We start from the raw sequence: 112,034 nt of genomic DNA, 5'->3' as shown, positions 1-112,034 counted from the left end.
GGCGGCCCCTTCGAGGGACCGCCCGCTTCTCGTCGTGCCGCTACGCCGAAGCGCCGGCGGCCGCGGCGGTGCGGTCGATCGCCACCACCGGGCTGAGCTGCTGGTACAGCTCGATCAGCTCGCCGCCGGGGCCGCGGACGAACGCGACCCGGACCTCCATCTCCGGCTCCCCGTTGATGAACACCTGGGTCGGCGCGCCGTCCCAGTCCTCGATCGGGAAGGCGGCGCCGCCGGCGGACAGGCACTTCGTGTACGCCTCGTCGACGTCGCCGACGATCAGCGCGATGTGCTGCAGCGGACCGGAAATCGACGTGACGTCGTCGCGGCCGCCGGGGAACAGCTCGATGTAGGTGTGGCCGTCCAGCTCGATGTAGACGCCCCGGTCGCAGTAGAGCACCTGACCGGTGTCGCTGGTCGTCTTGGACCACTCGTACGTCTTCGCGAAGCCGAGCCCGTCGCGGTAGAACCGCAGGGATTCGTCGACGTCCTTGCAGAGGATCGCGACGTGCATCAGCGTGGCCGAGCCGGGCGGGCGGGACCAGGGTGCCGACATGGGACTACCTCCTCGGTTGGGTACTGCCTTCACGGGTGGTGCGGACCGGGGACCCGGGACCGGGTACCGGGATCAGGAGCGCCGCAGCCAGGCGGCGAGCCCGGCGGGCAGGGTCGCGGCGGCCTCGGCGTCCGCCGTCAGCGCGACGTAGCCGTCGGGGCGGACGAGCGTGGCGTGGGTGGCGTCGCCGTCCGGGAGCACGGTGATCGGTGTGGCGCTCGCTTCGGCGGCCTCCTTGACCGCGACGGCGTCGGCGGCGGGCGGGATGACCAGCGTCCAGCCGATGCCGGGGGCCATCCCGCGCCGGGGGGCCACGCGCCGCCCCGGGCCGGGCGAGTGCGGGCCCTCGGCGCCGCCGTAGCCGATGTGCAGGCCGGCCAGCCGGGTGGCGAGCCACGCGCGGAACGCCGGCAGCTGGGCGACCGAGTCGAGCACCTCGTTGCGCAGCCCGATGCTCGCCGGGTTCGTCTGCGTCGAGATCTCGGTGAGCGTGCCGGTGAACCCGAGCACCCCGGCGGCGACCGGCCGCCGCTCGGCGTCGTAGGTGTCCAGCAGGGCGGGCGCGGCGGTGCCGTCGAGCACCGCGCCCAGCTTCCAGGCGAGGTTCAGCGCGTCCTGGACGCCAGTGTTGAGGCCCTGTCCGCCGACCGGGCTGTGCACGTGCCCGGCGTCGCCGACGAGGAACACCGGGCCCTGCCGGAAGGTATCGGCCAGCCGCTCGTGCACCCGCCAGTTCGAAGCCATCTTGACCTCGCGCACCCGGCCGCCCGCGGCACCCGGGCCGCGCGTGTCGATGACCTCCTGGACGTCCTCGCGGGTGGGCACGCCGGCGTCGTCGCCGACCAGCGCCACCACGCGGTACAAGTCGCCGGGGATCTTCGCCACCGCGCCGAGCCCGCGCGGGGAGAAGTAGAACGTGACGACCTCGTCCTCCGGGCCGTGCCAGTCCATGGTGACCTCGGCCAGCATGAAGGTCTGCGGCCGCGCGCCGCCGGGGAAGGCGACGCCGATCCGGTCGCGGACGGTGCTGTGGATGCCGTCGGCGCCGACCACGTACCGGGCGTCGATCGCCCGCACGACCCCGTCGGAGTCCACAATGGACGCCGTGCTGCCCGGGAAGGTGCCCCGCAGGTCGAGCAGCGACGTGGTGCGGTGCACGGTGCCGCCCAGCGCGGCGTAGCGCTCGGCGAGCACCTCCTCGGTGGTCATCTGCGGGATGCTCAGCGCGTACGGGTAGGGCGTGTCCAGCTCCGCGAACGGGATGGACAGCAGCACCTTTTCCGCGTCGCGGACGGTGAACGTGCGGCCCGGGATGGACCGGGCCACCAGCTCGTCGGCGACGCCGATGGCGGCCAGCGACTCCAGCGTGCGCACGTGCACCGCCGACGCCCGCGAGTGCGCCGCGGGCCCGGGCGCGCGGTCGATGACGACGTGGTCGATCCCGAGCGTGCGCAGCGCGCAGCCCATCGTCAGGCCCACCGGCCCGGCGCCGACGACGAGCACGTCGGTGGAGCGGGGTAGTTCTGGGGACAGGGACATGGCGAAACCCTCCTGCGCTCACCCGGCCGCCGCGGTGGACGGCGGCTCCTCCAGCGTCGAGTGCGGATCCGTTGGCGGGCAAGGCCGAATGCACGGAGTAGCCCGACCGGCGTGACTTGGGATAGTGCGCGGCGGCGCCTTGCCCGGCGCGGCGGCGGCGCGGTGTGCTGGGGAGCGGAAAGGCCCGGCACACCACAGTAGACACAACGGCCTAAGGATCTCTCATGGCGGACAGCACAAGCACCCGCGCGGTGGTCACGCAATTGTTTTCCGACGTCGCGGCGGGCAACGTCGAGGGCGTGCTCGCCGCGCTCTCCCCGGCGATCGTCTTCGACCTGCCCGGCAACGAGTTCAACACGATCGTGCCCAACCTGCGCGTGTGGCGGGGCAAGGACGAGGTGCTGGAGGCGTTCCGGCTGCGCACGCTCTACGCCGACGTCACCGAGTTCGAGCAGCGGCAGATGGTCGTCGAGGGCGACCGCGCATTCGTCGTCAACCACCAGAAGCTCAAGCACCACCGGACCGGGATGGAGGTGGACTTCGAGTTCGCGATGGTGCTGACCGTCGGCGACGACGGCCTGGTGACGCACTGGCGCGCGTTCTTCGACGCCAGCCCGGAAATCGCGCTGTTCCGCTCCGACATCGACGAGCGGCTGCTCGCCGCGGTCCGCGCCGGCGACCGGGAGGAGGCCGGGCGGCTCGTCCGCGACGGCGCCGACCCGAACCGCCGCGACCCCGCCACCGGGCTGACGACGTTCCTGGTGGCCGCCGGGCTCGGGAACGCCGGCGTGGTGCGCGAGCTGGTCGACGCGGGCGCCGACGTGTTCACCACCGACAGCCGCGGCGGCGCGACCGCGTTGCACAAGGCGGTTCAGCGCGGCGACCTGGCGACCGTGCGGGTGCTCGTGGACGCGGGCGCGTTCGTGGACGCGGTGGCCGCGACCACCGGCCACACGCCGCTGATGGACGCGCTCTGGTACAAGTGGCCGCACATCGCCCGGTTCCTGCTGGAGCTCGGCGCGGGCGTCAACCTCTCGACGCACTACGGCTTCTCGATGAAGGAGCACTTCGAGTACGAGCTGAACGTCAACAAGCTCGGCAAGGAGAAGCTGCTCGAAGCCGAGCAGGCGCTGAAGGACCGCGCGAAGTCCGACGAGGACGCCGTGGCGGCGCAGGAGCTGATGGCCGCGGTGACCGCGAACGACGTCGAGCGGGTGCGGTCGCTGATCGCCTCCGGCGCCGACGTCGACGCGCGGTACCCGGTCCTCAACGGCTTCAACGACCAGCACACCCCGTTGCTGGTCGCCGCGCGCGACGGGCACGCCGAGATCGCCGGGCTGCTGCTGCGCGGCGGCGCCGACGTCAACGCGACCGAGCCGACGTTCGGGGCGAGCCCGCTGCACAAGGCCGTCTACAACGGACACGCGACGATCACCTCGGCGCTGGCTTCGGCCCCGGGCGCCGACCTGGACTACCAGGGCGCGACCAACGGCTACACCGCGTTGCACGACGCGCTCTGGCACGGCTACGACGACTGCGCGTCGATCCTGCTCGACGCCGGCGCCCGGGTGGACGTCGAGGGGCACGACGGCAAGACCGCGCTCGACATCGCCGCCGAGGTCTTCGGCCCGGACCACCGCCTCACCGCCCGGATCCGGGCGCTCTGACCGATCCGGCCCCACGGAAGGGAAACGCCGATGTTGTTCTACGTGCAGATGAGATGGAACCACGAGGGCCGGATCACCCTCGACGAGCTGTGGGACGTCGAAGCCGACGAGGCCGAGCACGCCCAGGAGACCGTCGACTCCGGGTTCTGCGTCGGGATCTGGAAGGTCGCCGCGCAGAAGCGGGTGATCGCGATCATCGACTCCCCGGACGCCGAGGAGCTCGACCGGACCGCGCTCGGGCGGCTGCCGATGCGGGAGTACCTGGAGTTCGAAGCGGTCTGGCCGTTGCGGGACTACCTCGGGTTCGCCGAGGACGTCAAGAAGCGTTACCAGGTCTGAGAGAAGGCGGCGAGCACGGTGGTGGCAGCGAACGACGGCGCCGGCCCGTGGCCCGGCGGGACCGGGGTGGGCGGCGTGAGCGAGGCCGCGGCGCGCGGGGGTGACCGGCGCGCGGCCGTCACGGCGGTGCACGCGTGGCTGGCCGCCGCCCGGGGCCCGATCGGGCCGGCCGAGGTGGCCCGGTTCCCGTTCGCCCCGGTGTTGCGCCACTACCGGGCGGTGGGCCGCACCTACGCCGGTGACGAGCTCGTCACCCTGCTGCGGACCGTCCACGGCAGACTGTCCGGGGGCGGCCGCGCGCGGCTCGCGTGGCCGCTGCCGGACTGGCTGCCGAGCACGGCCGACCAGGCGGGCGGCGGCTACGACGGCTACCTGGCCGTGCCGCTGCTGGACAGCCCGGCCGGCGCCGACCTGCCGCCACACCGGGCGGCGGCGGACCTGCTGCGGGCCCTCTCCGCCGACCTGCTCGGGCTGGAGGTCCGCGCGCTCGGCCGCGAACCCGGCCGGGTGCAGCGGCAGCGGGCCCGGGCCTGTCTCGGCGTCCTGGCGCGGCTGCGGGAGGTTCCGCTGCCGCCGCCGTCGGCCGACGAGGACCTCGCCGACCTCGCCGGGACCTGGATCGCCGAGACGGCCGAGACGATCGCGCCGCGGGTGCGGGTGGTCACCGAGCTGTCGCTGCTGCCGATGACCCCGCTGCACGACGAGCAGATGTTCGTCCGCAGCCTGCAGCTGTTCGAAACGCTGTACCGCCGGATCGGCGACGCGCTGGCGGCGGCCCGGGACGCGCTCGTCCGCCTGGCGGTCGAGCGCGCCCGGGTGCTGGTCGCCGACGCGGCCCGGCTGCTGGCCCTTTCGCCCGCGCTCTACCGGGTGGTGACCACGATGCCGCCGGAGGTGTTCGCGGTGATCCGGGCGCACACCGGCGGCCGCAGCGCGATCCAGTCACGCGGCTTCCGCCGGATCGAGGCGGTGTGCGCCCCGCGGCCGGACATCGCCGCCGGAGTCCCGTTGCAGGACGCGGTGGTGCGGGCGGGTGAGCGGCTCGGCGGCGTCGCGACCGCCCGGCTGTGCGCGGACCTGGCGCGGCTGGACGAGGCGTGGTGCGCGATGAAGCGGACCCACTGGGGGATCACCAGGAAGATCATCGGCACGGTCCCGGGCACGGGCGGCACGACCGGGGCGGAGTACCTGCGCCGGGCGGCCGCGGTCCCGTTGTTCCCGGCGTTGTCCGCCCGGCCGCTGGAGGTGCCCGCGTGACCGGCTACGCCGACCTGCGGCGGAAGATCATGGGCGCGGTGGTGGCCCAGGCGATCCACGCGGTGACCGAGCTCGGCGTCGTCGACCGGCTCGCGGCCGGGCCCGCCACGGCGGCGGACCTGGCGGCGGACCTCGGCGCCGACGCCGACGCCTTGACGCGGTTCCTCCGGGCGCTCGCCGGGGAGGGGCTGTTCACCGTGACGGCGGGGAAGTACGCGCTGACGCCGGCCGGGGAGCTGCTGCGGTCGGACGTCCCGGGCTCGCTGCGGCACCTGTCGAGGCTGATGACCGGCGAGGCGTACCGGGTCTGGGAGGAGGCGTCGCTGAGCCTGCGCACCGGCGGGCCGGCGTTCGAGCCGGTGTTCGGCGCGCCGCTGTTCGAATGGCTCGCGGACCGGCCGGCGCGGCAGGCCGAGTTCGACCGGGCGCAGGCCGGGCTGGCCGGGATGCGCGCGCAGCCGCTGCTGGAGCGCTCGTGGGACGGTGTCCGGCACGTCGTCGACGTCGGAGGCGGCAACGGGATGCTGCTCGGTCTGCTGCTGGCGGCGCACCCGTGGTTGCGCGGGACGGTGTTCGACCGGCCCGGCGTGGTCTCGGACGCGGGGGTGCCGGAGCGGTGCCGCCGCGTCGAGGGCGACTTCTTCGTGTCGGTGCCGTCCGGTGGGGACGTCTACCTGCTGGCGCAGATCCTGCACGACTGGGACGACACCGAGGCGACGCGGATCCTGCGCAGCTGCCGCGCGGCGATGCCGGCGGACGGGCGGCTGCTCGTCCTGGAGCAGGTCATTCCGGAGGACGGTGGCCCGCATCCGGGGCACCTGCTGGACCTGCACATGCTGGTGCTGCTGGGCGGCCGCGAGCGCACGGAGGCCGCCTGGCGGCGGTTGCTGGCCGACGGCGGGTTCGAGGTCCGCGCGGTGACGTTCGGCGAGCGGGCGTCGGTGATCGAGGCGGTGCCGGCATGACGGCCCTCTCGCCCCGCGACCTGATGCCCGGCCGGCTGGTGCCCGACGTCGGGGAGTACCTGGGCGAGTACGCCGCCCGGACCTCCGCCGCGCGGGCCCGCGGCCACCGGACCCTGCGCTACGGCACCGCGGAGCCCGAGCTCCTCGACCTGTTCCCGGTCCCGGGCGCATCCCGGGCTCCCCTCATGGTGTTCGTGCACGGCGGCTTCTGGCAGGAGTCGGGCCGCCACCAGGCCGCGTTCACCGCCGGCGGCTTCCTCGACCGGGGCGTCGCGTTCGCGGCCCTCGGCTACGGGCTGGCGCCGGCGTACCGGCTCGGCGAGATGGTCGCGATGATCCGGCGGGCGATCCGCCTGCTGACGCACGTCGCGCCGGCGCTCGGCATCGAACCGGCGCGGATCCACCTGGCGGGCAGTTCGGCCGGCGCGCACCTGGCCGCGATGGCGCTGCTGCCCGGCGGTGCCCCGGTCGCCGGGGTGACGCTCCTCAGCGGCCTGTACGAGCTCGAGCCGCTGATCGGCTCGGCCGTCGACGATGCTCTGGGGCTCTCGGTGATCGAGGCGCGGGAGAACAGCCCGCTGGGCAAGCTTCCGCCGGCGTTGCCGCCCGTGATCCTCGCCCGCGGTGAACGCGAACCGGCCGAGTTCATCCGTCAGCACGACGCGATGGCGGCCTCCTTGACCGCGGCCGGCGCCGATGTCACCGACCTCGTCGGCGTCGGCCGCAACCACTTCGACCTGCCGTACGACCTCACGGATCCGGCCACGCCACTGGGGGCGGCGGTGGGGGAGCAGCTCGTGGCCGGGTGCCGGAAGGCCACTCTCACCTGAAACGGCACCTCAGAGCCGCGCGCGCAACTCCCACAGCTCCGGGTAGAACCGCACATCCCGGCGCGAGGCCAGATGCGCGGCCCCCGCCGTCCCGCCCGTACCCCGCCGGCGCCCGATCTGCCGCTGCACGGTCAGCAAATGCCGGCCCTGCCACGCGGCCCACGCCTGGTCGTGCGCGACGAGCGCCTCGGCCAGGTCCCACAGCGCGTCCCGGTCCGCCGCGATCCGGGCGTACGCCTCGAACCGCTCCTCCTCCGTCGCCACCGGGAAGCCCGCCTTCTCCAGCACCGCCAGGTACCCGTCCCAGAGCGTCGGCTCGGCCGCCCGCCGGTGCAGCCGGGCGCGCTCCGCCGCCGAGTACCACGGGCGGTCGAACACGCCCTCGTCGCGGGCGCCCGACAGCAGGGCGATCTCGCGGAACTGGGCCGACTGCCCGCCGTTCCCGGTGCCCAGTGCGCCGCGGAAGAGCTGGAAGTCCTGCGGGGCCATCGTGTCGAGGACGTCGAACTGGCCCAGCAGCATCCGCTGCACCGCCACCGCCCGCTCCAGCCGGCGGCGCGGGACGTGCCCGTCGCCGGTCAGCATCAGGTCGCGGGCGTCTTCGAGTTCGAACAGCAGTTGCTTGAACCACAGCTCGAACGCCTGGTGCACCACGACGAACAGCAGCTCGTCCCGCGCCTGCGGGCCCGCCTGCGGCCGCTGGAGCGCGAGCAGGGCCGGCAACCGCAGGTAATCCCCGTAACCCGGCATCAGAACTCCTCCCCGGTGAGCAGGCCGTGCGCCGCGAAGGCGTCCACCGCGCCGGGCACCTCGAACACGCCCGCGGACGCGCACATCCGCAGCGAAGCGCGGCAGATCGTGCGGAACCGCTCGGCGTCGCCGCGGTAGCAGTCGTCGGCGACGGCCGCCGCGGTGGCCGCGTCCAGCCCGGCCAGGCGCAGCGACGACCGCACCGGGGCGACGTCCCAGACCAGGCAGCTCTTCATCAGCTCCGGCAGCGCGAACGCGACCGCCGACCGGGTGCCGGCGTCCAGGCCGTGCCACAGCTCGTGGAAGAACGCCGTGAAGAACCGGTGGTGGCGGCCTTCGTCCTTCGCGTGGTCGCGGACCAGGTCACGGACCGTGGTGACCACCCCGGTGTCGGCCGGGACCTCGTTGAGGATGCTGGTGACGAGCGTTTCGAACACCACGGTCTGCAGCAGCGGCGCCAGCTCCGGGTATTCGCGCAGGCGGCCCGCCGCCACCTCGCCGAGCTGCGCGACGAACCCGCCGTAGTCCCAGCGCGGGATCGCGATCCCGGTCGCCGCCGCCACCTGGTCGGCCAGGTCGAGGCTGAACAGCGAGTGGTAGCCCTCGTCGCAGTACACCTTGAACGCGTCCAGCCGGGTCGAGGTGGCCAGCGGGATGCCGCAGCGGTCGTCGGCGATCAGCTCGGCCCCGCGGTTGACCACTCGGGTCTCCAGGTGGGTCGTGGACAGCAGGAACTGATACAGGTGCCGCACGGCCAGTTCCCGCCGCCGCGGCGCCGGGAGCGCCGCCACGGCCTCGTGCGCCAGGTGGGGCACCAGCCGCTCGGGGAAGAACACCTTGCCGGCGTCGGCGTCGTCGTGCAGCATCCGCCGGACGCCGGTGCGCACCCCGGCGGCCTCGTACCACGCGTCGAGCGGGCCACGGCTCATCGCGGCACCGCGCCCAGCCGCCGGACGGCTTCCCGCACCAGGCCCGCGTCGGTGGCGAAGCACAGGCGGAACCAGCCCGGCTCCGGCGAGCCGAACGCCGACCCGGGCAGGACGTTCACCCGCGCCGACTCCAGGATCCGCCGCCACAGCTCGTGCTCGCCGGTGGTGCCCGGTTCCGCCAGCCACGCGCGCAGGTCCAGCCACACCGAGAAGCCCGCGCCCGCCGGCACGTGCGGGACGCCCGCGTCCGTCAGCGCGGCCGTGACCCCCGTGTAGGCCGCCGCCAGCCGGGCGCGGGAGCCGTCGAGGTAGCCGCGCACCCAGTCCTCGTCGGCCAGCAGCCCGGCCAGCAGCGCCTGGGTGTCGCTGGACACCGGCGCGAAGTAGGCGAGGGCCCGGGCCGCGGCCAGCACCTCGGGGTCGCGGCTGCACAGCGCGCCGACTTTCAGCCCGGGCAGCCCGAAGTCCTTGGCGAAGCCCCAGACGACGTGCACGCGCGGGCCGCCGTCGAGCACGCTGGTGAACGGCTCCGGCCCGAACACCGAGCCGGCGTAGATCTCGTCGGCGACGACGTCGAGGTCGAGCCGGGCGGCGACGGCCAGCAGCTCGCGCAGCACCCCGGGCGGGTGCACCCGGCCGGTCGGGTTGTCCGGGGAGGTCAGCACCAGCGCCCGCACGGTCTCGCCGCGGCGGCGCGCGGCCAGCACGGTCTCCGCCACGACGGCCGGATCGAGCCGGAAGCCGTCCGCGGCACGCATCGGGGCCGGCAGCAGCCGGGCGCCGGACCGGACGGTGAGCAGGACGTCCAGCGCGCCGTAGTAGGGCGCGGGCACGACGACGGCGTCCCCGGGGTCGCACAGGACGCTCGCGGCGATGTCGAGGGCGGCGCTGGCCCCGCTGACGACCACCAGTTCGTCGGCGTCCACCGCGGTGCGCAGCAGCCGGGAGAGCTGCGCGGCGGTCGCTTCGCGCAGCGTGCGCGTGCCGTGCAGCGGGCCGTACCGGACGTCGGCCGGGGTCAGCCGCCGCGGCGCGGTGACGCGCTCTTCCAGCAGGTCCCAGACCAGCCGGTTCTCCGCGGTGCCCAGGTTGAGGAAGCCGCCGGGGTTGCGCACCGGGTCGTACGGGTCCGCTTCGGCGCGCAGGTGGGCCGCGGCGATCGCCGGCACGCGCCCGGCCAGCGCGGCGGCGCGCTTCGCCACCATCAGCAACCCGCTTCCGGGCCGGTGACCAGGCCGGGGTGCACGCCGAGGCCGCGCGAGGCGTCCAGCACCGCGCCGTGCAGCAGCGCCGCCGGTTCTTCGCACAGCCACCAGGTCAGCTCGGCGAGTTCGGCCGGGTCGAGCAGCCGGCCGCCGGGCAGCCGGCTCGTCAGTTCCGCCAGCTGCGTCTCGGTCAGCGCGTCGAGCAGGCTCGCGCGCAGCATCGGTGTGTGCGTCGCGCCGGGGCAGATCGCGAACACGTGCACCGGGTCGTGCACGAGCTGCGCGGCGAGATGCCGGGTCAGGTAGGCCAGCGCCGCCTTGCTCATCCCGTCGGCGATGTCGAACGCGGGGAAGGTGGCGATCCCGCCGCCGACGCTGCAGACGTTGACGATCTTGCCGTAGCCGCGGTCGAGCATGGCCGGCAGCAGGGCCCGGATCATCCACAGTGGACCGACACTGTTCACCCGCAGGAACGCCTCGTCACGCCGCTCGACCGGGCCGTCGACGGTGTTCTCGACCGTCTTGGTGCCGACCGCGGCGTTGTTGACCAGGACGTCCACCGGGCCGTGCACCCGCTCCAGCAACCGCCGGTGACTCTCGGCGTCGCCCTGGTCCAGTTCGAACGCCTCCGCTTTGCCGCCGAGGTCGGCCACCTCGGCGACCAGCCGCGCGGCGGCGTCCGGGTGGGACCGGTAGGTGAACCAGACCCGGTCGCCGCCGAGCGCGAACCTGCGCACCATCGCCTCGCCCAGGCCGCTCGAGCCGCCGGTGACGAGCACTCCACGTCCAGCCATGCCCCGGATTCTCACGGCGGGACCGCCACGGCCGCACCGATCCGGGGGCTACTTCGTGCGGTCGCGGGCCGACTTGGGGGAGTGCGTGCGGCGCCCTTGCTGCCCGCGCGCGCCACGCGGTGCCATGGATTCCGGTCACACGCGCACCGACAAGGGAGCACCGCATGATCCACCAACTGATCTTCGCCCACCCCAAGCCGGGGATGAGCGAGCAGGAGTTCCAGCGCTACTGGGTCGAAGAGCACGCGGTCCGGTACGCCGCCAAGATCCCGCAGATCCGCAAGTACCTGATCGACACCCGGATCCCGTTCGGACCCGAGCCGGAAGATCCGATGTGGAGCGGGGTCGCGGAGATCTGGCTGGCCGACGACGAGGAGCAGCTGGCCTCGCTGCAGACCGACGAGTTCCTCAACGGCGCCCGGCTGGACGAACCGCGCTGGGCCGCCTTCTGGCGGTCGGTGGTCCTCGACACCGACGCCCGCGAAGTCGTCCCGGGACCGGCCGACGCGGGCGGTGTCAAGCTGATCCAGCTGGTCAAGCGCCGCGAAGGGCTGCCGCTGGCCGAGTTCCGCGAACGGCTGCGCGGCAAGTACGCCGACCTCGCCGCCGAGGTCCCCGGGCTGCGCCGGTACCTGCAGGGCACCACCCGCGACGGCTACTACGGCGTCGGCGAGGCGCTGCTGGACGCGGCGCAGCAGCTGTGGTTCGACGACACCGACGCGCTCGCCGCGGCGCTGGAGTCCCCCGCCTACCAGCGGGCGCACGAGGAGCTGCTGTCCATTGTGGAGCCCCGGTACGTCCACGAGATGGTCGTGCGCGAGAACTGGATCATCGGTCCCGAGCCGCGCTGAACCCCGGATCCCCCGAGGCCGCCGTCCCGCCGGACGGCGGCCTCGCCGTGCCACGAGGAGGTTCCCGTGCCCGCGTTGCTGTTCCGCGACATCCGGGTGTTCGACGGCCACGAGCCGAGGCCGCGGACGAACGTGCTCGTCGACGGCGGCCGGATCGCCGCGCTCGGCACCGGGGTGACGGCGCCCGGCGCGGACGTCGTCCCGGGCGCGGGCCGGACGTTGCTGCCCGGCCTGATCGACGCGCACGTGCACATCACGCGGTCCGGGCTGCACCACGGGTTCGCCTTCGGCGTCACGACGCAGCTCGACATGTTCGCCGACCCCGCGTTGCTGCGGGTGGTGCGCGCCGAGGCCGCGCGGGGCGGAGCCGTCTCGGACGTCCGGTCGGCGGGCATCGGCGCGACCGCGCCCGGCGGGCACCCGGCCCAGCTGGTCCACCACGGACTGTTCGGGCCGTTCCCGACGCTGGCCGCGCCGTCGGACGCACCGTCGTTCGTCGCGGCGCGGGTGGCCGAGGGCGCGGACTACCTGAAGGTGTTCGCGTCGTCGGTGCCGGGGGAGCCGCACCGGCCGGCACTGACCGAGGCCGCGGTGGCCGCACTGATCGCGGCGGCGCACGAGCGCGGCCTGCTCGCGGTGGCGCACGCGACGGACGTGCGGTCCGCGCTGACGGCCGTCCGCGCGGGGGTCGACGGCCTCGCGCACCTGCCGTTCGACCGCCCGCCCGGCCCGGAGTTCGTCGCGGAACTGGCGGCGCGGGACGTCTTCGTGGTGCCGACCCTGACCGTGCTGGAGTCCTTCTGCGGCCGCGCGGGCGCGGCGGACCCCGCGGCGGCACGGGTACTGGACGCGGCGGCTTTGGCGACCTTGACGGCGACGATGGCCCCGGAGCCCGCCGACGGCTACGCGGCCGAGCACGCGGCCCGGGTCGTGGCGCCACTGGCGCGGGCCGGGGTGTGCGTGCTCGCGGGGACCGACGCCGGCGCGCCCGGCGCCGCGCACGGGCTGAGCCTGCACCGGGAGCTCGAGCTGCTGGTCGCGGCCGGACTCACTCCGAGGGCGGCGCTGGAGGCGGCGACGGCGGCGCCGGCGCGGCGGTTCGGGCTCGCGGATCGTGGGGAAGTGGTGGTGGGCAAGCGGGCGGATCTGGTCGTGGTGGCGGGCGATCCGCTGGCGGACATCCGCGCGTCGCGGCGGCTGGTCGCCGTGTGCCGGGAGGGCGTCCTGCACGAAACAGAAGCCTCTTTCCCGGCATGAAAGGGAGGCGCCCGCCAGTCCCTGGGGAAGACCGGCGAGCGCCTGCTCGGGGTGGGTGGTTCAGTCGTTGACGCCGGCGGCGATCGGGGCCGTCGCGGCCGCGGACTGGCGGCCGCGCAGGAAGATCGTGGCCACGGCCGCGCCGAACAGGGCGATCAGCGCCGCCGTCAGCAGGCCGGCGTGCAGGCCGCTCGTGGTGGCCGCCACCGTGTCGCCGGTGCTCTCCAGGCTCGCCGTGCGGGCGGTCACCACCGCGGCCAGCACCGGCAGCCACACCGCGCTGCCCAGCTGCTGCGCGGTCTGCGCCAGGCCGCCCGCCAGGCCCTGCTTGTCGTCCGGCAGCCCCGACGTCACCGTGATGTTGAACGCGATGACCGCCGTGACGTGCCCGAAGCCGAGGCCGATGTTGGTCAGCACCAGCAGCGTGAAGTTGCCGCTCTGGGGCAGCAGCACCATCAGGCCGGTCGACACCGCCTGCAGCAGCAGCCCGCAGACGAGCGCGCGCGGCACGCCGAGTGCGCCGATCGTCCGGTTGCCGATCAGCCCGCCGATCACCGCTGAGCCGCCGAGGGGGATCAGCGACAGGCCGGTGCGCATCGGGCTGTAGCCCAGCACGTCCTGCATGTAGAGCGTCTCCAGGACGGTCGCGCCACCGCACATGCCGAAGGTGATGAACCCGGCCAGCCCGCCCCACTTCACCGACCGCCGCCGCAGGACGTCCAGGGGCGCCAGTGGTGCCGGGTGTTTCGCTTCGGCGTAGAGGAACAGGCCCAGGAACACTACCCCGGCGGCGAGCGTGCCGATCGTCGCCGGGCTGTCCCAGCCGGCACTGTCGCCGGTCGAGATGCCGTAGACGAGCGCCAGGATGCCGGCGGTGGCGAGCACCGCACCGGGCACGTCGAGCCGGGCGGCGTTCGCGTCCTTGCTCTCCTCCAGCAGCGCGATCGCGGCGACGAACACGATCCCGCCGATGATCGCCAGCAGCAGCATGGTCCAGCGCCAGCTGAGCGCACCGGTGATGATGCCGCCGCTGATCACGCCGACGATGAAGCCGAGCATCAGCACCGCGCCGTTGACGCTGAGCGCCTTCTGCCGTTCCGGCCCCTCGCGGAACGACGTCGTCAGCAGCGACATCGCCGACGGCCCGACCATCGCCGCGCCGATGCCCTGGCCGGCGCGGGCCAGGATGAGCAGCCACGGCGTCTCGGCCAGCCCGCCGGCGAGCGAGAACACGGTGAACAGCGCGACGCCGATGAGGAACAGCTTGCGCCGGCCGAACAGGTCGGACGCCCGCCCGAACAGCAGCAGGAACCCGGCGATGAACAGGATGAAGGCCGTCATCACCCACTGCAGGTCCGCGGTGGAGGTGAAGCCGAGGTCGTGCCCGATGGCGGGCAGGGCCACGCTGACGATCGAAAAGTCGAGCGCGACCATGAACTGCGATGCGCAGAGCATGATGAGGAGGAGCCAGCGCCGGGCGCCGAAGCGCGTGGGCGGGTCCGGCCGGGATGCGTCAGTAGCCATGGGACCAGCCTGGGGCACGCGTCGCGCGCGTGGAGAGCCTGAACCAGTCGTGGTATTGGCAGTACCAGCATGAGCCGGTTCTGGTTGACCCCGCCGGCCGGGGCGCATGCTGGCCCGAGGCCGTGCCGTCGCGCGTGTTCCCGGCCGTCCCCCCATCCTCCTGGCGAGAAGGAGCCAGCCATGCATTCACTCGACGTCGCCGCGGCGACCGAGGACCCGATCCGCCGGATCCCGTCCGGCTTCATGCTCGGCACGAAGACCCTCGCCCGCGGCGCGGAGCTGGGGTTCGTCGAGTCGGACTTCTACTTCGCCGGCCGCGGCGGGGTGCTGGGCGACGTCGACTCCGACGTCGTCGCGGCGGGCTTCACGTTCGTCAACGCCGAGTCCCTGCGGGTGGTGTGGGAACGCAGCCGCGACGTGCTGCCGCGCCGGGAGGCGTCGGTCGAGTTCGCGGTCTGCGCGGCCGGCTGGGCCCAGGAGCACATCCCGGACGAGTTCGACGCGGCCCGCCTGGCCGAGCTCCTGGACCCGGTCGTCGCCGCGGCGGGCCCCGAACTGGCCCCGGTGTTCGCCGGCTGGCGGGCCCTGGACGTACCGGCCGAGCCGAAGGCGCACGCACTGCACCAGCTCAACGTCCTGCGCGAGCTGCGCGGGGCGCGCCACATGGTCGCGGTCCTGGCGGGCGACCTGGCCCCGCAGGACGCACTGCGCTACCACTCGCCGTCGGTGATCTGGGACCTGTTCGGCTGGCCGGGCCGGCTGGAGGCGTCTCGCGTCCGCCAGGTGGGCAAGCGCTGGCAGAGCGCGATCGACGTGACGAACCAGCTCCTGGCCCCGGTGTTCGACGTGCTGCCGGAGGCGGAACGGGGTGAGCTGGTGACGTTGCTGCAGTACCTGCTGACGGTGACGTCCTGACCGATCGCGTGGAAAGGCCACCCGGGGCAACCCGGGTGGCCTTTCCGTTGTCAGGATTCCGCGCGGTACCGGTGGATGAGCGACGCGGCCATCGCGCCTTCGCCGACCCCGGACGCGATCCGCTTCACCGACCCCGCCCGCGCGTCCCCGGCTGCGAACACCCCCGGCATGTTCGTCTCCAGCAGGAACGGCCGCCGCGGGAGGTCCCAGGCGTTCGGGGTGGCCTCCGGGAGGTCCGGGCCTGTCAGCAGGAAACCGTGGCCGTCGCGGGCGACCGCGTCCGCCAGCCACTCCGTGCGGGGGCGGGCGCCGATGAACGTGAACAGGTACTCCGCGTCCTCTGAGGACACCCGGCCGGTGCGGCGGTCGCACAGAGTCAGGCGGCGCAGGCGGTCGTCGCCGTCGACCGCGACCACCGTGGTGTCCACGCGGACGTCGATCGCCGGGTGGCTGCGGATCTCGTCGATCAGGTAGCGCGACATCGACGCCTCCAGCGAAGGCCCGCGCACCAGCAGCGTCACCCGTGACGCGTGCTCGGCGAAGTGCAGGGCCGCCTGGCCCGCCGAGTTCGCCCCGCCGACGATCCACGCGTGCCCCTGCGCGCACGTCGTCGTCTCCGAAGTCGTTGCCCCGTAATAGATCCCGGCACCCTCGAACCGCTCGGCGCCCACCGCCTCCAGCCGCTGGTACGCCAGGCCCGTCGCCAGGAGCACCGCGCCCGCCGTGACCTCGCGCCCGTCCGACAGGCACAGCACCCGGGCCCGCCCGGCCGCGCGCAACGCGACCGCCGAAACCGGGGCCAGGATGTCGGTGCCGAACCGGCGGGCCTGCGCCACCGCCCGGCGGGTCAGCTCCGCGCCCGACACCCCGGCCGGGAACCCCAGGTAGTTCTCGATCCGGCTCGACGTGCCGGCCTGCCCGCCCGGCACGTAGGCGTCCACCAGCAGGGTGCTCAGCCCCTCGGACGAACCGTAGACGGCCGCCGCCAGCCCGGTCGGGCCGCCGCCGACGATCACCGTGTCGTAGTGCGGCCGGTCCACGGCCGGGGCGAGCCCGAGCACCTCGGCCAGCTCCCGGTGCGTGGGCTGGGACAGCCGGGTCCCGTCGGGCAGGTGCACCCGCGGCCACGCCGCCCCCTCGGCGTCGGCGCCGCTCGCGGTCGTGACGTCGACGAAGCGGAACGGCTGCTGGTGGCGGGTCAGGAAGTCGCGCAGGCGGTGCGTGGCCGGCGCGAACGGGTGGCCGACGACGCGGATGCCGCCGTAGGGCGGGCAGTAGGCTGCCTCCCACGACGCGAGCAGGTCGTCGAGGACCGGGTAGAGCCGCTCCTCCGGCGGCTCCCACGGCTTGACGAGGTAGTGGTCGAGACGCACCTCGTTGATCGCGGTGATGGCGACGGACGTGTCCGCGTACGCGGTCAGCAGCACCTTCTTCGCCGCCGGGAAGCGACTCCGCGCCTGCCCGAGGAACTCGGTGCCGGTCATCTCCGGCATCCGCTGGTCCACCAGCAGCAACGCCGCTTCGGTGCCGCGCTCGCGCAACGTGTCGAGGATCCCCAGCGCCGCCCGGGGCGTGCCGGTGGCCAGGACGCGGTACCGGTCGCGGTAGCGGCCGAGGTCCCGCCTCAGCGCGCTGAGGACGGTCGGGTCGTCGTCGACGACCAGCAGGGCGGGCGCGGACTGCTTGGCGGTCACCATGATCGCAGTGTCCGCACCGCACGCGCGCGCGCCGATCCCGACGTCACGAAGTCCGCCGAGGTACCCCCGAATCGACGTCCGGTGCCCGGCCCGACTTGTCGAAGTGACGGCGCCGTAAGGCTTTTCCCTGGCTCCGCGGCGGATCCGGTTGCTTCACTGGCTTCAGCCCGGATCCCGGGAATTCACCAGCACCAGCACGGGAGTGCCGATGTCCAAGAAGATCCTGTACGTGCTCTCCGAGTACGGCTACTGGGGTGAGGAGCTGCTCGGCCCGGTGACCGCCACCGATGCGGCCGGCTACGAGAGCGTCTTCGCCACCCCCAACGGGAAGCGGCCGCAGGCGCTGCCGCCGAGCCTCGACCCCGGGTACGTCGACCCGCCGCTCGGCCGCTCGGTCACCACGCCCGAGGTCGCCGTCGCCGCGCGCGAACTCGACGAGTCCGCCCGGCTGGACGACCCGCTGAGCCTGGCCGAGCTGATCCCGGAGCGTCCTTACAACAGCGAGCCCGGGTTCCTGCGGCTGATCGAGGCGTACTACCGCGATCTGTCCACTCTGGACACCGAGGTCGAGCGGTACGACGCGCTCGTCATCGTGGGCGGCAGCGGCCCGATCGTCGACCTGGCCAACAACGGGCGGCTGCACGAGCTGATCCTCGCCTTCGTCCGCGCGGACAAGCCGGTCGTCGGCGAGTGCTACGGCGTCGCGCCGCTGGCCTTCGCCCGCGACTGGGAGGACCGGACCAGCATCATCCGCGGCAAGCACGTCACCGGCCACTGCAAGGAGTACGACTACAAGGACGGCACCGGGTTCGTCGGCGTCGACTTCAACATGGGGCCGCCGCCGTACCCGCTCGAGTACATCCTGCGCGACGCCACCGCCCCGGACGGGCGCTACCACGGCAACGTGGGCAAGGAGACGTCGGTGATCGTCGACTACCCGTTCATCACCGCCCGGTCCACGCCGGACTCGTTCCTCGCCGGGCAGAAGCTGGTCGAGGTGCTGGAACAGGGTTTGCGCCGCTTCGGCTGGTGACCGCGGAAGAGTGAAGGAGCACACGATGACCGCACGCGCGGGCCGGGTGGCGATGCTCGAGCAGTTCGCCGCCGACGGCATGACCCGGATGTTCGGCAACCCGGGCACGGTGGAACAGGGCTTCCTCGACGAGCTCGAGAACTTCCCCGGCATCGGCTACGTGCTGGGCCTGCAGGAGGCGGCGGTCGTCGGGATCGCCGACGGGTACGCCCGGGCCGGCGGCCGGCCGGCGCTCGTCCAGCTGCACACGGGCGTCGGCCTCGGCAACGGGATCGGCATGCTGTACCAGGCCATGCGGGGGCACTCGCCGCTGGTCGTGATCGCGGGCGAGGCCGGCGTCCGCTACGACGCGCTCGACGCGCAGATGGCCGCCGACCTGGTCGCCATGGCGCGCCCGGTGACGAAGTACGCGACGCGGGTGCTGCACCCCGGCTCGCTGTTGCGGGTGCTGCGGCGGGCGGTGAAGATCGCGATGACCCCGCCGCGCGGCCCGGTGTTCGTCGCGCTGCCGATGGACGTGCTCGACGAGCTCACCACCGAGCCCGCGGTGCGCACGGTGGTGCCGACCCGCGCGGTGCTGCCGGTGCCGGGCGAGCTCGACCGGGCGGCCGCGGTGCTGGCCTCGGCGCGGCGGCCGATCGTGCTGCTCGGCGACGGCGTCTCGGTGTCCGGCGCGCAGGCCGAGCTGACCCGGGTGGCCGAGCTGCTCAACGCGCCGGTGTGGGGGGTGAACGACTCCGAGGTCAACATGGACACCACGCACCCGCTCTACCGCGGGCAGCTCGGCCACATGTTCGGCACGCACAGCGCGGGCGTGGTCGGGGACGCCGACGCGGTGCTGATCGCGGGGACCTACGTCTTCCCCGAGGTGTTCCCGGAATTGCGCAGCCCGTTCGCGCCGGGCGCGAAGATCGTCCACGTCGACCTGAACGACTACGAGGTGGCGAAGAACTTCCCGGTGGACGTGCCGCTGGTCGCCGACCCGAAGCCGACCCTGGCGGCGCTCGGTGACCTGCTCGCCGACGAATTGCCCGACACGGGCTGGACCGACCTCGCCCGCGGCACCCGGACCGCCCCGGAGGTGGGTGAGGACAGCCCGCTGGCCGAGCGGTTCGCCGCCGCCCTGGCCGCGCAGGCCGGCCCGGACCTGGTGGTGTTCGACGAGGCGCTGACCGCGTCGCCGAGCCTGGTCAAGCACCTCCCGCCGCGCACCCCGGGCACCTACTTCCTGACCCGGGGCGGTTCCCTCGGCGTCGGCATCACCGGGGCGATCGGGGCGAAGCTGGCCCGGCCGGACGCCCAGGTCGTCGGGTTCACCGGCGACGGCGGCAGCATGTACACCCCGCAGGCGCTGTGGACGGCCGCGCGCTACGGCATCGCCGCGCGGTTCGTCGTCTGCAACAACGGCCGCTACCGGCTGCTGGACCACAACCTCGACCAGTACCGGGCCGAGCGGGGCATCGAGCCGCACGGCTACCCGGGCGGGTTCGCCCTCGGCGACCCGGAGATCGGCTTCGTCGAGCTGGCCGCGGCCATGGGCGTCGACGGCGTCCGGGTGGCCAAGGCGTCCGAAGTGGACGAAGCCGTCGAGCGGATGCTGGCCGCGTCCGGGCCGTTCCTGGTCGACCTGGTGACAGCGTGATGAAACAGCTGGTGCCGCGCGAAGGCGGCGTGCTGACCGGGCGGACGATCGCGATCCTGCTGGAGGCCGACTACGTCGAGCCGGAGGTGCACTACTACGAGCGCCGGTTCGCCGAGGAGGGCGCCACCGTCCGCTGGCTCACCCGGCTCTGGGGCCAGGACTCGCTGACGTTCACCGGGCACGAGTTCGGCCTGCCGGTGACCGTCGACGACGACCTCGAGCAGGTGGACGACGACACCCTCGCCGGCTTCGACGCGCTGATCGTGCCCTCGGGGATGGTCTCCGACCGCTTGCGCTACACCGAGGACCCGGCCCGCCTCGCCCCGGCGGTGGACCTGCTGCGGCGCGCGTTCGGCATGCCGGGGGTGCTCAAGGGCGTGATCTGCCACGGGATGTGGCTGGTGTCGCCGATCCCCGAGCACGTCCGGGGCCGCCGGGTGACCGCGCACGTGAACCTCCTCGGCGACGTCCGCAACATGGGCGCGGTCTACACCGACCAGGACGTCGTCGTCGACGGCGACCTGGTGACGGCCCGCAGCGCCGACCACTGCCACCTGTTCGCCCGAGCGCTCATCGACCTGGTCGCGGCGCGTGCGGCGCGGCGGCCGCGCCGGTGGCGCCGGGCGAGCTGACCGATGCTCTGTCCACTTCGGATCTCCGGCCGGGAGTGCCTGCCATGACCGACTTCCCCTTCTCCGACCTGGTGGCCGCGCGCGTCACCGGGTACGACCGCCACACCCGGGTGGCCGACCTGCGCACGCACGACGGGCGGCCGGTGCGCGCGGAGCTGACCTCCACCACGTCGGCCCGGTTCCTGCACAACCTCGGCGAGCCCGGCGCCGATGCCACCGGCGAGCTCGACGAACTCCTGGAGCCCGGCCGGCCGCTGTTCGCCTACGGCGTGTTCTACCCGGACCGCGGCGGGCACGTCTTCGAGGCCAAGGACGTCGTCTTCTGCGGCCGGGGCGGCACCGAATACGCGTTCGAGCAGCGCGGGTGGTGGGTGCGGCAGCTCGCCGAGCTGGCCCGGTTCTACCGCCGGGCGCAGTTCGGCACCGCCGCGCACGCCGACTTCGCCGACTACCGCACCGTCCTGCGCCTCGGCGGCGACAAGAGCGACCACCACGTGCAGGAGACCGACACGATCTCGCGGCTGGTCTACGGGATGGCGTCGGCGTTCCTGCTCACCGGCGAGGAGGACTACCTGCGGGTCGCCGAGAGCGGCACCGAATACCTGCGCGAGCACATGCGGTTCGTCGACCGCGACGAGGACGTCGTCTACTGGTACCACGGGATCGACGTGCGGGGCGGCTACCACGAGAAGCTGTTCACCTCCGAGTTCGGCGACGACTACCACGCCATCCCCGCCTACGAGCAGATCTACGCCCTCGCCGGCCCGGCCCAGACCTACCGGATCACCGGCGACCCGCGGATCGCCGAGGACGCCGAAGCGACCCTGCGGCTGTTCCGGCGGTTCTTCCGCGACCCCGAGCACGGCGGCTACTTCTCGCACATCGACCCGCTGCGGCTGAGCCCGCACGAGGAGTCGCTCGGGCCCAACCGGGCGCGCAAGAACTGGAACTCGATCGGCGACCACGCGCCGGCGTACCTGGTCAACCTGTTCCTCGCCACCGGCGACGAGCGGCACGCGGACATGCTGGAGGAGACGTTCGACCTGATCGTCGAGCACTTCCCGGACGAAGGCAGCCCGTTCGTGCGCGAACGCTTCCACGCCGACTGGACGCCCGACACCGGGCACGGCTGGCAGCAGGACCGCGCGGTCGTCGGGCACAACCTCAAGATCGCCTGGAACCTGATGCGGATGAACGCGATCCGCCCGAAGGCGGCCTACCGCGAACTGGCCGCCCGGATCGGCAAGTCCCTGCCCGAGTACGGCGCGGACCTCCGCCGCGGCGGCTGGTACGACGTCGTCGAGCGGACGCCGGCGCCCGGGCACGGCCGGCACCGGTTCGTCTGGCACGACCGCAAGGCGTGGTGGCAGCAGGAGCAGGCGATCCTCGCCTACCTGGTGCTCGCCGGCAACGGCGGTGACCCCGCCTTCCTCGACCAGGCCCGGCAGGCGTCGGCGTTCTACAACGCCTTCTTCCTCGACCACGACGAGGGCGGCGTCTACTTCAACGTGCTCGCTTCCGGCATCCCGTACCTGCTCGGCACCGAGCGGCTGAAGGGCAGCCACTCGATGAGCATGTACCACGCCTCCGAGCTGTGTTACCTCGCCACCGTCTACCAGCGGCTGCTGATCGGCGGGGAACCCCTGTCGCTGTGGTTCCGCCCGCGCGCCGACGCCGGCCGCGTGCTGCGGGTGGCGCCGGACGCGCTGCCGCCGGGCCGGGTCCGGCTCGACTGGGTCGAGGTCGACGGCCGCCCGTACGCCGCCTACGACCCCAAGCGCCTGCTCGTGCGCCTGCCCGACAGCGACGGCGAACTGACCGTCTGCGCCCACCTCTCGCCGGTGGACCGCTGATCGCCCGATGGAGACCGGAGAAACACCATGGAAGTCGCGAAGCACATGCAGGGCGCGGTCACCGTGATCGCGCTGGACGGGGAACTGGACAGCAGCACCGCCCCGAGGGTGCACGAGCAGCTCGGCGACCTGGTGCCGCCGCGCGGGCTGGTGCTCATCGACCTCGGCCGGACGTCGTACATGTCCAGCGCGGGCCTGCGGGTCCTGCTGCTGGTCTACCGGCAGGCGCAGGCCAACGGCGCCCGGCTGGCGCTCGCGTGCGCGCCGCCGGACGTCCGCGAGGTGATGGCGGCGACCGGGTTCCTCGGGTTCTTCACCGTGACCGACACGCTCGCCGAGGGGCTCGCCGCGCTCGAGCCGTGACGGCGAACCGGACGCAGGAGGTGTGATGAGCTGGACGTCGTTGCCGGCGCGGATCGACGCCTACCCGACCCACCGCATCGGCGGGTTCGAGGTCCGCGCCGGGCAGCCGCTGCCCTTCGGGGCGACACCGGTGCCCGGCGGGGTCAACTTCTCGGTGTACTCGAACAACGCCACCGCGATGACGCTGGTGCTCTTCCGCGCCGGCGAGGACGAACCGGTCGCGGAGCTGCGCTTCGACGACTCCTTCCGGATCGGCGGGGTGTACGCGATGACGGTGTTCGGCGTCGACCCCGAGGCGATCGCCTACGCCTACCGCGCGGACGGCCCGTTCGCGCCGGCCGAAGGCGACCGGTTCGACGGCCGGGCGCTGCTCGTCGACCCGTACGCGACGCTGCTGTCGGGTCGGGAACGCTGGCGGTGCGGGCGGGACCGGCCGTGGCGCTCCCGCATCGCGCCCGCCGACTTCGACTGGGAAGGCGACCGGCCGCTGCGGATCCCGCCGGAGGACCTGGTCGTCTACGAGGCGCACGTGCGCGGGTTCACCGCGCACCCCAGCTCCGGCGTCCGCGCGCCGGGGACGTTCGCCGGGCTGGTGACGAAGATCCCGTACCTGGTCGAGCTCGGCGTGAACTGCGTCGAGCTGATGCCGGTGTTCGAGTTCGACGAACGGGACAACGTCCGCACCGATCCGCGCACCGGCGAGCCCCTGGCCAATTACTGGGGCTACAGCACGGTCGGCTTCTTCGCGCCCAAGGCGGGGTACGCCGCCACCGGGCGGCACGGCATGCAGGTCGACGAGTTCAAGCACACCGTCAAGGAACTGCACCGGGCCGGCATCGAGGTGATGCTCGACGTGGTGTTCAACCACACCGCCGAGGGCGACGAGCGGGGCCCGACGCTGTCGCTGCGCGGCCTGGACAACCGCACCTACTACATGCTCACGCCGGACGGGCACTACTTCAACTTCAGCGGCACCGGCAACACGCTCAACTGCAACCACCCGGTGGTGCGCGGGTTCGTGCTGGACTGCCTGCGGTACTGGGCGTCGGAATTCCACGTCGACGGCTTCCGGTTCGACCTCGCCGCGATCCTCGGCCGCGCTCCCGACGGCGTCCCGCTGGCCAACCCGCCGCTGCTGGAGGCGCTCGCGCACGACCCGGTGCTGCGGGACTGCAAGCTGGTCGCCGAGGTGTGGGACGCGGGCGGGCTGTTCCAGGTGGGCAGCTTCCCGGACTACTGCCGCTGGGCGGAGTGGAACGCCGGCTACCGCGACGCGCTGCGGCACTTCCTCAAGGGGGACGTCGGCAGCGTGGCCGAGCTGGCCACCCGGTTCGTCGGCTCGCCGGACCTCTACGCCCGCCGCGGCGCGGTGGCCTCGGTCAACTTCGTCACCGCGCACGACGGCTTCACGCTGCGGGACCTGGTGTCCTACAACGAAAAGCACAACGAAGCCAACGGCGAGGACGGCCGCGACGGCGAGAACCACAACATCTCGTGGAACTGCGGGCACGAGGGCCCGGTGGACGGCGGCCCGGTCGCCCGGCTGCGCGACCGGCAGGTGCGCAACGCGCTGCTGATCCTGCTCACCAGCCACGGCATCCCGATGCTGCTGGCCGGCGACGAGGCCGGGCGGACCCAGCACGGCAACAACAACGCCTACTGCCACGACGACGAGCTGTCCTGGTTCGACTGGACGCTGGTCGAGCGCAACGCCGGGCTGGTCGAGTTCACCCGGCACCTGATCGCCTTCCGCCGGGCGCACCCGTGCCTGCGGCGCCGCCGGCAGCCCACCGGCCGCGCCCAGGGCCTGTTCCCGGACGTCAGCTGGCACGGCGTGCGCGCGTGGACGCCGGACTGGTCGCCGCACAGCCGCGTGTTCGCCGCGATGCTGTGCGCCCGCGACGCGAGCGGCGCCGACGACTGCGTCTACGTGGCCGCCAACGCGCACTGGGAGCCGCACGAGCTGCAGCTGCCCGAGTTGCCGCCGGAACTGACCTGGCACCGGTTCGCCGACACCGGCGCCGGGCCGGGCGCGGACAGCCACGCGCCCGGCACCGAACCACCCCTGCCCCGGCAGGACTCGGTCCGGCTGGCCCCGCGGTCGTCCGCGGTGCTGCTCGCCCGGCCGGGCCCGGCCGCGGCGCGATCGCACGAGGAGTGAACCACCGATGAGTGTTCCCACGGACTTCCAGGCCAAGCTCGACGTCGACGACGGGACCGCCACGGTGTGGCTGTCCGGCGAACTCGACTCGCGTTCGGCGGCCGTGCTCGACGAACTGGTCACCCGGGCCGTCGACCAGCACGTCCGCCGGATCGTCCTGCTGGCCGGCGAGCTGACCTACCTGTCCTCGGCCGGGCTGCGGTGCCTGGTCTTCGCGCACCAGAAGCTCGGCCGCACCGGCGACATCGTGCTGGTCGGCGCCCGGCCGGAGGTGGCCGAGACGATCCGGCTGACCGGGTTCGACCGGGCCATCGTGATGCAGAGCCGGGCGGAGCCCTGATGGCCGGGCGCCGGCTGCGGGTCAACACCGGCGACGACGTCAACGGCGTGCTGGCCGGGCTCGTCGCCGAACTCGCCGCGCAGGGCGGCCTGTCGGCGCCGCAGGCCTACCGGCTGCGCCTGGCCGCGGACGAGATCACCACGAACATCGCCTGCCACGGCTACCGCGGCGCGCCGGGGGTGATCGACCTCGGCGGGTACGCGGCGCACGGGCGGGTGTGGCTGAGCATCGAGGACGACGCGCCGCCGTTCGACCCGCGCGGCCACCACCCCGACCCCCGCCTGTCGGCCGCGCCGCCGCTGCGCGCCGCGGGCGGCCTCGGCCTGCACCTGGCCCTGACCGTCGTCGACGAGTTCGGCTACGAGCACGTGCGCGGCCGCAACCGCAACATCCTGGTGCTGCACCGCGAACGCGGCGGGCACCGGGGCGTTCCGAACGACGGAGGAAACGATGAGCGGTACGACCGCGCTTCTCGTCGCTGACAGCGAAAACCCCGCCCCCGAGCTCGAGCGGGTGCTGCGCGCGGAGGACATCGGCCTGACGAAGGTCAGCGCGGCCGGGTTCGCCGACCGGCCCGGCCGGCTCGACGCCGACGTGCTGCTGGTGTCGGCCTCGCTCGGCCTGCAGCGGGTCGCGCTGATCGCGCAGCAGGTCGCGGTGACCGGCGCGTCGGCCACCCTGCTGGTGTTCCCCGAAGGGGAGGACTTCCAGGCGCTCGAAGCCTGCGCGCGCGGCGGGTTCGACTTCGTCGTCCCGCCCTACCTGCCGGGCCTGCTGCGGAGCCGGATGACCTCCTGCTGGGAACGCTGGCAGCTGACCATGACGGTGGAGGAGATGGCCGCCGCGGCGAGCGTGCGCGAGTACGAACGCGACCTGAGCATCGCCCGGGAGATCCAGTCCGGGTTCCTGCCGCAGGAGCTGCCGTCGGCGCCGGGCTGGGAGTTCGCGTCGCGGTTCCGCCCGGCACGCCAGGTGGCCGGCGACTTCTACGACGGCTTCGAGCTGGTCAACGGCCGGCGGCTGGGGTTCGTCGTCGCCGACGTTTGCGACAAGGGGATCGGCGCGGCGCTGTTCATGGCGCTGATCCGGACGCTGCTGCGGCACACCGCCGAGCACACCGGCACCTGGAGCCCGGTGGACGCCGTGCCCGAGGTGGCGGGCGGCCCGGCCGGCGCGGTCCTGCCGCCCCTGCTGTCCCTCGGCGCCGGCCCGCTGATCCAGGCCGTGCTCGGGACCAACCGGTACATGGCGCGCAACCACCTGCGGCAGGGCTACTTCGCCACGGTGTTCTTCGGCGTGCTCGACCCGGCTTCCGGCGCGCTGCTGTACATCAACGGCGGTCACAACCCGCCGGTCCTGGTGCGCGCGAGCGGCGGGCACGAGCTGCTCACCCCGACCGGGCCCGCCGTCGGCATGATGCCCGGCAGCGCGTACACGCTCGGCCACACGAGCCTGCAGCGCGGCGATACGCTGTTCCTGTACACGGACGGCGTCGTCGAAGCCCGTGACCGAGCGGGAGCGCTCTTCGGCATGGACCGGATGACCGCCGTGGCCGCGCGGGCCGGGACGGCGGCCGAGAAGCTGCTGCTGGAGATGGAGGACACGCTGTCGCGGTTCGTCTCCGGCGCGGAGCAGTCCGACGACATCACCATGCTCGCGCTGCACCGGCGCAGCCGCCCGTGACGCGGTTCCCCGGTGGGCGGGTGCGCGGCAGCCGGGTGGCCGTCGTCGGCGGCAGTGTCGCCGGGTGCGCCGCGGCGATCGCGCTCGCCCGCGCGGGCTGCGCGGTGACCGTGTTCGAGCGCAGCCGCGGCGTGCTGGCCGACCGGGGGTTCGGCGTCGGACTGGCCAGGACCGCCTGGCAGGAGTTCGCCGACGCCGGCTACTTCGCCGCGGCCATGCCGGCCCTGCGGTGCCGGTCGCGCTGGTGGATCGTCCCGGACCCGGCGGGCGGCGACACCGGGCGCCGGGCCTGGCGGCAGCCCCTCGACCTGCTGCTGACCAACTGGGGCATCGTCTGGCGCGGCCTGCACGAGCGCGTCCCGGACAGCGTCGCCCGGCACACGGCGACGGTGACCGCCGTCCGCGAAACCGAAGACGGCGTCGAGGTGACCGCGGACGGCGTGCCCGGGCACTTCGACGTCGTCGTCGGCGCGGACGGCTACGCGTCCCTGGTCCGGCGCGCCACCGGCGGCGGTCATCCGGATTACGCGGGCTACGCGCTCTGGCGCGGCAACTACCCGGTGTCGCGCCTCGGGACCCCGCCCCCGGCCCTGGACGGGACCGGGGTGTCGGTGATGTTCCCCGGCGGCCACGCGGTGTTCTACCTGATCCCCGGCCTGCCGGGCGCGGAGACGAGGGTGAACTGGGCGGCCTACCTGCCCCTGCCGCACCCCGGCGGCCGGCGGTCGTGGCCCCCGGGCACGGTCGGCGACGGTCCGGCCGCCGCACTCGACCGCGTCGTCGAGGCCCACTTCCCCCCGGCGTGGGCTCGCATCGTCCGGGCCACCACCCGCGCCGAGCTGGCCCTGCAGCCGATCTACGACCTCGCCGTCACCCGCTACGCGACGGGCCGGGTGCTGCTGGCGGGCGACGCGGGAGCGCTGGCCCGCCCGCACGCGGGTGGCGGCGTGACGAAGGCGGTCCAAGACGCCCGGGCGCTGGAGGAAGCCTGCCGCCGGCACGGCGTCTGGGACGCCGCCCTGGCGGAGTACGACACGGCCCGCACCGCGAACGGCGCGAAACTGGTGGCCCTCGGCCGCCGTCTCGGCACGGCCCAGGTCGGCCGCACCCCGGACTGGACGGCGATGGACGAGGCTGCCTGCCGGCGGTGGTGGCGGTCCACAGTGGACGAGGTCTGACCGGGGCTCGTCCACTGTGGACCGCCGGTCAGGATGCCTGGTCCGCGTCGACCGCTTCCGGCATCCGGGCGTGCACCAGCTCGGCCAGCTCGGTGATCGAGGACGCCTGCAGCAGCTCGCGGACGCCGATCGCGATGTCCAGTTCGGACCGCAGCCGGTAGGCCAGCTTCACCGCGAACAACGAGTTCACCCCCAGCTGCGTCAGCGGCACCCCGGGGTCCACCTCGCCGGTGTCGATGCCGAGCAGCGCGGCCGTCCGCCGGACCAGGTCTTCGGCGCACTCCTCCGCCGTGCCCGGGCCGCGGCGGGGGCGGTCGCCCGGCTCGTCGAACCGCTCGGCGGGCGGAGCGTGCCGATGGGGCAGCGAGATCACCGGCGAGGTCCACGCCCCCGCGCCGTCGTCGACCCAGTACCGCTCGCCCTGCCAGGGGTAGCCCGGCAGCGGGACGAACGCGCCGCCTTCGGTGAGCCGCGCCCAGTCCGGGTCGCAGCCCGCCGCGTACGCGGTCGCGAGCGCCCGCAGCATCGTCGCCGCTTCGGGGCGTTCCCGCTCGAGCGAGCCGGTGACCGTGGCGGCGGCCGCCGCGTCCGCGGCCTCGATGCCGTCCTCGATCGCCGCGTGCAGGACCGGGTGCGGGCTGATCTCGACGAACAGGACCGGCCGCGGATCGGCGAGCACCCTGCCGACGGCGTCGGCGAACCGGACCGGCAGGCGCAGGTTGTCCGCCCAGTAATGGCCGTCCAGTTCGGCGCCGCCGACCACGCGGTTCAGCACGGTCGAGTGCAGCGGCACCCGGCCCTCACGCGGGCGCAGCCCGGCGAGCGACCGTTCGACGTCCGGGCAGAGCCCGGCCACCTGCGGTGCGTGCGACGCGTAGTCGACCTGCACCTGGCGGCAGTGGACGCCGGTCGCGCGCAGCGGCGCGACGACTTCGGCGAGCGCGCCGGGGTCGCCCGACAGCACCGTCGCGTGCGGGCTGTTGACCACCCCGACGCAGACCCGCCCGGCGTGCGCGCCGATGGCACGGACCGCGCGTTCCTCGCCCAGCTGCACCGCCCACATCGCGCCCGGCGTCCGGCGGCGGGCCAGCAGGCCGCTGCGCCGGCAGATCACCGCCGCGCCTTCGGCGACCGTCAGCGCGCCGGCGGTGACCGCGGCGGCCACCTCGCCCATGCTGTGCCCGATCAGCAGGCCGGGCTCGATGCCGCGGCTCCGCCAGCTCGCGGCCAGTGCCACCTGCACCGCCCACAGCACCGGCTGCACTTCGTCCATAGTGGACAGGGTGCGGCCCGACTCCAGGGCTTCCAGCACGGAGAATCCGGCCTCGGCGCGTACCGCCCGATCGCACTCGCCCAGCCGTGCGGCGAACACCGCGTCGGTGCGCAGCAGCTCGCGGCCCATGCCGGGCCACTGCGAACCCTGGCCGGGGAAGACGAACACGACCCGGGGCGCCCGCACCGGCGCCGGCCGGACGCCGTGCCCGCCGGCCACCGCGATCAGCTCGTCGGCCAGTTCCGCCCGGTCCCGGCCCACCACCGCCACCCGGCGCTCGTGGTGCGTGCGCCGGGTCCCGGCGGTGTGGCAGACGTCCGCGGCGGACGGCCCGTCCGGGGTGCTCAGCAGCTCGGCGGTCGCCGCGGCGAGGGTCCGCAGCGCGGTGGGATCCTTGGCGGACAACGGAAGCAGGTACGCCGGGCGGCCGCCGTCGTCCCGGGTCCGGCGCGGCGCGGTCACCGCCGGAGCTTCCGACAGCACGGCGTGCGCGTAACCGCCGGAAAGGCCGAAGGCGCTTACGCCGGCGAGGGCGGGGCGGCCGATCGGCATCAGCGGCGTCCGTTCCGTCGCCAGCCGCAGCGGGCTACCCGGCTCTTCGAAGACCGGCAGCGGGGTGCGGACGTGCAGTGTCTGCGGGAGCTCGCGGTGGTACAGGGCCAGCGCCGCCTTCAGCAGCCCGACCATCCCGCTCGCGACTTCGAGGTGACCGACGTTGGACTTGGCCGAGCCCACCAGGCACGGCCGGGCCGGGTCGCGCTGTTCGCCGAGCACGGTGGCCAGCGCCGTCAGCTCCACCGGGTCGCCGGCGGGGGTGCCGGGGCCGTGTGCCTCGACGAAGTCCACATCGGCCGGTGAGACGCCGGCGTCTTCGTAGGCCGCCCGCAGCACGGCTTCCTGGCCCTCGACACCCGGCGTGGTGAGCGTGCCGCCGCTGCGGCCGTCGCCGCGCACCGCGCTCCCGACGACCGTCGCGTAGGTCCGGTCGCCGTCGGCGTCCGCGTCCTCCTGCCGCTTGAGCACCAGCACCACGGCGCCTTCGCTGCGCACGTAGCCGTCGGCGTCCCGGTCGCCGAACCGGCAGCGCCCGGTGGGGGAGAGCATTTCCGCCTCGCTGAGCGCGAAGTACAGGTCGGGCGAAAGCAGCAGGTTCGCGCTGCCGATGACGGCCAGGTCGATCTCGCCGGAGCGCAGGGCCCGGCCGGCCACGTGCGCCGCCAGCAGCGCGGTGGCGCAGGTGGACTCCAGCGCCATCACCGGGCCGCGCACGTCGAGGTGGTAGGCGATCCGGCCCGCGGCCATCCCGCCCGCCTCGCCGCCCATCGCCGCGTGCAGGTCGTGGCGGCCCGCCGCGCGCAGCACGTCCCAGTACCCGGAAGTGCAGATGTTCATGTAGACGCCGGTATTGGAGCCGGCCAGTTCGGGCGCGGTCCGCCCGGCGTCTTCCAAGGCCTCCCAGGCGACTTCCAGGAGCATCCGCTGCTGCGGGTCCATTTGCTCCGCTTCGTTGGGCAGAATGCCGAAGAAACGTGCGTCGAATTGGTCGATCCGATCCAGGAAGCCACCGCTGCGGCTGCGGATGGTGTGCGGCTTTCCCATTTCCGGCGAGAACCACCGGTCGATGTCGAAACGGTCGTCCGGAACCTCGGTGACCGTGTCCCGCGCGGTCCGCAGGACCTCCCAGAACTGCTCCGGAGTTCCGGCGCCGGGCAGCCGGCAAGCGGCTCCGACAATGGCAACATCCTGCTCTGCGGAAGTTTGCCGGGCAAGGTTCCTGCTCGTCCTCAAGATCATAACTTCCCCTCGTGCTGCCACGGGACCCCAGCGCCGATCCCGGAATGGCGGGCATGGCAATTTCTGCTCGTTGTTCCCCAGTCGGCGGATCTGCTGCTCGTGGCCGTAACCGCCTAAGTGCGGTCCGTCGACACTGAGCAGGATCGGCACACTGCGCACAGCCTGTCGCGCCGACCGACCGGTGGTCAACGACCAAATAACGGAATGCTGAAACGCGCGGCCGCTATTCGGTCGCGGTGGGCAGGTGCAGGACGACGCCGGAGGGCATGAACTCGGGCGACTGCAACGGGACGATGCGCATGGCCTGCACGCCGAGGTGCCCGTGGCGGAACAACCGCACGGCCGACCGGTGTTCCAGGACTTCGTGACTTTCCCACCATTCGGCGAAAGCCGGGCTGAGGCGGGTGAACTCGGCGATGCGGGCGCGGATGTGCGGGTCGTCGGGGTGGCGGGCGCATTCGGCGCGCCAGCGGGCGACCGAGTCCCGGGTGACGACCTCCCAGTCCACCAGCCGTTCGCGGGCCAGTGGCGAGGACAGCAGCCAGTGCAGGATGTTGCGTTGCGGCGGCGACAGGACGGCCCAGTCGTCGTACCACTCGCAGGCCGCCTGGTTCCACGCGATGATCGCGCAGTACTGGTCGGCGGCGTAGACCGGGTAGGGGCTGTCGTCGAACTGGGCGACGACCTGGCGGATGAGGTCGGCGGCGGTGATGTCCGTCGTCAGGGGAGCGGTCTGGACGACCGAGCCGTGCGCCAGGCTGTGCACGTACCGGCGTTCGTCCTCGGTCAGCCGCAGGACGCGGGCCAGGCTGTCGAGGACTTCGCGCGAGGGCTGGATCCCGCGGCCCTGTTCGAGGTAGGTGTACCAGGTGGGACTCAGCCCGGCGAGGACGGCGACCTCCTCGCGCCGCAGCCCGACGGTCCGCCGCCGCGGCCCGGCGGGCAGCCCCACCTCGTCCGGCGTGATCCGCTCGCGCCTGCTGCGCAAGAACTTGGCCAGTTCCCGGCGGCTATCGCCTGCCGTGGACATGCCGACCTCGGACGTGCGGAACGGACCGGTGAAATTCCCCCAGGCAATGGGCCATTCGGACAGCATACGGGCCCGGCCAGGGCCATCCGGGTGACCACGGCGGTTCCACTGGTGTGAACTTTCCCCCTGATATCCGGCGAAACAACCTAAAAGGACGTTTCGCCGGAGCGGGGATGCGGGGGAAAGCGGCCGGCTGGACCTTTATCCGGACGGACTTTCGTGCTCACGCCACGGGCACCTCGGCAGCCCGCGCGGCGGCGGTCAGCGCGGCCATCGCCACGGCGACCTTCCACCCGCACTCCGGCGCGGCGGCGTGGAATTCGCCGGCCATCGAGGTGGCCTCGGTGATCCGCCCGGCGAGCAGCAGCGCATCGATCAGGTAGGCCCGCAGGTAGGGCGCCATCCACGGAAGAACGGCCCGATCGGCCTCGGCGAGCACGAGCGCCCGCCGCAGGTGCGAGATGGCGGCGGCCCCCCGCCCGAGGTCGAGGTGCCCGATGGCCGCGGCGGCGTGGGCGAAGAGGGCGGCATGCCGATCCCGGTGCTGAGTGAGACCGTCGAGAACGGAGGCGGCATCAGCCCGCCGCCCGGCGACGGCGAGCAGCCAGCCCCGATAGGCACGCAGCCGTTCCCGGTGCGGAGAGGCAGCAGCCGCGGCGGCGAGCAGGGCATCGGCTTCGGCAGGATTTCGGCGGCCGAAGGCGAGACACATGGCGCGCAGGAGGAGCGGATGCGGATCCTCGGCCGGCGCGGCGATCGGGGTGGGAGGCCGGTGGCTGGCCGGTGCTTCGGTGGGGCGGCTTTGCGGCGGGGCGGGATGGGGGGTGCCGGTGGGGTTGTTCATCGGTGGTGAGCCGGGTTCGGGGCGGCCGGGGGATGCGTGGGAACCGGCGCTGCTGCCGGGCTCCGGGCGGTCGAGGGTGCTGCCAGGGCTGCTGCCGGGTTCCGAGCGTGCGGAAGCCTCGCCGGAGCCGTTCCCGCTGCTGGGTTCCGTGTGGTCAAAGCCAGCGCCGGAGCTCGCATCGCCGCCGTGGCCGTTTCCCGGCCGCGCACCCGAGCCTGCGCCGCCGAGGTCCAGCACCGTGCCCAACCCCGCGCTCAACCCGCCACCACTCACCTCCCACCGGCCGTCCAAAGCCGCGAAGGCCTCCGTCGCGCGGCCGCGCAGCAAATGGACCGCCGCCTTCACCAACGCCACCTCTCCACCCGCGCCGCTCCACGCCGCCAGGCGGCACAGGTCCTCCACCTGGTCCAAGGCCAGCGATTCCCACGCCCGCGCGACCGCCGCCAGGAGGTGGGCCACTCCGCGGCAGGTCAGCGCCGGACCGTCCGCCGGCGGTGCGTCCGCCAGCCGCCACCGGCCGGCCTCGCGGACCATGCGCCCGCGCAGCTCCTGCCGGACCACGATGTCGTGCAGCAGCCCCGGGTTGCCCGCCGTGGCCGCGTGGAGGGCCTCCGTGGTCGCCGAGCGGACCGGGCCGTCCATCAGCCGGGCCAGGACCGCTCCGACCTCGTCCACCGACAGCGGCGGCAGGCGGACCGTCTTGATCCCGCGCTCGTAACGCAGGCAGTCCACTGGGTCGCCGCCGCCCGGGCGCGGTGCCGGGATCGGGTGGGTGAGCAGCAGGAACGCCCCCGCGTGCCGGTTGAGGTGCTGCAGCACCAGCATCGTCGCGTGGTCGGCCAGGTGCGCGTCGTCGGCCAGCAGCACCGGGCGGCGGCCCGCGGCCCGCTCCCGCACCGCGTCCGCGACCTCCCGGACCGCGTCGCGGCCCGCCGGCCGGCCCGCCCCGGACGGCAGCAGGTGCCGCAGCGAGGAGAACGGCTCGTGCTCGCCCGGGCGGACCTCCAGCAGCGCGTCCCGCCCGGGATCCAGGGCCGCCAGCGCCTTGCGCACCACGCTGGTACGGCCGATGCCAGGTTCCCCGACGACCACGAGCGGGTCCGGTTCGCGTTCGGCGAGGCGGGACCGGATCCGTTCGAGGTGCTCGGCCCGGCCGACGAAGTGCCAGTCCATCGGATTCCCCTTTCCGCTGGTGGATGACTGTTCACGCTCGCCCGGACAGCGGAGCCGGTCAAGATCGAGCTGACGGAGTGTGATCACTTCCGTCACTCAACCGAGTGCAGGCATTCCGAGTACCACTACAAGCCGGTTCTGTTTGGTGCGCATTCCGCAGCGCAAGCTCGAAGAACGGAACGGACTGGAGGCCGGTGGGATGAGCGGGCGGGTGCGGCACCACGGAGAGCCACTGCGACCGGGAGCGGCGGTGCTCCGGTGATCCCGGCGGTCCTCCTGCTCGCCGGGGTCCTCCTGCTCGTGCTGACGTGCCTGAGCGTGCTGCGGACGGTGTTCACGCCGCGGCAGCGGTCCGGCCGGCTGATGCGGCTGACCGTGCGGGCCGTCGGCGGTGGGGGAGCCGCCCTCGCCCGCCGGCTGCCTCCCGGGGGGCGCGAGCGCGTGCTGGACCTGTGCGCCCCGCTCGCGCTGATGCTCGTCGGAAGCGGCTGGGTCGCGGCCACCTTCCTCGGCGCCGCCCTGCTTTCCCCGGCGCTGGCGGACGTCCCGCCGACCCCGGGCGGGGTCGCGCGGTTCATGGTGCTGCGCGACGGCTCCGGGACGGCGCTGCTGGCCGTCGCGGGCTGGCTCGCCGTGCTGCAGGTGCTGCTGGTCTTCGGGCTGCACCTCTCGCGGATCCTCGCCGCCTACAGCCGTCGCGAACGGATGGTCGCCGAGCTGTGCACGCACAGCACCAAGCCGTCCGAGGCCGAGTTCCTGCTCGCCGAGCACCTGCGGTTCGGCTCGCGCGAGCACCTCGACGACCTGTTCCGCCAGTGGACCGCCTGGCTGGCCGACATCCGGGCGACCCACACCGGGTACCCGGCGCTGACCCGCTTCCGGCCGGCGAACGAGCTGTGCTGGCTGGACGCGGCGGTGCTGGTGCTCGACGCCGCCGCGCTGACCCACGCCGTCGCGCCCGCGTGGGCCCCGCACAGCGCGCGTTCGGTGCTCGACGCCGGTTCGCGCTGCCTGCCCGCGCTGGCCCGGCAGCTCGGCATCGACCTCCCGCGGCCCGCGGTGAGCCTCCAGGGGAGGGAGGAACGCGGGTTCGAACACAGCGTCCGCGTGGCGGTCCTCGCCGGGCTGCCCGAGCAGCGCGGGTACGGCGAGGCGTGGGCGCACTTCCAGGACTGGCGCACGCGGTACGCGCCGCAGGCCGCGGCGATGCGTGTCCGGCTGCAGTACGCCCACGGCGAGGAAGAGCTCGCCGTGTGCCGGGTCGGCCGCGCCGCGGCCTGACCCACGCACGGCACGAGAAGCAAACCGTTTGGGGGAACCATGACCACTGCCCGCATCGAGAGCTTCGTCCCGGTCGCACCCGCCGATCCGGTGGACCTGTCCGCCTTCTGCCAGGAGCTGTTCGCCTCCTTCGCCCGGTCCGACCAGCGGCGCTGGGGCGAGGTGTACGTCCGCGGGCTGTATTCGCTGCCCGGCCGCAAGACCATCCGCCGGATCTCCGACCACGTCGTCGGCTGGCGCGCCGACCAGTCGCTGCAGCAGTTCGTCAACCAGAGCCCGTGGCACTGGGCGCCGGTCCGCGGCGCGCTGGCCCGCGCGGTCGCGGGCACGCTGCGGCCGCGGGCGCTGGTGATCGCCGAAGCGGTGTTCCCGAAGAACGGCGCCAGCTCGGTCGGCGTGGCCAAGCAGTTCGCCCCGAGCTGCCAGCGGGTGCTCAACTGCCAGCTGGGGCTCGCCGTGTTCCTCGCCTGCGACGAAGGCTGCGTGCCGGTCGACTGGCGGCTGCAGCTACCGAGGGAGTGGGACGAGGACAGCGTCCGCCGGACGCGCTCGCGGGTGCCGCCGGGCGAGCGGCACCGGCCGCGCTGGGCGCACGTCATGGAGATGCTGGACGAAATGCTCGACGGCTGGGACCTGCCCGCCCTGCCGGTGCTCGTGGACGCCCGGCACGAGCGGCACGTCGAGGCGTTGCTGCGCGGGCTCGAGCGCCGGGGCCTGCACTACGTCGTGCAGGTCTCGGAGGACACCCCGGTGGCGGGCGCGGTGCCCGCGGCCGCACTCGGCGCGGCGCAGCCCCGGACCGCGGGCGAGCTCGTGCGCCAGGCCCGCCGGCTCGGCCGGATGACGATGAACTGGCGGGAGACCGCGCACGGCCAGGCGACCATCTCGCAGTTCGTGCTGGCCCCGCTGGCCTTCGCCGGACGCACCGCGCCCGCCCCGGCGCGGCTGCACCGCGGCACCCGGCAGCTGCTGGCCGAGCGGGTGTCCGGCCGGGCGCAGCCGGACCTGATCCACCTGACCAACATCACCCAGGCCCGGATGCCCGACCTGGTGCACCTGGTGCGCCGGCACCGCGGGGTCGCCGAGGGCCTGGCCCGGCTGCACGACGAATCGGGGCTGGCCGACTTCGAAGGCCGCTCCTTCCGCGGCTGGCACCACCACGTGACGCTGGCGTCGGTGGCGCACGCCTACCGCGTCCTCCAGGAAAACGCCGACGTCCCGGAGGCCGGCCGGACCGCGGCCGGCGACACGTGGATCCGGCCGTACGCATGACGCGGCCGGTGACCGGCGCCCGGCTGCGCGGCATCGAGCTGTTCGCCGGGCTCGACGCCGAGCGGCTGGACTGGCTCGCCGCGGCCGGCGCACCGCAGGTCCTGCGGGACGGCGAAATGCTGTTCGACGACGGCCAGCACGCGGAGCACTTCTACGTGCTGCTGTCGGGGGAACTGTTGCTGAGCAAGCGGATCGACGGCCGCGAGCAGGTCGTCGGACGGCATTTCGCCGACCCCGCCGCCGCGCCGCACGCGGCCGACAAGCCGCCGGCCGCGCACCAGTACACCGGCGAACTGCCGCTGCTCGCCGGCGGCGGCTACGTGGCGGCGGCGACCGCCGTCGGCCCGGTCGAACTGCTCGCCTACGACCGGGAGACGTTCCTGCGGATGCTGGTGCGCTGCCCGGAGGTCTGCCGGGTGCTGCTGCCGGTGCTGGTCTGGCGGATCCGGTCGTACGAGGCCCAGGCCGGGCGGCGCACGATGATGGAGGGCCTGGGCACCCTCGCCGCCGGGCTGGCGCACGAGCTCAACAACCCGGTCGCCGCCCTGGTCCGCGCCGCGGCCGAGTTCGACCGCACGGCCGCCGACCTGGCCGGGGCGGCGGCCGACTGGGGCGCCACGGCCCTGGCCGGCGAACGGGCGGCGCTCGACCGGCTGGCGGACCCCGCGGCCGCGCACCCGGAGCCGGACCCCCTCGCCGCGGCGGAGGCCGTCGACGCGGTGTCCGACTGGCTGGCCGCGGCGGGCATCGCCGCCGACCTCGCGCCCGCGCTCGCCGCGGTCACCGCCGCGGGGCTGGACGAGCTGGCCGCGGCGGTCCGCCCGGAAGCGCTCGGCGTCGCCGTGCGGCTGCTGGCCGGGCGCCTTTCGGCCCGGGCCCTCGCGGTGGACGCGCAGGCGGCCGGCCGGGCGATCAGCGCCCTGGTCGCCTCCGCGGCCGCCTATTCCGACCTCGGCCGCGCCCCGGACCGCGAGGTCGACGTCGTCGAAGGGCTCGAAGCGACGCTGCGGGTGCTGGCCCCGACGCTGGCGGGCCTCGACGTCGTCCGCGACTACGCACCCCTGCCGCGGGTGACGGCGCACCTGGGCGAGCTCAACCAGGTCTGGACGCACCTGGTCCGCAACGCGGCGGAGGCGATGGGCGGCCGCGGCGAGCTGCGGCTGGTGACCCGTCAGGAGGGCCCCTGCGCGGTCGTCGAGGTCCGCGACAGCGGCCCGGGCATCCCGGCGGACCTGCTGCCGAGGCTGTTCCAGCCGTTCTTCACGACGAAGGACATCGGCCACGGCACCGGCCTCGGCCTGCACCTGTGCCACGAGATCGTGGCGATCCGGCACAACGGGTCGATCGAGGCGGTGTCGGTGCCGGGGGACACCCGGTTCGTGGTGCGGCTGCCGGTGTCCGCCCGGCGCGGGGCGGTCAGTCCTTGACCGCCCCGGCCGCCAGCCCGGTCCGCCAGAAGCGTTGCAGCGCCAGGAAAGCCAGGATCAGCGGGATGATCGACAGCAGCGAGCCGGTGACCACGATCGCCTTCAGGTCCGGATCCCGGGTGATCTGGGTGTTCAGCGTGTACAGCCCGAGCGTCACCGGGTAGAGCCGGTCGCTGGTCAGCATCACCAGGGGGAGCAGGAAGTTGTTCCAGATCGCGACGAACTGGAACAGGAAGATGGTGATCAGCGCCGGGGCCATCAGGCGCAGGCTCACGGTGTAGAACATGCGCACGTCGCCCGCGCCGTCGATGCGGCCGGCTTCGAGGATCTCGTCCGGGACCGACGCCGCCGCGTAGACGCGGGCCAGGTACACCCCGAACGGGCTGATCATGCTCGGCAGCAGCACCGACCAGACCGTGTTCGTCATCCCGGCGCCGGCCAGCATCAGGAACAGCGGCACCGCCAGCGCGGTCGGCGGGACCAGGACACCGGCGAGGATCGTGGAAAACGTCAGCGAGCGCCCGCGAAAGGTGAACTTGGCGAGGGCGTAGCCGGCCATCGCCGACAGCAGCGTGGCCGCCGCCGCCCCCACCACGGAGTACAGCGCGCTGTTGGCCAGCCACCGCAGGTAGAGGCCGTCGCCGAAGGTGACGGTGTCGCGCAGGTTCTCGCCGAGGTGGTTGCCGGAGAACCAGAGGCCGAACGTCGTCGACAGGTCCGAGGCGGACTTCGTCGCCGAGATCGCCAGCCACACCACCGGCAGCAGGAAATAGACCGCGGCGACGAACATCGCCGTGGTCACCACGGCGGAAGAACGGGTGGTCACAGGGCGGCCCTCGCGCGGGTGATCCGGAAGAACAGCCACGACAGGACCGCGATCAGCAGCGTGACGAGCACGCTCATCGCGGCGCCGAGGCCGTAGTTCTGGGCGGAAATCTGGGCGTAGGCGGCCATCGACGGCGTGTAGGACGACGAGACCGCGCTGGAAACCCCGGCCATCACCTGGGGTTCGGTGAACAGCTGGAACGTGCCGATGATGGAGAACACCCCGGTCAGCACCAGCGACGGCGCGATGATCGGCACCTTGATCCGCCAGGCGATCGTCCAGCCGGACGCGCCGTCGAGCCGGGCCGCTTCGTAGAGCTGGGGCGGGATCGCCTGCAGCGACGAGTAGAGGATCAGCATGTTGTACCCGGTGAACGTCCAGGTGACGATGTTCGCGATCGAGTACAGGATCACGTTGCCGGACAACAGGTCCGGGTGGATCCCGAGCGGGTCGAGCAGCTGGTTGACCGGCGAGAGGTTGGGGGCGTAGAAGAAGCCCCACATGACCGCGGCGATCACGCCGGGCACCGCGTACGGCAGGAAGAACGCGAGCCGGAAGAACCGCCGCAGCCGCACCACCGCCGAGTCCAGGGCGAGCGCCAGGACCAGGGCGAGGCCGAGCATGACCGGGATCTGGACCACCCCGAACAGCAGGACCCGCCCGACCGAGCCGGTGAACCCGGTGTCGCCGAGGGCGGCGGTGTAGTTGCCCAGGCCGGCGAACACCTCGACGGGACGGCCGTAGGTCGACGTCCGGGTGACGGCGGTGAAGCTCTTCACCAGGGCCACCACGATCGGGGCCACGTAGAACACCGCGAACCCGATCAGGAACGGGGCGAGCAGCAGCCACGCGGCGCGGGTGCTGCCGTTCGCCCGTCGCCGGCGCGCCACCCTGGGGCGGGGCGCCGCGCCGGCGACGGTCTGGGACGCTGCGACAACCATCGTCGTCCTTACTTCGCCACGGGGATGGACTGGCGTTGCAGGTCGGTGATCGTCGCGGCGCCGGCCTCGGTGAGGGCCTTGCCGAGCGTGCCGTTGCCGGCGAGCGCGGCGCCGAACCCGTCACGGACGTGGGCGTAGGTCTGCTCCATCGACGGTCCCCAGGTGAAGTCCTGGCTGACGCCCTTGCCCGCCTCGCGGAAGACCGCGTCGACGTCCTGGCCGCCGAAGAACTGCGTGTTCTCGGCCGAGGCCTTCGCGCCGGCCTGGGCGTCGGTGGTCGCCGGGTAGATCCCGCCCTGGGCGGTCAGGATGGCCAGGGCCTGCGGGTCGCTGTTGAGCCACAGGGCGAACTGCGCGGCTTCGGCCGGGTGCTTGGTCCCGGCGAAGACCGCGGTGGTCGAGCCACCCCAGTTGCCGGAGCGCTGCTCACCCTTGGTCCACTGCGGCAGCGGCGCCACGGCCCACTTCCCGGCGGTCGAGGGCGCGGCCTTGGCGATCGTGCCGACCCCCCAGACGGCCCCGGTCCAGGTGGCGATCTGCCCGGAGTCGAGCGCCTTGTTCCAGGATTCGGAGAAGCCTTGGTAGTTCGAGACGAGGCCCTGGGAAAGCAGGTTCTGCCAGTAGTCGGCGACCTTGGTGGACGCGGGATCGGTCAGGTTCACCTTCCACTGCTGACCGTCCTGGGTGAACCAGTGCCCGCCGGCCTGCCAGACGAGCCCGGCGAACCAGTTGACGTCCTTCTGCGGGAAGTGCGTGATCGTGAGGTTCGGGTCGGCGGCGTGCAGGGTCTTCGCGGCCTGGGCGTATTCGTCCCAGGTGGTCGGCACCGGCACGTGGTACTTTTCGAAGAGGTCCTTGCGGTAGAACAGGCCCATCGGGCCGGTGTCCTGCGGGATGGCGAAGACGCCGTCGCCGCCGACCGAGGCCTGCGCCCAGGTCCAGTCGACGAACTTCGACTTGGCGTCCGCGACGCCGGGGCAGGCGGAGATGTCCCGGAGGCCCTGCTGGACGCGGAAGCCGGGCAACGAGTCGAACTCGACCTGCCCGAGGTCCGGCGCCTGGTTCGCCTTGAGGGCGGTGAACATCTTGTTGTAAGTGCCCTGGTTTCCCTGGGGCGTCTGCTCGACGGTGACGTGGATGTCGGGATGCCCCTGGTTCCACAGGGCGACGGCCTGGTCGATGCCGGGCAGCCAGGACCAGAACGAGAGCTCGACCTTGCCCCCGGAGGCAGCACAGGCGGCGGCACCGGCCGGAGCGGCGGACTCGCCACTCCCACAGCCGGCGGCGACGAGCGCAAGCACGGCAGTGGCGGCGGCGCCCAGCCGGCGAAGCCGTTTCGTCGGGGGAGAAGTACGCACCATTGCGTTCGGTCCTTTCGGAGTGGCGGCGGCTTCGGCCGAGGCCCGGCGTAGGGGGACCGGGCCGCGGGGACGGATGGGGCAGTGGGGTTTCGCGGTTAGGGGTCCACTGTGGATCGAGGTGCGGGGGCGAGCAGCGGTTCGGGCGGGCTCTCGGGTGGCTGCTCGCCGCGCCGGTCGAGGTGCGCGCTGGCGGGCGGGGCTTCGTGCGGCAGCCCGCCGCCGAGGGGCGCCCGGGCGGGCAGGTCGCCGCCGTAGTGCCGGTCGAGGCGAGCAAGCCGGACCTCAGGCAGCCGCCCACTCCACCAAGCAACCCGCATCCGGCGCGAGCAACCGCTCATCCGCCAACCCACCCCGGAACCGGCGGAGCGGCGCGCACACCGGCGTGACCTGCGAAGCCGGCCCGACCCGGCCGTCCTCGGCGAGCTCGCGCCCATGCTGCCACCTCCTCCCACCACCCGCTCGGGAACGTTCCCGGGAATGTTCCCGGCCGTTGCACCCGGGGAGTATGCGCACCCGGGTGCGACCCCGTCAAGGGCGGCTCCCGCCCGGTTCGGCTCAGGCGGTCGCGCGGGTGATCAACGAAACCGGCAGGGAGATCCGGTCGGCGGTGTCCGCCAGCAGCGCCCGGACCAGGGCCTGGCCGTGGTCGTACTTGTCGATCCGGACCGTGCTCAGCGGCGGGTTCAGGTACGCCGACATCTCCAGGTCGTCGAAACCGACCACCGCGCAGTCCCGCGGCACCGCCCCGCCGCGCGCGAGCACCGCCTGGACCGCCCCGATGCCCATCAGGTCGTTGAACGCGAAGATCCCGTTGACCTCGGGCCACGCCGAGAGCAGCTCGCGGGCCGCTTCCGTGCCGCCCGGGATGGTCGGCGGTCCCTGGACGATCCGCGCCGAGACGTCGCCGAAGCCCAGCGCCGCGCACGCCGTCACGAAAGCCAGCCGCCGCTCGTCGACCGCGACGCCGACCGAACTGTCCAGCATGCCCAGGCACGCGTCCGGCCGGCGCGCGAGCAGCTCCACGGCCGCCGCGGTTCCGGTCGCGAAGTCGTTGCTCACCGACGCCGCCGCCTCCGACGGCAGCTCGCGGTCGGCGACCACCAGCGGCACCGAGCGCGCGTAGTCGGCGAGGACGTCGTCGGGCATGCCGTAGAAGAACCCGACGACTCCGCGCGCGGACCGGGCCAGCGCGTCCTCGATGGCGTCGCGTTCCCGGCCCGGGTCGGCGTCGGTGTTGTACAGCACGACGCTGCACCCGGCCGCCTCCGCCGCGTCGTACACCCCGCGCGCCACCGCCGGGTAGAACGGGTTCGCGATGTCGGAGACGATCAGCGCGATGACGTCCGACCGCTGGGTGCGCATGCCCTTCGCCAGCGCGCTCGGCCGGTAACCCAGCCGGGTCGCCGCCGCCAGCACGCGCTCGCGGGTGTCCGGGGCGATCTCCGGCAGATCGCGCAGCGCCCGCGAAACCGTCTGCCGCCCGACGCCGGCCTCCCGGGCCACGTCCTCGATCGTCACGCGCTTGACGCGTGGCAGCCGCCCGCGTTCGGTCACGCCGTCACCTCCCTCCGCGTAAGACGCCGAGCCTAAGGGGTCAGGGCGCGGCGCCATTGGCCGGTGACGCTCCGGCGCAGCGCCTCGGTGTCGACGCTGCCCGGATCGAGCAGCCGCTGCAACGCGATCCCGCGCAACTGCCCGACGACGGCGGTCGCCACCTCGTCGGCGCCGGCGCCCGCGCCGATGCTGCCGTCCGCGAGGCCGGCTTCGACGTCTTCGCGCAGGTCGGCGCGGAAGGCGGCGTCTCGTTCGCGGAAGATCGGGGCCAGCTCCGGCTGGGTGGCGGCTTCCGCCCACAGCAGCAGGAAAGCCTGGTGGAACACGCCGATCCGGCCGAGCTCGCCGAGGTAGCCGTCGATCAGCCGCAGCAGGCGGCCGAGGCCGGGCGGGACGTCCTCCAGCCCCGGCACGAACCCGGCCTGCGTGGCCCGCGCCAGCCGTTCGACCAGCGCCTGCTTCCCGCCGAAGTGGTGGGTGACGATCCCGCGGCTGTACCCGGCCCGCTCCCCGACGCGGGCGAGCGTCAGCGACCGCACGCCCTGCTCGACGACGAGTTCGGCGGCGGCGGTCAGCAACGCGGCTTCGGCCTGGTCGCGGCGTTCCTGCTGGGTGCGGCGCATGATCGGAGTCTAGCAAAGTAACTTGCGTGTTGACCAACAAGTATGTGTAGAGTGCCGGACCAGGAGGTCCTGATGATCGAAATCGACGAACGTGCCCTCGACGCCCTGCTCGCCGACGACCCCGGCGGCCCGGTCGTGATGCTGAACCTGCTGCGGTTCCGCCCGGACGGCGGCCGCGAAAGCTACCAGCGCTACGCCGAAGCCCTCCGCCGCGAACTCAACGCCCGTCACGGCCTGCAAGTGGTGTACCTCGGTACCGGCGGCCCGGCGCTGGTCGCCGAGGACGGGCAGGCGTGGGACATGGTGGTGCTCGTCCGCTACCCGGACCGGCAGGCCTTCGCGGCCATGGTCCGCGACCCCGAGTACCAGGCGATCACCCACCTGCGCACCGAGGCGCTCGTGGAATCGGTCCTGCAGCCGACGACGCCGGCGGCGGCCTGACGCCCGCGGTGTTCGTCCACGGCGACCCCGAGACGGCGGCGGTCCGGGACCCGCGGCCGGCGGCCGCGTCGCGGCGGGGCGGGACGAAGTGATGGGCCGTGGCCTGAAGTTCAGCGGGCGGTGCAGGCCAATCCGGCCAGGGGCTGGGCCGTGCCGGTCACGACCGCACCCCACGTCGTCGTCGCGCCGGGGGCCAGCGTCCCGTTGTAGGTCTGGTTGGCCGCCCGCACCTGCTGGCCGGTCTGCGTCGGCACGGCGTTCCACGAATTGGTCACCTGCTGGCTCCCCGCGAACGAGAACGCCGTCGTCCACCCGGCCAGCGCGGCCGAGCCGGTGTTCTTCACGGTGAACTCCAGCTGGTGCCCGCCGTTCCACGAGGACGTGACCGCCGAGGTCGCGGTGCACGACGCCCCGGCCGGGGTGGTGGACGTGGTCGGCGTGGTCGGGGTGGTCGGCGTCGTGGTGGGGGTGCTGGTCCCGGTCGTGTAGCTGATGCCGGTGTAGGCCGCCGCGCAGCCGGAAAGGCACTGGTCCGGCAGTGTGAAGCGGTAGACGCGGCCGTCGTTGACGAGCGCGTCGCTCGCGTCCCGGACGCGGATCGCGTACGCGGTGCCGGCCGTGGCGGTCGGGCCGATGAGGAAGGCCTGCCCGAGGTCGCTGTCCGGTTGCGCCTGCTGCCAGGTGCCGTCCGCGCCGAGGAACTCCACGCCGTGGACGCCGTTGGGCAGGTGCGACACCGCGATGGCCGTCCAATACCGTTGCGCCCCTTGGAGGAAACCGAGTTTCAGGTCGCCGGTGTAGTTCGGGGCGGGCACGTAGGACCAGGAGACCCGGCGGTTGTTCCAGTGCCCCGGGTTCAGGTCGCCGACCGGCGCGCCGTTCTTCACGAACCGGTTGAGCGACGCGGTCGAGAGGTCGAGGTGCCCGGGATCGTCGCGGCACCAGGCGTTCGAGTCGCCGCAGCTGTCGGCCACGACCATGGTCAGCTGGGCGCCGGCGTACCCGTCGGTCACCCAGGACCCGTTGCGGCAGAACGGCTGTCCGGGCGCGCCGTCGTTGACGCCGGTGCAGTATTCGCCGATGGTGACCTGCACGAACCGCCCGCAGTTGCGGCCGTTGTCCCACAGCCCGATCTTCGCGGCCTGGGAAGGCGGGATCGGCCGGGGGTAGAAGCTGTAGTCGCCGGGGGTGTTGTAGACGTTGAGGGCGACGAAATCCGGCGAATCGAGCACGTCCTGCGGCAGGCCGCAACCGCCGTAGGGGGCGCCGAGCGCGTCGAAGTGGGTCGCGTTGCCCGTCGTGGGCGCGACCGGCGCGGCGCCCGAATTCCACGGCCACAGTACGGAAACACCCACGACGAGCACGGCGATCGCGGCGAGCACGCCCGGCCGGCGGGAGACGGACCCCATGGATTCTCCTTCCGCCGTTCGGTACCGCGGCAGGCGGAAGCGGCCCCGGCGGCGTCGTCTGGAAGCGCTCCCAGAGTCCCCCGCGCACCGGTCGTTTGTCAATCGCTTCTCACGCCGAGCCGCGCGCCACCACGGTCAGGCGCTCGAGGGCCAGCCGGCCCGAGGTCAGCCGGAGCCCGATCGCGGGCGACCAGCCGGGAGCGACGACCGGACCCGCCGGGATCGTTCGCAGCAGCTGCCACCGGCCCTGGTGGCCCAGCCAGCTCGTCAGCCCGCCGCGGTGGTCGGACACGACCGCGAACCGGTCGCCCGGCGACCACTCGACCGCGGCGCAGCACCCGCCGGTCACGTCGTCGCCGTAGTCGCGCCCGTCGGCCCGCACGTCCGCGCCGGACGTGCCGAAGTGGTGGTTGTACCAGGCCAAGGCCAGCTCGTCCGGCCCGGCGGCGCGGCCGAGGAGCACGCTGTCCTCCGGAGCGCTCCCGGCGAAGGAACGCGGTTCCAGGAGCACCGCGAAGTCGCCGGCCGGGGCGGCCACCGGCGCCACGAGCACGGCGGCCGACTGCCGGCTCGCCGTCGCGATCAGGGCGCCGTCCGCCTGGCTCAGCGAGGGCACCGGCTCCCCGAACCGCGCGCCGATCCGGTAGTCGTTCAACCGGTCTCCGGTGAAGTCGTCGTCCCACACCGGTGCGGCGAAGTCGGCCGGGTCGAACACGACCTCCGCCCGCACGGCGTCCGCGGTGCTGCGGGCCGGGACGCCGTGGTCGAGCGGGGCGACCAGCAGCCGCACCGGCGCCCGGGTGCCGACCGGCGCGTCGGCGGGTGCCGTCACCCGCCACCGCAGCGGGACGGTCCGGCCCGGCGTGAGCCGGAGGTCGCCGGCCGGCCCGATCGGCTGGGCCGTCCAGCCGCGCGGCACCGTGAGCGCCGGTCGCACGGTCATCGGCTGCGCACTGCGGACCGAACCGGTGATTTCGGCCGTCTGCCCGGGTCGCAGCCGCGGCGGTTCGTCCGGCAGCCGGACGCCGAGCCGCTCGTCTTCGGCGCGCCACGACTGCATCGCCGTGATGCCGACCGCGCCTCCGTCCACTCTGGACGCCACGACCCGGAGCCCGTCGGTGCGGACCGGCGGCTGGACGACGACGCGGTTCGGCCGGCCCCGCACCGGCGTCGCGGGATCCCGGTGCTGCGCGGGGAGGTCGGCCCACGACCCGTCGGCGGCGCGGTACTGGAGCGCGAAGGTGTCCGGCGTGCGGACACCGCCGCCGTCGTCGTAGAAGGAGATCCGGACGTCGGAGACGTCGGTGGCCGCGCCGAGGTCGACGGCCAGCCAGTCCTGGCGGTTCGGGCTGCCGTAGCTCGTCCAGCGCGTCGACGGGACGTCGAGGTCGAAGTCCTGGCCGTCGATCGCGTTCGCCGGGCTGTCGGCGGGCCAGGTGTAGGACGCGGACGCCGCCGGGTAGCCGGTGCGATCGATGTTCGCCAGGTCGTCGACGAGGTGGTCGGCCACGGCCGCCTTGCCGGGCCGCACCGGCACGTCGACCGTGGTCAGCCCGGCCTGGCGGTGCACGAGCTTGCCGTCCAGCCAGACGCTCAGCCCGGCGCCCTGCCGGTAGACTTGGCCGTCCCGGTCCCACGCGACGGTCAGGTTGCGCCCGTGGTAGGGCACGTTTTCGACCGCGAAGTGGTCCCAAGTGGACGGAACGAGCGGCGCGAGCCGCACGTGGTCACCCTGCTGCGGCCGGATGCCGAGCAACCCGGACAGCACCAGGTCGTCGAACGTCGAGTGGTTGTAGTCCTCGCTGTGCCCGCGGGAGTCGTACAGCCAGCGGTCCTCGTCGGGGTGGTGCGCTTCGGCGACGTAGGGCGCGCCGTTCTTGCGCTGGGTCAGGGCATACCCGCGCAGGAGGGCGTAGTAGTCCTGAGTCGACACGTACGGCTGCGGGGGATAGTCGGTGAGCAGGTTCGCCAGCCCGGTCAGCGTCTGGCTGGTGGCGTAGGGCCAGCTCGGCCCCGACCAGCGGCAGCACCCGGCGAGGGCGTCGTGCATGAACCACGGGCTGCGCCGCTCGACCGTGGTGGGCCCGAAGGGAGCCGCGAACCCGGCCGGATCGGTCAGCTGCGCCCACGCGGCGGCGGCGCCGGCCGGTGCCATGTGGAAGTACCACGGCACGAACCCGATCTCTTCCCGGTCGGCGATCTTGGTGCGGGCCGGGTTGCCGTCCCGCATCACGTGCTTGTAGAACTGTGCGCCGCCGTCCCACAGGACGCGGTCCTGGTTCGCCTGCAGGGAGCGGGCGTCCCGGTCGTAGCGGTCGGCGAGCTGCCGGTCGCCGGGTGCGCCGCGCCGGCGCAGCAGTTCGGCGATAGCGCGCGCGTCGCCGTACTGGTAGGCGTTGAGCGTCGGGCGGAAGCCGGCGCCGCCGTGGTAGGGATCCGGGCTCTGGTAGGAACTCGCGGTGTACTCCATGGCGTCCCACACCGGAACCTGCCAGTAGAGGCCGAGCTGCGGGTCGAACTGCGGCGCCCAGGCGGCCCACTGCCGTTGCAGTTCGGGGAGCCGGTCGACGGCGAAGTCCCACCGGCCGTCGACGGCCGCCCGCGCGAGCACGGCGTCGGCCGCCCAGAAGGAGTATTCGTGGGCCCAGTCGGTGGTGTTCTCGTTGAGGCCGTCGGTCGCCGGCTTCGGGCCCGCGCCGCTGCCGCGCAGCCAGTAGTCGACGTAGTCGTCGAGGTAGCGGGGGTCCCGCAACCACCGTCCCTCGTAGAGGTGGTGCCCGGCGGCGGCGTCGATCCCGCCGCCGGGGGCGGAGTAGCCGACCGGGCCGAGGAATTCGGAGACGATCCAGCCGTCGTCGGGCCCGGTGTACTTGAGGGCCTCCTTGAACGTCCGCCACCGGTAGTAGTACGTGTCCTCGATCGCCTTGTCGGGCAGGTCGACGAACGGGATGTTGGCCTCGTACCACGCGGGGTCGCCCAGGCCGGCGAGCTTCGCCGCGTGGTCGAGGAGATGCGTCCCGGGGCCGACGGCCGGGTACGCCGGCGGCGGGCCGGCGGGGGTGGCCGCCGCGGGGAGTGTGGTGGCCGACAGGGTGACGAGCGTGGTGGTCAAGACCGTGAACAGACGGCGAACCGAGCGCATGCCGACGCTCCTCGTGCTCCTCGGGGACCGGGCAGGGGAACGGTAGCCGGTGGGATACAACGTTGTAAATACGTATTTACAACGTTGTATCCCAGGGTTCGCCCGGTGCTGCACCACCTCGCGCGCAACCGGTGTCCCGCCGGCCGGAGCGTCACACCCGGCGGGCACCTGCTCTGCACGGATCAACGGCCCCCCGCCGGCCGGAGCGGCTCAGGCGTGCCAGGCGGGGTCGCGGCCGAGGAAGCCCATCAGCTGGTCCTGCGCCGAAGCGCTGTCGGCCACGGGCACCGCCGGGCCGAACTGGCCGCTGTCGCGCAGTACCTGCTCCATCGGCCGCATCGCCGTCAGCGCTTCCGCGCAGCGCTGTTCGCCGAGGTCGGGCTTGCGGCCGAGAGCCTTGGCGAGATCCCAGGAATGCAGCCAGATGTCGCCGGTGTAGAACTGGTCGACCGCCTCGTCCACCGGCCGGTCGCCGGTGTGCGGGTTGCTGAGCACCCGCCCGGCGGGGTCGTCGAGGATGGCCTGGATGTCGGCGACGTGCTGCTTCCACGCCCCGGCCGGGTCGGGGTCGACCGCCAGCGCGGGCAGTTCGATGCCCGCGCCGCGGAGGAAGTCGCGCGGCCACTCGACCAGGTGCCGGACGACGTCGAGCGCGGTCCACCCCGCCACCGGCGCCGGGCGGGCCCAGTCGTCGGCCGAAGCCGACTCGACCAGCTCGGTGAACCGGGCGGCTTCGGAGGCGTGCTGCCGGGCCCGGGTCATCGCGCGAGCAATGCGTCGAGCTTGGCGTAGCCTTCGATGACCCCGACGTCCATGCCGCTGGCCAGCATGCCGTCGCGGGTGGCGAAGTCCGGCACCACGCTGAGCACCCGCAGCCGCGTGCGGCCGCCGTCGATCTCCTCCAGGGTCAGCGTTTCCAGCGCGACGCCGTCGGGCTCGCCGTCGTAGGTGAACGTCCACACGATCCGCTCGTTCGGCCGCACTTCGTGGAAGCTGCCGTGGAACGCGGCGATCTCCTCGCCGTCGCGGTCGTTGGCGAAGGCCCATTCGCCGCCCGTGCGCGCCTCCCACCGCGTGATCCGCGTGGTGACCGAGTGCGGCCCGACCCACTGCGCGTACAGCTCGGGGTCGACGTGGGCGCGGAACACCTGCTCGGGGGTGGCGTCGAAGTCCCGGACGAGCTGGATCGTCGGGACCTTTTCGTCGGCCAGGATCTCGGTTTCGTGCTTCGTCATGGTCATGACGCGTCCTTACGGGGTCGGGTTTCGTTGTCGCTCATGCGGCCCAGCAGCGTTTCGAGGCGCCGGTAGCGCTCCTCGGCCTGCCGCCGGTACCGCTCGATCCACTTGGTCATCAGGTCGAACACCTCGGCGTTTAGGTGGACCGGACGGCGCTGGGCGTCCTTGCTGCGCGTCACCAGCCCGGCCTCTTCCAGCACCTTCACGTGCTTGGAGACCGCCTGGAGGCTCATGTCGTACGGCTCGGCCAGCTCGCCCACGGTCGCGTCCGCGGCGGCCAGCCGGGCCACCAGGTCGCGCCGCGTCGGGTCGGCCAGGGCCGCGAACACGCGGTTGAGCCGCTCGCTGTCTTCGTCCACCGGTTCTTCCTCAACTCTTCGGTTGAATATGACCGTAGAGTGTGGCCCGGGATGTTGTCAACCTGGAGGTTGAGAAGGGGCGGGGTCCCGCGTCCGGGACCCCGCCCGGGTGATCAGAAGTGGTCGGGCGTGTCGATCCGGCTCCGGACCAGGGCGCCGGACGCGGTCAGCCGGCCGGTGCCGTAGTCGCCGCCGGCGCAGGTGCCTGGGCTCAGCGCGGCGCTTGTTTCGTTCGCGTCGGAGTACGTCCAGTTCGCGTAGCTGATCTGCAGCTGGTCGAGCAGGTCCAGCCAGGCGGTGGTGCTGGCCTGGTCGAGCGTGCCACCGCCGGTGGCGGTCACCGTGCCGAACTCCGTGACGAACAGCGGCAGCCTCGCGGCGGCCCGGCTCACCGTGGAGCGGTAGTTGTCCTTGTGGCTGGCGGCGTAGAAGTGGAACGTGTACATGATGTTCGTGGCGTTGACGGGGTTGCTGATGATCTCGGATTCGCTGGAGCCGTCGGAGACGCCGAGGGACGACCACCCGCGGGTGCCGACGATCACGACGGCGTCCGGGTCGGCGGCGCGGATCACCGGGATGACCTGCTCGGCGTAGTTCTTGATGCCGGCCCAGCTCACGCCGTTGGGTTCGTTGGCGATCTCGTAGATCACGTTCTTCCGGCTCGCGTTCCGGGCGGCGACCGCGGCGAAGAAGGTCTTGGCGCGGTCGAGGTTGTAGTTCGGGTCGCCCGGGGTGAGGGTGTGGAAGTCGACGATCGCGTACATGCCGCGTTCTTCGGCCTCGCCGACGAGGCTGTTGACCCGGTCGGTGAACCAGGCCGGGTTGGTCTCGTACCCCTTTTCCTGCACGTACATGGCGATGCGGAGCAGATCGGCGTGCCAGTCATCGGCGAGGGCGTCCAGGGACGCGTCGTTGTAGCAGGAGTCGAACCACTGGAGGCCGTGCGTGCTCATGCCGCGCAGCTGGATCGCCCGGTTCGCTTCGTTGCACAAATGGACGCCGCAGACGTGCAGCTGCCCGTTCGCGGCGAGCGGCGTGCCGCCGGGGGAGGGTGTGGTGGTGGTCGTGGGTGTGGTCGGTGTCGTGGTGGTCGTGGTCGATCCGGTGCAGGTGACGCCGTTGAGGGTGAAGGAAGCCGGAATCGGGTTGGCCCCGGTCGTGGTACCGGTGAAGCCGAGGTCGGCGACGGCGCCCGTTGCGAGGGTCCGGTTCCAGTCGGGATTGGCGGCGGTCGCGGTCGAGCCGGACTGCGACCAGGTGGCGTTCCACCCCTGGGCCACCTTCTGGCCGGCATCGGGGAAGGTGAACTTGAGCGACCAGCCGGTGAGCGTGTCACCCAGGTTGGTGACCTTGACGCCGGCCTGGAACCCGCCCTGCCACTGGTTGGTGACGGTGTAGTCGACCCGGCACCCTTGAGAGGCGGCCGAGGCCTGCGGGATGGCCAGCATGGCGGTGCAGCCGAGAACCGTCGCGCCGGCGGCCGCCAGCGCAGCGATGGAGCGCTTCATTGAACTCCCTCAGATCCGTGTTCGAGTGTTTCAACAGGATGGGAGCGCTCCCAGAGAGGAGAACATCCGGGGAGAGGCGGCGTCAAGGGTTCCGGCCCCGCGGGGGTGACCGGAAGCTTTCTGGCTGGCGAATTCGGCCGGGCCACGATTGCGGAGTCCGGTGCGGGCGGTCGAGGCGCTCACGCGAAGGGAGTCGCGTCGTGGCGGGCTCGGTCTTCGGGGGAGTCAGTGGGTGAATTCGTCGCTGCGGCATGTTCCGGTCTGGCCGCGGCGCCACCCGCTGCGGGTGCTCAGCTCTCGGTTTCCCCTTGAAGGGCCCGGTTGAGCCGGCGGGCTTCGTGGAGTTCGTCTTCCAGGACGACGATCCGGCAGGCAGCATCGACGGCGGTGCCCTGGTCGACGAGCTCCCGCGCCCGCGCGGCGAGCCGGAGCTGGTGTCGCGAGTAGCGCCGGTGCCCGCCGGCGGATCGCTGCGGCGTGATCAAGCCGGCCTCGCCGAGGCTGCGCAGGAAGTTCTGGGTGGTGCCGAGCATGTCCGCGGCTCGGCCCATGGTGTAGCCGGGGTAGTGCTCATCGTCGAGATTTCCGGGTCTTTCCCCGTCGGGGCCCATGTCACCTCCGCATCAGAAGGACCCCGGACGCCATCGTGGGCGTCCGGGGTCCTCGAAAGGTTGGGTTTCACCATTACCGGCCGGCGGCCTGACCGCCGGCTTCCCGCGCGAGGCGCGGGGATCGCTCATCCGTGACCGAGCACCACCTCCGAACTCGATGGGCTTGCGGAACCCGCGCGGCGCTACCGGGCCGCTGCGGGCGATCCCATGATGGTCCCGTTCCCTTCCTTTCGTTGTCTTTTCCGGTCCGTGGAGAACTTTACCGGTGGGTGCGGGTGAATGTCTACTGTCGTGGGGGTAGATTTTCGATGGCGGGTGGTGGGGGTTGCGTCTCGGGCGCAGGGGCTTCCGGGTGGTGCGTGCGGGCTGATGCTTTGTCGGGGCGAGCGTGGGTCGGCTGTGGAGTCCTGCCGCGCCGTGCCTGACCGGCTTGGCTCGCCGCTCGCCCGCCCGGTCAAACCGACCCGCCCGGCCGCCGACCCGGCTGGCCGCCGACCCGCCCGGCCGCCGACCCGGCCGGCCAAGTGACCCGCCCGGCCAAGCTGACCCGGCCGGCTCGCCCGGCCCTGCGGGCCAAGCTGAGCCGGCCGGCTCGCCTGGCCCTGCGGGCCTGCTCGGCTCTTCAGGAGGGGCCGGCCGCGAACGGCCGGGATCCGCGCGGGCCGGTGTGCCCGGCTGGCTGGGCAGGTCCGGATCGAACGGCTCGTCCGGCGAGGTCAACCCGCCCCCGGCGCGGCCGGCTTGCTCGGACCGCTTGGATCAGCCGACTCGGGACGGTCGTGAGCTGACCGGACCCCGGCCGCTGGAGCCGGCCTGCTCGGCTGGACCTGCCCGCCGGGCTCGGCGGCCCGGGCAAGCCCGGCTGGACCGGCCCGTCTCGCCCGGCCCGCGGACCGGCCCGGGCGGCCTGCGCGGACTGGCCGTCTGGCGGTCTGCCGGGAGCGGCCTGGGCGGCCTGCACGGAGCCGGCCCCGGCGGCTGACCGGAGCGGGCCTGGCGGCCGGGCGTGGGTGGAGGCGTTATACCGCAACCCCCTTCAGAGGTCGGTCGGGTTGTGGGCCGCGGTCAGTGGGTCAGGTCGGTCAGCTCGGCTAGGAGCTCTGAGGCCGTTACCGGGTCGAGTTCGCCGAATACTCGCGTTCCCTGGGGGCTCCAAGCTCCTTCTCCCTTCTCGTCCAGCCAGATGTCCGTGAGCTTCTGCTCGGGTTCCTCTGCCGGCAGGCCGACCAAAATGCCCGGGTCGAGGTTGAGGACCACTGCTCCGCCGTCGGGGGTGGGGCGGAGGAGCCAGGCCTCGACGCCGTTGTCCAGGGCTGGGCCTCGATGCCAGCCCTTCTTTGTCAGGCCCAAAAGCTTGCCTGTGGGGACCGTGTGGTTCTCGAACCTCTTCAACCTGGTGGCCGACCTCTCCGCCTCCTCCAGGCGCGCCGCCGGGCGGCCGACTTGGGGGAACGGCTGGAGGATCTCGTAGTCCGCGAACAGGGCCGACCAGGTCGCCAGCTCGTCGGCGAACTGCAGGGGGTGGGCCACGCCCACCTCGGCCGTCTCGGGGAGGGCGTACTGCTCGTCGTGGATGTCGGCGTACGTTCCGTCCTCCGCGCAGCGGAATGTCTGGCCCGCCGTGGTGCGCCAGACCAAGCGGCGGACCAGGTGGACCAGCAGGGGGTGGCCGGCCAGGAGTTCGGTGAACTCCGCCGCCGGCCAGTGGCGGCCCTGGACCATGGCCGACTCCAGGCGGGAAATCTGCTCTGCCGCCACCGTGCGGACGTCCTTCTTCAACGCCGTGAACCGCTTGTACTCCGCCGCCGCGAGTTCGGCGTCGTCCTTTGCGCCCGGCTTCGGCAATGCTTTGCGGGGCTTGCCGTCCGGGTCTGTGACGTACGGTTTGAGCTGTTCGTCGAAGCCGACCACGAATCGGCGGGGGCCGTAGTCGATCACTGCCGTGGCTGCCTCGTCGAGGCCGAGTGTCGGGACCAGGCGGTCGGCCAGCTGCTCGGCCGACAAGCCGAGGCCCTCGGCGACCGCCGCGATCTTCTCCTGGGCTCGGAGCTTCAGTGCCTTGAACTTCACCTTCTGCGCGATGGAATTCAGCTGCAGCAACGCGAAATCCGTGCCTATGCCGGCCAGGACGTCGAGGGCCGCGGCCGCGCGGGCGTGGCCGCCTTCGCCCGGCCACGCCCGGATCAACGGGTTCAGCTTGCGCACCACGTCGTCGTCGCCGAAGAGACCCAGTGCGGTGAGCACCCAGCTGTCCTTGGCCGGGTAGTCCGCGGCCCGCCAGCGGCCGAACAGCCCCCACGCGAACTCCGCCAGCGAAGCCGGGTCCGCGAAGTCGCGCAGGTGCGCCACTCCCGGGTAGACCTCGTCGGGCGTCGACAGCGCGAACAGCATGAGCACGTGCGGGATCACCCGGTCGGGCAGGGCCTGCTCGCCGCCGCGGACGCGGATCTGGGGCAGCACCGCCGGATCCGCCCACGCGCCGGGGACCGGTAGACGCACCGGCAGGACTTCCAGGGGGTCGGTGACGAGCAGTTCGGCGACGGCCTCGGCCGCCTCCGCGCCGTGGTGCGCGGCCGCCGCGGACACCGCCTCTTCGTGTCCGCTCTTCGCCAGGGCGCGCAGTGCGGCTTCGGCGGTGCGCCGGTTCGCGCCGGCCGGGCCGAGCGCCACCGGGACCAGGAACCTCGTGGCGTCGGTGAGGTGCCGGCCGAGCCACGCCAGCGCGGCCTCCCGGGCCTTCTTCAGCCGGACCAGCCAGTCCGCCATCAGCAGCGCGATTTCCGGGCTCACGTACGGCAGCAGCACTTCGCCGCGGTGGCCCGGGTGCGCCGCCGCCATCGCCAGCAGCGGCCGGTAGGCGAGCAGCCCGTGACGGCTCGCCAGGACGCGGCCCCAGATCTCCCCGTCCCACGCCTCGGCCGGGCGCCACGCGGCCAGCCGCTCGCGCACCCAGTCGTCCGGGGCTTTGACGAACAGGGTGGGCCCGTCCGGCGCGTACAGCTTCCCGGCGTCGTACTCCTCGGCCGCGCGCTGCCAGCCGCCGTACAGGCCGCGGTGCAGCCGCGTGTGCCACTCCGCCCACTCGGCCTGTTCGCCGGGGGCCCACACCAGTGTCGGCTCGGCCGGGACCGAAAGTCCACTGAGGACGGTGGGCTCGCGCCGGGCGTGGCTCGAAGCCCACGGTGGGTCCGCGAGCACCACCGGTAGCGCATCGTCGGCCACGGACGGCAGCCGCTCTTCGCCCGCCAGCGCGCGTTCGACCAGCGCCCGCTCTGCGGCGCCAAGATCGGGCAGGACGCCGGCCGCGATGTCCGGATGGGCCGCGACATGGCTGCGCAGCAGGAAGTTCGCCTCTTCGGCGTACGCCGCTTGCGTGGTGGCGGCCCGCGCCAGCAGCCGGACCGCACGCTCCGGCGTGCCGGCCATCCCGGCGGCGACGACCGGCTGCACGTGTTTCTGCCCCAGCCGCGTCACCAGCAGCTCGAACGCTTCGTCGCCGGGCAGGCCGGCCAGCACGGACAGCAAGAACCTGCGGGAGTCACCGCCGCTCGGATCAGCGTCGAGGGCGCGGGCGAAGAGGGGAGCCGACGCGGCTCCCATCGCGTCGAACAGGGTGTAGCGGACCTCTTCGGACTGGAGCCGCCAGCGGAGCACCACGGTCGGCACCGCTTCGAGCTGATCCCGGGTGGACAGTGCCTGCAGGACCGCCGTCCAGTCGACGCCGAACTCCCCGAGCGGCCGGGTGGCCGCCAGCATCTCGCGGGCCCAGTCTTCGCGCGTGGGCACCAGGTAGGAGGCCACCACCTGACCGGCCGGTTCGGCCCGGAACGCGGCCAGCGCCGCCGTCGCCGCCTCGTACTCGGCATCGCCGGCGGCGGCGAGGAGGGCGCGCAGCCGGCGGAACAGCGGATATTCCCCGGGGAACAGGCCGCGGCACCGCTCCGTCCACCGTTCCAGCAGCGCGGTGCCGTCGGGGTAGTGGTCGGAGTGGACGACCTGGGTCATGGTGGCCGCCGCCCGGACCGCGAACTCGGGCCCCCGCGCCCACCACGCGTCGGCGATCCGCCACGTTTCCCCATGCCCGCCGGACTTCCGGCGCAGGCCGCTGTGCAGCAGTGTGCCCAGGACGGCCGCACCCAGCACGTCCTCGCCGCCCGCGCGGGCGGCGAGGACGAGATCCGGATCGCTCGCCGGATTCCGCAGCGCCGCCCTCACCACGTCTTCGCCGGCCACTGCGGCCTGCCACCACCCGGCCGCGTCCGCCGCCGGCTCGGTGTCCGGCGGGAACCAGCCGCCGCGCCGGACGTGGACGTGCTTTCTCCACGCCGGGTCCGGGACGAAGGTCTCGGTCATTGCTGCCCCCCAAAGTCGGTCGATGCTGGGCCGAAGGCTACGGGAGGGGTCCGACAATTTCCGGAGATCCGCAGCTCCGGCCCCGGTTTCTGGCACAGTGGTGCGCATGGGGGAGGACCTTGCCGCCGCTGTGGCCGCCGTCGTGCCGACCGTCCGCGCCGTGATCCCGCCCGCGCCCGCCGCGGCGCTGGGCCGGCTGCGGCGGGAACCGGAACGCCGCCGGTTCCCGGACATCCCCGAGCCCGAGGTGCTGAAGTCGCTCAGAACCCTGCCGTCGTGGCTCGTCGAACGCGTCCACGGCGCGGTCGAGCTGCCTCTGACCAGCTTGGCGATCCCGGCACCCTCGGTCGCCGCCGCGCTGAAGCCGCCGCCGGACGGCGCCTACGGTTTCCTCACCTCCGACAGCGAAGCGGACGCCCTGCGGGAGACGCGGTCGCTGCACCAGCTCCGGCCCGGCCTGCTGGACCTGGTCGCGGAGCTGACCACCCGCGTGGCAGCCGAAATCCCGCATCCGGTCGAAGGCGACGAAGCCGCCATCGCGGCCGCGCACGGCGCCCACCACCTCGCGATCGCCCTGGTGACCGCGACGATCGTCGCCCGCGAAGCAGGCCGCCCGGAGGTCGCCGCCATCGTCGGGACGGCGCTGGGAGTGGCCGCGAGCCTGCTGCGCGGGACGCCGATGCCCGATGGCTACGCGGAAGCGTTGCGGGACAAGGAACGAGCCGAATACCGGCTGCCGCAGTCCGGCAGCACGTCCGTCAAGGTCCGCGACCACGTCTTCGCCTTGGCCGAAAGCGAAACCCCGGCCGTGCCGCACGACTTCGCCGGCAACGGCCTGGCCGAGGTCATCGACGGCGGCGTGGCCGTCCGCACCGGCACGGAGAACGGCACGGTCAGCGTCGGCATCCGGGTGCTGGCCGAGCCGCCCGCCACGGCGGAAACCCTGGGCTGGGAAGAAGTCGTCGACCTCAGCTGGCACGCGGAGCACGGCTCGGCCGGCGTGGGCCGGGGCGTGACGACGGCGCACTGGCCCCACGTCAAGACCGTCACGACCCCGCCGTGGCCCGGTGACTACCGCGTCCGCGTGCACGCCTACGGCCGCGACGACCCCGAGGCCGAGAGCTACGACCTCTGGATCTGGGCCGCGCCGCCCGAGCCCCCGGTTGTGCACGCCCGGGCCGACCGCCTCGGCCACCACCTGCGCGGCGAGCCGGAGCCGCCGCCCGCAGACCGGCCCGAGGTGCGCTACCGCTGGATCGGGCGGTCCCGGCTGACCGTCGCGGCGACGGTCACCGTCGCCACCGGCCTCCCGGCGGAGGACGTCATCCGCGCGTTCGGCGCCGATCCCGCCCGGCCCGAACCCCTGCCCGAGCTGCGCGAGGCGTACGCGGACCCGTGGCTGGCCGTCCTGGACCTCGACGGCGTCGTGGTGGCGATCGAGGAGAACGGCTACTCCGGCTCCCACGCCGACGTGCTCACCGCGGCCTCCCGGGCCGGCCGGGCGGCGAGCATGTTCTGGAACGTCAACGCGGTGACGCGCCTGTCCTTCGCCAAGGCCGGCACGCTCCTCTCGTCGTTCGAACCCGGCTTGCACGAGCCGTCCGCGGACGAGGAGGTCACCGCGGCGCTGGCCGGTCTCGACCTCGAGAACTACCGCGACGGCACCGAAAAGGGCCTGGTCGCGGTCGAGCGGTTCACCGGCCGGGGCCTGTACCCCGAGGACCTGGAGGACATCGAGCGCCTCGGCGTGGCCTACCGGATCAGCGACCCCGGTTGACCGCGCTGATGTCGTCCTGAAGCCGGTCCCGGACGTCCGAGCGGGCGTCCCGGGGTACCGGCGCCGACGCCTGGGACGGCTCGCCCGCCGGGCCCGGCACCGGGTACACCTTGTTCTCACCGGGCAGCGGAACACCCGGGCAGATGGTGGCCGCCGGCCGCGCGCCGCCGAGGTAGAAGCCGTTCACCAGATCGTCCACACAGGAGTTGCCGCTGACCGCGTACTGGCCGTGGAACGGCGAATCCGCCACCGAGATCATCGGGATCCCGGCCGCCCGCGCCGCCGCCTCCGCCTGCTCGTACCCGGTCTGCGGGTCGAACTCGCCCTGGACGACGAGGATGTTCTTCGCGGCGGCCGCCGAGAGCTTCGGCAGCGACTGCCGGGGCGGGTCGGACCAGAAGCCGCACGCCTCGCTGAGGCCGTAGGCCCAGCCGAACAGCGGGTAGGTCGGCCCCTGCAGGTCGCTGAGCAGCTTGTACCAGCTCGCCGTCCGCGTCGGCTGGTCGCCGCACGCCACGGCCAGCCGCGTCCCCGGGACGTCGGCGTAGTCGGGCTCCGGCGGGTCGGCCGCGGTCAGCCGGTCTGCCGGACGGCCGAAGACCGCCCGCGACGCCCGGTCGAGGTCGCTGCGCAACGCCGCGGGCGGCGGGGTGGTCTTGCCGGCGAGCGCCGCCGCGCCCTTCGTGAGGATCAGGGCCCCGGTCATCCACTGCCGGCTGCTGCCGTTGCCGACGAAGACCGAGTCGAAGACGTCGGGCGGCACGCCCTGGGTCTTGAAGTAGGCCCGCAGCCTCTCCCACGTCGCCCGGACCTCGCCGGCGGTCTTGCCGAGCTGCTCCGGGAACCGGCGGGCCAGCCACGGCGCGTAGACGCGGTCGAACTGGCGCTGGTCGATCTTCGGGAACGCCTCGAACGCGGCCTGGAGGCGGCCTTCGAAGTTGACGCTGGAGTCGAGCACCAGCTTCCCGGCCCGCTCCGGGAACAGCGACGCGTACTTCGCACCGAGCCAGGTGCCGTAGGAGAAGCCGAGGTAGTTCAGCTTCTCGTCGCCCAGCAGCGAGCGGATCAGGTCCATGTCGTGCGCGGTCTGCCAGGTGGTGATGAACGGCGCGACCGCGTCGCTCTGGCACGCCTCGGCCAGCACGCGCGGCGTCCGCTGGTGCAGCGCGATGCTCGCCGCCGAGCGGTCGCGGGCGTCGAGGTCGTCTTCCTGGGGCAGCCGTCCCAGCGGCACCCGGCAGACGTACCCGTCGTCGGTGCCGCCTTCCTGGCCGGTGCCGCGGGGGTCCATCCCGACGATGTCGTAGTGCTCGTTCAGCGACGGCTCCAGCCCGGCCAGCGCGCCCGCGAGCGACGTGCCCCGGCCGCCGGGTCCGCCCGGGTTCACCAGGATCGCGCCCTGCCGGCCGCCGGTGGCCGCGACCCGGCTGATCGCCACCTGCAGGTCGATCCCGGCCGCGGGGGCCGCCCAGTCCCGCGGGACGGTGATCCGCGCGCACTCCGCCGTGGGCGGCTTGGTGCGCTGCTTGAACGGGCAGGCGCCCCAGGAGACCTCCTGCCCGCGGTAGGGCGCGAGCGGGTCGGCCGGGGTGGCCGCGGCGGGCGCCGTGGCCGCCACCAGGACCGAGACCGCCACCACCAGTCCTGCTCGGGACGTTCGCACCGCAGTTTCCTTCCTCACGCACCGGCCGTGAAGATCCAATCACGGCCGGTGGAGGCCGGGCAGCGCCAAGCCGCGGCTCGCCGGGCGGATTCCATCGATCCGGTGAACGCCGCGGTGCAGGTCAGGTGCGGTACGGGCCGTGGTTGCCGAGATCGGGAGCCACCTGCGGGCGGGGGCCGTCCTGGCCGGGCACCGGGGTGGTGGTGGCGCGCCACGCCGGGTCCGTCGCCACCGGCTCGACGACCACCTCGGTGGCGGGCCGGGCGTAGGTCTCGGTGCCGCCCTCCCGCTCCTGGAAGTGCTCCTCGACGATCCGGTCCTGACGGCGGCGGGCGAGCACGGCCAGCGTCAGCACGTGGGCCACGGCCATCAGCAGCAGGAAGACGCCGAGCCGCCCGACCAGCGCGGCCGTCGACCCCGACCACTGCGGGCCGACCACCGAGAGCAGCGCGAGCACGCCGAAGGAGACCAAGTGGAAGACGGTCACCACCATCCACGCCAGCGAGCCCGACCCCTCACCGCCGTCCGGCCCGCTGAGGTAGCGCCGGCCGCCGCGGTAGAGCACCTGGCCGTCGGCCACCACGAACACCAGGCCGATGATCAGGAATCCGGTGAGGTCGTTGTCGGGCATGCGTCTCCTCCTCCTTTCCGGCGGAGTACCCGGCCCGGCCGGGCCCGGACGACGGTTCACCGGAACGAGCGAACGACGGCGATCACACCCGGGAATCATTTCCGGCCGCCGGACGTCTGAGGGGGCGTGAAGAGAATTGGCTTCCTGTCGTTCGGCCACTGGTCGGACAGCGCACACTCCGAGACCCGGTCGGCCGCCGACTTCCTGCACCAGTCGATCGACCTGGCGGTGGCCGCCGAGGAGCTCGGCGTCGACGGCGCCTACTTCCGCGTGCACCACTTCGCGCGGCAGGCGGCCAGCCCGTTCCCGCTGCTGGCGGCGATCGGCGCGCGGACGTCGAGGATCGAGATCGGCACCGGCGTGATCGACATGCGCTACGAGAACCCGCTCTACATGATCGAGGACGCGGGCGCCGCCGACCTCATCTCCGGCGGCCGGCTCCAGCTCGGCATCAGCCGGGGATCCCCCGAGCAGGTGATCGACGGCTGGCGGTACTTCGGGTACGCCCCCGGCGAGGGCGAGACGGACGCCGACATGGCCCGCCAGCACACCGAGGTCTTCCTCAAGCTCCTCGGCGGCGAAGGCTTCGCCCAGCCGAACCCGCGGCCGATGTTCGCCAACCCGCCCGGGTTGCTGCGGCTCGAGCCGCACTCCGAGGGCCTGCGCGAGCGCATCTGGTGGGGGTCCGGTTCGAACGCGACCAGCGTGTGGGCCGCGAAGCTGGGCATGAACCTGCAGAGCTCGACGCTCAAGGACGACGAGACGGGCGAGCCGCTGCACGTCCAGCAGCGCAAGCAGATCGAGGCCTACCGCGAGGCGTGGACCGAAGCCGGCCACGAGCGGGAGCCGCGGGTTTCGGTCAGCCGCAGCATCTTCGCGCTGACGAACGACCAGGACCGCGCCTACTTCGGCCGCGACCGCCACTCGCGCGACCAGGTCGGCATGATCGACGAGAACACCCGCGCGATCTTCGGCCGGTCCTACGCCGGCGAGCCCGACGAGCTCGTGCGGCAGCTCAAGGAGGACGAGGCCGTCCAGGCCGCGGACACCCTGCTGCTCACCATCCCCAACCAGCTCGGGGTGGACTACAACGCGCACGTGCTGGAGAACATCCTGAAGCACGTGGCCCCGGAGCTGGGCTGGCGCTGAGGGGAAGGCGGCCCGGTGGCGGCCGGGCCGCTCTTCGTCAGCCGTGGGTGACCTTCAGGCCGTAGAACGCGACCCGGGCACCCTTCGTCGTGCTGTCCGAAGAGGACTGGTTGTACGAGCCCGCCTTGAAGTACTGCTTGTACGGCTTGAACGACGACGGGATGGCGTAGTGCGTCGTGCTCCCGTTGACCGTGAGGTCGATGGTGTTGCCGCCGGAGATGCCGATCGTGTAGGTCCACGTCTTGCCGAGGGAGACGTGGCCGACGGTGTGCGGCGTCTGCCCGCCGTCGGGGGAGTTCTCGGTGCCGAGCACGATGTCCCCGCTGGCCCGGTAGTACAGCTCCAGCAGCGGTTTCGTCGACGAGCCGCCGGTGCCGAGGTGCACCTGGCCGACGCACACGTTCGACGTCACCGAGACCACGCGCAGGGTCGCGCTCAGCTTGTGCGACCCGCTCAGCGACCAGTTCGCCGCGGAGCCGTCCCGGTTCATCTCGCGCAGCTCCGAGCGCGCGTAGTTCGAGTTCGGCGTGGTGACGCCCTTTTCCGGAGCCCAGAAGGTCATCGCGCCGTCGCGGGTGTCGGTGTAGAAGTAGCTGTCCTGGAAGCCGTTCGGCCCCTGGAGCCGCGACGACGAGATGGTCGTCGGCTTGCCGGGGGAGCCGACCGGCTCCTGCAGCTGCCAGATCGAGAGGTCGAAGTTGCCGCCCGGGGCGACCGACGGATCGGCCGCCAGCGCGGGGAAGGCGGTCGCCGCGGCCAGGGCCGGGACCGCCAGGAGTACGAGCAAAGCACGAACACGCGTCATCGGGTGTCCTTTCAGACGGTAAATGGTCTGGACAACCCGGCGGCGTGGGACTCACGGTAGGTCGGCGCTCACCCGATGTCAAGATCGCCGCCCACGCGAAACGGGCCCGGCCGGAAACCGGCCGGGCCCGCTGCGGTGGTGGATCAGGCGAGGTCGAAGCGGTCCAGCTCCATGACCTTCGTCCACGCGGCCACGAAGTCGGCCACGAACTTCTCGCGGGCGTCGTCGCTGGCGTAGACCTCGGCCAGCGCCCGCAGCTGCGAGTTCGAACCGAAGACCAGGTCGACCGCGGTGGCGGTCCACTTGACCTCGTCGGTCGTCACGTCGCGGATCTCGTAGACGTTCTCCGCCGACTCCGACGCCTTCCACCTGGTGCCCGGCGCGAGCAGGTTGGCGAAGAAGTCGTTGGTCAGCACGCCCGGCTGGTCGGTGAGGACACCGTGCGCGGCACCGCCGTGGTTCGTGCCGAGGGCGCGGAGGCCACCGACCAGGACCGTCATCTCCGGCGCGGTCAGGTCGAGCATGTACGCGCGGTCGACCAGCAGCACCTCGGGCTGGCGCTTCTCGCCGGCCCGCAGGTAGTTGCGGAAGCCGTCGGCGCGCGGCTCGAGGACCTTGAACGAGTCGACGTCGGTCTGCTCGGCCGTGGCGTCGGTGCGGCCCGGGTGGAACGGCACGGTCGTCTCGACGCCGGCGTCGCGCGCCGCCTTCTCGACGGCCGCCGAGCCGGCCAGCACGATGAGGTCGGCCAGCGAGATCTGCGCGCCGCCCGCCTCGTTGAACTCGCGCTGGACGCCCTCGAGGACTTCGAGGACCTTGCCGAGCTGCTCGGGCTGGTTGACCTCCCAGTTGCGCTGCGGCTCCAGGCGGATCCGGGCGCCGTTCGCGCCACCGCGCTTGTCGGTGGAGCGGAAGCTTGCGGCCGACGCCCACGCGGTCGAAACCAGCTCCGAGACGGAGAGCCCCGAGTCGAGGACCTTCGCCTTGAGGGCGGTGATGTCGGCGTCGCTCACGAGGTCGCCCTCGACGGCGGGCACCGGGTCCTGCCACAGCTGCGGCTCGGCGACCCACGGGCCGAGGAAGCGGCTGACCGGGCCCATGTCGCGGTGCAGCAGCTTGTACCAGGCCTTGGCGAAGGCCAGCGCGAACTCGTCCGGGTTGTCCTTGAACCGCTGCGAGATCGGGCCGTAGACCGGGTCGAAGCGCAGCGACAGGTCCGTCGTGAGCATGGTCGGCTTGTGCTTCTTGTTCGGGTCGAACGGGTCCGGGATGATCTCCGGCGCGTCCTTGGCGACGTACTGCTTGCCGCCACCGGGGCTGGTGGTGAGCTCCCACTCGTAGCCGAAGAGGATCTCGAAAAAGCGGTTGCTCCACTCGGTCGGCTTGTCGGTCCAGGTCACCTCGAGACCACTGGTGATCTGGTCCGGGCCCTTGCCGCTGCCGAGCGTGTTCAGCCAGCCGAGGCCCTGGGCCTCCAGCGGGGCGCCCTCCGGCTCCGGGCCCACGTGGTCGTCGGCCACGCCGGCGCCGTGGGTCTTGCCGAAGGTGTGGCCGCCGGCGATGAGGGCGACGGTCTCCTCGTCGTTCATCGCCATCCGGGCGAAGGTCTCGCGGATGAAGTGGGCCGCGGCCTCGAAGTCCGCGCTGCCGCGGGGACCCTCGGGGTTGACGTAGATGAGGCCCATCTCGGTCGCGCCGAGCTCCGGCACCATCTCGGTGTCGCTGGCGTAGCGCTCGTCGCCCAGCCAGTCGTCCTCCGGGCCCCAGAAGATCTCTTCCGGCTCCCAGGTGTCCACGCGGCCGAAGCCGAAGCCGAAGGTCTTGAAGCCCATCGACTCCAGGGCCACGTTGCCGGCCAGGACGAGCAGGTCGGCCCACGAGATCTTCTGGCCGTACTTCTGCTTGACCGGCCACAGCAGGCGGCGGGCCTTGTCCAGGTTGGCGTTGTCCGGCCAGCTGTTCAGCGGGGCGAAGCGCTGCCCGCCGTCACCGGCGCCGCCCCGGCCGTCGTGGATGCGGTAGGTGCCCGCCGCGTGCCAGCTCATCCGGATCATCAGGCCGCCGTAGTGGCCGAAGTCCGCCGGCCACCAGTCCTGCGAGGTGGTGAGGACGTCGGTGATGTCGCGCTTGAGGGCCTCGACGTCGAGCTTCGCGAACTCCTTGGCGTACGCGAACTTCTCGCCGAGCGGGTTGCTCTTCGACGAGTGCGCGTGCAGCGGGGTGAGGTCGAGCTGGTTGGGCCACCAGTCCTGGAGGGTGCGCGGCCGGCCGCCCGTCTTGGGGGTCGGCGAGTCGATCGCCGGGTTCTCGCTCTCGCTGCCCTGCGAAGTCACCGAGTCGTGCGCGACCGGGCAACCGGCCGCCGCCTTCTTGTCCACGCCCTGCGCGGAGGACGGGTTGTCCTGGGTGGAGCTCATTTACTTCCTTCCGGGAGCGGCGAATCATTTCGGGGACGTTCGGCCGCGCAGTCGGGGCAGGTGCCCCAGTAGACGACCTCCGCCTGGTCGATCACGAAACCGTGGTCGTCCGAGGCGGTGAGACAGGGGGTGTGGCCGACGGCGCAGTCGACGTCGGCTATCGCCCCGCACGAACGGCACACGACGTGGTGGTGGTTGTCACCCACCCGGGCCTCGTAGCGGGCGTTCGCACCGGCCGGCTGGATGCGCCGGATCAGCCCGGTGTCGGTGAGCGCCCGCAGCACGTCGTAGATCGTCTGGTGCGAGACCGTCGGTTGCTCGGCGCGCACCAGTTCGATCACCGTTTCGGTGTCGACGTGGGGATGCTCGCGCAGTGCGGCCAGCACGGCCAGCCGGGGTCGCGTGACCCGCAGCGAAACCGCCCGCAGCTGTGCTTCGAAGTCCGACATCGCCGCCGACCCTAGGGCCTTTTCTGGAATGGGTCAAGTTTTCATTCCCCATCCGTGTGGCGCAACCGGGGTTCACGCTGAGTCAGCGGGACGGGTTAGGCTCCCGGGCATGCCGGACACGCAGTACGAAGACCTCCTCCGCCACGTCCTCGACACGGGCACCCGCAAGGGCGACCGTACCGGCACGGGCACGAGGTCGATCTTCGGGCACCAGCTGCGCTACCGCCTGTCCGAGGGTTTTCCCTTGATCACCACGAAGAAAGTCCACTTCCGCTCGATCGCCTACGAGCTGTTGTGGTTCCTGCGCGGCGACGCGAACGTCTCCTGGCTGCAGGAGAACGGCGTGACGATCTGGGACGAATGGGCGGCGGCCGACGGCGATCTGGGCCCGGTCTACGGCGTCCAGTGGCGCTCGTGGCCGACCCCGGACGGCGGACACGTCGACCAAATCGCCGAGGTGCTGCGCACGCTGCGTGAGAACCCGGACTCGCGGCGGATCATCGTCTCCGCGTGGAACGTCGCCGACATCCCGCGGATGGCGCTGCCGCCGTGCCACGCGTTCTTCCAGTTCCACGTCGCCGACGGCAAGCTGTCCTGCCAGCTCTACCAGCGCAGCGCGGACCTGTTCCTCGGCGTGCCGTTCAACATCGCCAGCTACGCGCTGCTGACGCACATGATCGCCGAGCAGGTCGGCCTCGGCGTCGGCGACTTCATCTGGACGGGCGGGGACTGCCACATCTACGACAACCACGTCGACCAGGTCCGCACGCAGCTCGCCCGGGACGCGCGGCCGTTCCCGGCGCTGAGCCTGAAGCCGGCGGAAAGCCTGTTCGACTACACGTACGAGCACTTCTCGGTCGAGGGCTACGACCCGCACCCGGGCATCAAGGCGCCGGTGGCGGTGTGATCGGGCTGATCTGGGCCCAGTCCGCGAACGGCGTCATCGGGCGCGACGGCGAGCTGCCGTGGCACCTGCCGGAGGATCTCAAGCACTTCCGCACGGTGACCGCGGGCGCGGCGGTGCTGATGGGGCGCCGGACGTGGGAGTCCCTGCCGCCGCGGTTCCGGCCGCTGCCGGGCCGGCGGAACCTGGTCCTGTCGGCGACCCCGCAGGAGGGAGCCGAGACGTTCGCGGACCTGGCCGCCGCTTTTGCGGCCGTACCCGGCGACGTGTGGGTGATCGGCGGCGCGGCGGTGTACCGGGCGGCGCTGCCGCGCGCGGACCGGATCGTCGTCACCGAGATCCGCGAGTCGTTCGAGGGGGACACGTACGCGCCTGAAGTGGGGCGGCCGGCGGACTCCGTGGGGGAGTGGCTGGAGTCGTCGACGGGCCTGCACTACCGCTTCCTGACCTGGGGCTGACGGCCCGGGCCGTTGCCCTGCCACAGGGTCCGTGAAACGGGAAACGGCCCTCCGCTGCAACGGAAGGCCGATGGTTCCCGCGCTCATCCGGATCAGCAGACAAGTCGGGCGCGCGCGGCTCTCGCCGTCGCACGTCTCGTATTAGCCGTGTTCGTGGCGGAGAATCCGATGCCCGCTGGCTCAAATCGCTGAAATCTGACGAGATCTGACATCCGGTGTAACCTGGGGACCTGACGCAATCTGACAACCGCCCTCCGGGGGAGGCGATGGACAACACGCCGACCGAGACGTCGCCCGGCCCGGCGTCGGCGCAGCTCAAGGCGTTGGCGAACGAGCTCCAGCGGTTGCACCGCGAGGCGGGTGAGCCGGGAACGCGGGTGATCGCCGAGCGGACATCTCCGTCGATCAGCCACGACACTGTGCACCGTGTCCTCCGGTGCGGTGTCCTCGGCCGGACCCCGCGGTGGCGTTCCCTTCAGGCGGTGGTCGGCGCGTTGGACGGCGACACCGACCTCTTTCGCGCGTTGTGGAATGCCTGCCGTGACGTCGACGCGCGAGCGTTGCTGCGTCGTCCCGCCGAGCCCTTGACGTCGTCCGCTCCCGGCGCGCCGAGCGAAGCATCGACAGCTGGAAATTCGGTCGCTCCCCGGCTGGTGTTCAGTTCGGGTGTCTCCAACGCCCCTGCGTCGGTTTCGCCCACGACGCCGATCGCTCCTCAGCTCTGGGACGACCCGGAGATCAGGTCCGCGTTGCGCGCCCGGGACATCAGCGCCGTCTACCGGTACCTTCGCCGGCACGGTCATTCCCAGCGCGAGATCGCCGCCAGGACCGGACAGGCCCTGTCCGAGGTCTCGGAGATCCTCAAAGGCCGCGCGGTCGCGTCCTACGACGTCTTGTCACACGTGGCCGACAGGCTGGACATTCCCCGCGGCTACATGGGGCTGGCCTACGAGCCGTCTTCCCCGGACGAACTCGAGTCCCCCGCTGGTCCACGGCTTGCGCTGATCGACCCGAAGAGCCCGGGGCGGCCGCACGCGTTCGTGTCCGCGTTCCGAGGCCTCGTCAACAGCTCGGGCCTGAGCATCGACGAGCTGGTCGAGCGCACCAGGCTGGATCGGGTGACGGTGCGGACGGTCGTCGAAGGGAGCGCACTGCCGCCGATGACGGAAATGTTGGTCATCGCCGAAGCCTGCGGCGCCAACCCGGATGCCTGGCGGCGGCAGCTGCTCGATGCCGAGACGGCGGAAGCCGAGTACACGCGCATGGCACTGCTACCCGAACCTCGACGGCAGAGGGTTCTCTCCGCCTTGCTCGAACGCGGTGTCCAGAGGCAATTCCCCGCGGGGGGAAAGCTGTACACCGAGGGGACGTCGGGCGGCTCGGTGTGGCTGGTCGTTTCCGGCTGGGTGCGGTCGTCGACGGTGTCGTGGCAGGGACACGAAACGGACACCAGCTTCACGGGCGCCCGGGAGCTGGTGGGCCTGGAGGCCGCGCTCGGCGCGGCCGGGTACGCCCGCACGGCGACCGCCCTGTCCACGGTCGTCTGCCGGCAGATTCCGGTGACCTCGTTCACGGCGCTCCTGCGCGCTACTCCCGATCTCGGCATCTTCGCGGCCCAGCAGCTGGTCAACCAATATCAGGCCCTCAGCGACCAGTGGGTCGACGCGCAACGGCTCGACGTATCCAGCCGGGTCGCGGCGCACCTGCTGAGGCTGGCCGCCTTGGATCCGGCGTTCGACGAAGCTGCCGACAGCGCGACGATTCCGGTTCCCCTCGCCCAGGACGACATCGCTCGCGCGGTCGGGGCCAGTCGCAGGTCCGTTGCGCGCATCCTCGCGGTCCTGCGAGATCGCGGAATCATCTCCACCGGCTACCGGAAACTGGTCATCGAGAAGATCGCCACGCTGCGAGAGCTGGCCGCGAGGGCCTGAAGCGAAGATCGCTGCGGTGCTCTGGCACCCTTCTGACCCTTCCCGAAAAGGTTCTCGATCAGTCAAGATGGGAGCCGCAAGGCTGCCGTGCGCCGTCCTGAGTCTGCAAGCTCGCCGTGGCAGTGCACCCCAGCCCTGCGGTATCGGCTCATCCGGATCACAGAGCGGAAAGGGAACGGGCGCATGACCCTCGGTTTACGCGCTTTTCGGCGCGCCTGCATGCACTGGTGGTGGTGGCTGCGGGAACACGGCATCGTCGGGCTGGCCGGCACGGCGACGCTGTTGGTCGTCACCGGCATGGTCGTCTCCAGCGTCACCGGCACGCCGGTGACGCTGGTCTGGGCCGGTGAGATCGCGGCGGTGAAAACCGCTCTGGCCGTCAACCGGTACGTCGTCGGAACGGCCCGGCGCCGGCGCCTGAGGTAACCACGCCGGATTCGCGCTCGTGGTGGACTGCGTTGCGTTCCACCACGAGTGCCTCCGTCGCACCGTCGTCCGGTAGCCGGCGAGCGGGACCGGAAAAGGAAATCGGCCCTCCGCTGCAACGGAAGGCCGATGGTTCCCGCGCTCATCCGGATCAGCAGACAAGTCGGGCGCGCGCGGCTCTCGCCGTCGCACGTCTCGTATTAGCTGTGTTCGCGACGCAGAATCCGATGCCCGCTGGCTCAAACCCTCGAAATCTGACGAGATCTGACGGGGGGCACCCTGCCGTCTGACGTGATCTGACGACCGCCGCGGGGGAGCTGACCTGGGGCTGACGGCCCGGGCCGTTGCGCTTCCCGGGGTCGGCGCTATACGGTTGGCTTGAACTAGAACACGTTACAGTTCTAGTGGCCGGTCGTAGCGAGGAGCGGACATGGCGAAAAGGGCGGCGCGCGGCGACGAGGCCGACTACGTCGTCGTCGGGTCGGGGAGCTCGGGTGCGGCGATCGCGGGGCGGCTGGCGCAGGCCGGGGCCAGCGTGATCGTCCTCGAAGCCGGGAAGAGCGACGAGCAGCTGCTCGTCAAGAAACCCGGGCTCGTCGGACCGATGCACGCCGTGCCGCAGCTCAAGAAACCGCTCGACTGGGGCTTCTACGGGGTCCCGCAGAAACACGTTCTCGATCGGCGGATGCCGGTGCCGCGCGGGCGGGTCGTCGGCGGCTCCAGCTCCATCAACGGCATGGTCTACGTCCGCGGCAACCGCGCCAACTTCGACTCCTGGGCCGCCGAGGGCAACGAGGGCTGGGACGCCGACAGCGTCAACGCCGCCTACAAGCGCATGGAGGACTTCGAAGACGGCGAAAACGCCTTCCGCGGCGCCGGCGGCCCGATCCGGGTCACCCGCGCGAAGAACCCCCAAGAGGGCTCGCTGCAGTTCGTCGACGCCACCGCCGACGCGCTCGGCTGCAAGATCCTCGACGACTACAACGCCGAGTCCCAAGAGGGCGTCAGCCGGATGCAGCAGAACGCCGCCGACGGCCTGCGCTACAGCGCCTCGCGCGGCTACCTCCACCACCTCGCGCCCCCGACGCTGCAACTGCAGGACCGGGTGCTGGTCGAGAAGGTGCTGATCGAGAACGGCCGCGCCGTCGGCGTCGAGGTCCTCGACCGCGGCCGCCGGCGCACCGTCCGGGCCGGCCAAGAGGTCATCCTCTCCGCCGGCGTCATCGGGTCCGCGCAGCTGCTCATGCTGTCCGGCATCGGCCACGCCGAACACCTCCGGGAACAGGGCATCGACGTCGTCGCCGACCTGCCCGTCGGCGACAACATGCACGACCACATGTTCCACGCCCTGACGTTCCACGTCTCGACCAGCAAGAACAAGGGCACGGCACCGTACTTCGCCCGCGGGCTGGCCCGGGAGCTGCTCCGCCCCGGCACGACGTTCCTGGCGAACTCGGTCTTCGAGGCGGTCGCCTTCCTCCGCACCTCGCAGGCCGGCGCCGTCCCGGACCTGCAGCTGCACCTGCTGCCGTGGGCGTACGTGTCGCCCAACCAGGACGCGCCGATCCGGCACGACGTCGACAAGCGCCCCGCGCTCACCGTGCTGACCACGCTCATCTACCCGAAGAGCCGCGGCACACTGCGGCTCGCCTCGGCCGACCCCGCCGCGGCGCCGCTCATCGACTTCCAGTACCTGTCCGACCCGGCCGACCTCGAACTGCTCGGCGAAGGCTCGGAAATGGTGCGCGAGATCTTCGCGTCCAAGGCGTTCAAGGGCGCGGTCAAGGAGGAGATCCACCCCGGCAAGAACCTCAAGGGCCAGGAACTGCGCGACGCGATCCTCAACCGCGCCACGTCGGTCTACCACGGCGTCGGCACCTGCCGGATGGGCGTCGACGAGCTCGCCGTCGTCGGTCCCGACCTGCGCGTGCGCGGCGTCGAGGGCCTGCGGGTCTGCGACGCCTCGATCATGCCGTCGATCACCGGCGGCAACACCAACGCGCCCTGCATCATGATCGGGGAAATGGGCGCCCAGCTCGTGCTCGGGAGCCGGTCATGACGCTCACGCCGCTCGGACTCACCCGTCCCGCTTCGATCACCGAAGCGTTCCTGGCCCAGCTCGTGGCCCGGGTGCCCGGCTCGGCCGGCGCGACCTGGAAGCTCACCGAGGTTTACACCGGCGACGTGCTCGTCGAGCTGCCGCAGTCGACGCCGGAAGACATCGAGCAGGCGTTCACCGTCGCGCGCGAGGCCCAGCGGAAGTGGGCGGCCACACCGGTCAAGGACCGGCTGGCGGTGTTCCGGCGGGCGCACGCGCTGTTCGTCGAGCGGGCGCGGACCGTCGCCGACATGATCCAGGTCGAGAGCGGCAAGAACCGGCGGATGGCGATCGAGGAGACCTGCGACCCGCCGATGGTGATGAGCCACTACCTGAAGCGGGCGGCCCGGCTGCTGGCGCCGACCAAGCGCGGCGGGCCGGTGCCGCTGCTGACGACGTCGACCGAAGTCCGGCTGCCCAAGGGGGTCGTCGGCATCATCGCGCCGTGGAACTTCCCGTTCGCCACCGGCGTTTCCGACGCCGTGCCGGCGCTGATGGCGGGCAACGCGGTCGTGTTGAAACCGGACAACAAGACGGCGCTTTCGCCGCTCTACGGCGTCCGGCTGCTGGAGGAAGCGGGCCTGCCGGAAGGGCTGTTTCAGGTGGTCTGCGGCGAGGGACCTGACGTCGGCCCCACGCTGATCGACCACGCCGACTACGTCATGTTCACCGGTTCGACGGCCACCGGCCGGGTGATCGGCGAACGGGCGGGCCGCAACCTGATCGGCTGCTGCCTGGAGCTCGGCGGCAAGAACCCGATGCTCGTCCTCCCGGACGCCGACATCGCCGAAGCCGTGCAGGGCGCGATCTTCGGCGCGTTCGGCAACACCGGCCAGATTTGCATGCACATCGAGCGGATCTACCTGCCGGAGTCCCGCTACGACGAGTTCAAGACGGCGTTCGTCGCGGCGGCCTCGGCCCTCGACGTCCGCGCGGCCTACGACTTCGGCCCGGACATGGGCTCGCTGGTCTCGCCCGACCACATGCGCCGCGTCAAGTCCCATGTGGACGATGCGGTCGCCAAGGGCGCCACCGTGCTGTGCGGCGGCAAGCCGCGCCCCGACCTCGGCCCCGCCTTCTTCGAGCCGACGATCCTCGAGGGCGTCACCCCGGACATGGTCTGCGGTGTCACGGAGACGTTCGGCCCGGTGGTGGCGCTGCACAAGTACCGCACGGTCGACGAAGCGGTGGCGCTGGCCAACGACACGGACTACGGGCTGAACGCGTCCGTGTGGAGCACCGACGTCGCGGCGGCACGCGCGGTGGCGGCCCGGATCGAGTCCGGCAACGTGAACGTGAACGACGTCCTCGCGACGGCTTACGCGGCCAAGGGGACGCCGTCCGGCGGGGTGAAGAACTCCGGCGTCGGGGCCCGCCACGGGGACCAGGGGCTGCTGAAGTACACGGACGTGCAGAACCTGGCCGTGCTGAAGAAGCAGGTCATGGGGCCCCGGCCGGGGCAGGGGTACGAAAAGTACGTCGAGAGCATGCTTTCCGGCCTGAAGCTGATGCGGAAACTGCGGATCAGGTAGCGCTCGAGGCCGCTCAGCCGTCGACCAGCAGCCCTCGCAACGGTCCCTGCAGCCGGGCCGCGCGGCGCGAGGCGCCGGGCAGCAGGACGAGCCGGTGGGTCCGGCGCTCGCCGCGGCGTTCCCGCTCGGCCTGCTCCTCGGCCAGCGGCCGCCAGAGGTTGTCGACGACGTCCGCGGGATTTCTCCCTTCGAGCTCCGAGACCGGCCGCCCGAGGTGTTCGGCCCACAGCCGCAACCTCGTCGTGCGGACCACCTCGGGGTCGTCGGTGGCGATGTTGACCTCGGTGTCGTTGAACAGCGAGTGCTCGTTGAGGTTGGCGGACCCGACCGTCAGCCACGAGTCGTCCACGATGCCGAGCTTGGCGTGGACGTACACCGGCGCCGACTCGTCGCCGTCGTGGGCGCTGATGGTCGTGGCGAGCAGGCGGCGGTGGCCGTCGTCGGCGTCGAGCAGCCGGCCCAGCTGGCCGCGGGTGGTGTCCGAGCCGTTGCTCGGCTTGCGCGGCAGCAGCAGGACCACCCGGAAGTCCTCGTGCGGCGGGTGGCGGAGCTTGTCGAGCAGCACCTCGGTGATCTCCGGCGACCACAGGAACTGGTTCTCCAGGTAGACGAGCCGGTGCGCCGACCGCAGCGCGCGCAGGTAGCCGTCGAGGACGGTGAACTCGCCCTTCGGCAGGAAGTCGTAGGTGTCGTTCGGGACGGTCCGCAGCAGCTGGACGCGGCTGCTGCCCGCCGGCCCCGGCACCGCGGGCGCCGGCAGGTCCTCGCCGGCGACCTCGACCCACCGCCGCCGGAAGTGCTCGGCGACGTCGGCGACCACCGGGCCGTCGAGCCGCGCCATCAGGTCGTGCCACCCGATCGGCCGCGGCGGGTGGTCCGGGCTGTCGTGCCGATCGCCTTCCAGCGCGGTGAGGTCGACCCCGCCGACGAAGGCGACGACGTCGTCGACGATCACCAGCTTCTCGTGGTGGCAGTGCAGGGTCCGCTCGCGGGCGTCGAGGACACAGCGGACGTCGGTGCCCTCGGTGAACTTCCGCTGCTCGGAGCGAGCCAGCTTCCGCGACGGCTGGAAGGCGGGAAAGGGCGGCCCCGCCCACAGCAGGACGCGAACCCGGACACCCCGCCCGGCGGCCTCGGCGAGCAGTTCCCGCAGGGTGGGCGAGCCGGGCTCCCGCGTCAGCCGGAAGTCGGCGCTGGCGTGCCAATTGGCGAGGTGCACGTGCGATTTCGCGCTCCGGATGGCCTCGGCGACGGCGGGCAGCGATTCTTCCCCGTCGATGAGCACCTCGACGCGGTTTCCGTCGCGCACCGGGGCCCGGCCGCCGAGGGGGTCGTCCGAGCCGCCCGCGAGCACGTCGCCCCAGCCGAGCCCTCGCAGGCGCCGCCGGTGGTGGGCGCACAGGACGCTCTCGAGCCCGTCGCCGAGCCGCTCGTCCACCTTGTCCACGAAAGAGTGAAAAGTTCTCACCCGTCCTATGTCACTACAGATCGGCCCGGCTCGCCGTGCAGTAACGGTGAGTGATGCGCTCGCGACTCGACTTTCATGGAGCCTTTGGTGCTGAAGGTGGGCACGGCGGTCGTGAGCTCCGCCGTGAAGTCGTGGCTCACCAGCAGGAAGGGGGAGCGTGAGCGGGAAAGCTCACTGGCGGAGCTGGTGCAGGCACGCATGGGCGGCGGCTTTTCCCGCCGTCGCTTCGACCGGGAGATCGAAGCACTGGTCGACGTGGTGTCCGAGCGGCTCTTGCTGGTGTCCCGGCAGGAGGTCCCGGACCTCGACGACGGGGAGCGGTCGGCGGCGCTGGCGGAAGTCGCGGCGGCCTTCGAGCGAGCGGATCTGGCCGACGCCGACTTGTTCGAGGTCGACGTCGATCCGGCCAAGCTCGCCCGCCGCCTTCGCGCCAGTCTGCCGGACGCGGCTGAACGCGCCGGTCTCAGCGAGGCCGCGACGTGGTTCCACCGCCGGGTCCTCGACGAGTGCTGCGGCTACTACGTCCGTCTCGTCGTGCACCTGACGCCGTTCGCGGCCAGGGCCGGGGCCGAGCTGCTCGGCCGGGTGTCGGGCCTGGCCGAACAGCTCGAACGCGTCCTCAACCGGCTGCCGGCGCCATCCTTGATGGCGCCCGACGGCACCGCCTCGGACGCGGCGTTCCGGTCCCGGTACCTGCGCCAGATCAGTGAGACGCTGGACGACCTCGAGCTGTTCGGGGTGGATACCCGCAGCTACCGTCCGCGGACCACGTTGAGCGTCGCCTACGTGAGCCTGACCGTCCGCGGCACCGGCGCGGATTCCCGCGGGCCCGCCCACGAGATGCTCTCGTGGCGGGGCGATGCGATGCGCAGCCAGGACGGGTCCGTCCGTGCCGAGCGAGCACTGGCGAAGGCCGACCGCATCCTGATCCGCGGTGAAGCCGGCTCGGGCAAGTCGACGCTGCTGCGCTGGCTCGCGGTCAACGCCGCACGGGGGACGTTCCGCGACGAGCTGGCCGGCCTGAACGGGTACGTCCCGTTCCTGATCAAGCTGCGCAGCTACTCCGGCCGGAGGCTGCCTTCACCGGAGGAGTACCTCGACGGGACGGCGCAAGCGCTGACCGCGTTGATGCCGTCGGCCTGGGCCCACCGTCAGCTGGCCTCGGGGCGCGCGCTCGTGCTCGTCGACGGCGTCGACGAACTCACCGCCGACGAGCGAGGCGCGGTGAGAGGGTGGCTGAAGGATCTGTGCCAGGCGTTTCCCGCGACCAGGCTCGTCCTCACGTCCCGGCCGGCCGCGGCCACCGAGACGTGGCTGAGTGCGGACGGGTTCAGCTCCGCCTGGATCGAGCACATGAGCCAGGCCGACGTCCGCGCTCTCGTCCGTCACTGGCACAAGGCGGTGCGCGATGCGGGGAGCATGCCGTGTGCCGAAGAGGACCTTCCCCGGTACGAAGGTGTCCTGCTCAGCCGCCTGGACGGCAACGCCCACCTGAGGGCCCTCGCGACGACACCACTGCTGTGCGCCATGTTGTGCGCTCTGAACCTCGACCGTGCGTCGTTCCTCCCGCGCAACCGGCTCGAGCTCTACGTCACCGCGCTCGCCATGCTGCTGGAACGCCGCGACGTCGAGCGGCGCATCCCCGCTTCGCTGAAGATCGATGACCGGGAAAGCCGTCAGCTGCTCCGGCACCTGGCTTGGCGGCTGTCGGTGAACGGCCGGTCGGAGCTGGGCCGGGACGAGGCCATCAGGCGCCTCGTCGAACGGCTCGCGACCATGCCGCGGGACGAGCACGACGCCGAGCAGGTGCTCGAACACCTCGTGCAGCGAAGCGGGATCGTCCGTGAGCCGACGCCGGGCCGGATCGACTTCGTGCACCGCACGTTCCAGGAGTTCCTGACCGCGGAGGAGGCCGCGGACCAGGGGGACGTCGGGTTGCTGGTGCAGAACGCGCACCTGGACCAGTGGCGGGACATCGTCGTGATGGCCGCGGGCCTGGCCAACGCACCGTTGCGTGAGCAGCTGTTCAAGGGGCTGTTCGACCGGGCCGATGCGGAGCCGAGAACGCGCCGGAAGCTCCGCCTCCTCGCTGCTGCGGCGACCGAGTCGGCGCCTGCCTTGACGGTGGAGCTCGCCGAACGCATGGAGCTGGCGCTGGCCGCGCTGATTCCGCCGCGGGGGAAGTCCGAAGCCCGGTCCCTTGCCGCCGGCGGCGAAGTCCTGCTGCCAAGGCTTCTTGATACGCCCGCCGACCTTTCGGAGGCCGCGGCGGCGGCGACGGTGCGGACGGCGGCGTTGATCAACGGCCCGGAAGCGTGGCCGGTGCTGGAGAGGTTCAGCCGCGATCCGCGGCCGGGGGTGCAGAAGGAACTGATCGCGGCTTGGCGGTACTTCGATCCGGACGAGTACGCCGCGCGGGTCCTCGCCGATGCACCCTTGCTGGATGGGCATTTGTCGATCGAGGATCAGGCACTCTTGCCTGCGGTCCCCAGGCTGCGCCACCTGAGCGACCTGAGCATCGACCTTCGCGACATCACGGATCTGCAAGCGTTGGTGCGGCTTCCGTGCTTGCGCACGGTCCGCCTTACCGGCGACTTCGAAGATCTTGTTCCGCTGACACGGTGCCCGGAGTTGGAATTGTTGTTGCTGGCGCCTCGTAGCGGTGTCGATCACCGGGTCCTTCGTGGTATCCCCGGCCTCCGGCACTTGTACTTGTATTCCCAAGCCGGGTCTCTGCCGAATCTCGAGGTCTTCCGATCCATGACGAGTCTGGTCTCGTTGGGCATGGAAATCGGTGAGGAGGTCGAGGATCTCTCCCCACTCGGCGATCTGCGGGGCTTGACCCAGTTGAGTCTCTATTGCTATCCGGACGGGGCCGATTTCGGCTTCCTCGGCAACCTGCCTGTTCTCGGACGGTTGGAGCTGGGCCGTACTCCCGACGGAGCCCGGCTGGGCGTCCGGGGTGGCTTGCGCCAACTGGCCACAGAAGCTCCCGGGATCGCTGGTCTGGGATTACTGTACGTCCGTCCGATCGACGAAGTCGGCGAAATAGCTCGCTTCTCTGCCTTGGAATTCCTGTCCATCCGATATTGCCAGGTCGAAGACTTCACTCCGCTCGCCGCCGTCGGCGGCCTGCATACCCTGCAGATCGCCACGCCGGTCGATCCGGGCCAGCTGGCGCAGATCGCCCAGATGCCCCAGCTGACCACGTTGGAGATCTTGTCGAATTTCGAAGACCGGCGGGACATCGACCTCTCCGGACTGGGCGATGCCAAGCTGACCGTCCGGGCCTACGCCGACCGGCACCGGATCGTCGGCGCGGGTCCGAGGATCCAGGTGAAGTGGATCTGAGGCATCGTTGTCAGAGGTCGAGCACCAGGCGCGGTGAACACGCCCGCGACACGCACAGCATCATCACCTCGTTCTCCAGGCGCTCGTCCGCCGTCAGCACCGAGTCCCGGTGGTCCGGCTCGCCGCCCAGCACGCCCGTTTCGCAGGTTCCGCACGTTCCCTCCCGGCACGACGACAGCACCATGACCCCCGCCTCCTCCACGACCTCGATGATCGACCGGTCCGCCGGCACCGGCAGCACCCGGCCCGAGCTCGCCAGCTCGACCTCGAACGCCGTCCGCTCACCGAGGTCCGAACTCGCGGTGAAGCGCTCGACGTGCAGGTCGGCCGGCTTCAGGGCCTCCACCGCCGCCAGCAGGGGCTCCGGGCCGCAGCAGTACACCGCCGTGCCCGCACGGACATCGGTGAGCAGGGAAGGGAGGTCCAGGAGGCCGTGTTCGTCCTGGGGGCGGAACGACACCCGGTCGCCGTGGGCGGCCAGCTCGGTCGTGAAGGCCATCGAGGACAGCGTCCGGCCGCCGTAGACCAGCTGCCAGTCATCGCCCGCGCGGTCCAGCATCGGCAGGATCGGGGTGATGCCGATGCCACCCGCGATGAAGAGGTATCGCGAAGCCTCCACCAAGGCGAAGTGGTTGCGGGGGCCGGAAACCGAAACCCGGTCGCCGGTGGACAGCTTGTCGTGCACGTACGCCGAGCCGCCGCGGCCGTCCGGCTCGCGCAGCACCGCCACGACGTACGCCGTCCTGTCCGCCGGGTTGCCGCACAGCGAGTACTGCCGCACGAAGCCCGGCAGTACCAGGTCGAGGTGGGCTCCCGGCTCCCAGAGCGGCAGTGGCTCCCCGCCGGGAAAACGGAGGGTGAGGGCGACCACGCCGTCGGCGACGTCGTCCTTGCGGTCCACCACCAGTTCGAGCGTCATGAGTGTCCTTCGGGGTGGGCGAGCAGCCAGTCCCACAGCTGCACGGGGTCTTCGAACTCGCGCTCGGCGCCGCAGTGGCAGACCGCGCGCAGCCGGTCGGTGCCGAGCACCCAGTGGATCCGGTGGACGCGGTCGCCGGCCAGCATCGGCCGGTTCACGACGTGACCATCCGTTGAAGCATGCGGCGGGCCGCGAGACCGCCGGTGTCGATGTTGATCGACAACTCCTGGTAACCGTCCGGCTCGGTGGCGATCACTCGTTCGAGCACGTCGAGGGCTTCGACGTCCTGCAGCACCACGGTGCGGTTGTTCTCCGCCAGGAACGCCGAAACACCTTCGTCGTCGAGCGCGAAATCCCGCGCCACAGCCCAGAAGTCGTGCGTCGAGTGCTCGGTTTCGGGCGTGATGGCGTAGACGACCTCGACGTGGAAGGCGTCCGGGTCGGTGCCGTCCGGGTTGGGCACGGACCCGACCGGCGCGATGCGGCTGTGCAGCTTGTACAGGCACGGCGGCGTGTACTCGATGTCCTGCCAGCGCGTGATGCGGCCCTCCAGGCCGGTCGACTTGGCGTAGAAGGGCGGGCACGCCGCGTCGGCCATGTGCCGCGAGACGTAGACGATCCCGCCTTCCTCGTCGACCTCGGTGGTGATCGGCGTTTCGGCCACCTCCGGCGTGCCGATGTAGCCGCCGTGCAGGTAGGTCTCGTGGGACAGGTCCAGCAGGTTGTCCACCAGCAGCGAATACCGCGCCCGCAACGGTTCCATCCCGCGGACGGTGGTGTAGTCCGGCGAGTCGAGCCAGGGCGCCCGCGGGATCGCCGACGCGTCCGCCTTCGCCGGGTCACCGATGAACACCCAGACGAAGGAATCCTGCTCCACCAACGGGTAGTGCGTCAGCCGCGCGGTCCGCGGCACCCGGGTCTGCCCGGGGACGGCCACGCACTTGCCGTCGACGCCGTAGGTGAAGCCGTGGTAGCCGCAGACGACCTGGTCGTCGACCAGCCGGGACGGCGCCTGCGACAACGGGAACCGCCGGTGCACGCACCGGTCGGCCATCGCGGTCACGTTCCCGTCGCGGGTCCGCCAGAACAGGATCGGCTCACCGCAGACGGTGCGGCTGAACAGCTCGGCGCCGATCTCGGAGCCGTAGGCGGCGACGTACCACTGGTCGCGGGGAATGGCGCTCATCAGGTCGTCCTTTCGTGGTGGGCCGGGTCACAGCGTGGAGGAGCGACCCGGCTGCCACGAAGGGCGATTTCATAAGATGGAAAGCGCCCGGGAAATCGCGCGGGCACTGGTCATCACCAGGGGAGCGAGGGCGTGCGGCGCCACGCTCCCGTGCCGGACCACGAGCGACACCGCCGCGACCACCTGCCCCCGCGCGTCGTGGATCGGCGCGCCGACCGAGAGCGCGTCCAGCGTCACCTGGCGCTCGCTGATCGAGAACCCGTGCGTCCGGACGTCGGCCAGCATGTGCCGGAGGCGGTCCGGGTCGGTCACCGTCTCGCTCGTGTACCGCTCGATCGGGCTGCCCAGCACCTCCTCCTGCACGGCGGCCGGCGCGTGGGCGAGCAGGACCAGCCCGACGCCCGTCGCGGTCAGGGCGAACCGGCCGCCGACGCGGGTCAGCACCGGCACCGCCCCGGAGCCCGCGATCCGCTCGATGTACACCACTTCGGCGCCTTCGCGGACCGCGAGCTGGACGTTCTCGCGCGTGATCTGCGAGAGGTCCTCCAGGAACGGCAGGGCGAGTTCCCGCAGGCCCAGCCCGCGCGGCGCGAGCGAGCCCAGTTCCCACAACCGCAGCCCGACCCGGTAGACGCCGGCCTCGTCGCGCTCCAGCGCGCCCCACTCGCAGAACTCGCGCAGCACCCGGTGCGCCGTCGCGGCCGGCAGCCCGGCCCGGCGGGCGACCTCGCTCAGCCGCAGGGCCGGCCGGTCCGGGGAGAACGCCTCCAGGACCCGCAGCGCGCGGCCGAGCACCGGCCCGGTGGCGCCGGGAACGCGACCTCGGTGCGGCACGGCGACCTCCGGCGGATACGCGGGGCTCAGACGTCCACTATGCCCCGCGCGGCCCGGCGCGCCGCCGCGGCGTCCCGGCGCTCCTCGAAGCGGGACGCCTGCGTGTCGAGCCCCTTGAGGAACGTCGCCAGCTCCTCACGGGCGGCCTCGCCGACCGCGCCGAGGCCGGTCAGGTCGAAGACCTTCCAATACCGCAGCAGCGGCTGGACGACGTCGTCGTGGTGGATGCGCAGGTCGTAGATGCCGGCCTTGGCCATCAGCGCGGCCTTGCGCTGGAAGCTCGGGATCACCGCGCCTGGCATCGCGAAGTTCACCACCTCGTCGGTGATCGCGCGCACCATGGCGTCCGGCGAGATCTCCAGCGCCGCCTTGACGAGGTTGCGGTAGAAGACCATGTGGAGGTTCTCGTCCGTGGACACCCGGGACAGCAGCTTTTCCGCTAGAGGGTCCTGGGTGTAGCGGCCGGTGTTGCGGTGCGAGAGCCGGGTCGCGAGCTCCTGGAACGAGACGTACGCGCAGACGTTGAGCAGTGGCTTGTCGTCGGTGTCGTAGCCCGCCTGCATGGTCTCCATCCGCAGGCGCTCCAGCTCGACCGGGTCGACGGCGCGGGTGACCAGCAGGTAGTCGCGGATGCAGATGCCGTGCCGGCCCTCCTCGGCCGTCCACCGGTGCACCCAGGTGCCCCAGGCGCCGTCGCGGCCGAACGCGCGCTCGATTTCGCGGTGGTAGCTGGGGAGGTTGTCCTCGGTGAGCAGGTTGACCTCGAGGGCCGTCCGCGCGATCGGGCTCATCCGGGACTGCTCCGGGTCCCAGGCCTCCCCGCCGAGGTCGGCGAAGTCGCGCCCCTGGCTCCAGGGGACGTACTCGTGCGGCATCCACTCCTGGGCGGCGGCGAGGTGCCGGTTGAGGTTCTCTTCGACCGTGCCTTCCAGTTCGTGCAGCAGGCGGGTGGTTTCGGGAACCGGCATGGGGCAACGTCCTTCCGTACCTACGCGACCGTAACCTACGGTGCCGTAGGAAACGACAACGGACGTAGCCGCCGGGAGGTTCCCGTCAGTGCGTGAACGCGAAGACGTAGTCCTTGAGGATCGGCCCGAAGAAGGTCGTCGAAGTGACCCGCACCACAGCCTCGCCGGGGACACTGCGAGCTTGGGACAGCACTTCGCACCGCGCCGCCGGATCACCCGCCACGACCTTCGTGATCCTCGGTGACGTCCCCGCCGGGACAGCCACGTTGCTGGACGGCGCGCCGGCGTCGAACCCGCCGATCGTCCGCCCGCCGACGACGATCTCGATCGCGAGCGGCCCGTCCGTGGGGATGGCCAGGCCGTTGAACTCCTGCCAGTAGCGCACGCACGTGTCGCGCCAGCTGCCCGCGTCGGCTTCGTGCGCGGCGAGCTTGGCCTTCACCTCGGCGAAGCGCCGGGCGTCGACGTGCCGTTCGAGCGCGTCCCACGCGTGGCGCAGCCACGACACGTAGTGGACGCCGGTCTGGTAGCGGTACACCAGCTCGTCCCAGAAGAGACGGCCGCTGCGCAGCTTCCGGTCCCACGGCACGTGGTGGAACCACATCAGCAGGTTCTCGGGGACGGTGTCGATGTCGCCGTACCGCGCCGCGAGCACCGGGAAGTACTGCGCGGTGAAGCCGCTGCCGGTGGGGGAGCGGTCGTAGCCGAGCCCGGCGTGGTCGGCCTTGTTGTAGTACACCGGGCTCCAGTCGTCCCGCGCCAGGCGCTCGGCGGGGTTGGGGCCGTAGTGGTCGCTGGACCGGAACTGGTGCGCGACGCCGAGCGGGGTCTGGTAGCTCACCAGCGCCTCCCTCGAGCCCATCATCATCGTCAGGATGGTCCGGACGACGAAGTCGCGGTTGCCCCAGGTCAGCCGGACCCAGTCTTCGGCGATGCCGCGGGCGTCGAGGGTCCAGTCCCAGGCCAGGCGGCCGAAGGCGTACAGGTTCGCCTGCGCGAAGTGGTGCCCGGTCAGGTTGTCGGCGTTGCCGAAGTTGGCCACGCCGACGATCGCGCTGTCCGGATGCCCCTGGGCAGTGCCGTCCACGACGTGGCCGACCAGCCGCCGGGCCAGCAGCCGGCCGTCCGCCCCGGTGGCGTGGGTGTCGGACTTCAGCACCTCTTCCCACAGCGGGCCGAGGTAGCACAGCATCGTGTTCTGCCCGGTGTACTCCTGGGTGATCTGCAGTTCGATGGCCTGGTTGGTGTGTTCCATCCGGCCGAAGAGCGGGTTCGCCGGCTCCCGGGCCTGGTAGTCGAGCGGGCCGTTCTTGGTCTGCAGGAACACGTTCTCGGCGAACCGGCCGGTCGTCCCGTCGGGCTGGGGCTCCTCGTCGATGGGGCCGAACTCCAGGTAGGCGCGCTTCAGCCGGTCGGCGTCGACGTCGGCGTTGTAGACGAACGTCCGCCAGAAGATCCGCATCCCGAGCGGCGCCACCGCCGCCGCCATCCCGTTGGCGCCGTCCCCGTGGTCGTAGCCCAGGTCTTGGGGACCCGGCTGGCCTTCGGAGTTCGCCTTGACGGTGAACCCCATGAAGTCGGGGATGGCCGCCTGCAGCTGCCGGGCCCGGCGGGTCCACCAGTCCCGGAACTTCGCGCTGTAGGGATCGAGTTCTTCGCGGGTGAGGGTGTCGGGCGCGAACCGGGCGTCCGTCGGTGCCGCGTAGTTGATGGACACGGCCAGCCGGATGCCGTACGGGCGCAGCGCGTCCGCCAGGGCCGCTTCCTGCTCGATGGCGGCCGGGGTGAGGTAGAAGCTGTTGGCGTTGACGTTGTTGATCGTGATGCCGTTGATGCCGAGGGACGCCATCGCCCGCGCGGCCACGAGGTACCGGTCGAGGACCACCGGCAGGTTCAGCGCGGCCGACGCACCGGTGGCGGTGAAGTCGAACATCGCCCCGTTCTCGCCGTTCAGCCCACCGGTGCCCGCCGGGTTGTTGCCGGCGTAGAGGCGCTCGGTCTCCCAATAGTTCAGGTACCGGTGATTGATCCGGGGCACCGACGAGACGTCCAGGCCGGTGACGGACTGCTGCGCCTGGAGACGCCGGAGGAAGGCGAAAGTCCCGTACAGCGCGGCGAGATCGGTGTTGCCGGCGATGACGATCGACCGGTGCCCGCCCCGGGACAGCGAGCGGATGAGGTAGCCGTCGTCGCCGAGCCTCGCCAGGTCGCGGGCGGGCACGAGCCGGCGCACCCACGGCGAGCTGTCCGGGGTGCCGACGACCACCGCGCGGTCGGGGAACCCGTCCCGCACCGGCACGGGCCGCCCCAGCAGCCCGCCGAGGCCCCGCACGAGTTCGTCCCGCGCCGCGGCCAGGGTGCTCCGCACCAGGTGCTCGGTGGAGCCGGGGGCCATGCTCAGGTTCGCCGTGTGGCGGTGGACCGGCGTCCGGTCGGCGTTCTCGACGACGATCGCGCCGAGGGCGACCTGGTACCGGGCGAGGAGGCCGGGGTCGGCGACCGGCTCGTAGCGCAGCCACAGGTCCGAGCCGTCGTAGTCGCCCGGGAAGGTGCCCTGCGGACTCGCTTGCGCCGGACCGGCACCGAACATCGAGGTGGCCACGGCAGCGCCGCTGCCGATCAGGAAGGAACGCCGGCGCAACCGGCTCTGCTCGTTCTCGTCGCTGGAAGACACCGTGCCCCCATCGTGTTCACGAGTATTTAGTTCGCTTCTCGCACTATTGCGGGCGTGGTCCGCGGTGTCAAGAATTGGCGATATAGCTGGATTTTCCGAAAGTTTCGGCGTGTCGGCAGGCCGTGCTCCGGCCCGGCCGACCGCCCGTGTCAGACTTCGCGGCGATGCCCACCCCAGCCGATCTCGCCGACCTGCTCGACTGCGAGCACCGCAGCATCCTCGTCCAGGCGCTGGCCGCGGGCCTGCCGGGCGCGCCGCGGCCCGCGCCCGCCGAACCGGATCCGCGCCGCGGGCACGCCCCGGCGATGCTCGCCGCGTTCCGCGCCGCCGGACGCGAGGTCGCCGAGATCGACGTCCAGGACACCGCGCTCGCCGCGAAGGCGACGGAGGAGGCGCTGCGGTCCGGGGTCCCGGTGATCCACCGGGCCGTCTTCGCCGACGGCGCATTCTCGGCGCAGGCCGACTTCCTGGTCCGCGACGGCGACGGCCGCTACGAGGTCCACGACGCGCAGCCGGTCCGGCAGGCGACACCCGCCGCGGTCGTCCGGCTGACGGCGTGCGCCGACGCGGTGCGCCGCGCCGGCTGGCCGGCCGGGCCGCACCTGCACCTGCGGCTGACCGGCGGCGGCACCCGGACCCTGCGCGTCGAGGACTTCCGGCCCCTGGTCGACCGGCTGCGGACCCGGCTGGCGGGCCGGCCGCCGCGGCTGCCGGTGCCGCTGTGGGCCGACGAACGCCCGGCCTGCGCCGGGTGCGGGTTCGCCCAGCACTGCACGTCCGCGCGGGAAGCCGACCGGGACCTTTCGCTGGTCGCCGGGATGCGCGGCGACCAGCGCCGCAAGCTGGTCGCCGCCGGGCTCGGCTCGATCGACGCGCTCGCCGCCGCCGGCCCGGACGACCGGCCGCGGGACCTGTCCGCGACGGCGTTCGCGACCCTGCGCGCCCAGGCCGCGCTGCAGGTCCGGCAGGACACCACCGGCGAGGTCGCCTACGAGATCGTCGACGCCGGGGAGCTGGCCGCCCTGCCCGCCGCGGCGCCGGGCGACGTCTTCGTCGACCTGGCCGGCGACCCGCACGCCCTCGCCGGCGAAGGGCTGGAATACCTCTTCGGCGCTTTCGGCGACCGGCAGTTCACGCCGTTCTGGGCGCACAGCCGCGCCCAGGAGCGGCGGGCGTTCGAGGAATTCGTCGACTTCGCCGCCGCGCGCGTCGCCGAGCACCCGGGCTCGCACGTCTACCACTACGCGCCGTACGAGGTCACCGCGATCAAGCGGCTCGCGGCGGTGCACGGCACCCGCGAGGAAACCGTCGACCACCTGCTGCGCAGCGGCGCGGTCGTGGACCTGCACGCGGTCGTGCGCAAGGCGCTGCGCGTGTCGCAGCGGTCGTACTCGATCCGCCACCTCGAGCCGCTCTACCAGCCCGGCGCCCGCGCGAAGACCGCCGTGTCCGACGTCGAGGCGTACGAGGAGTACCTGGCGCTCGCGCAGTCCGGCGAGCCGGAACGCGCCGACGAGGTCCTGCGCCGCATCGGCGAGAACACCGAGGACGACTGCGTTTCCGCGCAGCGGCTGTTCGAGTTCCTGCACCGCGTCCGCGCCGACGCGGGCATCGAGGTCCCGGAGCCGGCGGAGGAATCCGCCGAAGACGCGCTGCTGCGGGCGGCCGAGGAGGACGTCGCCGCCGAGCGGCGGGCCGAACGGGCCGCGCAGCTGGCCGCGCTGGTCGACCCGTTGCTCGACGGGCTGCCGGACGACCCGGCCCGCTTCACCGCCGACGAACGGGCCCGCGCGCTGCTGGCGGCGTCGGTCGGCTACCACCGCCGGGAGACGAACCCGGCCTGGTGGGAGTACTTCCGCCAGCTCGCCGCCCCGCTCGGCGACCTCGAGGTGGACACCGCCTGCGCGGTGCCGGTCGCGCTGGAGGCGGGGGAGTGGGTGCCTCCGGCCGGGCGGGCGCGCACCGCGAAGCGGACGTTGCAGCTGGCCTGCGACCCGGACCGGCCGCACCCGTTCGCACCCGGCGACGACGTGCGGCTGCGCTACGGCGACACCGCCCGCGACGCCAAGGTCGTCGCCGCGTCGGCCGTGGAGCTCACCCTGGAGGAGAGCTGCCCGCCGGACGCGACCACGAACGACCGGCCGAGCGCGGTGCTGCCGGGCAGCCCGGTGCGGCCCTCACCCAAGGACGAGGCCGTTGCCGACCTCGCGCGCCTGGTCGTCGACACGGTCCCGGAACTGCCGCGGCACCCCGGCGTCGACCTGCTCCGGCGGACCCCGCCGCGGCTGCGGGGCGGGGCGGCGCTGCCGTCGCCGGGCGAGGACCTGGTGGCCACGGTGATCGAGGCGGTCGACGCGCTCGACGGGTCGGCGCTGGCCGTCCAGGGGCCGCCAGGGGCCGGTAAGACCTATCTCGCCGGTCGGCTGATCGCCCGGCTGGTGCGGGCCGGGCGGACGGTCGCGGTCACCTCGACCAGCCACAAGGCCGTGGAAAACGTGCTGAGCGCGGCCAAGAAGAGCGCGCCGGAGCTGCCGTGCGCCAAGCGCGCGAAGAAGACGCCGGACCCCGCCGCGCCCTGGGACCAGCCGAAGAGCAACCCCGCGCTGGTGAAGTGGCGCGAGGAGCACGACACCGGGCACCTGGTCGGCGGCACGGCATGGACGTTCGCCAACGCGGCGGTCCGCGAAGAACCCTTCGACCTGCTGATCATCGACGAGGCCGGCCAGTTCGCCCTGGCCGACGCGCTCGCGGTGTCGATGTGCGCCCGCAACGTCCTGCTGCTGGGCGACCCGCAGCAGCTGCCCCAGGTGGTGCAGGGCACGCACCCGGCGGGCGCCGAAGCCTCCGCGCTGGGCCACCTGATCGGCGAGGCCGACATCATGCCGGCGGCGCTGGGGTACTTCCTCGACGAGACCCGCCGCATGCACCCGGCCGTGTGCGAACCGGTGTCGAACCTGTCCTACGCCGGGCGGCTGCACGCCCACCCGTCGGCCGCGGACCGCGCCCTGGACGGCGTCGCCGCCGGGCTGTACCTGAGCGAAGTGGACCACCTCGGCAACACGACCCGTTCGGTGGAGGAAGCCGCCGAAGTCGTCCGGCTGGTGTCCGAAGTGCACGGTCGCATGTGGACCGACCACGGCCCGGCGCGGCCGCTGGGCGACCACGACATCCTGGTCGTCGCGCCCTACAACCTGCAGGCGCGCACGGTGAGCCGGGCGCTGGAGGACGCCGGGTTCCCCGGGGTCCGGGTGGGCACGGTGGACCGGTTCCAGGGCCAGGAGGCCCCGGTGGTGATCGCGACGATGACGTCGTCGTCGGCGGTCGACCTGCCGCGCGGGCTGGACTTCCTGCTGTCGCGGAACCGGCTGAACGTGGCGTTGTCCCGCGCGCAGGCGCTGGCGGTCCTGGTGTGTTCGCCGCGGCTCGTGGAGGCCGACATCCGGACGGTGGACCAGATGCGCCTGGTCGCGGGCATGATCGGCCTGATGACCGCGGCACGGCCCTGGCCGGCGGGTCAGCTGGGCGGTTCGACCTCGCCGGCGTCCTCGTCGACGTCCTGAGAGCCGGGCTGCTTCCGGTCGGATTCGGGGATTTCGACGTCGAGGTCCAGTTCGGGAGTGCCGGGCGGGGCCGGCACGTCGGGGGTCAGGGGGCGGTTCTCGGATTCGGTCATGGCCGGCGGTTACCCGGGTTGCCGGTGATCAAGCCTCACGCCGGGTTGCGCGGCTTCGCCGGGTCCTCGCCCGCGAGTTCGGCCGGCGCCAGGTCGTCGAGGGGCTGCCAGCGGAACACCCCGGCACCCTGGGCGTAGGCGAGGTGCCCGCCGAGCGCGCCGCCCGTGCCCGTCGCCGCCAGGCCCAGGAGGCTGAGGAGCCGTCCGCCGCGGCCGCGTCGGCGGGCCAGGTAGGACGCGCCGAACAGCGCCGCCGCCGTCGCGTTGGCGGCCGCGTGGATCAGCCCGACCCGGCGTTGCCGCACGTCCAGGCCGGTGTAGTCGGCCAGGCCGAGCACGACCGCCGCCGGGACGGTCAGCAGGCCGGTCGCGATCAGGCGGCGGGCGGCGTCGCGGCCGTCCGGGAGCAGGTCGAACACCGCCGAGCACAGCCAGGCGCCGATCGGGACCGTCACCACCAGCGGGTGCAGCGGGTGCCCCAGGGCGTGGCCGCGCAACTGGCGCGTCACGCCGCTTTCGCCGTTGAGCAGCCGCTGGAGTCCGGTCGCCGGGCCGTCGAGCGCCTCGGCGTCTTCGGCCTTCCGCAGGACTCGGTGCGCCCAAGCGGGCCGGGCGTGACCATCGCGCGTGGGATCCATACCGCTGCGGCTACCCCGCCGCGCGCCGGTCAACCGTGGCGGCGCGCCGCGGTGAGCAGGTCGCCCGGCCGGGCCAGCGTGCCGAGCAGCCGGGTGACCGCGCTGCGCCGGACCACCTTGCCGGGGTGGCTGCCGTGGACCTGCCCCGGTTCGTCCACACTGGAGTCGACGTTGTCGGTTCCGTTGTCCGGCAAGGTGGTGCGGAAACTGCGGGAGCCGACCCGGCGCAGCGAAAGCAGCGCGTCGGTCAGCCCGGGGTGAGCCGCTGGCCGAGGAAGAACCCGGCCGTCGCGCCGCCGACGGGGGATCTCGCGACGCGGGTGCGTCGAGGCGAACACGATGGTGTCGGCGACGGCCTCGGGCGCGTACACCGGCGGCGGGGGTTTCGCCGTCGCGCCAGCGGGAAGCCGGGGACCATGACCGAACCCGACCAGAGCTACGACCCGCCGCAGGACACCGGCGAACCGGACGCCGTCGAGACGGACCCGGCGGCGCTGAACAGCGCCGAGGACCTCGACGAAGACCGCATCCGCGCCGACCCCCTGGAAGAGGGGATGGATCCCCCGGAACACTGGTCGGGCGTGACGAAGTACGGGATGACGCCCTGGGAGCAGGCCCACCCCCGCGGCCTGGGTGACCGGCTCGCGGAGGAACGCCCGGACCCGGCGACGGAGGTCCCACCGGCCGGCACCGGAGCACGCACGGACGTGGAGGCGGACCCGGACCCGGACACGGGGGCGACGCCGGAGGAGCCGGTCCAGCTGGAGGCCGTGGAGGGCGACGGCCCGCCGGTGGACACGGAAGCGGACCAGGTGGGCGTCGAGGCCGGCCGGGCGACGGCGGCGGGGCCGGAGCAGGCGGCGTTGCACGTGGAGGGGGAGCGGCGGCAGGCGTGAGTGGTTAGGCCGGGGCGGGCGGTGGCTCACTCGCGGATCGGCTCGGCTCGGTTTGCCCCGGCTCGGCTCGCCCCGGCTCGGCCCGGCTTCGTTTGGCCCGGCTCGGCTGGGTCCGGCTCGGCCCGGCTCGGCTTGGCCCGGCCCGGCTTGGTCCGGCCCGGCCCGGCTTGGTCCGGCCCGGCCCGGCTCGGCTGGGCTGGGCTTGGCCCGCTCGGCCCGCCCGGCTTGGCTTGGCCGGCTCAGCCCGGCTCGGCTGGGTTCGGCTTGGCCCGGCCCGGCCCGGCCCAGCCCGCTCGGCTCGGCCCGCCCGGCTCGGCACGGCCCGCCCGGCCCGGCTGAGCCCGCCCGGCTCGGCCTACCCAGCCGAGCCCGGCCCGGCCTACCTGGCCAACCCTGGCGTTGCCCGCCCCCGTCTCGTCGGCGAACGGGCACGCGTGTCCCGGCCCCGGGCGGGTAGCCCGCCACCATGCCGGAAACCAGACGCTCCGCGTGGGCCGGAATCCTGACCGGGATCGGCGTGGCCGCCTTCGTCGACGAAACCGTCTTCCACCAGTCGCTGCACTGGCACCACTTCTACGATCGCTCGACCAGCGAGGCCGGGCTCGTCTCCGACGGCCTCTTCCACGCCTTCGGCTTCTTCGCCGTCGTCTTCGGCCTCGTCCTCGTCGCCGACCTCCGGCGCGGGGACCGGCTCTCCGGCCGTGCCCTCGCCGGCGGCGTCCTCGCCGGGGCCGGCGCCTTCCAGCTCTATGACGGCACCGTCCAGCACAAACTCCTCGGCCTGCACCAGATCCGCTACGCCGTCGACCTCACCCCCTACGACTGGACGTGGAACGTCGTCGCCGTGCTGCTGATCGCCGTCGGCGCCGTCCTTCTGCGCCGCGCGCGGGCGAACGCGTGAGCGTTCTCCACCACCTGCCGGCGCTGCTCGCCTTCGCGGCCTACGAAACCGGCGCGTGGCAGCTTCGCAAGCGCGGTGACCGGTGGCCGCCGATCCGGGACGTCGTCTTCGGGGCCGGGGCTGCCGTCGCGCTCGCGCCCGGCGGGCCCACGTTCACCGGGCACATGCTGCAGCACGTCCTGCTCGGCATGGTGGCGCCGGTCCTGATCGTGCTCGCCCGGCCGGTCACCCTGCTGCTGCGCGCGGTCCCGGCCGCCGCCCGCCGACGCCTCAAGCGGGTCCTGACGATGGCCGGCGTGCTGGTCTTCCCGCCGGTCGCGGCCGTCCTGGAAGCGGGGAGCCTCTGGCTGCTCTACCGGACCGGCCTGTTCGCCGCGCTCGGGGACAGCCCCTGGCTGCACCTCCACGTCTTCCTGACCGGCCTGCTGTTCACCACCGCGGTGTGCCGGCTCGACCCGTTCCGCGACCGGGCCGGGCTCGGCGTCCGCGCGGGCGCCCTGATCGGCGCCGCCGCCGCGCACGCCGTGCTGGCCAAGACCCTGTACGTCTCCCCGCCGCCGGGCGTGATGCTCGCCGTCGCGGACCGGCAGGCCGGCGCCGAGCTCATGTACTACGGCGGGGACGTCGTCGAACTCGGGCTCGCGCTGATCATCGCGCTGCAGTGGTACGCCGCCCGGGGCCGGGCCGAGGCGCGGAGCCGCCGAACGGGGGTGCCGCGCACCGCCCGTGGCTGATAAGCCTCTGCGCGTGACCATGGACACGATCGACCTCCACAGCATCAACCCGTGGGAGGTGTCCTTCCTGCGCGAGGAGGTCGGCGCCTACTTCGCCCACGGTGTCGGGCTCGCCCCCGGTGCGACCGTCCTCGACGTCGGCGCCAACGTCGGCGTCTTCTCCGCCGCCGTCTACGAACGGCTGGACGGCGACGTGCGGATCTTCGCCTTCGAGCCGCTCCCGCCCCTGCACGCGACGCTGGAGCGCAACGGCCGTGACTTCTTCGGCGGCCGGCTGAAAGCGCTGCCTTACGGGCTGGCCGCCGCCGAGGACGAGCTCGACTTCAGCTACTTCCCGGCGGCGACCATCTTCTCCTCGTCGTGGCGCGACGCCGCGAACGTCGAGGACGAGCGGAAGCGGGTCACCGCCAGCGTCGTCGAGATGATCCGGCGCGGCGGGCTGGGCGCCGGGCTGCGCCGCGTGCCGGCGCCGATCCTGCGGGGGATCGTCGGGCGCAAGCTGCGGGTGATGCGGGAACTCGAAACCCACCGCGTGCGCGTCCGGCCGCTCTCGGCGGTGCTCGACGAGCTGGGCATCGAGCGCGTCGACCTGCTGAAGGTCGACGTCGAGGGCGCCGAGCTCGACGTCCTGCGCGGCCTGGAGGACCGGCACTGGCCGCTGGTCCGGCAGGCCGTCGTCGAGGTCGAAGGGTGGCGCCGGCACCGCGACACCGTCCGCGACGTCTTCGCCGCGCGCGGGTTCACCGTCGAGGCCGTGCAGGACCCCGTGCAGGAGGCCGCCGACATCGGGATGGTGTTCGCGGTCCGTTAACGGCGGAGTTCGAGCCAGTCCAGGTTGATCGCGCCGGTGTCGCCCGGGGCGTAGGACAGGGTCACCACCGGGTCCCGGCCGCTGAGCGGGACGTCGGCGAAGGTCGTGGTGCCCCAGGCGTCCCAGCTGTCGGACACCTTCGGGAAGCCGACCTGCCGGACCGGCTGCCCGTCCACCGACAGCGTCATCGTCCGGGTGTCGTTGTTGGCGTTGGCGTACCGCACGGTGAACGCGGCGCGTTCCGGTGCCGTCGTGGCGCGGTGCACGGTGAACGACGTCGACGCGCCCTGCGCCCAGAGGCCGTCGAGGAACGCGCGGCCCGAGTAGCCGGTGTGGTTGACGTTCGTCTTCACGCCGCCGGTGTTGCGGGCGTCTTCGGCTTCGAGGTGCGCCGGGTCGGGGCAGCCGGTCAGGGCGGCGGTGCCCGCGGTGTCGGCGCAGCGGTCGCGGTCGTCGGGCACGCCGTCGCCGTCCCGGTCGCCGGCGGGCGCCCCGGTCAGGGTGATGGTGATCGTGTGGTCGCCGGTGAGCGTGCCCGGGATCGCGGCCGGGGCGGCCCGGCCGTCTACGGCGAAGGAGGCGATCGTGCTGCCCGCGCCGCGCAGGGCGATGGTGAGGTTCGCGCCGCGGTAGCGCAGGTTCCGCAGGGTGACCTCACCCCAGCCCGCCGGGAGGTGCGGCGCGAAGGACAGGCCGCGGTCGGTGAACGTCAGCCCGAACAGGCCGGTGTGGATCATGTCGAGGAACGCCGTGGCCGACCACGTCTGGTCCGGTTCGGACCCCCAGTGGAACTTCACCGTGTCGCCCAGCCGCTGCCAGCCGCCGTCGACGACCCCGGTGGTGCCGTTGTGGATCTCCCAGAAGCCGCTGTTGCCGCCGGCCAGCTTGGCCAGCCGCGCGGTCTCCGCCGCGAAGGCGTTCTGCTCGCCCTGCCCGGCCAGGGCTTTCGCCCACAGGCCCAGCACGAGCGGCCAGACGATCGCGTTGTGCCGGCCGGGCTGCGCGTCGCTGTAGCGCGCCCAGTGCGGGAAGGTGTCGGGCATGCCCCACGGCAGCTCCCGGGCCCGGGCGAGGATCGACCGCGCCTGCGCCGGGTTCGCGATGCCGAAGATCAGCGCGAACGCCAACCCGGTGCCTTCCTGGAAGGCGCCGCGGGAGCCGTCGGCGAGCAGCTGGTAGTCGTACAGCCCGGTGGCCGGGTTCCAGAAGTTCCGGTTGATCGCCGCCCGCAGCGCCGCGGCCTTGCTCCGGAGGGCGGCGACCTCCGCCGCCGGACGGCCCAGCTTCCCGGCCATGTTCGCGGCGTTGACGTAGGCGGCGTAGGAGAGCTCGTTCGTGCTCAGGTACATCCCGGTCGCGACGCCGGGCCACGGCATGCTCCCGGTGCTGACCGACTCGGTCGCGTCGGCGGGCGGCGCGGGGTAGCCGGCGATGCCGTCGTTGAAGAAGGACGCGCCGGTGAACAGGCCGTAGGCCGGGTTGAACCCGGCCGTCGTGGCGTGTTCGCGGATCGTCAGGGTGGTCGCCGCGGTCCGGTAGGCGTTGCCGAGGAACGTCCGGTCGCCGGTGACGAGGTAGTGGTGCCAGGCGGCGGTGACCCAGACCACCTGGTCCCACTGCTGGTCGTCCTGCTGCACGCGCAGGGCGCCGCCGGCGTCCTTGTCGACCACCGCCCACAGGGTGTTCTCCGCCAGCGCCGGGTCGAGCAGGCTGGTGGCGTTCCAGCTGTTGATCGACGCGTCGCGCGTCCACGGCTGGTCGTAGCCGCCGCCCGCGCGGACGATGCCGGTCGCCGGGTCCAGCAGGCCGCTCCGGTCGTACCGGGTGTCGTACCCAATCGTGTTGGTGCGCAACAGGTTCTGCAGTGCGGCGGCGTAGGCGGTGCCGAACAGCGACTGGCTGTCCGGGTTGGCGAACGCGAGCGAGGGCGGTGCCGGGCTTGCCGTGGCCGGGGCGGCGCCGGCGAGCGCGCCGCACGCCGTCACCAAGGCCAGGAGCGTGGCGCCGATCCGCTGCGGGAAGTTCATGACCTGTACCCCTTCCGGCCGGGCGCCATTGCACCACGGAAGGGACGGTCTCTCTCCGGATGCGCCCGGATCCTGTCCGTTTCTGTCCACCACGGCGACGGTCGACCCGATCACCGCGAGTGATCATGATCGGCGCGGCGACCCGGCCAGGTGGCAGCGCCGGGCTCCGCCGTTGCATACTGCTGGAATGGCGCGCAGGAACCCGGAGACCGCACGGTGAGTCCCCGAGAAGGGCCGTCGCGCCCGAAATTCGGCCGCATCGACCCGTTCTGCCTGATGGCGGTGCTGCCGGTGCTGCTCGTCGCCGGCATCCTCGGCGCGCTCGTCCACATCGCGCTCGGCATCGGCTTCGCGGTGTTCGCCGGCCTGATCCTGCTGTTCGACTCCTGGGTCAACCGGCCCCGGCCGGCCCCGCGGGACGAGCGCCCGGCCCGCGCACCCCGCCCGGCGGCCCCGCCGCCGGCCCGCGGACCCGCGCGCACGCCAGGCCGCGCGCCGGCTCGCGCACCCCGCCCCCAGGACGGCCGCGGCCCCGCCCGGGCGCCGGCTCGCGCACCGGTGCGGCGGGCAGGTCCGCCGCCCGCCGGCGGTGACGGCTGGCGGTGAACGCCCCTCGCCTCGCCGCGGGGTGACGTCCGGCGGTTCGGATCGGCCCCCGGTTCTCCGCGAACGGCCGGTCACCCCTTCGGCTCGCGTGATCGAAGGGTCGACACGGCCCGGAACAGCCGTGAGCGGAGCCGGTCGTCAACCGCCGACGTGGATGCCCGGGCGGCGGGCCGGGTCCTTCTCCGCGCTGCGGATGATCTCCCGCACCACCGGGGCCGTGTCGCCGCGACCGAGGAGCAGGTAGCGGAACAGGTGGCCGAGCGGGTTGCCCTCCGACCACTCGAAATAACACCGGGGCCGGACACCCGTCACGTCGCGCAGGGTGAGCAGGATCGCCGCGATCGCGTTGGGGGCCGCGGGGCTGTTCGCGCGGAGGATCCGGTAGCCGTCGATCTCCACGCCGCGCACCTCGAGCACGTTGCTGAACTCCGACGGGTCCACCACGTCGATCTCCAGGAACAGGATGTCGGCGGCGCCCGGCACCGGGTTCATCCCGCGCTGCTCGGCCTCCTTCGCCGAATACTCGGCGTGGTCACCGCCCTGGCGCTTGTTGGCGACGATGTTCAGGGCGCCGTCGTGGGCCAGTGAGCCGGCGATGAACCGGCGGGCCTCCTCGTCGAACTCGATGCGGTCGGCGCGCAGTTCCGTCGTCCGCGACACGCGGGACACCAGCGAAACGACGATGATCCCGAGGATGAACAGGGCCGAGATGGCGATCCCGTCCGGCTTTTCGATGACGTTTTCGACGAGGGCGTACAGCAGCACGAGCGTCAGGACGACGAAGCCGGCGGCCGCGCCGCGCTGGCGGCGCCGGATCGCCGAGATGCTGACCGCGACCGCGCCGGAGACCATCATCGCCAGGATGCCGGTCGCGTAGGCGCCGGCCTGGGCGTTGACGTCGGCGCCGAACGCGATGGTGATGAGGATGCTGATCACCGTGTAGACGACGACCACCGGCCGGACGGCGCGGCCCCACTCCGGCGCCATGCCGTACGAGGGCAGGTACCGCGGGACGATGTTGATCAGCCCGGCCATCGCCGAGGCCCCGGCGAACCACAGGATCAGCACGCTGCCGACGTCGTAGACGGTCCCGAAGAGCTCGCCGAGTTCGCGGTGGGCCAGGTAGGCCATGGCGCGGCCGTTGGCCTCGCCGCCCTCCTTGAAGGCGTCGGCCGGGATCAGCACCGTGGTGACGAAGCTGGTGGCGATCAGGAACACCGACATGATGAGCGCGGCGGCCGTCAGCAGCTTGCGCGTGTTGCGGATCCGGGATTCCAGCTTCTCCTCGGCGTTCTTCCCGTCGGCCGCGACCAGCGGCATCATGCTCACGCCGGTCTCGAACCCGGACAGCCCCAGCACCAGCATCGGGAAGGCGATGACGGCCGGGCCGATGACGCCGGCGAACCCGCCACCGCCGGCGGTGAGCGCGTCGGCCCAGTGGGAGAGGGCAGCCGGATCGCCGAGCAGGTCGATCACGCCCGCGACCGTCACCACGGCGTTGAGCAGCAGGAAGACGGCGACGAGCGGGATGGCGACCCCGACGGCCTCGCTGAACCCGAGCAGGAACACCCCGCCGAGGATGAGCAGCAGCACGACGGTGATCAGCACCGCGTGGCCGTGCAGGAAGCCCGGCAGGTACGGGTTCTCCAACAGGTGCACGGTGGCGTCCGCCGACGACAGCGTGATCGTGATGATCCACGACGTCGCGACGAACCCGAGCAGGGTGAGGACGAAGAGCTTCCCGCGCCAGAACGGCAGCAGGTTCTCCAGCATCGCGACCGAGCCCTGGCCGTGCGGGCTTTCGCGGGCCACCCGGCGGTACATCGGCAGCATCCCGAGCAGCGTCAGCGCGACGATCAGCAGGGTCGCCAGCGGCGAGAGCGCCCCGGCGGCGAGCGCGGCGATGCCGGGCAGGTAGGAGAGGGTGGAGAAGTAGTCGACGCCGGTCAGGCACATGACCTTCCACCACGCCTGCGGCGTGCCGTGGTCCTCGCCGCCCGCGCGGCCGACCGGCGCGACGCGGTGCTCCAGCAGCCACCGCGCCACGGGCGAGGAGGGCGGCTGCGGCGGTGCCGGGCTGTCGACGCTCGCCGGTATGGTCAAATCGGGTGAAGCACCCATTTCGCCCTCTCGTCCCCTCGTCCCCGCAAAACCGTGGTGCTCAGCATGCCCGACCCCGCGGCGACGGCGCACGGGAGGCTCCGGACCGGCGGTCCTCTTCGGACGGTAGGGGCCTCGCGTGATCGAAGGGGCCTAGCGCGTGATTTGAGGGTCGACACGGCGGTCGCCGTTTCCCGGGCCGCGACGGCGGGTAGCCGAGGCGACATGCCCGGACGTGAAGACTTGCCCAGCACGTTGCTGCGGTCGCCGCGCAAGGCCCAGGACACCTGGGTGGCCGCGCACGACTCCGCCCTGGCCACCTACGGCCCCGGCCGGCGGGCCCAGCAGACCGCCTACTCGGCCTTGAAGCACACCTTCGAGAAGGTCGGCGACCACTGGGAACCCAAGCCGGAGCGCGGGCCATCGGACGAGCAGGCCGCCCGGGGCGCCGGGCAGCCCGAGAAGCCGACCCACGGTGGCGTCAACGCCACCGCGAGCCGGCAGCACCTCTACGAGCGCGCCAAGCAGCTCGGCATCCCCGGCCGGTCGCGGATGTCCAAGGACGAGCTCGTCGCCGCCCTGGAAAAGGAGAACCGCCGGCGCACCGACCGGGCCCGGCGGGCCGGGTGAGGTGCCCGGTCAGAACTCGTCGGTGCCGGTGAGCTCGTGCTCGAAGGCGTCCGCGCGGGCGACGACCGCCTTGAGCGGGCGCTCGAACTCCTCCTGGATGCTGAGGTCCTCCAGCGGCACGGTGTGCTTGAGCAGCGCGACGCCGTCGACCACCGCCGCACCGCCGACGGCCGAGCCGCCCGCCAGCTCGAGGAACCGGCGCAGGTCGACCTGGTCGGCCCAGCCGACCGGGGAGGACAGTTCGATCCACGAGCCGCCGTCGAGCTCCGCGAGGTGATGCACCGTCACCTGCTGCGTCCGGTCCCGCGGGCCCTCCAGCCGGAACCGCAGCCAGCCCTCCGACTCCTCGAGGACCTCGTACCGCGTCCGGACAAAGTTGATCACGTCGATCCAGGTGGTCACCCGCTGCGCCTCCCGCCTTCGGCCTGCCTGCGCGGTCGAGCATCTCACGTCCGCGTGAACAACGGACCGCTGGTTGCCGGGGCGGTTCCGTGACACGATCGAAGGCGTGCGGAGCCGTCCAGCAGCGTGGCGGATTTCGCCGGTCGTCGTCGGCGGTGAGCACCGGTGACCACCGGCCGTCCGGCGCGGTTCCCGGTCGTGGCCCTGGTCGCTTCGGCCGGCGGCCTGGACGCCTTCGCGCGGGTGCTCGGCCCGCTGCCCGCGGGCTTCCCGGCGGCGGTGCTCGTCGCTCAGCACCTCGACCCGTTGCGGGCGAGCCACCTGACGTCGATCCTGGCCGAGCGCACCGCACTCCGGGTGGCCGAAGCCGGCGACGGCGACGAGCTCGTTCCCGGCGTGGCCCTGGTCGTCCCGGCGGGCCGGCACCTGCTGCTGGCGCCGGAATCGCGGGTCGTGCTGGTGGACGCCGGTGCCCTGCCGCCGGCGCGGCCGTCGGCGGACCTGCTGCTGGCCACCCTCGCCGTGACCTGCGGCCCCCGGGCACTGGCCGTGGTCCTGACCGGCAAGGGCACCGACGCCCAGGCCGGGATCCGTGCCGTCGCCCGCTGCGGCGGCACCGTGTTCGCCCAGGACGAGGCGACGTCCGCGCACTTCGGCATGCCCGGCGCCGCCATCCGCACCGGCCTGGTCCACGCCGTCCTGCCGCTGCCCGGGATCGCCGCCGCCGTGCTCGCCCACGTCTGGTCGGCGAGCGACCGGGTGTTTAGCCCGGACGGTGGGGGCTACCCGGTGTAGTGAACGGTCTCCACTACCGTGAGCTCCACAGTGAGGAGGTGGGCGCGGTGCCACCCTTCCGGCGTGACCTCGTGGTCGTCGGTGCGTCGGCCGGCGGGGTCGAGGCGCTGCGCACGGTGGTGTCGGCGCTGCCGCCGGACTTCCCCGCCGCGGTGCTGATCACCATGCACCTGTCCGCCGGGACGCAGAGTGCGCTGGCCCGCATCCTCGACAGAGCGGGCCCGCTGCCGGCCCGGGAAGCGCGCCACGGCGCACCGATCGAGCCGGGCACCGTCTCCGTCGCGCGCCCGGACCGGCACCTGCTCACCGGCGACGGGATTCTCGTCCTGACCCAGGGGCCGACCGAGAACGGGCACCGCCCGGCGATCAACGCGACCTTCCGGTCGGCTGCCCTGACCGGCGGTCCGAGGGCCGTCGGCGTCGTGCTCTCGGGCGTGCTGGACGACGGCGCGGCCGGGCTGCGCGCGATCGTGGACCGGGGCGGCGTCGCCGTCGTCCAGGACCCGGCCGACGCGCTGTACAGCGGCATGCCGGAGAACGCGCTGGCTCAGGTGGACACCGAGCACGTGGTGCGGGCCGGCGAGCTCGGCGCGCTGCTCGACAAGCTGGTCCGGATGCCGGTCGAGGCGGCCGAGCTCCCGCCGCCCCCGGTGTCCCTGCTGCTGGAGGACCGGATCGCCCGCGAAGCGGTCCGCGCCGGCGCGCTCCCGGACGCCGAACGGGACGACGCATCGGGGTACACCTGCCCGGACTGCCAGGGCTCGCTCACCGAGGTCGACCTCGGCCGGTACCGCTGCCGGATCGGGCACGCCTGGTCGGCGCAGGCCCTGCTCGCGGCCCACGACGGCGAGTTCCGGTTCGCGTTGCAGAAGGCGTTGCGCGCGCTCGACGAAAAGGCGGGCCTGTCCCGGAAGCTGGCCGCCCAGCTCTCCGGACGGCACCCGGGCGGGCTCTCGGACCGTTACGCGGCGTCGGCCAGGGAAGCCGCGCAAGCCGCGGAGACCCTGCGCCGGTTCCTGCTCGAGACGACCGACGGCGCCGGGGAGGAAACGGCGGCACCATGAGCCACACCCCCGTCCACCTGACCGTCGGCCGCCGCGAAGAGGCGACCGTCGTTCAGGTCAGCGGTGAACTGAACCTCGGCTCGTACCCCGTCCTGCGCGACGGCCTGCTCAAGATCGCCACCGACGCGCCGGACGGCCTGGTGGCCGACATCGGCGAGCTGGCCATCGCCGACTCCTCGCTGGTGAGCGTGTTCTCCCTGGTCGCCATGCGGATCGGCGACTGGCCGGGCATCCCGTTCACGATCGTCGCCGAGGCGGGGCAGCGGGTGCTGCTGATTCGGCACGTGGTCGACCGCTACGTCCCGGTCCGCGCCGGCCTGGCGGCGGCGATCGCGGCACTGGACCACCCGGTGCGCCGCCGGAGTGAACGCACCTTTTCCCGCGCCGAAAGCACGTCGGCGCACGTCCGCGAGTTCGTGACGCGCCGGTTGCTCGAGTGGGAGGTGGCCGAGCTCGCCGAGGACGCCCGCCTGATCGCCACCGAGCTGGTCGAGAACGTCCTGCGGCACACCGCTTCCGAACCGAAGCTGCGGCTCGACCTGCGCCGCGGGGTGTGCACGGTGGCCGTGGCCGACCAGGACACCCGGCCGGCCATGCTGCTCGAACGGCTGTCCCCGTTCGAACCGGGCATGGGACTGAAGCTGGTCGCGCAGGTCGCCCGTTCGTGGGGCTGCAGCCGGTCGTGGGCCGGGGGCAAGGTCGTCTGGGCCGTGCTGGTTCCGAGTGCCCGCACCACCGGTGACCGTCCGGCCGGGTAGCGTGTCGGACCGTGACCGAGCCCAAGGAACCCAACGGCGAGTTCGAGTCCGTGCTCACCTACCTCAAGGAGTCGAGGGGCTTCGACTTCACCGGGTACAAGCGGAGCAGCCTGATGCGCCGGGTCCGCCGCCGGATGAGCCAGGTCGAGATCGACAGCTACGCGGACTACATCGACCAGCTCCAGGTCAACGCCGACGAGTTCGTCGCACTGTTCAACACGATCCTGATCAACGTGACCGGGTTCTTCCGCGATCCGGACGCGTGGGACCACCTGCGGGAGCACGTGCTGCCGGCCCTGCTGGCCGAGCGCAGTCCCGAAGAGCCGATCCGCGTGTGGAGCGCCGGCTGCGCGGCCGGCCAGGAGGCCTACAGCCTCGCGATGCTCTTCGCCGACACCCTCGGCGTCGAGGCGTTCCGGCAGCGGGTGAAGATCTACGCCACCGACGTCGACGACGAGGCACTGGCGCAGGCCCGGCACGCGGCCTACACCCCGGCGGAGGTCGAAGGGCTCAGCGAGGCGCAGCTGGAGCAGTTCTTCGAGCTGCAGGGCAGCCGGTACTGCTTCCGCAAGGACCTGCGCCGGTCGGTGATCTTCGGCCGCAACGACCTGGTGCAGGACGCCCCGATCTCGCGGATCGACCTGCTGGTCTGCCGCAACACGCTGATGTACTTCAACGCCGAGACCCAGACCAAGATCCTGGAACGGTTCCACTTCGCCCTCGCGCCCCGCGGTGTGCTGTTCCTCGGCAAGGCCGAGATGCTGTTGTCCCACACCAGGATCTTCGAGCCGGTGGACCTCAAGCGCCGGGTCTTCCGCAAGGCCGTCAACGCGCCCGTGAGCTTCAACCACTTCGTGTCCCACAGCTTCCCGCAGCGGCGCACGCAGGACATCTCCGGCCTGGAGGAACTGCGTGAGCACGCCTTCTCGGCGAGCCCGGTCGCGCAGATCGTCTTCACCGAGGGCGAGACCACGGCGCTGATCAACGCGCAGGCGGAAGTCGCGTTCGGACTGTCCGAACGCGACATCGGGCGGCCGTTGCGCGATCTCGACGTCTCCTACCGCCCGGTGGCGCTGCGTGCGTACGTCGAGCAGGCCCGGCTGGAACGCCGGTCGCTGCGGATCAAGGACGTCGAGTGGCGCCGGGCCGGCGAGACCGTCTGGTACGAGGTGCACGTCAACCCGCTGGTGAACAAGGACAAAACGCTGCTCGGCGTCTCGGTGGTGTTCCACGACGTGAGCTGGGCGCGCCAGCTGCTCACCGAGCTGGAGCACACCAACCGGCAGCTGGAGTCGGCCTACGAGGAACTCCAGTCGACCAACGAAGAGCTCGAGACCACCAACGAGGAACTCCAGTCCACCGTGGAAGAACTGGAGACGACCAACGAGGAACTCCAGTCCACCAACGAGGAACTGGAGACGATGAACGAAGAGCTGCAGTCCACCAACGACGAGCTGCAGACGATCAACGACGCCCTGCGCGAGCGCAGCCTCGACCTCGACGAGGTGAACGAGTTCCTCGAATCGGTGCTCACCTCGATCCGGGCCGGCATCGTCGTCATCGACGCCGAGATGCGGATCAAGGCGTGGAACCGCGGCGCCGAGGACCTCTGGGGCGTGCGGCGCGAGGAGGCCGAAGGCACCCACCTGCTGAACCTGGACATCGGCCTCCCGGTCGCCGACATTCGCCCGGTCGTCCGCGAAGCCCTGTCGGACGCGACGTACTACGGCGAGCTGATGCTCGACGCGATCAACCGCCGCGGCCGCGCGGCGGTCGTCCGCCTGCTGTGCAGCCCGCTGCGCACCCCGAACGGCGAGAGCCACGGTGCGCTGCTGATGATGGAGGAGACGAAGTCCGAGCAACCCGAGTGATTGCGGCGGCGCCCGCCGGGTGCTATCCGTTGATCCATGGGGTTGACCAAGGTGTGGCTCGCGACCCTCAGCGACGGCCTGCTCAGGGCCGACCAGGTCGTCGGCCTGACAGCGCACGCGACACCGGCACTGACCGGAAAGCCACCGCGCTGGCTGCTCGACGCCACGATCCGCACGGCGGCGGGCAGCGGCAGCGGCGACGGGTGGGACATCGGCATCCTCCACCGCACGCTGATCCAGACGCCGGCCGAGCCGGTGGGGGCGCCGGAAGCGCTCGCCCGCCTGCTGGCCCGGCTGGACGGTGAGGACGCGGCGGGGCTGATCGCCGCGGTGGCGGACAGCGGGAGCCGGGTGCCGAGCGTGGTGCGGTTCGCGTTCCGCCCGTTCGAGGACGACGCAGGTTCCGGGGCCTGAAGCCGGCTTGGTGGGGGCGATCCGGCCGAGCGAGGTCGCTTGGCGGCGTACGTGACTTCGGGGCCGGGCCGGGGAAGTGGGAAGGCCGGCGAGGGCTCCAGCACCCGATCGGCGTGGCCTGGGCTCCGGCGACAAGCGCCGCCGGAGCCCCGCCGCCGTTACTTGGTCAGCGCCGCGATGCGGCCGAGGACCTCGGCCTCACCCAGGGCCTGGGTGATCGCGTGCAGGTCCGGGCTGCGCGTCGAGCCGGTCAGGGCGATGCGGATGATCTGCGAAGCCTCGCGGATCGAACCCGGGTAGCCCTCCGGGTTCTTCTTGAACTCCTTGGCGTTGCGGGCGAAGCCGTGCTTGGCCGCGACCGTGCGGATCTGGTCGAACCACTCCTGGCCGTCGTCGAGCTGGCGGTAGTCCGCCGCGAAGTCGCCGGCCACCGCCCGGACGACCGCCGGGTCGACGCCCAGGGCCGCGATGCGCTCGTCCTCGGGGCCGGTGACCGCCGCGTGCAGCTGCGGGAAGAAGAAGCCGTAGACCGCGCGGAACTCGCTCCACTTCTTCAGGTCCTTGCGCGGGTTCTCCGCCCCCTCGCGCTCGACGGCCAGCGCGCGCAGCGCGAGCTCCGGCTCCTCGTCCAGCACCCGGCGCAGCTCGGGGTCGAATCGCTCGGCCCAACCGCGGACGGCCTCGAGGATCTCGGCACCGGACAGCGTCGCGATGTGGTCGGCCGCGATGTCGTCCAGCTTGACCAGGTCCACCAGCGGGCCCGCCACGCCGCACTCGGCGAGGTTGATCGGCTCGGTCAGCGCCTGCTCCAGCGGCATTTCCGCGAGCCGGCCGTTGACGAGGCCGCGCAGGTAGTACAGCACCGCGTCGGCGGGGTAGCCGGTCTCGATGAAGAAGTCGACCGACGCTTCCGGGTCCTTGCGCTTGGACAGCTTGCGCTTGCTGCCGCCCTCCTGCTTCATCAGCGGCGCGATGTGCGCATAGGTGATCGGCTCGAAGCCGAGCGCGTCGAACAGCTGCTGGTGCACCGGGACCGACGAGATCCACTCGTCGCCGCGGATCACCAGGTTCACCCGCATGAGGTGGTCGTCGACCGCGTGCGCGAAGTGGTAGGTCGGCAGCCGGGGGCTCTGGTCGGAGCTCTTGAGGATGACGACGTCGTTGCGGTTGGCCTCGGCTTCCAGCGGCCCGCGGATGGCGTCGGTGAAGCGGGCGCGGGCCCCCGTGTCATCGGGGGCGCGGAACCGCACGACGTACGGGGCACCCGCGTCGAGCTTGGCCTGGACGTCGGCCGGGTCGGCGTCGCGCCAGATCGCCCAGCTGCCGTAGTAGCCGGTGGGCAGCTTGGTGGCCTGCTGCCGCTGGGTGATGGCGGCCAGCTCGTCCTTGGTCGCGAAATCGAGGTAGGCCTTGCCCTGGCGAAGCAGGTCGCGGACGTAGCTGAGGTAGATCCGCTCGCGTTCCGACTGCTGGTACGGGCCGTAGCCGCCGCCGCGGTCGATGTCCTCGTCGGCGGCGAGGTGGAAGTAGGAGAAGCCGCGCTCGAACTGCTCGAGGACGCCCTCGACCTCGCGGGACTGGTCGGTGTCCTCGATGCGCACGAGGTAGCGGCCGCCGGAGCGCCGGGCGACGTCCTGGTCGATCAGGCCGACGTAGACGCCGCCGAGGTGGAGGGAGCCGGTCGGCGACGGGCCCAGGCGCGTGACCAGCGCGCCTTCGGGGAGGTCGCGGGCGGGGTACTGCTGCTCCCAGTGCTCGGGCTCGGGCAGGTCGGCAGGGAAGAGTGCGTCGATGACCGCTCGGTCCAGCATGGGTTGTTCTCCCGCGTCGTGGTGCGCTTGCCTCGGCGAAAATGGCCGGTTTCGCCGACGACGAGCCTAGCCGTGCGGCCCGCCGCCCCGGCCGGGCAGGTGGTGCTCGGCAGGCCGCGGTGCTAGCTTGCCGGGAATGCGTCGTCGGATTCCGTTCGCCAGAACGCTTTCGGCCTTGGCCGCCCTCCTCGTCCTCCCGCTGACCGCCCCGGCGGCCGCCTCCGCGGCGCCGGGCCGTGAATGCGCGACCCCGTCGATCGACCGGCTGCAGCAGTGGCTGGCCAGCGGCGAAGGGACGACCGTCCCGGCCACCGGGAGCCTGCTCGTGCCCGAGGGGCGCCGGTACGCGGCCCGGGTGACGTTCCTGAACGCCGAGTGGCACGTGGCCGTCGTCTGGGTGGGCAACCGGTTCGAGGCGCAGGCCGACCTGTCCCGGTCAGCGGGATTCCTGCTGACCTACCGCGCGACCGACGATCTCTACGTCCAGCTGCGCCCGGCCTCGCACTGGAGCGGCGGCGACAAGTGGCTGACGCTCGTGCCGTCGACGGGCGGCCGGCTGGTGACGAAGTTCTTCAGCTTCTCGCCGCGCCGGTGGACGTCGCTGCCGGAACTGGGCACGCCGTCGTACTCGTTCGCGTCGGCGCTGCGCGAGGCGCGGGGGCTGGTGTTCGTCGGCAAGACGCCGAACGAGCTGGAGTTCCGCGGCCTGCGCATCGACGGCTACCGGCCGCCCTGCCTCTGACGGAAATTGTCGGTGCCCCGTGTGACACTGCGGGGGTGATCATCGTCTTCGAGGCCGAGCTGTGGGAATGGGACGCCCGGCGCACCGAGAGCTGGGTGTTCGTCAGCCTGCCCGCCGACGCGTCGGAGGACATCCGCGAGCTCGCCGCCGAGCCGCGGCGCGGGTTCGGCTCGGTGCGCGTCCGGGTGACGATCGGCGTCACGAGCTGGCGGACGTCGATCTTCCCGGACAGTGCGCGCGAGGCCTACGTCCTGCCGTTGAAACGCGCCGTCCGGAACGCCGAAGGCCTCGGCGTGGGGGACACCTGCACCGTCACGGTGGAGCTCGTCGATTTCTGATCGCGCGATCGGCGCGAAACGCGATCGGCGGCGGAACGGATCTGTCATGATGCGGGCACAGGGCCCCGAACCGCGCAAAGGGAGACACGATGTCCGCCCAGATGGACGAGCTGCTCGCCCAGTTCCAGAACTTCCAGAACAAGGTGCGGCAGGCCGAGGCCCGCTTCGCCGGCGTCGGCGACATGCAGGAGCGGATCGCCCGGCTGGAGACCACCGTGACTTCGCCGGACGGCACCGTGACCGTCACCGCGGGCGCCGGCGGGACCATCACCGACCTGCGGCTCACCGCCGGGGCCACCCGCGTCGAGGCCGGGCAGCTGGCCGCGACGATCATGGCCACCATCCGCCGGGCGGCGGCCGGGGCCGCGCAGCAGCAGGCCGGCATCGTGGACGAGACCTTCGGCGACGCGTTCGGCGTCGACGTCTCGGCGCAGGTGCGCGAAGCCCAGGCGGAAGCCTTCGGAACCGCGGCGGCCGAACCTGCGTCGGACCCTCAGCCGCGGCAGCCGTCGCGGCCCGTCCGCCGGCCCGTCGCCGGGGACGACGACGACTTCGACCAGGGCCCCATCCTCCGCCGATCCTAGGGAAACCCGCGATGCCAGACGGAATCCAGACGAACATCGGGGCGATCTCCGCCTACGCCAAGCAACTGCCGTTCTACGAGCAGGAAGCGGACAAGTTCGGCGCGAAGATCGACGCCGCCGACGTCACGAACGAGGCTTGGGGACTTGTCGGCCTCTGGGCCAAACAGGGCTACACCGACCGCCTCGCCGAGCTGCGTTCGCTGCTCACCGACCTCAAGGACGGCGTGGACGGGTTCACCACGAAGCTGACCAAGGCCGCGGAGATGTACCAGGGCGCCGAAGACGCCGGGAAGGTCACCTTCGGCCGGTACGAGGCGGAAATCGACGCGATCGGACAGGGCGAGTGACCGAGCCGAAGAAGAGCATCGCCGACGCGCTGGACGTCGGGGCCTACGACGAGAGCATGGGCGCGAACCTCGACCGCGCGGCCGGGTTCGTGCCGGTGGCCGGCACCGCCTACAAGGCGGGCAAGAAGATCGGCGAGCACGCCCGGCAGGCCGCGGAGGCGGACGGCCCGGGCGAGCTGGCCTCCGCGGGGGCGGCGCTGGTCGGGGACGGCGCGGCGTTCGTCGGGGCCGCGGCCGCCGACATGGTCACCTTCGCGATGGACCCGATCGGGTGGCTGGTCAGCCACGGCCTCAACATGCTGCTCGAACTGGTCCAGCCGCTGCAGGACGCGCTGCACCAGGTCACCGGCGACGGCCCGGCCATCGGCCACGCGTCGGAAAACTTCGTCACGATCGCGCAGGGCTTCGTCGCGCTGGCCGACGACTTCGAGCGCACCGGCGACACCGCGCTGGCCGAGTGGGTGGATGAAGCCGGCAACGCGGCGAAGGAAGCGCTGGGCGACTTCTCCTCCGGCATCCGCGGCATCGGCTCGGCCGCCGGTTCGGTGGCCGAGGTGCTGCAGATGTGGTCGATGGTCATGGTGGTCATCGAAGAGGTGATCAAGGGGATCATCACCGAGCTGGTGTCCTGGCTGATCACGCTGTGGCTGCCGGCGCTGGCGGCGTCGGTGATCAGCTTCGGCGGTTCGGTGGCGGCCGCGATGACGGCGTCGATCGCCAAGGCGGCCAGCGTGCTGCAGAAGGTGACGCGCTACCTCGGCAAGTTCGGCAAGCTGCTCGACAAGTTCATGGAGTTCCTGGTCCGGTACTCCGGGAAGCTCGAGGTGTTCGCCCGCAAGCTGCGCATCGGCGTGATGCCGGGCGAGACGAAGTTCGGCTTCGGCGCGGTCGCCCAGGGCTGGCAGCCGAGCAACCGGGCGCTCACGACGATGTTCGGCACCTCGGCCGGGGTCAAGCCGTTCCTGGCCGGTGCGGGGGTGAAGGCCGGCATCGGTGCGGGCAAGGGTGCGTTCGCCGAGGGCAAGGAAGCCGTGTCCGCGGAGGGGGACGAGCCGTGGTTCGACAAGAGCGAGATCGGCGGGGACCGGAGCCCGGAGGAGACGCGCAAGGACCTCGACATTTGAGCGAGCGCATCGATCGCTGGGCCGAGGACACCCGGGTCCGGCCCGGGCACCGCGAGCGCGTCGAGGCACTGCTGCGGGACCGGTGGCACGAGCCGGTCATCGTGCTGCACTTCGGCGACACCGACGTGGGCTACGACGTCCCCGGCCGCCGCCGGGACGGCACCGTCGTCGGGAAGCGGTTGATCCGGCGGTTCTTCTGGAACGTGCTACGCGGGATCGGCGCCGCGGTGTTCGGCGTCTTCGCCCTGGCGCACGGCGAACGGCCGGGGCTGCCGTTCCAGCGCGTGATCGGCGTCACGGGCCCGGAGAACGCGATGGCGCTCGACCTGGTCGACCGCCTCCGGTCCGTGGGGGGCGCGTGGCTGGCGTGCTCGCCGTCGTGCCTGGCGGTGGTGGACACCGGGGCGACCTCGACCGACCCGGCCGACGCGCCGCCGCCGCGGATCGTCTGGGAAGCGCGCAAGCCGCAGGCGCCGGAGCTCAGCTTCCGCAAGAGCACGCTGACCTGGCCGGACGGCTCGGTCTTCCGGCTGCCCGTGCAGGGCCGCACCGAGCAGCAGCACCTGCGGAAGTTCGTCGAGTTCCCGGACATCGTCCACTGGAACGGCCGCTAGTCCGCTTCGCTCGTGCAGGCCAGGCGGGCCCAGACGACCTTGCCGTCGTCGTGGTGGCGCACGCCCTAGGCGAGGGTGAGTTCGTCGACGAGCAGCAGGCCCCGGCCCCCGGCGCGGCCGGGCACCCGCAGCCGCGGTTCGCCGGGGCCGGCGTCGGCGACCGCCACGGTGACCACGCACGGGTCCTGCGCGAGGTGCAGCCGCAGCTGGCTCGGCCCGGTGGCGTGGACGTAGGCGTTTTCCAGCAGTTCCCCGATGACGATCACGGCATCGACCCGATCGGCCTCGGCGAGCGTCGCCAGCCGGGCCTCGGCCCACCGGCGCGCGGAGGTCACCGCGGCGGGGTCCGCTCCGGCCACATCGAGCACCTGCCATCCCGCGCCCCAGTTCACGTGCGTCCTCCTTCTCCGGAGGGCTACCCGCGAATCCGCCGGTTACTCCTCCGGGACGGCGAGGGGGTGGCCGATCCGCCAGAGGAAGGCGGCGCGCAGGGCGTCGATGAGGGCTTCGTCATCGCCTTCGCTGGGGCGCTCGCCCATCGGCAGCCAGAGCCCTTCGTCGGGGACGCCGCCGATGACGCGCGTGAGCGTGACACCCGGATAGGTGAGCGTCTCGGGTCCCCCATCGCCCTCGGAGACGACGACGCGCCGGGACTCCGCCCGGACGAGCACCTGCCGCTGGTCGTTCATGTCGCGCGTCTTCCCGAACCCCGAAAGCCTTGCCGCCGTCCAGCATAGCCACGCAAAGCGGCGAACACCTTCGGGCGAACAGCGGATTCTCGTTCACCTCAGCTCAAGAACCCCTGCGTCCCAACATCTCCGCTGGCGGACACGGCGCACTCCGAGGGGGAGGCGAGCACGCCGCGCCCGTCTTCGAACGGTACGCCGCGGCGAAGAAGGCGGCGGGGGAACGGCTCGGTGGGTTGTTTGTATTGCCGGGTAGGGGTTTCCGGCTTGAGTGAGGTTCGAATGTCGGCGAGCGGGGTGGGAATCGGGCCGCGGGCGAGCCGACAGCTGCCGAGCGAGTCGCCGGGCCCGCCGAGCGGGCCGCAACGCCAGCCGCAACGCCAGCCGCAACGCCAGCTGCCGAGCCGACCGCCGAGCCGCCGCCGAATCAGCCGCAAAGCCACCCGAGCCGTCCCACTGTCCGGTTGCTCTGCGCGACCCGCTCCTGGGCGAATTGCCCGGTACCTATCTTTTGTCCCATCCGACGAAAGTCGGTACCGCCCACCGACCCGCCGCAGCACCCTCGATCCACCGCCGGCCACAACGCCGGCTCGGCCGGTGCCGCCACCCTGGGTGCCGGCTTCGTCCGCGATCGCGAAAGTGAGTTGCCGGCATGCGCAGAACGTCCCCGGGACACCACCTCCTCGCCCGCTCCGCCACCGCCCTCGTGGCCGCCGCCGCGGCCATCGGGTTCAGCGCCGCCGCGAACACCGCCGGCGCCGAGACCATCGAGGGCTACTCCGCCACCGTGCAGCAGGAGGCCGTTGCCTCCCTCGCCGCCGAGGCCGGGATCAGCGAATCCGCCGCCGTTGCGCTGCTGCGGACCCAAGCGACCAGCGTCGGCACCCTGCAGCGCGTCACCGCTTCCCTCGGGGCCCGCGCCGCCGATGGCTACCTCGACGACGCCGCCCGGCCTGTCGTCAACGTGCTCGACCAAGCCGCCGTCGACCAGGCGAAGCAAGCCGGCGCGCAGGCGAGGGTGGTCAAGCACTCCAGTGCCGCCTTGGCGAGCGCGCAGGATGCCCTGCAGACACTGCCCGCGGTGACGCACACCTCCATCGGGCTCGACCCGAAGGCCAACCAGGTCGTGCTGACCGTGGCCGACGCGGCCAAAGGCACCGACGCGCTGCTGAAGGCGGCCGCCTCGCTCGGTGACCGGGTGCGCGTGGAGCGGGTCTCCGGGGAGATGCACACCGCCATCTACAACGGCGAAGCCATCACCGGGGGCGGCACCCGCTGCTCGGCGGGCTTCAACACCAACCGCGGCGGGCAGAACTACCTCATCGATGCCGGGCACTGCACCCGCGCCGTCTCGCAGTGGAACGTCGGCCCGTCGCAGGGGGCGAGCTTCCCCACCAACGACTACGGCCTCATCCGCAACACCACCGGCAGCGCGCCCGGCGCCGTCACCCTGTGGAACGGCTCCACCCAGCGGATCAGCTCGGCCGGCACCGCGACCGTCGGGCAGCGGATCAGCAAGAGCGGCAGCACCACGCACCTGACCTCGGGCTCGGTGCAGCGGACCAACGTGACGGTGAACTACGCCGAAGGCTCGGTGTACCAGCTGATCCAGACCAACGCGCTGGTCAACCCCGGCGACTCCGGCGGCTGCCTGTTCGCCGGCAGCGTCGGCCTGGGCATCACGTCCGGCAAGGGCGGCGGGAGCTCGTACTTCCAGCCGGTCGGCGAGGCGCTGAGCGCGTACGGCGTCACGCTGAACTGAACCGCGGCCGGTGGGGGCGCCACCCCGGCGTCCCCACCGGTACGTCAGTCGCGGCGGTGGAAGATGAGCCGGTAGCCGGCCAGGATGATCAGCGCGCCCAGGATGGCCAGGCCCCACGTGCGCAGGTCGAAGAACGTGCCGAGCTGGGTGTGGAACAGCGTCTTGCCGATCCAGCCGCCGACGAACGCGCCGGCGATGCCGAGCAGGATCGTGATGATGCAGCCGCCCGGGTCCTTGCCCGGCATGAGGGCTTTCGCGATCACCCCGGCGATGAGACCCAGCACGATCCAGGCGATGATGCCCACGGGGTTGTCCTCTCGTCCGCTACCTCTTGACGGCACAGGATGGCAGGCAGCGGCCCCGCGGGCGCGCCGAGCCACGCCGACGTGATCCGGATCTCACCGCAACGGCGAACGGCCCGCCCGGGATGTCCCCGGACGGGCCTTTTCCGCCTGCTCAGCCACCGCCGTAGGTGGCCTGCGTGACCGCGAAGACGTTGCGGTTGCCCGCGCCCTCCTGCAGCGACCACAGCAGGTCGGCGGCGGTGTCGTCCTCCCAGTAGGAAAGGCTCTCGCCGCTGCCGACCCAGGCGAAGGTCTGCGAGGCGGCCGACGGCTTCCAGTAGTGGAGCTGCTTCGCACCGGACGACTGGAACCACCAGCGGCCGTTGTGCGAGGCGACGCCGTTGAGCTTGTACCAGGGCAGCTGCAGCGCCTGGCTCGCCGTCGTCGTCGCGGCGAACGTGCCGCCGGCGGCGAACGGGTAGCGGATCGCCCGCGGCGCCCGGTTCGGGTAGTCGGTGCAGCCGGACGAGCAGGTGTACTCGGTCATCACGATCGACTTGCTCACCCGGTCGAGGGAGATCGACGACCACGCGAGGTTCGTCCCCGACGTCGTCTTCGAGGAGATCGTGCCGACCTGCGGCAGGACGTAGGCGTAGTTGTGGGCGTAATACGTGCTGCCGGTCTGGTGGCCGATCTGGTCGGCCGTGCCGCCGGTGTTCGTCTTGAGGATCTTGCGCATGTCGAACACGCGCATGCCCTTCCCGGTGTCGGCGACGTAGAGGTAGTCGCCGAACCAGGACATGCCGCCGGCGTGGATCGGGATGTCCTTGAAGTCCGGCACGTCCGCGGTGCCGGTCGGCTCGACCAGCAGGACCTTGCGGTAGGCGTTCGGGTAGTCGGCGTCCCAGTCGACCAGGGTGATCCGGCTGCGCTGCTGGCCGCCGTCACACCCGTCCTTGGTGTACCAGCTGACGGCGACGAGCTGGTGCCCGTCGTAGTTGCCGCCGTTGGCCGTCCCGACGGCGTCGCGGCTGGTGGTGATGCCCTGCGGGTAGTTGGTGCAGTCGGAGTTGTCGCCGCTGTCGAACCGGAACCCGGTCTCGAGCCCGGCGACGGAGAACGACGACGGCAGGGCGGTGCGGTCGTGGTTCGCGTTGTCCATCACGGTGTGGACGGCCGCGGTGCCCAGCTTCGACACCAGGGCGCCGTTCACCGCGTCGAACTGGTTGTAGGTGGCGGTCAGGGTGTATTGGTCGGCGGGCAAGGTCGACGGCGCGCTGGACGGGTTCGCGGGCGAGGAGATCCGCCTGGTCATGCGGCCGACGCAGGTCTACGCGACGCTGCTGACCGACTCGACCCACCCGG

Annotated in this window: 99 protein-coding genes; 51 read left to right on the top strand and 48 right to left on the bottom strand. The window is 72.5% G+C overall.

The window, feature by feature from the left end:
* Positions 1-40: 40 nt before the first annotated feature.
* Entirely contained in the window at positions 41-553 is a 513-nt protein-coding gene (locus tag ACWEF6_RS16295) for a VOC family protein (protein WP_449683664.1), read from the bottom strand.
* A 72-nt stretch (positions 554-625) separates the two neighbouring features.
* Positions 626-2,092, bottom strand: coding sequence for an FAD-dependent monooxygenase (locus ACWEF6_RS16290; protein WP_449683663.1), 1,467 nt, complete (start codon positions 2,090-2,092; stop codon positions 626-628).
* Between the two features lie 224 nt (positions 2,093-2,316).
* On the opposite strand from ACWEF6_RS16290, the gene ACWEF6_RS16285 reads away from it, so the two are divergent.
* The 5 genes from ACWEF6_RS16285 to ACWEF6_RS16265 all read left to right on the top strand — a co-directional run bounded on the left by ACWEF6_RS16285 (position 2,317) and on the right by ACWEF6_RS16265 (position 7,150).
* Positions 2,317-3,759: an ankyrin repeat domain-containing protein gene (locus ACWEF6_RS16285; RefSeq protein ID WP_449683662.1), complete on the top strand. Its 1,443-nt coding sequence runs from the start codon at positions 2,317-2,319 to the stop codon at positions 3,757-3,759.
* Between the two features lie 30 nt (positions 3,760-3,789).
* Positions 3,790-4,098 (top strand): muconolactone Delta-isomerase, encoded by a 309-nt coding sequence (locus ACWEF6_RS16280; protein ID WP_033262363.1) that lies wholly within the window; start codon positions 3,790-3,792, stop codon positions 4,096-4,098.
* Positions 4,099-4,173: 75 nt separating this feature from the next.
* Positions 4,174-5,355 carry a hypothetical protein gene (locus ACWEF6_RS16275; protein ID WP_449683661.1) on the top strand — a complete coding sequence of 394 codons (1,182 nt, stop codon included), beginning with the start codon at positions 4,174-4,176 and terminating at the stop codon, positions 5,353-5,355.
* Entirely contained in the window at positions 5,352-6,320 is a 969-nt protein-coding gene (locus ACWEF6_RS16270) for a methyltransferase (RefSeq protein ID WP_449683660.1), read from the top strand. Before ACWEF6_RS16275 ends, ACWEF6_RS16270 begins: the two co-directional genes overlap by 4 nt.
* The gene (locus ACWEF6_RS16265) at positions 6,317-7,150 is read left to right on the top strand and encodes an alpha/beta hydrolase (RefSeq protein WP_449683659.1); all 834 of its coding nucleotides are present in this window, start codon (positions 6,317-6,319) and stop codon (positions 7,148-7,150) included. The genes ACWEF6_RS16270 and ACWEF6_RS16265 overlap by 4 nt, the downstream gene beginning before the upstream one ends.
* Before the next feature lie 9 nt (positions 7,151-7,159).
* Here ACWEF6_RS16265 and ACWEF6_RS16260 read toward each other — a convergent pair whose 3' ends face one another.
* Genes ACWEF6_RS16260 through ACWEF6_RS16245 form a run of 4 tightly spaced genes read right to left on the bottom strand, consistent with a single transcriptional unit; the run spans position 7,160 to position 10,828 of the window.
* A complete protein-coding gene (locus ACWEF6_RS16260; RefSeq protein ID WP_449683658.1) occupies positions 7,160-7,900 on the bottom strand; it encodes a tryptophan 2,3-dioxygenase family protein in 741 nt (246 codons plus the stop codon).
* The gene (locus ACWEF6_RS16255; RefSeq protein WP_449683657.1) at positions 7,900-8,829 is read right to left on the bottom strand and encodes a diiron oxygenase; all 930 of its coding nucleotides are present in this window, start codon (positions 8,827-8,829) and stop codon (positions 7,900-7,902) included. Before ACWEF6_RS16255 ends, ACWEF6_RS16260 begins: the two co-directional genes overlap by 1 nt.
* On the bottom strand, positions 8,826-10,034 hold the full coding sequence (locus ACWEF6_RS16250; protein WP_449683656.1) for an aminotransferase class I/II-fold pyridoxal phosphate-dependent enzyme: 1,209 nt from the start codon (positions 10,032-10,034) through the stop codon (positions 8,826-8,828). Before ACWEF6_RS16250 ends, ACWEF6_RS16255 begins: the two co-directional genes overlap by 4 nt.
* On the bottom strand, positions 10,034-10,828 hold the full coding sequence (locus ACWEF6_RS16245; RefSeq protein ID WP_449683655.1) for an SDR family NAD(P)-dependent oxidoreductase: 795 nt from the start codon (positions 10,826-10,828) through the stop codon (positions 10,034-10,036). Before ACWEF6_RS16245 ends, ACWEF6_RS16250 begins: the two co-directional genes overlap by 1 nt.
* 164 nt (positions 10,829-10,992) lie before the next feature.
* Between ACWEF6_RS16245 and ACWEF6_RS16240 the strand changes: the two genes are divergently transcribed.
* Positions 10,993-11,679: an EthD domain-containing protein gene (locus ACWEF6_RS16240; protein WP_449683654.1), complete on the top strand. Its 687-nt coding sequence runs from the start codon at positions 10,993-10,995 to the stop codon at positions 11,677-11,679.
* 66 nt (positions 11,680-11,745) lie between these two features.
* The gene (locus tag ACWEF6_RS16235; protein ID WP_449683653.1) at positions 11,746-12,936 is read left to right on the top strand and encodes an amidohydrolase family protein; all 1,191 of its coding nucleotides are present in this window, start codon (positions 11,746-11,748) and stop codon (positions 12,934-12,936) included.
* A gap of 60 nt (positions 12,937-12,996) precedes the next feature.
* Here the strand turns inward: ACWEF6_RS16235 and ACWEF6_RS16230 are convergent, their stop codons facing one another.
* Positions 12,997-14,460, bottom strand: coding sequence for an MFS transporter (locus ACWEF6_RS16230; protein ID WP_449683652.1), 1,464 nt, complete (start codon positions 14,458-14,460; stop codon positions 12,997-12,999).
* 180 nt (positions 14,461-14,640) lie between these two features.
* Here ACWEF6_RS16230 and ACWEF6_RS16225 point away from each other — a divergent pair, with 180 nt between their 5' ends.
* Positions 14,641-15,375, top strand: a complete 735-nt coding sequence (locus tag ACWEF6_RS16225; RefSeq protein WP_449683651.1) for a helix-turn-helix domain-containing protein — start codon at positions 14,641-14,643, stop codon at positions 15,373-15,375.
* Between the two features lie 50 nt (positions 15,376-15,425).
* Here ACWEF6_RS16225 and ACWEF6_RS16220 read toward each other — a convergent pair whose 3' ends face one another.
* Positions 15,426-17,072 carry an FAD-dependent oxidoreductase gene (locus ACWEF6_RS16220; RefSeq protein WP_449683650.1) on the bottom strand — a complete coding sequence of 549 codons (1,647 nt, stop codon included), beginning with the start codon at positions 17,070-17,072 and terminating at the stop codon, positions 15,426-15,428.
* Positions 17,073-17,280: 208 nt separating this feature from the next.
* Between ACWEF6_RS16220 and ACWEF6_RS16215 the strand changes: the two genes are divergently transcribed.
* From ACWEF6_RS16215 to ACWEF6_RS16170, 10 genes are read left to right on the top strand one after another with little or no spacing between them, the layout of a single operon-like run.
* Positions 17,281-18,105 carry a type 1 glutamine amidotransferase domain-containing protein gene (locus tag ACWEF6_RS16215; protein ID WP_449683649.1) on the top strand — a complete coding sequence of 275 codons (825 nt, stop codon included), beginning with the start codon at positions 17,281-17,283 and terminating at the stop codon, positions 18,103-18,105.
* Positions 18,106-18,130: 25 nt separating this feature from the next.
* Positions 18,131-19,747 (top strand): thiamine pyrophosphate-binding protein, encoded by a 1,617-nt coding sequence (locus tag ACWEF6_RS16210; RefSeq protein ID WP_449683648.1) that lies wholly within the window; start codon positions 18,131-18,133, stop codon positions 19,745-19,747.
* Complete coding sequence (locus tag ACWEF6_RS16205; RefSeq protein WP_449683647.1) at positions 19,747-20,379, top strand: DJ-1/PfpI family protein; 633 nt, start codon at positions 19,747-19,749, stop codon at positions 20,377-20,379. Before ACWEF6_RS16210 ends, ACWEF6_RS16205 begins: the two co-directional genes overlap by 1 nt.
* A 44-nt stretch (positions 20,380-20,423) precedes the next feature.
* Entirely contained in the window at positions 20,424-22,232 is a 1,809-nt protein-coding gene (locus ACWEF6_RS16200) for an AGE family epimerase/isomerase (protein WP_449683646.1), read from the top strand.
* 27 nt (positions 22,233-22,259) lie between these two features.
* Positions 22,260-22,595: an STAS domain-containing protein gene (locus ACWEF6_RS16195; RefSeq protein WP_449683645.1), complete on the top strand. Its 336-nt coding sequence runs from the start codon at positions 22,260-22,262 to the stop codon at positions 22,593-22,595.
* Positions 22,596-22,620: 25 nt separating this feature from the next.
* Positions 22,621-24,756, top strand: a complete 2,136-nt coding sequence (gene glgX / locus ACWEF6_RS16190; protein ID WP_449683644.1) for a glycogen debranching protein GlgX — start codon at positions 22,621-22,623, stop codon at positions 24,754-24,756.
* A 7-nt stretch (positions 24,757-24,763) separates the two neighbouring features.
* Positions 24,764-25,096, top strand: a complete 333-nt coding sequence (locus tag ACWEF6_RS16185; protein ID WP_449683643.1) for an STAS domain-containing protein — start codon at positions 24,764-24,766, stop codon at positions 25,094-25,096.
* The gene (locus tag ACWEF6_RS16180) at positions 25,096-25,578 is read left to right on the top strand and encodes an ATP-binding protein (protein WP_449683642.1); all 483 of its coding nucleotides are present in this window, start codon (positions 25,096-25,098) and stop codon (positions 25,576-25,578) included. Before ACWEF6_RS16185 ends, ACWEF6_RS16180 begins: the two co-directional genes overlap by 1 nt.
* A complete protein-coding gene (locus ACWEF6_RS16175) occupies positions 25,547-26,779 on the top strand; it encodes a PP2C family protein-serine/threonine phosphatase (RefSeq protein ID WP_449683641.1) in 1,233 nt (410 codons plus the stop codon). Before ACWEF6_RS16180 ends, ACWEF6_RS16175 begins: the two co-directional genes overlap by 32 nt.
* Positions 26,776-27,957, top strand: a complete 1,182-nt coding sequence (locus ACWEF6_RS16170) for an FAD-dependent monooxygenase (protein ID WP_449683640.1) — start codon at positions 26,776-26,778, stop codon at positions 27,955-27,957. The genes ACWEF6_RS16175 and ACWEF6_RS16170 overlap by 4 nt, the downstream gene beginning before the upstream one ends.
* Before the next feature lie 28 nt (positions 27,958-27,985).
* On the opposite strand, the gene ACWEF6_RS16165 is transcribed toward ACWEF6_RS16170, so the two are convergent.
* From ACWEF6_RS16165 to ACWEF6_RS16155, 3 genes are all read right to left on the bottom strand, one after another.
* Entirely contained in the window at positions 27,986-31,024 is a 3,039-nt protein-coding gene (locus tag ACWEF6_RS16165; RefSeq protein ID WP_449683639.1) for a type I polyketide synthase, read from the bottom strand.
* A gap of 223 nt (positions 31,025-31,247) precedes the next feature.
* Positions 31,248-32,054: a helix-turn-helix transcriptional regulator gene (locus ACWEF6_RS16160; protein WP_449683638.1), complete on the bottom strand. Its 807-nt coding sequence runs from the start codon at positions 32,052-32,054 to the stop codon at positions 31,248-31,250.
* A gap of 223 nt (positions 32,055-32,277) precedes the next feature.
* Positions 32,278-34,071, bottom strand: a complete 1,794-nt coding sequence (locus ACWEF6_RS16155) for an AAA family ATPase (RefSeq protein WP_449683637.1) — start codon at positions 34,069-34,071, stop codon at positions 32,278-32,280.
* Positions 34,072-34,329: 258 nt separating this feature from the next.
* On the opposite strand from ACWEF6_RS16155, the gene ACWEF6_RS16150 reads away from it, so the two are divergent.
* Genes ACWEF6_RS16150 through ACWEF6_RS16140 form a run of 3 tightly spaced genes read left to right on the top strand, consistent with a single transcriptional unit; the run spans position 34,330 to position 38,051 of the window.
* On the top strand, positions 34,330-35,352 hold the full coding sequence (locus tag ACWEF6_RS16150) for a hypothetical protein (protein WP_449683636.1): 1,023 nt from the start codon (positions 34,330-34,332) through the stop codon (positions 35,350-35,352).
* Between the two features lie 39 nt (positions 35,353-35,391).
* Positions 35,392-36,624, top strand: a complete 1,233-nt coding sequence (locus ACWEF6_RS16145; protein WP_449683635.1) for an IS701 family transposase — start codon at positions 35,392-35,394, stop codon at positions 36,622-36,624.
* Positions 36,621-38,051 carry a sensor histidine kinase gene (locus ACWEF6_RS16140; RefSeq protein WP_449683634.1) on the top strand — a complete coding sequence of 477 codons (1,431 nt, stop codon included), beginning with the start codon at positions 36,621-36,623 and terminating at the stop codon, positions 38,049-38,051. Before ACWEF6_RS16145 ends, ACWEF6_RS16140 begins: the two co-directional genes overlap by 4 nt.
* Here ACWEF6_RS16140 and ACWEF6_RS16135 read toward each other — a convergent pair.
* The 6 genes from ACWEF6_RS16135 to ACWEF6_RS16110 all read right to left on the bottom strand — a co-directional run bounded on the left by ACWEF6_RS16135 (position 38,041) and on the right by ACWEF6_RS16110 (position 43,356).
* The gene (locus ACWEF6_RS16135; protein ID WP_310970583.1) at positions 38,041-38,856 is read right to left on the bottom strand and encodes a carbohydrate ABC transporter permease; all 816 of its coding nucleotides are present in this window, start codon (positions 38,854-38,856) and stop codon (positions 38,041-38,043) included. The two genes, ACWEF6_RS16140 and ACWEF6_RS16135, sit on opposite strands and share 11 nt — an antisense overlap.
* A 17-nt stretch (positions 38,857-38,873) precedes the next feature.
* Entirely contained in the window at positions 38,874-39,818 is a 945-nt protein-coding gene (locus ACWEF6_RS16130; RefSeq protein WP_449683633.1) for a carbohydrate ABC transporter permease, read from the bottom strand.
* An 8-nt stretch (positions 39,819-39,826) separates the two neighbouring features.
* Positions 39,827-41,179: an ABC transporter substrate-binding protein gene (locus tag ACWEF6_RS16125; RefSeq protein WP_449683632.1), complete on the bottom strand. Its 1,353-nt coding sequence runs from the start codon at positions 41,177-41,179 to the stop codon at positions 39,827-39,829.
* Positions 41,180-41,274: 95 nt separating this feature from the next.
* Positions 41,275-41,517: a hypothetical protein gene (locus ACWEF6_RS16120; RefSeq protein ID WP_449683631.1), complete on the bottom strand. Its 243-nt coding sequence runs from the start codon at positions 41,515-41,517 to the stop codon at positions 41,275-41,277.
* Positions 41,518-41,734: 217 nt separating this feature from the next.
* Complete coding sequence (locus ACWEF6_RS16115; RefSeq protein WP_449677962.1) at positions 41,735-42,733, bottom strand: LacI family DNA-binding transcriptional regulator; 999 nt, start codon at positions 42,731-42,733, stop codon at positions 41,735-41,737.
* A 32-nt stretch (positions 42,734-42,765) separates the two neighbouring features.
* The gene (locus ACWEF6_RS16110) at positions 42,766-43,356 is read right to left on the bottom strand and encodes a TetR/AcrR family transcriptional regulator (protein WP_449683630.1); all 591 of its coding nucleotides are present in this window, start codon (positions 43,354-43,356) and stop codon (positions 42,766-42,768) included.
* 72 nt (positions 43,357-43,428) lie between these two features.
* On the opposite strand from ACWEF6_RS16110, the gene ACWEF6_RS16105 reads away from it, so the two are divergent.
* Complete coding sequence (locus ACWEF6_RS16105) at positions 43,429-43,797, top strand: DUF1330 domain-containing protein (protein WP_449683629.1); 369 nt, start codon at positions 43,429-43,431, stop codon at positions 43,795-43,797.
* A 110-nt stretch (positions 43,798-43,907) separates the two neighbouring features.
* On the opposite strand, the gene ACWEF6_RS16100 is transcribed toward ACWEF6_RS16105, so the two are convergent.
* The 8 genes from ACWEF6_RS16100 to ACWEF6_RS16065 form a co-directional block, all read right to left on the bottom strand.
* On the bottom strand, positions 43,908-45,206 hold the full coding sequence (locus ACWEF6_RS16100) for a cellulose binding domain-containing protein (protein WP_449683628.1): 1,299 nt from the start codon (positions 45,204-45,206) through the stop codon (positions 43,908-43,910).
* A gap of 109 nt (positions 45,207-45,315) precedes the next feature.
* The gene (locus ACWEF6_RS16095) at positions 45,316-48,348 is read right to left on the bottom strand and encodes an MGH1-like glycoside hydrolase domain-containing protein (protein ID WP_449683627.1); all 3,033 of its coding nucleotides are present in this window, start codon (positions 48,346-48,348) and stop codon (positions 45,316-45,318) included.
* Positions 48,349-48,558: 210 nt separating this feature from the next.
* Positions 48,559-49,110: a maleylpyruvate isomerase family mycothiol-dependent enzyme gene (locus tag ACWEF6_RS16090; protein ID WP_449683626.1), complete on the bottom strand. Its 552-nt coding sequence runs from the start codon at positions 49,108-49,110 to the stop codon at positions 48,559-48,561.
* Positions 49,107-49,589 (bottom strand): SRPBCC family protein, encoded by a 483-nt coding sequence (locus tag ACWEF6_RS16085; protein WP_449683625.1) that lies wholly within the window; start codon positions 49,587-49,589, stop codon positions 49,107-49,109. Before ACWEF6_RS16085 ends, ACWEF6_RS16090 begins: the two co-directional genes overlap by 4 nt.
* On the bottom strand, positions 49,586-49,945 hold the full coding sequence (locus tag ACWEF6_RS16080; RefSeq protein WP_449683624.1) for a metalloregulator ArsR/SmtB family transcription factor: 360 nt from the start codon (positions 49,943-49,945) through the stop codon (positions 49,586-49,588). Before ACWEF6_RS16080 ends, ACWEF6_RS16085 begins: the two co-directional genes overlap by 4 nt.
* 113 nt (positions 49,946-50,058) lie before the next feature.
* Positions 50,059-51,453: a cellulase family glycosylhydrolase gene (locus ACWEF6_RS16075; protein ID WP_449683623.1), complete on the bottom strand. Its 1,395-nt coding sequence runs from the start codon at positions 51,451-51,453 to the stop codon at positions 50,059-50,061.
* A 290-nt stretch (positions 51,454-51,743) separates the two neighbouring features.
* Positions 51,744-52,064 (bottom strand): MerR family transcriptional regulator, encoded by a 321-nt coding sequence (locus ACWEF6_RS16070; RefSeq protein WP_449683622.1) that lies wholly within the window; start codon positions 52,062-52,064, stop codon positions 51,744-51,746.
* A 1,065-nt stretch (positions 52,065-53,129) separates the two neighbouring features.
* Positions 53,130-56,417, bottom strand: a complete 3,288-nt coding sequence (locus tag ACWEF6_RS16065) for a DUF4132 domain-containing protein (protein WP_449683621.1) — start codon at positions 56,415-56,417, stop codon at positions 53,130-53,132.
* Between the two features lie 106 nt (positions 56,418-56,523).
* Between ACWEF6_RS16065 and ACWEF6_RS16060 the strand changes: the two genes are divergently transcribed.
* Entirely contained in the window at positions 56,524-58,194 is a 1,671-nt protein-coding gene (locus tag ACWEF6_RS16060) for a DUF6461 domain-containing protein (RefSeq protein WP_449683620.1), read from the top strand.
* Here the strand turns inward: ACWEF6_RS16060 and ACWEF6_RS16055 are convergent.
* Together ACWEF6_RS16055 and ACWEF6_RS16050 are read right to left on the bottom strand one after the other, a co-directional pair.
* Entirely contained in the window at positions 58,178-59,830 is a 1,653-nt protein-coding gene (locus ACWEF6_RS16055; RefSeq protein WP_449683667.1) for an alpha/beta fold hydrolase, read from the bottom strand. The two genes, ACWEF6_RS16060 and ACWEF6_RS16055, sit on opposite strands and share 17 nt — an antisense overlap.
* A 148-nt stretch (positions 59,831-59,978) precedes the next feature.
* Positions 59,979-60,488, bottom strand: a complete 510-nt coding sequence (locus ACWEF6_RS16050; protein WP_449683619.1) for a hypothetical protein — start codon at positions 60,486-60,488, stop codon at positions 59,979-59,981.
* 126 nt (positions 60,489-60,614) lie between these two features.
* Here ACWEF6_RS16050 and ACWEF6_RS16045 point away from each other — a divergent pair, with 126 nt between their 5' ends.
* The gene (locus ACWEF6_RS16045; protein ID WP_449683618.1) at positions 60,615-61,637 is read left to right on the top strand and encodes an LLM class flavin-dependent oxidoreductase; all 1,023 of its coding nucleotides are present in this window, start codon (positions 60,615-60,617) and stop codon (positions 61,635-61,637) included.
* 37 nt (positions 61,638-61,674) lie between these two features.
* On the opposite strand, the gene ACWEF6_RS16040 is transcribed toward ACWEF6_RS16045, so the two are convergent.
* From ACWEF6_RS16040 to ACWEF6_RS16030, 3 genes are all read right to left on the bottom strand, one after another.
* The gene (locus tag ACWEF6_RS16040) at positions 61,675-62,442 is read right to left on the bottom strand and encodes a polysaccharide lyase family 7 protein (protein ID WP_449683617.1); all 768 of its coding nucleotides are present in this window, start codon (positions 62,440-62,442) and stop codon (positions 61,675-61,677) included.
* A gap of 143 nt (positions 62,443-62,585) precedes the next feature.
* Positions 62,586-64,859, bottom strand: a complete 2,274-nt coding sequence (gene katG / locus ACWEF6_RS16035; protein ID WP_449683616.1) for a catalase/peroxidase HPI — start codon at positions 64,857-64,859, stop codon at positions 62,586-62,588.
* Positions 64,856-65,308: a Fur family transcriptional regulator gene (locus ACWEF6_RS16030; protein ID WP_310969934.1), complete on the bottom strand. Its 453-nt coding sequence runs from the start codon at positions 65,306-65,308 to the stop codon at positions 64,856-64,858. Before ACWEF6_RS16030 ends, katG begins: the two co-directional genes overlap by 4 nt.
* 109 nt (positions 65,309-65,417) lie before the next feature.
* On the opposite strand from ACWEF6_RS16030, the gene ACWEF6_RS16025 reads away from it, so the two are divergent.
* The 6 genes from ACWEF6_RS16025 to ACWEF6_RS16000 all read left to right on the top strand — a co-directional run bounded on the left by ACWEF6_RS16025 (position 65,418) and on the right by ACWEF6_RS16000 (position 72,657).
* Positions 65,418-66,215, top strand: a complete 798-nt coding sequence (locus ACWEF6_RS16025) for a thymidylate synthase (RefSeq protein WP_449683615.1) — start codon at positions 65,418-65,420, stop codon at positions 66,213-66,215.
* Positions 66,212-66,670, top strand: coding sequence for a dihydrofolate reductase (locus tag ACWEF6_RS16020; protein WP_449683614.1), 459 nt, complete (start codon positions 66,212-66,214; stop codon positions 66,668-66,670). Before ACWEF6_RS16025 ends, ACWEF6_RS16020 begins: the two co-directional genes overlap by 4 nt.
* A gap of 482 nt (positions 66,671-67,152) precedes the next feature.
* Entirely contained in the window at positions 67,153-68,601 is a 1,449-nt protein-coding gene (locus ACWEF6_RS16015) for a helix-turn-helix domain-containing protein (protein ID WP_449683613.1), read from the top strand.
* Positions 68,602-68,784: 183 nt separating this feature from the next.
* On the top strand, positions 68,785-69,027 hold the full coding sequence (locus ACWEF6_RS16010; RefSeq protein WP_449683612.1) for a hypothetical protein: 243 nt from the start codon (positions 68,785-68,787) through the stop codon (positions 69,025-69,027).
* Between the two features lie 430 nt (positions 69,028-69,457).
* On the top strand, positions 69,458-71,086 hold the full coding sequence (locus tag ACWEF6_RS16005) for a GMC family oxidoreductase (protein WP_449683611.1): 1,629 nt from the start codon (positions 69,458-69,460) through the stop codon (positions 71,084-71,086).
* Positions 71,083-72,657, top strand: a complete 1,575-nt coding sequence (locus tag ACWEF6_RS16000; RefSeq protein WP_449683610.1) for a succinic semialdehyde dehydrogenase — start codon at positions 71,083-71,085, stop codon at positions 72,655-72,657. Before ACWEF6_RS16005 ends, ACWEF6_RS16000 begins: the two co-directional genes overlap by 4 nt.
* Positions 72,658-72,670: 13 nt before the next feature.
* Here the strand turns inward: ACWEF6_RS16000 and ACWEF6_RS15995 are convergent, their stop codons facing one another.
* Positions 72,671-74,125: a phospholipase D-like domain-containing protein gene (locus ACWEF6_RS15995; protein ID WP_449683609.1), complete on the bottom strand. Its 1,455-nt coding sequence runs from the start codon at positions 74,123-74,125 to the stop codon at positions 72,671-72,673.
* 87 nt (positions 74,126-74,212) lie between these two features.
* Here ACWEF6_RS15995 and ACWEF6_RS15990 point away from each other — a divergent pair, with 87 nt between their 5' ends.
* Positions 74,213-77,476 carry an NACHT domain-containing protein gene (locus ACWEF6_RS15990; protein ID WP_449683608.1) on the top strand — a complete coding sequence of 1,088 codons (3,264 nt, stop codon included), beginning with the start codon at positions 74,213-74,215 and terminating at the stop codon, positions 77,474-77,476.
* Positions 77,477-77,486: 10 nt separating this feature from the next.
* Here ACWEF6_RS15990 and ACWEF6_RS15985 read toward each other — a convergent pair whose 3' ends face one another.
* The 6 genes from ACWEF6_RS15985 to ACWEF6_RS15960 form a co-directional block, all read right to left on the bottom strand.
* Complete coding sequence (locus ACWEF6_RS15985; protein ID WP_449683607.1) at positions 77,487-78,395, bottom strand: PDR/VanB family oxidoreductase; 909 nt, start codon at positions 78,393-78,395, stop codon at positions 77,487-77,489.
* Positions 78,392-78,553, bottom strand: a complete 162-nt coding sequence (locus ACWEF6_RS15980) for a hypothetical protein (protein WP_103338827.1) — start codon at positions 78,551-78,553, stop codon at positions 78,392-78,394. Before ACWEF6_RS15980 ends, ACWEF6_RS15985 begins: the two co-directional genes overlap by 4 nt.
* On the bottom strand, positions 78,550-79,581 hold the full coding sequence (locus tag ACWEF6_RS15975) for a Rieske 2Fe-2S domain-containing protein (protein WP_449683606.1): 1,032 nt from the start codon (positions 79,579-79,581) through the stop codon (positions 78,550-78,552). Before ACWEF6_RS15975 ends, ACWEF6_RS15980 begins: the two co-directional genes overlap by 4 nt.
* Before the next feature lie 69 nt (positions 79,582-79,650).
* Entirely contained in the window at positions 79,651-80,415 is a 765-nt protein-coding gene (locus ACWEF6_RS15970) for an IclR family transcriptional regulator (RefSeq protein WP_449683605.1), read from the bottom strand.
* Positions 80,416-80,441: 26 nt separating this feature from the next.
* Positions 80,442-81,383: an acyl-ACP desaturase gene (locus tag ACWEF6_RS15965; protein WP_449683604.1), complete on the bottom strand. Its 942-nt coding sequence runs from the start codon at positions 81,381-81,383 to the stop codon at positions 80,442-80,444.
* A gap of 85 nt (positions 81,384-81,468) precedes the next feature.
* Complete coding sequence (locus ACWEF6_RS15960; RefSeq protein WP_449683603.1) at positions 81,469-84,057, bottom strand: alpha-glucuronidase family glycosyl hydrolase; 2,589 nt, start codon at positions 84,055-84,057, stop codon at positions 81,469-81,471.
* Positions 84,058-84,221: 164 nt separating this feature from the next.
* On the opposite strand from ACWEF6_RS15960, the gene ACWEF6_RS15955 reads away from it, so the two are divergent.
* Positions 84,222-87,617 (top strand): TM0106 family RecB-like putative nuclease, encoded by a 3,396-nt coding sequence (locus tag ACWEF6_RS15955; RefSeq protein WP_449683602.1) that lies wholly within the window; start codon positions 84,222-84,224, stop codon positions 87,615-87,617.
* Here the strand turns inward: ACWEF6_RS15955 and ACWEF6_RS15950 are convergent.
* Genes ACWEF6_RS15950 through ACWEF6_RS15940 form a run of 3 tightly spaced genes read right to left on the bottom strand, consistent with a single transcriptional unit; the run spans position 87,572 to position 88,739 of the window.
* The gene (locus ACWEF6_RS15950; protein ID WP_449683601.1) at positions 87,572-87,730 is read right to left on the bottom strand and encodes a hypothetical protein; all 159 of its coding nucleotides are present in this window, start codon (positions 87,728-87,730) and stop codon (positions 87,572-87,574) included. The genes ACWEF6_RS15955 and ACWEF6_RS15950 overlap by 46 nt on opposite strands.
* Positions 87,731-87,765: 35 nt before the next feature.
* Entirely contained in the window at positions 87,766-88,368 is a 603-nt protein-coding gene (locus tag ACWEF6_RS15945; RefSeq protein ID WP_449683600.1) for a DUF2231 domain-containing protein, read from the bottom strand.
* 29 nt (positions 88,369-88,397) lie between these two features.
* On the bottom strand, positions 88,398-88,739 hold the full coding sequence (locus tag ACWEF6_RS15940; RefSeq protein WP_449683599.1) for a hypothetical protein: 342 nt from the start codon (positions 88,737-88,739) through the stop codon (positions 88,398-88,400).
* Positions 88,740-88,784: 45 nt separating this feature from the next.
* Here ACWEF6_RS15940 and ACWEF6_RS15935 point away from each other — a divergent pair, with 45 nt between their 5' ends.
* The 4 genes from ACWEF6_RS15935 to ACWEF6_RS15920 all read left to right on the top strand — a co-directional run bounded on the left by ACWEF6_RS15935 (position 88,785) and on the right by ACWEF6_RS15920 (position 91,710).
* A complete protein-coding gene (locus ACWEF6_RS15935) occupies positions 88,785-89,264 on the top strand; it encodes a hypothetical protein (RefSeq protein ID WP_449683598.1) in 480 nt (159 codons plus the stop codon).
* A gap of 466 nt (positions 89,265-89,730) precedes the next feature.
* Positions 89,731-90,165 (top strand): DUF2243 domain-containing protein, encoded by a 435-nt coding sequence (locus ACWEF6_RS15930; protein ID WP_449683597.1) that lies wholly within the window; start codon positions 89,731-89,733, stop codon positions 90,163-90,165.
* Entirely contained in the window at positions 90,162-90,899 is a 738-nt protein-coding gene (locus tag ACWEF6_RS15925; protein WP_449683596.1) for a cytochrome c oxidase assembly protein, read from the top strand. The genes ACWEF6_RS15930 and ACWEF6_RS15925 overlap by 4 nt, the downstream gene beginning before the upstream one ends.
* 19 nt (positions 90,900-90,918) lie before the next feature.
* Positions 90,919-91,710 (top strand): FkbM family methyltransferase, encoded by a 792-nt coding sequence (locus ACWEF6_RS15920; RefSeq protein WP_449683666.1) that lies wholly within the window; start codon positions 90,919-90,921, stop codon positions 91,708-91,710.
* Here ACWEF6_RS15920 and ACWEF6_RS15915 read toward each other — a convergent pair.
* Positions 91,707-93,737 (bottom strand): glycosyl hydrolase family 65 protein, encoded by a 2,031-nt coding sequence (locus tag ACWEF6_RS15915; RefSeq protein WP_449683595.1) that lies wholly within the window; start codon positions 93,735-93,737, stop codon positions 91,707-91,709. The two genes, ACWEF6_RS15920 and ACWEF6_RS15915, sit on opposite strands and share 4 nt — an antisense overlap.
* 216 nt (positions 93,738-93,953) lie before the next feature.
* On the opposite strand from ACWEF6_RS15915, the gene ACWEF6_RS15910 reads away from it, so the two are divergent.
* Complete coding sequence (locus ACWEF6_RS15910; protein ID WP_449683594.1) at positions 93,954-94,343, top strand: hypothetical protein; 390 nt, start codon at positions 93,954-93,956, stop codon at positions 94,341-94,343.
* A 138-nt stretch (positions 94,344-94,481) separates the two neighbouring features.
* Here ACWEF6_RS15910 and ACWEF6_RS15905 read toward each other — a convergent pair whose 3' ends face one another.
* Positions 94,482-96,464: an amino acid transporter gene (locus tag ACWEF6_RS15905; RefSeq protein ID WP_449683593.1), complete on the bottom strand. Its 1,983-nt coding sequence runs from the start codon at positions 96,462-96,464 to the stop codon at positions 94,482-94,484.
* A gap of 204 nt (positions 96,465-96,668) precedes the next feature.
* On the opposite strand from ACWEF6_RS15905, the gene ACWEF6_RS15900 reads away from it, so the two are divergent.
* Positions 96,669-97,073 carry a ChaB family protein gene (locus tag ACWEF6_RS15900; protein WP_449683592.1) on the top strand — a complete coding sequence of 135 codons (405 nt, stop codon included), beginning with the start codon at positions 96,669-96,671 and terminating at the stop codon, positions 97,071-97,073.
* 9 nt (positions 97,074-97,082) lie between these two features.
* Here ACWEF6_RS15900 and ACWEF6_RS15895 read toward each other — a convergent pair whose 3' ends face one another.
* Complete coding sequence (locus ACWEF6_RS15895; protein ID WP_449683591.1) at positions 97,083-97,475, bottom strand: hypothetical protein; 393 nt, start codon at positions 97,473-97,475, stop codon at positions 97,083-97,085.
* 165 nt (positions 97,476-97,640) lie between these two features.
* Between ACWEF6_RS15895 and ACWEF6_RS15890 the strand changes: the two genes are divergently transcribed.
* Genes ACWEF6_RS15890 through ACWEF6_RS15870 form a run of 5 tightly spaced genes read left to right on the top strand, consistent with a single transcriptional unit; the run spans position 97,641 to position 102,377 of the window.
* Positions 97,641-98,270 carry a chemotaxis protein CheB gene (locus ACWEF6_RS15890; RefSeq protein ID WP_449683590.1) on the top strand — a complete coding sequence of 210 codons (630 nt, stop codon included), beginning with the start codon at positions 97,641-97,643 and terminating at the stop codon, positions 98,268-98,270.
* Positions 98,271-98,308: 38 nt separating this feature from the next.
* Positions 98,309-99,334 carry a chemotaxis protein CheB gene (locus ACWEF6_RS15885; protein ID WP_449683589.1) on the top strand — a complete coding sequence of 342 codons (1,026 nt, stop codon included), beginning with the start codon at positions 98,309-98,311 and terminating at the stop codon, positions 99,332-99,334.
* Positions 99,331-100,092 (top strand): ATP-binding protein, encoded by a 762-nt coding sequence (locus ACWEF6_RS15880; protein WP_449683588.1) that lies wholly within the window; start codon positions 99,331-99,333, stop codon positions 100,090-100,092. The genes ACWEF6_RS15885 and ACWEF6_RS15880 overlap by 4 nt, the downstream gene beginning before the upstream one ends.
* A gap of 11 nt (positions 100,093-100,103) precedes the next feature.
* A complete protein-coding gene (locus tag ACWEF6_RS15875) occupies positions 100,104-101,963 on the top strand; it encodes a CheR family methyltransferase (protein WP_449683587.1) in 1,860 nt (619 codons plus the stop codon).
* Positions 101,964-101,999: 36 nt separating this feature from the next.
* Positions 102,000-102,377 carry a hypothetical protein gene (locus ACWEF6_RS15870; RefSeq protein ID WP_449683586.1) on the top strand — a complete coding sequence of 126 codons (378 nt, stop codon included), beginning with the start codon at positions 102,000-102,002 and terminating at the stop codon, positions 102,375-102,377.
* Positions 102,378-102,535: 158 nt separating this feature from the next.
* Here ACWEF6_RS15870 and ACWEF6_RS15865 read toward each other — a convergent pair whose 3' ends face one another.
* Entirely contained in the window at positions 102,536-104,188 is a 1,653-nt protein-coding gene (locus ACWEF6_RS15865) for a glutamate--tRNA ligase (protein ID WP_449683585.1), read from the bottom strand.
* 175 nt (positions 104,189-104,363) lie between these two features.
* Here ACWEF6_RS15865 and ACWEF6_RS15860 point away from each other — a divergent pair, with 175 nt between their 5' ends.
* The 6 genes from ACWEF6_RS15860 to ACWEF6_RS15835 all read left to right on the top strand — a co-directional run bounded on the left by ACWEF6_RS15860 (position 104,364) and on the right by ACWEF6_RS15835 (position 107,937).
* Positions 104,364-104,930 carry a hypothetical protein gene (locus ACWEF6_RS15860; protein WP_449683584.1) on the top strand — a complete coding sequence of 189 codons (567 nt, stop codon included), beginning with the start codon at positions 104,364-104,366 and terminating at the stop codon, positions 104,928-104,930.
* A gap of 35 nt (positions 104,931-104,965) precedes the next feature.
* The gene (locus ACWEF6_RS15855; protein WP_449683583.1) at positions 104,966-105,268 is read left to right on the top strand and encodes a DUF1905 domain-containing protein; all 303 of its coding nucleotides are present in this window, start codon (positions 104,966-104,968) and stop codon (positions 105,266-105,268) included.
* 89 nt (positions 105,269-105,357) lie between these two features.
* Entirely contained in the window at positions 105,358-105,852 is a 495-nt protein-coding gene (locus ACWEF6_RS15850) for a YbaB/EbfC family nucleoid-associated protein (protein WP_449683582.1), read from the top strand.
* Between the two features lie 11 nt (positions 105,853-105,863).
* A complete protein-coding gene (locus tag ACWEF6_RS15845) occupies positions 105,864-106,199 on the top strand; it encodes a hypothetical protein (protein ID WP_310969968.1) in 336 nt (111 codons plus the stop codon).
* The gene (locus tag ACWEF6_RS15840) at positions 106,196-107,323 is read left to right on the top strand and encodes a hypothetical protein (protein WP_310969969.1); all 1,128 of its coding nucleotides are present in this window, start codon (positions 106,196-106,198) and stop codon (positions 107,321-107,323) included. The genes ACWEF6_RS15845 and ACWEF6_RS15840 overlap by 4 nt, the downstream gene beginning before the upstream one ends.
* Positions 107,320-107,937: a hypothetical protein gene (locus ACWEF6_RS15835; protein ID WP_449683581.1), complete on the top strand. Its 618-nt coding sequence runs from the start codon at positions 107,320-107,322 to the stop codon at positions 107,935-107,937. The genes ACWEF6_RS15840 and ACWEF6_RS15835 overlap by 4 nt, the downstream gene beginning before the upstream one ends.
* Before the next feature lie 65 nt (positions 107,938-108,002).
* Here ACWEF6_RS15835 and ACWEF6_RS15830 read toward each other — a convergent pair whose 3' ends face one another.
* Positions 108,003-108,329: an ATP-binding protein gene (locus ACWEF6_RS15830; protein WP_449683580.1), complete on the bottom strand. Its 327-nt coding sequence runs from the start codon at positions 108,327-108,329 to the stop codon at positions 108,003-108,005.
* A 42-nt stretch (positions 108,330-108,371) separates the two neighbouring features.
* Entirely contained in the window at positions 108,372-108,626 is a 255-nt protein-coding gene (locus tag ACWEF6_RS15825; RefSeq protein WP_449683579.1) for a hypothetical protein, read from the bottom strand.
* 649 nt (positions 108,627-109,275) lie between these two features.
* On the opposite strand from ACWEF6_RS15825, the gene ACWEF6_RS15820 reads away from it, so the two are divergent.
* Entirely contained in the window at positions 109,276-110,385 is a 1,110-nt protein-coding gene (locus ACWEF6_RS15820) for a S1 family peptidase (protein ID WP_449683578.1), read from the top strand.
* Positions 110,386-110,429: 44 nt separating this feature from the next.
* Here ACWEF6_RS15820 and ACWEF6_RS15815 read toward each other — a convergent pair whose 3' ends face one another.
* Entirely contained in the window at positions 110,430-110,690 is a 261-nt protein-coding gene (locus ACWEF6_RS15815; RefSeq protein ID WP_176176806.1) for a GlsB/YeaQ/YmgE family stress response membrane protein, read from the bottom strand.
* Positions 110,691-110,841: 151 nt separating this feature from the next.
* Positions 110,842-111,933: a hypothetical protein gene (locus tag ACWEF6_RS15810; RefSeq protein WP_449683577.1), complete on the bottom strand. Its 1,092-nt coding sequence runs from the start codon at positions 111,931-111,933 to the stop codon at positions 110,842-110,844.
* Between the two features lie 49 nt (positions 111,934-111,982).
* Here ACWEF6_RS15810 and ACWEF6_RS15805 point away from each other — a divergent pair.
* Positions 111,983-112,034 (top strand): hypothetical protein (locus ACWEF6_RS15805; protein WP_449683665.1); only part of this gene is annotated, 52 nt, incomplete at its 3' end.

Source organism: Amycolatopsis sp. NPDC004772 (assembly GCF_053601215.1).
The sequence above is the reverse complement of the archived record's forward strand: the minus strand, read 5'-3'. Positions and strand labels throughout refer to the sequence as shown.

Excerpts from the sequence above, each read along its gene's own strand:
- ACWEF6_RS15935 (WP_449683598.1), top strand. The coding sequence starts at position 88,785 with ATGACCGAACCCGACCAGAGCTACGACCCGCCGCAGGACACCGGCGAA.
- ACWEF6_RS15880 (WP_449683588.1), top strand. The coding sequence starts at position 99,331 with ATGAGCCACACCCCCGTCCACCTGACCGTCGGCCGCCGCGAAGAGGCG.
- ACWEF6_RS16085 (WP_449683625.1), bottom strand. The coding sequence starts at position 49,589 with ATGACCATGACGAAGCACGAAACCGAGATCCTGGCCGACGAAAAGGTC.
- ACWEF6_RS16220 (WP_449683650.1), bottom strand. The coding sequence starts at position 17,072 with ATGGTGACCGCCAAGCAGTCCGCGCCCGCCCTGCTGGTCGTCGACGAC.
- ACWEF6_RS16120 (WP_449683631.1), bottom strand. The coding sequence starts at position 41,517 with ATGAGCGGTTGCTCGCGCCGGATGCGGGTTGCTTGGTGGAGTGGGCGG.
- ACWEF6_RS16025 (WP_449683615.1), top strand. The coding sequence starts at position 65,418 with ATGCCGGACACGCAGTACGAAGACCTCCTCCGCCACGTCCTCGACACG.
- ACWEF6_RS15930 (WP_449683597.1), top strand. The coding sequence starts at position 89,731 with ATGCCGGAAACCAGACGCTCCGCGTGGGCCGGAATCCTGACCGGGATC.
- ACWEF6_RS16090 (WP_449683626.1), bottom strand. The coding sequence starts at position 49,110 with ATGACCCGGGCCCGGCAGCACGCCTCCGAAGCCGCCCGGTTCACCGAG.
- ACWEF6_RS16210 (WP_449683648.1), top strand. The coding sequence starts at position 18,131 with ATGACCGCACGCGCGGGCCGGGTGGCGATGCTCGAGCAGTTCGCCGCC.
- ACWEF6_RS15820 (WP_449683578.1), top strand. The coding sequence starts at position 109,276 with ATGCGCAGAACGTCCCCGGGACACCACCTCCTCGCCCGCTCCGCCACC.
- ACWEF6_RS16075 (WP_449683623.1), bottom strand. The coding sequence starts at position 51,453 with ATGAAGCGCTCCATCGCTGCGCTGGCGGCCGCCGGCGCGACGGTTCTC.
- ACWEF6_RS16215 (WP_449683649.1), top strand. The coding sequence starts at position 17,281 with ATGTCCAAGAAGATCCTGTACGTGCTCTCCGAGTACGGCTACTGGGGT.
- ACWEF6_RS15915 (WP_449683595.1), bottom strand. The coding sequence starts at position 93,737 with ATGAACTTCCCGCAGCGGATCGGCGCCACGCTCCTGGCCTTGGTGACG.
- ACWEF6_RS16185 (WP_449683643.1), top strand. The coding sequence starts at position 24,764 with ATGAGTGTTCCCACGGACTTCCAGGCCAAGCTCGACGTCGACGACGGG.
- ACWEF6_RS16200 (WP_449683646.1), top strand. The coding sequence starts at position 20,424 with ATGACCGACTTCCCCTTCTCCGACCTGGTGGCCGCGCGCGTCACCGGG.
- ACWEF6_RS15955 (WP_449683602.1), top strand. The coding sequence starts at position 84,222 with ATGCCCACCCCAGCCGATCTCGCCGACCTGCTCGACTGCGAGCACCGC.
- ACWEF6_RS16005 (WP_449683611.1), top strand. The coding sequence starts at position 69,458 with ATGGCGAAAAGGGCGGCGCGCGGCGACGAGGCCGACTACGTCGTCGTC.
- ACWEF6_RS16110 (WP_449683630.1), bottom strand. The coding sequence starts at position 43,356 with ATGCGCCGCACCCAGCAGGAACGCCGCGACCAGGCCGAAGCCGCGTTG.
- ACWEF6_RS16130 (WP_449683633.1), bottom strand. The coding sequence starts at position 39,818 with ATGGTTGTCGCAGCGTCCCAGACCGTCGCCGGCGCGGCGCCCCGCCCC.
- ACWEF6_RS16250 (WP_449683656.1), bottom strand. The coding sequence starts at position 10,034 with ATGGTGGCGAAGCGCGCCGCCGCGCTGGCCGGGCGCGTGCCGGCGATC.
- ACWEF6_RS16105 (WP_449683629.1), top strand. The coding sequence starts at position 43,429 with ATGATCGAAATCGACGAACGTGCCCTCGACGCCCTGCTCGCCGACGAC.
- ACWEF6_RS15850 (WP_449683582.1), top strand. The coding sequence starts at position 105,358 with ATGTCCGCCCAGATGGACGAGCTGCTCGCCCAGTTCCAGAACTTCCAG.
- ACWEF6_RS16140 (WP_449683634.1), top strand. The coding sequence starts at position 36,621 with ATGACGCGGCCGGTGACCGGCGCCCGGCTGCGCGGCATCGAGCTGTTC.
- ACWEF6_RS16160 (WP_449683638.1), bottom strand. The coding sequence starts at position 32,054 with ATGTCCACGGCAGGCGATAGCCGCCGGGAACTGGCCAAGTTCTTGCGC.
- ACWEF6_RS16265 (WP_449683659.1), top strand. The coding sequence starts at position 6,317 with ATGACGGCCCTCTCGCCCCGCGACCTGATGCCCGGCCGGCTGGTGCCC.
- ACWEF6_RS16280 (WP_033262363.1), top strand. The coding sequence starts at position 3,790 with ATGTTGTTCTACGTGCAGATGAGATGGAACCACGAGGGCCGGATCACC.
- ACWEF6_RS16100 (WP_449683628.1), bottom strand. The coding sequence starts at position 45,206 with ATGGGGTCCGTCTCCCGCCGGCCGGGCGTGCTCGCCGCGATCGCCGTG.
- ACWEF6_RS16245 (WP_449683655.1), bottom strand. The coding sequence starts at position 10,828 with ATGGCTGGACGTGGAGTGCTCGTCACCGGCGGCTCGAGCGGCCTGGGC.
- ACWEF6_RS15845 (WP_310969968.1), top strand. The coding sequence starts at position 105,864 with ATGCCAGACGGAATCCAGACGAACATCGGGGCGATCTCCGCCTACGCC.
- ACWEF6_RS16125 (WP_449683632.1), bottom strand. The coding sequence starts at position 41,179 with ATGGTGCGTACTTCTCCCCCGACGAAACGGCTTCGCCGGCTGGGCGCC.
- ACWEF6_RS16065 (WP_449683621.1), bottom strand. The coding sequence starts at position 56,417 with ATGACCGAGACCTTCGTCCCGGACCCGGCGTGGAGAAAGCACGTCCAC.
- ACWEF6_RS15975 (WP_449683606.1), bottom strand. The coding sequence starts at position 79,581 with ATGAGCGCCATTCCCCGCGACCAGTGGTACGTCGCCGCCTACGGCTCC.
- ACWEF6_RS15920 (WP_449683666.1), top strand. The coding sequence starts at position 90,919 with ATGGACACGATCGACCTCCACAGCATCAACCCGTGGGAGGTGTCCTTC.
- ACWEF6_RS16285 (WP_449683662.1), top strand. The coding sequence starts at position 2,317 with ATGGCGGACAGCACAAGCACCCGCGCGGTGGTCACGCAATTGTTTTCC.
- ACWEF6_RS16010 (WP_449683612.1), top strand. The coding sequence starts at position 68,785 with ATGACCCTCGGTTTACGCGCTTTTCGGCGCGCCTGCATGCACTGGTGG.
- ACWEF6_RS15825 (WP_449683579.1), bottom strand. The coding sequence starts at position 108,626 with ATGAACGACCAGCGGCAGGTGCTCGTCCGGGCGGAGTCCCGGCGCGTC.
- ACWEF6_RS16240 (WP_449683654.1), top strand. The coding sequence starts at position 10,993 with ATGATCCACCAACTGATCTTCGCCCACCCCAAGCCGGGGATGAGCGAG.
- ACWEF6_RS16095 (WP_449683627.1), bottom strand. The coding sequence starts at position 48,348 with ATGCGCTCGGTTCGCCGTCTGTTCACGGTCTTGACCACCACGCTCGTC.
- ACWEF6_RS15965 (WP_449683604.1), bottom strand. The coding sequence starts at position 81,383 with ATGCCGGTTCCCGAAACCACCCGCCTGCTGCACGAACTGGAAGGCACG.
- ACWEF6_RS15950 (WP_449683601.1), bottom strand. The coding sequence starts at position 87,730 with ATGACCGAATCCGAGAACCGCCCCCTGACCCCCGACGTGCCGGCCCCG.
- ACWEF6_RS16060 (WP_449683620.1), top strand. The coding sequence starts at position 56,524 with ATGGGGGAGGACCTTGCCGCCGCTGTGGCCGCCGTCGTGCCGACCGTC.
- ACWEF6_RS16050 (WP_449683619.1), bottom strand. The coding sequence starts at position 60,488 with ATGCCCGACAACGACCTCACCGGATTCCTGATCATCGGCCTGGTGTTC.
- ACWEF6_RS15945 (WP_449683600.1), bottom strand. The coding sequence starts at position 88,368 with ATGGATCCCACGCGCGATGGTCACGCCCGGCCCGCTTGGGCGCACCGA.
- ACWEF6_RS16180 (WP_449683642.1), top strand. The coding sequence starts at position 25,096 with ATGGCCGGGCGCCGGCTGCGGGTCAACACCGGCGACGACGTCAACGGC.
- ACWEF6_RS16145 (WP_449683635.1), top strand. The coding sequence starts at position 35,392 with ATGACCACTGCCCGCATCGAGAGCTTCGTCCCGGTCGCACCCGCCGAT.
- ACWEF6_RS16255 (WP_449683657.1), bottom strand. The coding sequence starts at position 8,829 with ATGAGCCGTGGCCCGCTCGACGCGTGGTACGAGGCCGCCGGGGTGCGC.
- ACWEF6_RS16030 (WP_310969934.1), bottom strand. The coding sequence starts at position 65,308 with ATGTCGGACTTCGAAGCACAGCTGCGGGCGGTTTCGCTGCGGGTCACG.
- ACWEF6_RS16175 (WP_449683641.1), top strand. The coding sequence starts at position 25,547 with ATGAGCGGTACGACCGCGCTTCTCGTCGCTGACAGCGAAAACCCCGCC.
- ACWEF6_RS15900 (WP_449683592.1), top strand. The coding sequence starts at position 96,669 with ATGCCCGGACGTGAAGACTTGCCCAGCACGTTGCTGCGGTCGCCGCGC.
- ACWEF6_RS16070 (WP_449683622.1), bottom strand. The coding sequence starts at position 52,064 with ATGGGCCCCGACGGGGAAAGACCCGGAAATCTCGACGATGAGCACTAC.
- ACWEF6_RS15865 (WP_449683585.1), bottom strand. The coding sequence starts at position 104,188 with ATGCTGGACCGAGCGGTCATCGACGCACTCTTCCCTGCCGACCTGCCC.
- ACWEF6_RS16040 (WP_449683617.1), bottom strand. The coding sequence starts at position 62,442 with ATGACGCGTGTTCGTGCTTTGCTCGTACTCCTGGCGGTCCCGGCCCTG.
- ACWEF6_RS16225 (WP_449683651.1), top strand. The coding sequence starts at position 14,641 with ATGCATTCACTCGACGTCGCCGCGGCGACCGAGGACCCGATCCGCCGG.
- ACWEF6_RS15905 (WP_449683593.1), bottom strand. The coding sequence starts at position 96,464 with ATGGGTGCTTCACCCGATTTGACCATACCGGCGAGCGTCGACAGCCCG.
- ACWEF6_RS15985 (WP_449683607.1), bottom strand. The coding sequence starts at position 78,395 with ATGACGCTCGAACTGGTGGTGGACCGCAAGGACGACGTCGCCGACGGC.
- ACWEF6_RS16295 (WP_449683664.1), bottom strand. The coding sequence starts at position 553 with ATGTCGGCACCCTGGTCCCGCCCGCCCGGCTCGGCCACGCTGATGCAC.
- ACWEF6_RS15870 (WP_449683586.1), top strand. The coding sequence starts at position 102,000 with ATGGGGTTGACCAAGGTGTGGCTCGCGACCCTCAGCGACGGCCTGCTC.
- ACWEF6_RS16205 (WP_449683647.1), top strand. The coding sequence starts at position 19,747 with ATGAAACAGCTGGTGCCGCGCGAAGGCGGCGTGCTGACCGGGCGGACG.
- ACWEF6_RS16155 (WP_449683637.1), bottom strand. The coding sequence starts at position 34,071 with ATGGACTGGCACTTCGTCGGCCGGGCCGAGCACCTCGAACGGATCCGG.
- ACWEF6_RS16000 (WP_449683610.1), top strand. The coding sequence starts at position 71,083 with ATGACGCTCACGCCGCTCGGACTCACCCGTCCCGCTTCGATCACCGAA.
- ACWEF6_RS16195 (WP_449683645.1), top strand. The coding sequence starts at position 22,260 with ATGGAAGTCGCGAAGCACATGCAGGGCGCGGTCACCGTGATCGCGCTG.
- ACWEF6_RS16230 (WP_449683652.1), bottom strand. The coding sequence starts at position 14,460 with ATGGCTACTGACGCATCCCGGCCGGACCCGCCCACGCGCTTCGGCGCC.
- ACWEF6_RS16260 (WP_449683658.1), bottom strand. The coding sequence starts at position 7,900 with ATGCCGGGTTACGGGGATTACCTGCGGTTGCCGGCCCTGCTCGCGCTC.
- katG (WP_449683616.1), bottom strand. The coding sequence starts at position 64,859 with ATGAGCTCCACCCAGGACAACCCGTCCTCCGCGCAGGGCGTGGACAAG.
- glgX (WP_449683644.1), top strand. The coding sequence starts at position 22,621 with ATGAGCTGGACGTCGTTGCCGGCGCGGATCGACGCCTACCCGACCCAC.
- ACWEF6_RS16165 (WP_449683639.1), bottom strand. The coding sequence starts at position 31,024 with ATGATCTTGAGGACGAGCAGGAACCTTGCCCGGCAAACTTCCGCAGAG.
- ACWEF6_RS16290 (WP_449683663.1), bottom strand. The coding sequence starts at position 2,092 with ATGTCCCTGTCCCCAGAACTACCCCGCTCCACCGACGTGCTCGTCGTC.